This window comes from Sphingomonas jatrophae (assembly GCF_900113315.1).
Lineage (GTDB): Bacteria > Pseudomonadota > Alphaproteobacteria > Sphingomonadales > Sphingomonadaceae > Sphingomonas_P > Sphingomonas_P jatrophae.
Genome location: NZ_FOZG01000001.1, coordinates 1,411,444 through 1,523,244 on the forward strand (window position 1 = coordinate 1,411,444; position 111,801 = coordinate 1,523,244).

Here is a 111,801-nt window from a genome sequence, read left to right on the forward strand (position 1 = left end):
TGCGGGCAGGCGGGGCAGATCGAGCCTGCTGATCGCCTTCGGCAGATAACCCGGCGTGAGCACCACCTGATCGAAATAGACGGGGTTCGCCGAAGGCGTACCCGAGTCCTGATAGATGACGACACGCAGGCTGCTGGCGTTGGCCGGCACCATCAACCCGCTGATCACCCAAGGCTGCCAGCCGTTGAGGTTGGCCGAGATCGGCGCATTGGCCCGGGTGGTGATCGTCACGGTCCCGCCGGACGGCGCAGGAGCTGTGACCGCCACGCGCGCGGCGCCAGCAGTTGAACCGGTTGGCCGGTAAAGCCAGACGGTCAACGTCACCGGCTTGCCGCGTAAGGAGGCGAAGGCCGGGATATCCTGGTAGATGTAGGCGCCTGCGGTCGAAGCCGTCAGCTTCAAGGAATAGCCAAGCCGCTGATTGCGGTAGATCGACGTGTCCTTCTCAGCCGTGATGGTGCCGCTGCTGAGCCAGTTAGTCGGCAGACCGGGCGAAGTCGGCCACAGCTCAAACCCGCCGTTCAGCAACAGGTTCTGCGATGCCGCCGACGGTTCGAACAGCGAGACCGCGCCGCGGGCAGGCCGCGCCGGCGCTACCGCCAGCTCGCCCCGCACGGCCGGCACCATCGCCCCAACAAAACCCGGATCAGCCGGGTGGATGCCGTCGCCGACTGCATCGAGATACCAGCTGGCAGGCTTCCCCGCAGCGATCCAAAGCGCATAGCTGTCGATCACCTCGACATCTGGCCGTAGCCGCGCGACGTCGCGCCACGCGGCATACGCCGTCGCCATGAAGTCATCCCCGTAGCGCGGGTTCTGCGTCACGATGGCGATCGGCACGCCCGGATGGAACAGCCGCCACATCTCAACGCCGGCCAGCAGCTCGCCCCGCACCATTTCGATCGTCGTGCCGACGACATGATTGTGCCCGTGGTTGAAGATCACAGCATCCGGCGTGACCCACGCCAGTTGTGAGGCACCCGTCCAGAACGATCCCATCGCGTAGAACAGCGCCGCACCGGGCACCGCGAAGTTCTGGATCGTCAGCGTAGGTCCGCTCCCGCTCTGCACGATCGTCTGATCCGTATAGGTGGAGGTCGTCGTGTTCCAGGTGTTGACGATGATCGTCGCGGCCGGGAACAGCCGGGCATATTCATCCGCCAGCCGGAACGGCATTTCCCGCGGCGCACTGGCAGAATTGCCCGTGCTGTCGCTGTCAACGAGGATGCTCGCGTCTCGCCCCTGAAGGAGCTGCCACTTGATATGGCCGAGAGCGGTCGTGCCGGTGAGCGCATAATCACGCGCCTTTGCCGCCAGTCCGCGTGCAGGGATGTCCTGCGCCGCCGCAGGCGTGACCGCCAGCACGGCAAGCAGCAACGCGGCAATCAGTCGTGCCAGAGCGTGCATCAGTTGCTCCCCCGGATGACCACGGCCGGGGTGCTGGCTGCGCCCGTCTTGCTCCATGTCATGAAACCGGAGCCCGTGAAGCTGTAGGTGCCGTCTGAGCCGATCGCCGTGCCCGTCTGCAGCGTTCCGTCCACCCACGCTTGCGCCTTGGGCGTGCCGCCGGCCGTCAGCGTGCGGAACACCGTGATCGTGTCTCCGCCACTGAGCCCCGAAACCTCCAGCTCGACGGTGGCGAATGCCCGCATGTCCTGCGCTACCGCGCCGTTCGACCACGTCGTTGCGGCCTGCATCGGCGCGGCGGCAGTGAGCGGGTTACTCTGCCCGGCCGGCGCGCAGTTCTTGCCCGCCGCGTCGCACACCAGCATCACCGTCCCGCCTGCCCGCACGCCGGCGGCTGCTGTCGGGAAGCTCGCCTGCGCCCACGCGACGCCACTTGCCAGCAACGCCACGGCCACCATCGCCAACTGCTTCATTCCGCCGCCCCTCAATTCGGCACGCGCGACAAGGTCGCCGCGCAGCCAATCGTCCCGCTCAGCTGCACCCGCACCGATGCCGACGCGCCGAGGCGCACCTGCGTGCCGCCCGCCGTATCGCTCGCCGCCTTGCTGCTGATCGTCTGGAAGCCGCCGTCCGGCCCTTGCACCTGCAGGGCGACTGTCCCGTAGGCGGTGCAGACCTGCGCGAAGATGTAGTCGCCCCCGAACGCCGTCTGCGCCGCCGTCGCGGCGTTCGCGCTCACCAGCACCAGCACCTCCTGCGCTGCGATCGGCTGGCAGTCGCGCCCGTCGCGGCACGTCAGCGGCACGACGCCGGGCGCGCGCACACGCGTCGCGACCGTTGGGAAGGTCGACTGACCGTGGGCCGCATGGCCGAGAAGCACGCCCGAGAGCAGTAGCAGCCCCGCAGCGACGGAGAGGCCCGTCCGCATCCTCATTCCGCCGCTCCCGCCTTGCGTCCCTGGGCGAGTGCCGCCCCCAGTGCGATGTGCAGCCGCGCCGCCTCGGTCAGCGTCAGCCGGTTTTCCGCCGTGTCGATCGCCAGCGCGATCGTGCCCGGCACCTCGAAATGCGCCCGCACCTTGCGGTCGGGCCGATCGGTGTTGGATGCGGAGCCCGGGGAAGTCTCCGCACCCGCCGCCGCGGGGACGGGGGTGTCCTGCGGCGGTGTCTCGTCCGCGCTGATGCCGCCGGGGTAGAAGCCGGTGCGGCGATGCAGCTCGATCGTCAGGCTCGGCGTCAGCGCCCGCGGATCCAGTGCCCGCCCTTCCGCCTTCGCCAGCCAGTCCGTTCCGACGAGCAGCCGGTGCGCCGCCTCCGCCAGCTCCAGATCCTGCTCCCGCCGCCAGTCGCGCAGCCCCTCGGCGAACCGCCCCGCGCGCACGCGCGCCTCGGGCGAAAGCTGGCCGCGCAACCGCGCGATCGCCGCCTGATCGATCATCGCGCCGCCACCCGCGCCTGCACGCGCGCAAGGATCTCGGCGATGCTGGTCGGCCCTTCGACCGGCGCGCTGCCGCGCATCGAGCCGTTCGGACCCCACAGCTGCTCCGTCCGCTCCTGCTCGCGCAGGCGGTTCGCCTTCACCTGCAGCGCCGCCTTGCGCCCGCCCACCTGACGGTTGCGCCGCGTCTGTTCGGACACGGCACCAGCCCGCGGAGAACGCTCCGTTTTGCGCGTTTTACGCACATTGTCCGCTTGACTTGTCGGGAACGGAACGGGAACAGATGAACCCGCTGTTAGGGATGAGGTCTCGCATGAAGCAAGAGGACACGCCTTCGTCATGCGGCTTCCCGCTGGTCGCCAGCTGCAGGAAAGAACACGTCAGCCGTGATCGCATGGCCCGTGAACTCTCGCAGCTTCGGCATCAGCTTGGGGCCCGGCCGGCGACGGCCCCGCTCCCAATCAGACCAAACCTGCCGCGAAGTTCCTACCCCAGCGGCAGCCGCCTCAAGGGTCAGGTTATTCGCCTGCCGCCACCGACGGAGCGGATGCGCTATGCTCGCCTGCCTCATAGTCGCACAGGTAAGCCATACGCTTACTGTTTGACAAGGGCGTGTAAGCAACTTAGCGGCTCGACCGTGTCAGCGGAAATCTTACAGTTTCAGTCGATGGCTGAAGCGCCCAACCGCATTCGTGAGCTGCGCATGGCAGCAGGCCTCTCCCAGCAGAAGTTGGGGGACGCGATCGGCACGTCCAAGATGACCGTGAGCGATCTCGAGCGCGGCAAGATGGAGCTGACCCTAGATTACATGCGTAGGCTCAGTCGTGCACTTAGCTGCGCACCAGCCGATCTCCTGCCAGAAGAGGACAATCCCTGGTCTCTCACAGCGGAGGAGCAGACGCTGATCACGCGGCTGCGTGAGGCGAGCGAGGAGCAGCGCGAAACACTTCACCGCGTCACCGACGCCATGCTACCCTTCAGGGGCAAGAAGGTCGCTTAGCGGAGGAGGTGGCTATGCCGCGGGTTTTCGCCTGGATTTACCAGGCCGTCGCGCTTGCCACGTTCGTATTTCTGACCTTCTTCGACGGTTACACCTACACCGCTTGGAATTGGCTGATCGCGATCCCAGCGAACGCGTTTATGTCAGCGATTTGGCCGCTCTACTGGACGCTTTTGCGTTGGGTCGAGGTGTTCATGATCCGCAGCTAAGCGGGCTTGTCAGCGTATCGCTTACATTTCCGCTTGACGCTGTAAGCTACATGCTTACGTTGGCCGCCGTTCACACGAACGGAGGCGCATCGTGTCCCCTTCTCTTTCTCCCGCTACGGCCCGTGCCGAGGCGCGCTGGGGATCCGCTCCCCTCCCGCCGCGGCCTGCACTCACCTACGGCATGGGCACCATCGCCCGCCGTCTCGGCTGCGATCAGCGCAGCCACAACTGGCAGGTCAATTACCTCCGCCAGCTGATCAAGCTTGAGGGCTTTCCCGCGCCGCTGCCGCATCCCCGCGGCACCAAGCTGCTCGTCGGCGCCGAGGCAGTCGGCACGCACGCCCGCTGGCAGCGCATCGCCGTCGACGCCTGGTTCGACGGCCAGCTCCCGCCCGGCGCGCTCGAAGCGCTCACCCCCGGCGCCGCCGCCGAAGCCGACGCGCTCGACGCCAACGCCGGCAACCTTGACGCGCTGCTCGCCCAGCGGAGGCGCGGATGACCCGGCCGCTTCGCGTCAGCGTCACGAACGCGCCCGATTATCTGTCGGCCGTCGGCGATCCGCAGAAGCAGATCCCGACGCACATCGCCGATCTCGGCGAGGGACCGGTCCAACTGGTCCACGGCGACGCGAGCTCGATCGGCCACATCGTGATCGAAGGCGCCAGCCGCATCGCCCTCTACGTCTATCGCGAGCCGTGCAAATGCGGCTGCGGATCGGTCGGCCGGGGCATCATCTACACGCCCAACCCCGAGCAGGCGCGCGCAATCGGCACCACGCTGCTCAAGATCGCCGACGAGGTCGAGCAGGCCGCCGGCGAAGCTGCGGCGGCCGTCATCGCAAGGTTGCTCGGCAAGTGACCGCCCCGCTCCACCCCGACGATCGCACCCGCCCGCACCGGCGCGCCCCCATCCACCCGCTGGGTGAGCCCGCCTCGCAATTCGGCCGCGTCGAGATCGCCATGTCGATCTTCGCGCTCTCCACCTTCGCCTGGATGTTCGCGCGCGTCCTGCTCCACTGGTGGCGCGGCTGATGTCCGCCCCGTGGAGCGGGCGGGAGCTCGCCGTCCTCCGCCGCCACTATCCCGCCGGCGCCAGCGGCGCCTGCCTCCGCTTCCTGCCTCGCCGCAGCAAGCGCGCGATCATCGTGCAGGCCACCCGCCTGCAGATCCGCACCACCCGAAAGGAGCGTCCATGACCGCCTCGTTCGAAACCGATCTCGTGCCCGACACGCTGCAGCCGCGCGTGCGGATCAACTATGCGAACGGCTGGTCCGCCAGCGTCGTCATCCGCACGCCCGACGCCTCCTGCGAGGCGCAGCTGGCCGCCTTGTCCGCCTGCCCGACCGGGCGCTGGAGCGACGGCATGGCCGAGCTCGGCGAACAGGAGGCGACCGCGGAACAGGTGGTCGATTTCCTCAACCGCATCCGCAACCGCCCCTCGCTGATCGATCGCGGCCCGCTCCTTCCCCGCCTCGACATCGTGCCGATCGAGCCGCACACCGCCTGCCGCGCCTGCGGCTGCACCCCCGGCGACGCCTGCCTCCACGATCGCCAGCCCTGCAGCTGGGTCGAAGACGATCTCTGCAGCCGGTGCGAAGCGCTCGGCCGCGGGAGGGCGGCGGCATGAACAAGCCCACCGCGATCGAGCGGCTGCGCGCCGCTGTCGAGTTCGTCCAGTCCGAGCGGCAGGCGAAGCGATCCGCCGACACGATCATCGCCGGCCTCGTCGAGCGCTACGGCGCCCGCCACCGCTCGACCGGGCAGGAGCATCAGCTGCGCGCCGCCGGCGTAGCGTCCAGCTGCACGTGGAGCCGCGACGAAGGGCTGCTCACGAATTGGGAGCGCACCGCCGGCCTTCGCCTGATCGGTCACGCGCAGGGAGGGTTCGGCCGTGAGTGATTCGCTTCTCACCGGCACGCTTGCCGAAGCTGCCAGCGCGTCCGGTATCGCATTCCCCGTTCGCGTCGACGGACCGGACGAGGCCGGCACAATCGTAGATGCCAACGGCATGCAGGTCTGCATCGTCGACGTCGAGCGAGACCTGGAGGACGAACAGGTGGCACGCATCGTCGGGTTCCTCGTTCGCCTGTTGAACGCTGCGGGGCAGTGAGGTGGAAGCCCCTTCCCTCAACCGCAACCAGCGCAAGCTGCTGGAGTGGCTGACCGAGATCGCCGCGATCGGGGAGCCTTGCCCCTACAACGCCGCGATCCGCACCCGCCTCGGCCTGGCGCACGACAATGCCGGCAGTCGCCTGCTCGCCCAGCTCGAGGAAATGGGGCTGGTGAAGGTCGAGAGCGGCAACAAGTGGCGCGTCGTCACGATCGTCGCGACCGGCAAGTCCACCAAGCGCCCGCCCGCCGCGCCGGAGCCGGTCCACGCGGATCCGCTCCGCGCGGCCCGCACGCGATCGGCAGAGCCATCGCCCATGGCGCGCCTGCTCGCCGTCGCACGCGACGTTCGTGCCACGGCCCCGCCGCCGGCCGCCGCGCCCGCGGCCGAACCGCAGCCACCCGCCCCGGCCATGTCGGAGCTCACGCCCGAGCCGGCGTTGCCGGTCGAACCTTCACCTGCCCCCGCCATCGAGGAGCCCTTGCTTATGGCTGTCGAGCCAACCGCACCCACGCCGCCCGCCCCCGCGACCGCAGCCCCGAAGGCACCGGCACCCACCGGAGAGATCGGCATCTGGCCCGAGCTGAGCCGACTGGACGCCGCCGGCGAATGCTCGCTGGAGATCATGATGCGGACCGCCCCGGGCGCGGACGCCCGTGTCTTCCTCAGCGTGCCGGTCGACCGCCTCGCGCTGACGATCCTCGCGGCCGCCGCGGCGGCCCGGGTGCGCGACGCCCTTCTCGCCCAGTCCAACTAGCATCCGCCGCAACAGGCGTCGGATCGGGGGCGGCATTCAGGCTGTTTCGCCGCCCCCGTCTCGGAGACCGTCCATGACCCTCCGCCCCCTTGGCTTCGACTTCCCGGCCACCGCGCCCGAGCAGGACGGCATCCGCCTGTCCGGCCGCAGGCCCGAGACGATCGACCGCGACGAGCAGCTGGCCGAGCTCGGCGACGAGCTCAGCCACCGCCGCGCCGCCTACCCTGAAATGATCCGAAAGGGATTGATCCAGCGCGCCGACGCCGATCTCCACGTCACCATCCTCGCGGCAATCCGCGACGAGGTCGCCGTCCGCGCCGCCGCGGCCGAGACGCCCGGCGCGCCGATCGGCCCCACGCTGGCCGAGATCGAGGCGCGCGTCGCGGCCTGCACCGTCAGCTGGGACGAGAAGATCCGCGAGCTCCGCCGCGAACTCGCCCTCCGCCGCAACATGTGGGGCAAGCGTGTCGCCAAGGGCCTGATGTCCGCGGCCGAGGCGCGCCGCCGCATGGAACGGCTGGAGGCGGTCCACTGGAGCTACTGGATGCGCCTCGACGGCTATGAGCGCGAGCTGCAGGGCCTCCCCGCCGACGTTGCCCGCGATCACCTGCGCGAGCTGCAGGCGCGGCGCGACGCTTGGGCCCGCGCCGGCACCGCCTGCCCGCCCGACGAGATCGAGGCGACCGTCCCCGTCGACGGCGCGGCCGAGCCGATCACGCTCCGCCACCGCCTGCCCGGCCCCTTCCACGTCCGCACCGACGCCGCCGGCAGCATGGTGCTCAACGCCGAAGGCCAGCGCGGCCTCTACGCCATGCACGCGGATCTCGCCCGCCGCCGCACCGACCAGGACGCCGCCACCATCGCCGCCGACGCCCAAGCGATCGCGCAGATCCTCTCCATTGTCGCGCGGTCTGCCACCCGAGCAGCCGCCGCCCAGCTTAGGGAAGCCGCATGAGCCTCGACCTGAACACGCGTTGCGCGGAGATCGCCGACAAGGTCGTGCCCGAGTATCGCAGCGGCCAGCGCACCTATCCTTGTCACGGTCACACGGCCAAGCGCTGGGACGCGGCATACGAAGGAGCGCGATCGGCCCTCCCGCCCGCGGGTGGCGCGCAGTTGCGGGAGGCGGCAAAGCTGGCCGTGGCGGACGCCGCCTATCATCTCCGCAAATATCGGCCGCATGTGCTGGAAGCCCTTGAAGCCGCCCTCTCCGTTCCCGAGCCGGGCGGGGTGGAGGCTGACGGGCAAGATCGCAAGTTCGCCTTCCGGAACGGGCAATTCGTCAACCGGATCAGCGGCGAACCGATCCCGCCCGACGAGCCAATCATCATCTTTCGCGCTCGCGATCATCACGCGCTGCCTGTGCTGCTCGCCTACCTGTCCATGGTCCGCGACCCGCATCACCAGCAAGCCGTGCATGATCGCATCGCTGAGTTCGAGGCGTTTGCGCGCGAGCACCCGGAGCGGATGAAGGAGCCGGGCATCACGCACCACATCGCGCTGAACCAGCCCCCCGCCACGCCAGCGGATCAAACGGAAATCAGCATCGCTACACGGCTGTTCGTCGAGGCCATGGAGCCCAGCCGAGATTTCAAGCGCAATCCGCACTATCAGGACGAGCTTGACCGCTACCGGCCTGCAATCGCCAAAGTGCTCGCTCTCCGCCCCAGCAGCGGGGTTGCGGTGCACGACGCTGCCCGCGCAAGGGCGCGCCGGGCGATTACGGATCGGTTTTATCGCGGCGGCAACGTCGTACAGATTGCGTCCGTGAAGCCGTCCGAGCTTGTCGACCTCGTTGTTGATGCGCTCGCCGCCGCACCGACGCCCACCAGCGCGGGGGAAGGGTGATGGCGTACACTATGGACACGTTCCTCGCCGCGATGACGAGTGCGGTGCGTGCCGAAATGCAGGCGATCGTCGAGCAGGAGGCCCAAGCCGCATCCGAGCGCGTCCGCGAACGGCTTAAGCAGATCGGGCCTGAACTCGCGATGCGACTGCTCAGCCAATTCGACGTGTCCCGGCAGGAGCAGCACGTCGTCATCAAGTTCAGGATGGATAGCTGATGCTCGCCACCCTCACCTGCCTCGCGATCGCCCTGCACGATGTCGACACGCTCCGCTGCGCATCGGGCGAGCGCATCCGTCTCGCCGGCATCGGCGCGACCGAGATGGACGGCCGCCCGCGATCGGACCAGCCGGGCGTCGCCGGCGATCCCTACCGTCAGCGCCGGCAGATGGCCGAGACGGCGATCGGCGCCGGCATCGGTGCCGACGGTCGCGGCACGACCCTTTGGTTCGTCGCTCCGGTCCGCCTCAGCTGCCGCCCCGTCAGCATCAGCTACGGCCGTGTCGTTGCGTGGTGCGCTCGGCCGGATGGCCGCGACCTGTCCTGTGCCGCGATCGCCGCCGACGTCGCCCGTCGCTGGCCGCGCTACGATCCCGCCGGCCGCCTGCGCGCCTGCTTGCCACGCCGCCGCTCCTGAGCGCACCTTCCCCGTCTCTCAACAAAGGCCAAGCCCCTCATGGCCCGCTTCACCATCCCCTACCTCGTCGTCAAACCGCTCGCTGCCGGCGGCTTCGGCTACTACTGGCAGCCCTCCCCGGCGCTGACGAAGAAGGGCTGGAAGGCCGTCAATCTCGGCATCGCCGCGAGCGATCAGGATCCTGAGCGTCAGGCCGCCGCCCGCCGTCGCAACGACGAGGTCGCGGCATGGCGCGCCGGCGGCGCCCAGCCGAAGGCGGTGAAGAAGTTCACCCGGCGCCACACCGTCGCCGACCTGATCGCCGCCTTCCGTGAGCACATCGACACGCGCGTCGAGCAGGGCGAGGTGCCGGTCCGCCAACGCAACCCGACGCTCGGCAAGCCCATGTCGGCGAACACGCGCAAGACCTACTTCTCCGCGCTCAACATCGTCGAGATTTGGGCGACGGACCGCAGCAAGCCCGGTGGTGACGGCAACCTGCCGATCGCCTCGATCGACGACAAGCGCGTCGCCGCCTTCCGCGATGGCCTGATGAAACCCGCCAAGAAGGGCGAGGCACCCCGCCATCACCGTGCCCACAACACGCTGCGCGTGCTCCGTACCCTGTTCGAATATGGCGAGCGGAACGGCATGGTTCAGCGCGGCGCCAACCCGGCCGCCAAGTTCGATCTGGAGACGCCCGCTCCGCGCGATCAGGTGTGGGACGAGGCAGGAGGCACCGCCGATATCGACGCATTCCGCCACGCGGCCGCGGCGATCGGCTATCCCTCGCTCGGCCTCGCAGTCGCGATCGCCGAGTTCACCGCGCAGCGCGAAGCCGACGTGCTCGGCCTCACCCCCAATAACTGGCAGGATGTGTCGCTCCTGATCGAGCCCGCGGTCCGCTCCGCACTCGCCGACGAGGCTGGCGTGGTGATGGGCTTCGTGCTCCGCCAGAACAAGACCAAGCGGCCCGTCGGCATCCCGATCGTCGGCCCGCTGCGTCGTGACATCGAGGCGGCGATCGCCGCCAACCGCGCCCGCGCCGTCCCTGCTACCACGATCATCGTCGACGACGTCACGGAGCGGAGCTGGAAGACCCGCCAGTTCATCCGCAAGTTCAACGAGGCGCGCGCCCTGGCGATCGCGCCGACGCCCGAGGCGCGCGCCGCCGGCGTCGATCCGCGGCCGAGCCTGGAAGGCCTGCAATTCCGCGATCTCCGCCGCACCTGCGTCGTTCGCCTGGGCGAGCTCGGCATCGCCGACGAGGGCATCGCCTCGATCACCGGGCATAGCCCGCGCACGATCAAGAAGATGCTGGAGATCTACATGCCGCGGACGACGAACCGCGCCGCGATCACCATCCTCGCCCGCCACGGCGACCAGCGCAGCGCTCGGCCCGCAGCGAAGGACGGCACCGCCGCCTGATCGAAGCACCTAGCCCGCGTTCCTGATCCGTTCTAATCCGCGGCCATGTCCGCGCACGTCCCGAAATCCCTGTTCGACTACGGCCGCCACCGCTTCGACGTGGCGGTCGAGTGCCGCAGCTGCGGCCGTGTCAGCGTGTTCGAGACGCGCGACGTCATCCTCCATTATCAGGCGCACGGCTGGAGCGTCGCCCTGCCCCTCGACGCCTCGCACTTCGTCTGTCGCTGCCGCTCGCGAGACGTGCTGGCGCGCGCCACCCCGATCGAAGCGCGTCCCCGCGATCTGCCGCCGCCACGCCCCGTCCTGCGCCCGCTCTACAGCAAGCCGGGCCGACATTCCGGATAGCCGTTGGAATTCCAACGGAACGCCCGTTGGAATGGGCCTGTCCGGCAGCATCAAACGGCTTGCAACGCCCGCAGATTTCCGCCATTCGACCAGCCGCACGCGGGTGTAGCTCAATGGTAGAGCAGAAGCTTCCCAAGCTTACGACGAGGGTTCGATTCCCTTCACCCGCTCCATACTCCCATTGAGCGGCGATCAGCCCTCACCCCACAAGATCCATCACCAGCGCGGCGATCTGCGTCTCGGGGGTCGGATGCATGCGGCGGCGGAAGTCTGGCGCGGTGGCAGCGAGGCGGGTGTGAAGGTCTTCGTCCCCGGCCACGTCGCGGATCAGTGCGGCGAGCGGCTCGGCCGCCTCGATCACGGGTGAGATCCACGCGCCCAGCCGGTGGTTGGTCACGGCTTGGCCGACGCCCAGCTTTTCCAGATCAAAAGGTGCGACGATCTGGGCCAGCCCTGCGGCGAGCGCCGAGGTGGCAAAGCCGAGGCCGCCGTGGGTGAGCGCTAGACGGGACCGCTGGACGATGCGGTGGAACGGCACAGGCTGCGTCTCCACCGTCATGCCTGCGCCCTCAAGCTGCGCCGCATCGCTGCGGGTCAGCCGGGGATCCCAGATGCGCACGGGCAGGCCGCAGCTCAGCAGCGCCTGCCAGAAGGCGGCAGGACGTGCCTGTGGTCCGTTCATGTAGACGAACAGCTCATCCCGCGGTCCATCCGCATCGTCGATCAGCATACCCGACGGCGCTCCATGGCCACCCCGCCGGACGAGCGCATAGGGATCGAGCTCGGCGAAGGACGAGGTGAGCATCCGGTCCGCCAGGTTGAGCGCGGGCAATGAGGGCCGCTGCGGCCGGCCGAGTGACGCGAGCGCACGGTTGACCTCGTGCAGGATTGGCGCTTCGTCGGCGACAGGCGGGCTGCCGGTGAGGCTCGGGAAGCTGGGCAGGTCGACTGGCGGCAGGCTGAAGCCGGAGCCGAGCGCCAAGGAGGGCACGCGCCCAAAAGCGGCGAGCAGCAGGCCGGGGGCGAATTCGGCCACCACCGCGTCGGGCCGGATAGCTGCGAGCAGCCGGTCCCACGCCGCGATGACACGCATCGGCGCGCCCGCTTCCCCGACTCCAAGCGCGGCGAAGATGTCGCCCATCGTCGCAGGCGGTGCCGCAACGGGGCGCGCATAGGCAGACAGCTGTACCGGCCATAGAGGCGCCTGCCACAGCTCCACGCCCGCCGGCCAGCCTTCCAGCTGCTGCACGACATAGATGGGCTCGTGACCCAGTGCTTGGAGCCGCTGCCCCGCGGCGATCAGCTTGACGTGATGCCCGCGGCCGCCGCCCAGCTCCCAACCGAGCAGGACGCGCGCCACCGCGGCGCGCTCAGATGCCGTCGGCGGTGATGGAGAAGCCCTGCCCTGCGAGCCGATCGGTGAGGTCGGCGGCGCAGGCGTCGAGCCGGGCGAGATCGGTCGAGCGGATCACGAAATTGGCCCCGACCCTTCCTTCGCGGAAGAAGGGATAGCTGCCGATCTGGCAGCCATCATGCGCGCGCTCCGTCTCGCGGAGCGTGTCGGCCACTTCGCTCTCCGCCACCCAGCAGCCGAGCGTGCGGCTGACCAGCGGTGCGCCGCCCTCCAGCCTGCCTGACAAGGCTTCCAGCATCAGCCCGGCAATGTGCGGCACGCCCGCCAGGATGAAGATGTTGGCGATGTGGATGCCCGGCGCACCCGACATCTTGTTCTCGATCAGCTGCGCGCCCGCGGGCACCCGCGCCATCCGCAAGCGCGCGTCGTTCAACCCGCCGCGTGTCTCATAATAGTCGGCCAGCACCGCCCGCGCCTTGGGATGCACCTCGACGCCGACGCCCAGCGCCACGGCGATCGCGTCCACCGTGATGTCGTCATGCGTCGGGCCGATGCCGCCCGTGGTGAACAGATAATCGTGCTGAGCGCGAAGCGCGTTGACCGCCTCGACGATCCGCGCCTCCACGTCAGGGACGACGCGCACCTCGCTCAGCCTGATCCCCTGCAGGTTCAGCCACGTCGCGACCTGCGCGATATTCTTGTCCTGCGTGCGGCCGGACAGGATTTCATCGCCGATGATGAGGAGAGCGGCGGTCCAGGTGCGAGGCTCGGCCATCGCCTGCGCATAGCGAAACGCGAGGGCACACGCTATATGGTCGCCATGGCTGAATATCAGACGATCACCCGCGACGATCCCGTAACCCGTACGGGCGCCATCAAGCTGTACGATGCGGACGGTTTCGCCGGCATGCGTGCGGCCGGGCGCCTCGCGGCCGAAATCCTCGACGCGCTGGTGCCGCACGTGGTGCCGGGCGTATCGACGCAGGCGCTGGACGACATCGTTCGGCGCATGACGCTGGACGCGGGCGGCGTGCCGGCGACGCTGAACTATCGCGGCTACACCCATAGCTGCTGCATCTCGGTCAACCATGTCGTGTGCCACGGCATTCCGGGCGCACGCACGCTGAAGGACGGCGACATCGTCAATATCGACGTGACGCCGATGCTAGATGGCTGGCACGGCGATACCAGCCGGATGTACCTGGTGGGCGATGTCGGCGTGAAGGCGCGGCGGCTGGTCGAGGTGACGTATCAGGCGTTGATGCTCGGGATCGAGCAGGCGCGGCCCGGCAATCGCATGGGCGATGTGGCCCACGCTATCCAGAGCTTCGCCGAGCGGCATCGCTACGGCGTGGTGCGCGATTTCTGCGGCCACGGTCTCGGCCGCGTGTTCCACGATGCGCCGGAGGTGGTCCATGTCGGTCGGCCGGGCACCGGGCCGGAGCTGAAGCCCGGCATGTTCTTCACCATCGAGCCGATGATCAACATCGGTCGCCCGGACGTGAAGGTGCTGGATGACGGCTGGACGGCGGTCACGCGCGATCGCTCGCTCTCCGCGCAGTTCGAGCACAGCATCGGCATCACCGAAACGGGTTGCGAGATCTTCACCGTCAGCCCGAAAGGGTTGCACTGCCCGCCTTACGCGGCGAGCTGACCGAGCCGGCGGCGCACGGGGTTGAGGGGCGGCACTGCCGCCATTAGCATCTGCAACAATGTCTTGGCTGATGTGTTCGCGACTCCCGGTGCCGCTGGTTCCATCTGACGAACTGGCTGGATGGGAGGCGTGATGCTGAGTCGCGAGTTTCTGGACGCCGGAATCGCTTATGCCGCGTGGCTGGCGCTGATCGCCGCCATCCTGACGGCCGGCACCGTCCGACGCGCCTTTTCCGTGGAGCAGCTGCCATGGCCGGAGGCCGCGCAGCTGGCCGGATCCGCGGTGCTTGCTGGCCTGCTTGCCTATCTCTCCACCGCGCAGGGCGATGGGGCAGTGCTGGCGACTGCGGCTGGACTGTTCGCCATCCTCAGCATCCGCGTCGCCTTCGCCTGCCTGACCGTTGCCGGCGTGCTGCGGCTGGCAGTGCTGCCACTCGCGGCGGTGATGGGTTGGGCATGGAGCTATGCTTTGCTCGTCGAGCATGGTGCGCCGGGTTGGATGCTTACGCTGTCGATCGTGCTCGGCGTCGGCGTCCTGCCGCTTCTGGTCGCCAAGTTCGCCGAGACACTGGCGCGGGAAGCCATGACGCTGACAACGCGGTGGCGCCGGCCGACCATGCCCCTGCCTCGCCATGTCGGCCGCCAGCCCAAGGTCTCGATCCACCTGTGCGCCTATGCCGAGCCGCCCGAGATCGTCATCGCGGTGCTCGATCGTCTGAACCGCCTCGATTACGCGAACTTCGAGGTGTTGGTCTGCGACAACAACACGCCGGACGAAGCGTTGTGGCGGCCGGTGGAGCAGCACTGCGCCATGCTCAACCGCGCGCTGGGCAGTCAGCGGTTCCGTTTCTTCCACGTCTCGCCGCTTGCGGGGGCAAAGGCGGGCGCGCTCAACTGGCTGTTGGACCGCACCGCGCCCGACGCCGAGCTGATCGGCGTGATCGATGCGGATTACCTGTCGGAACCGGACTTCCTCGCCCGGCTCGCCGGCTTCTTCGACGATCCGAAGCTTGCCTACATCCAGACGCCCCACGATTATCGCAACTGGCAGGGCAGCAGCTTCCTGACCGCCTGCTACTGGGAGTATATGCCCAGCAACAAGGTGGAGCTGCCGGGGGTCGCCGATGTCGGCGCGGGCTACACGATCGGGACGATGTGCCTGATTCGCCGCTCCATGCTGGAGAAGGCCGGGCGCTGGGCGGAATGGTGCCTGACGGAGGATAGCGAGGTCTCCGTCCGCCTGCGTGCGGTCGGCGGCACCGGGCTTTATCTGCGTGAGACATTCGGCCGCGGGCTGATTCCGGAGACGTTCGACGATTACAAGAAGCAGCGTTTCCGCTGGACCGCGGGCCCGGTACAGCAGTTGCGGCGTCATTGGCGGCTCTACACACCGCGCATGCTCGGCGGCAGCACCGCGATGGATGGCTGGTCGAAGCTGCTCGAAGTGATGCGTGGCATCGCGCCGCTGTCGCAGGTTGTCGGCATGGCGCTCGGCATTGTCGGCCTGATTGCTGCGCTTGCCCTGATCCGCAGCGGCGTGGTTCAGCCGATGCAGCTGCCGACGATCGCCTGGATCGCGGCTGCGATCGGCACCTGTGCGGCGCTCGTCGCCACGTGGACGCGCTATCGCCTCGCCGGCTGCGCGACCCTGCGCGAGATGGCCTATGGCGAGCTTGCGCGGCTGTCCCTCTCCTACGTCCAGATGGTCGGCGGCATTGCGGGCGTGTCGCGCAAGCCGCTCGCATGGCGTCGCACGCCGAAGTTCAAGGCGGAGGGCAGCGGTCTGCGTGCGCTCGGCTCGACCATCCCGGAAACGGCTTTGGGCTTCGGCCATCTGCTTGTCGCAGGCGCCTTGGCCGGCATGGACGGCGGCGACCTCGCCACGGTCGGGGTGATCGCATCGGTGGCATCGTCCGCGCGCTTCTTCGCGGCACCCGCCATGGCGCTGATCAGCGAACGCCATCTCGCCGCCACGGCGCCCTCTGACACGATGGTGTCCGTCACGGCCTGAGAGAGGCGCTGGCAGGATTATGCGTCGGCTGTCATCGGCTGGCCGACCGCGTTCAAGCCATGCTCTTCAAGCTTAACGAAAACGCCCGTGCCTCCTGATGGGAGACGCGGGCGCAATTCGTCGTGAAAGGCAGCGGGCGGGGTCAACCGCCCGCCAACCAATTACATGCCGTTCAGCATCTGGATATGGTGCTGGACGACGGGCACGATCTTGGCGGACGCCGCCTTGAGCGAGGGTGCGGGGCTGGACGAGGCATTTGCCTGGTGCAGCGCGAGTGCCTCCTGGTGCGAGACCTTCTGCTGCTGGACATAGAGCCGGTCGCGCGCCGCACCGCTTGCGGCCTTCAATGCGGCGACGTTGGTCTGCCCCTTTGCATCGAGCATCGGCGGCGGTGCCACCATCTTGGCCTTTGCCGCCGCCGCCTTCACGTCGGCGGTGCTCTTGGTGTGATCGCGGATCATGCCCTGCGCGAAGGATTTGATCTTCGGATCCTTGCTGCTCATCACCAGCTTGCTGGATTCGATCTCATACTTGTCGCTGGCACCCGCCTTCATCAGAAAGGCCTTGGGTTCGACCGGCTGCGCGATGGCGATCGCCGGCAGGGCAGCCATTGCGGCGGCAGTCAGAAGCATCTTCATCTGCTTGTTTCCTCTTTGCTGGTCGATCGATCAGGATTTGGCCGTGCCGGGTTCCGCCATGTTGCGGTGCTGCTCGGCGAGCACGCTGACGGGCGTGACGTGCGCTGCCGCGGCCTGTAGCTTGTTCTTCAGGCCGGATACGATGCTCGCCTTGCCGGACATGAGCGCGTCCCAGCCGTCCTTCGCGACCTTGGCCGCGTCGGCCTTTTCGGAGGTGCCGACCGACGTATCGAGCATGTCGGCACGGTCGAAGAACTCGGTCTCGGTCGGCCCGGGCATCAGGTTGGTCAGCGTGATACCGTCCGACTCCTTCAATTCGTTCTGAAGTGCGGCGACGAAGCTGTCGATGAACGCCTTGCTGCCGTTGTAGACCGCCTGAAAGCTGCCGGGGATGAAGCCCGCGATCGAGCCGGTGACGAGCACCTTGCCGTCGTTTCGCGCCACCATCGGCTTCAGCACCTGCTGCAGCAGATAGGCGGTGCCGACGATGTTGGTATCGACCACGCGCCGCCAGTCGGCGACCGGCTGATCGAGGAAGGCTCGGCCGAGACCACGACCGGCATTGGCGCAAAGCAGATCGATCTGGCGACCGCCAGCCTCTCCCAGCACCTTGTCCACGCCCTCGATGGTCGAGAGATCCGCCTCGACGGAGCGGATCTCCGTGCCGAATTGCTGGAAATCGCGCGCGGCGGCATCGATCAGCGCCTCGTCGGCGACAACGATCAGGTCGTAGCCGTCCTGCGCGGCGAGCGTGGCGAGTTCGAAGCCGATACCGGTCGACGCGCCGGTGACGATGGCGAGCTTGTTGGCCATGATATGTCTCTCCTCAGGCGTCCGCCGCCATGCCGGGCTTCAGCACGATCTTGGTCGTCTCGTTCTGGTGGTCGTGGAACAGCTTGTAGCCTTCCGGCGCCTTCTCCAGCGGCATGCGGTGCGAGATCAGGAAGGTTGTATCGATCTTGTCTTCCATGATCGCGTTGAGCAGGCCGGGGAGATAGTGCTGGACGTGCGTCTGGCCGGTCTTGAGCGTCAGGCCTTTTTCCATGAAGGCGCCGAGCGGGAACTTGTCGACGAAGCCGCCATAGACGGCCGGCATCGACACGCGGCCGCCCTTGCGGCAGGCGATGATCGCCTGGCGGATCGAATGCGGCCGATCGGTGCCGAGGAAGGTCGATGCCTTGATCTGGTCGATCACGTTGTCGAGGTAGAGGCCGTGCGCCTCCAGCCCGACGGCATCGATCACCGCGTCAGGGCCGATACCGCCCGTCATCAGCATCAGCGCGTCATAGACGTCGCTCTGCTCGAAATTGATCGTCTCCGCGCCGAACTTGGCGGCGAGCGCCAGCCGGTTGGGGAAGTGATCGATCGCAATCACCCGCTCCGCACCCATCAGGAAGGCGGACTGAACCGCAAACAGGCCGACCGGGCCGCAGCCCCAGACCGCCACCGTGTCGCCCGGTTCGATCTCGGCATATTCCGCCGCCTGCCAGCCGGTCGGCAGAATATCCGACAGGAACAGGACCTTGTCGTCGTCCACGCCCTCGGGGATGACGATCGGGCCCACGTCGGAAAAGGGCACGCGGACATATTCCGCCTGTCCGCCGGCATAACCGCCGGTCATGTGGCTGTAGCCGAACAGGCCAGACATTTCGTGGCCGTACAGTTCGCGCGCGATATCCTGATTGTCCGCGGGCAGGCCGTTCGGACAGGCGGAATATTGGTGCTTGCCGCAATGATAGCAGCTGCCGCACGCGATGGTGAACGGCACGACGACGCGCTGCCCCTTCTTCAGCGTGGACTTGGGGCCGACCTCGACGACCTCGCCCATGAACTCGTGGCCGAGCACGTCGCCCTTCTGGAGCGTCGGGATATAGGCGTCGTAGAGGTGGAGATCCGAGCCGCAGATCGCGGTCGACGTGACCTTGATGATCGCGTCGCGCGGATTGATGATTTCAGGGTCGGGCACCGTGTCCATGCGGACATCGTGCTTCCCGTGCCAAGCGAGCGCGCGCATCAGCGTCCTTCCTCTTCAAGCTGTTCACGGGTGATGACGTTCGTGGCGATCTCGCCGGTTTCCAGCAGCTGCTTGAAGCGCTTCAGATCGCGCCGCGCCTGGATGGCGGGCTCACGCTGGAACAGCTTGGCCACGATCTTGCCGAGCGTGCCGCCCGGCGGATCGTAGAGCAGGGTGGCGGTGACCACCGTGCCGCGGTCGCCCACGTCGCGGAAGGTGACGCGGCCCGAATTGGGCACTTCGGCGCCTTCTTCGCTCGTCCAGGCGATCAGCCGCTCGGGTTCTTCTTCGGTGATGCGTGCGTCCCACTCGACCGTGCGGCCGGCGGGCGCCTTGACCACCCAATGCGAGCGCTGCTGATCAAGCACATCGATGCGTTCGACATTCTCCATGAAGTCGCCGAGGCGGGCGAAGTCGCGGAAGCGGGCATAGACCTCGGCGACCGGGCGGTTGATCGTCACCGTCTGGGCGGTTGCCTGGCTGCCCTGCGCCTCAGGCACGTTTTCGCCGGCGACATCGACGCGGTGATGTTTGGCGGTGGTTGGCGGCGCGTCGTCAGTTCGCGCGGAGACCTCGTTCGACATTGTTCACTCCCGAGATGCTGGCCCCGGAGCGAACCATCAGAGTTAATGTTCCGGACGTTCCGCTGCCGTTTCAGCAACTTGATCCATGTAAGCGCGCCGCCTGGCGTTCGCGGCATCGTGCGCCAAGCGAATGGGCCATGGCAGGCGACGGCCATCGCACAGGCGCAGCACCCAGTCCGCCGCACTTTCCAGCGAGACGCGGTGACCGCCACTGACGTAGATCGGTGCTGCCCTCGCGCGCGTCCGCAGGGCGAGCGCGACAGTCTCGCCCCGATCGACGACCGGCGCCCGGTCTCCGGCGGTCGGCCCCGGCTCATCCTCGACCGTGCCGCACAGCAGCGACTTGGCGACCCCGATCGTCGGCACGTCGAGTAACAGCCCGAGCTGGACCGCAATCCCGCAACGCCGTGGGTGCGCCCGCCCCTGCCCGTCTACCAGCAGCAGATCCGGCGGTTGCGGCAGCAGCGACCATGCGGCGACGATGGCCGGCGCCTCGCGAAACCCGAGATAGCCGGGCACGTAAGGGAAAGGCGGCGTCTGCGTCACCGCAGCGGCGGGCAAGGCCGTGGCATCGGGCCAAGTCGCAGGTGCCACCGCCGCATGGACCGGCCCGCGCGTATCCCGCCACTTCGATGAGGTGTCGCAGGCAGCGACCAGCCGCACCGTTCCGATACGATCGAGCTGCTCGGCCGAAGCCGCCATGTCTCGCTGCACCGCAGTGGCGTCGCGCAGCGTGGCGGGGTTCAGCCAATCCTGCCGCATCAGGCTGCCCAAGATTCAGGCACGCGTTCATCGCTTGCCCTGTTTTGTGGCAGCGCAGCAGCGCATAAGCAGGTGCAAAGCCGTTCCTCCCGCGATTCGGCGGTTGGCACGATGCTTGATAGGTGCGCGCCAGTTGGCGCGCCGACGTTCGGCTGCGCCCCCCCGGCGCGGGGCCGGGGAAGGATACGGGGCATGAAGAAGGTCGAAGCGATCATCAAACCCTTCAAGCTGGACGAGGTGAAGGAAGCGCTGCACGATATCGGCGTAAGCGGAATCACCGTCACCGAGGCGCGTGGCTTCGGCCGGCAGAAGGGACATACCGAGCTGTATCGCGGTGCGGAATATGTCGTCGATTTCCTGCCCAAGGTGAAGCTGGAGGTGGTGGTGGACGATACGCTGGCATCCCGCGTGGTCGAGGCGATCGCGGGTGCTGCGCAGACCGGTCGGATCGGCGACGGCAAGATCTTCGTGACCGCGATCGAGGAAGTTGTCCGCATCCGCACCGGCGAACGCGGCGCGGACGCGATCTGATCCCGCCGCCCTGGTTTGGGGGGCGGCACTTGTGCAATCGGGAAGCTCCGGCTCGCCGCCGGGGTGAGAGAGTGGGGAACCTTTAGATGGCCAATAAGGCAGCCGACGTTCTGAAGCTGGTGAGCGAGAAGGAGATCGAGTGGATCGACCTTCGCTTCACCGATCCCAAGGGCAAGTGGCAGCACCTCACCATGGTCGCGTCGGTGATCGGCGAGGACGAGCTGACCGACGGCCTGATGTTCGACGGCTCCTCAATCGAAGGCTGGAAGGCCATCAACGAGAGCGACATGATCCTGAAGCCGGATCTGGACGCGGTATGGGTCGATCCCTTCTCGGCCACCCCGATGCTGATCCTGGTGTGCGACATCGTCGAGCCGTCGACGGGTGAACTCTACAGCCGCGACCCGCGCTCCACCGCGAAGCGGGCCGAGAGCTACGTCAAGACGCTGGGTATCGGCGACACCGTCTATGTCGGCCCCGAGGCCGAGTTCTTCATGTTCGACGACGTGCAGTTCGAGAACAGCTACGCCGCCAGCTATTACAAGATCGATGACATCGAGCTGCCGACCAACAGCGGCAAGGCGCTCGAGGGCGGCAACCTCGCCCACCGGCCGCGTGCCAAAGGCGGCTATTTCCCGGTCGCTCCGGTCGACAGCGCGGTCGACATTCGTGGCGAGATGGTCTCCACCATGCTGGAAATGGGGCTGCCGTGCGACAAGCACCACCACGAGGTGGCCGCCGCGCAGCATGAGCTGGGCCTCACCTTCGGCACGCTGGTGACGACCGCCGACCGCATGCAGATCTACAAGTATGTCGTCCACCAGGTCGCGCATGCCTATGGCAAGACCGCGACCTTCATGCCCAAGCCGATCAAGGAAGATAACGGCTCGGGCATGCACACGCACATTTCGATCTGGAACGGCAAGGAGCCGCTGTTCGCCGGCAACGGCTATGCCGGCCTGTCCGACATGTGCCTGTATTTCATCGGCGGCGTGATCAAGCACGCCAAGGCGCTGAACGCCTTCACCAACCCGACGACCAACAGCTACAAGCGGCTGGTGCCGGGCTATGAGGCGCCGGTGCTGCTCGCTTATTCCGCGCGCAACCGCTCCGCTTCTTGCCGCATCCCCTATGGCGCGGGCGCCAAGGCGAAGCGGGTCGAGTTCCGCTTCCCGGACGCGCTGGCCAATCCGTATCTCTGCTATGCGGCGCTGCTGATGGCCGGTCTCGACGGGATCGAGAACAAGATCCATCCCGGCGAGGCGATGGACAAGAATCTCTACGACCTGCCGCCGGAAGAGCTGAAGCAGGTGCCGACGGTGTGCGGTTCGCTGCGGGAGGCGCTGGAGTCGCTCGCCGCGGATCACGCCTTCCTGACCAAGGGCGGTGTCTTCACCGAGGACCAGATCGAGGCCTATGCCGAGATCAAGTGGGCCGAGGTGGCGCGTTGGGAGATGACGCCGTCGCCGGTCGAATTCGACATGTACTATAGCGGCTGAGGCTGCTCTGACCGCCGGGGCAAAGGCCGCGGCTCTGAAGGAACTAAGTGCCCGGGGAGCGATCCCAGGGCACTTTTCCGTTACCGATCAGATGCGCGGCGGCGTGCCGGGCGTCGTCGTCGTCGGGCCAGTGCCGACGCCAGTGCTGGTGCCGACACCCGTGCTCGTGCCGACCCCGGTGCTGGTACCGGCCCCCATGCTGCCCATGGTTCCGGCGGAGCCTGGTGTCCGCATCGTTCCCGTCGTCGTGCCGGCCCGCGTGCCCGTGCTGCCCTGGGTCATCGTGCCAGTCGTCGCCCCGGTGCCGGACTGCGAAGTGCCTGCACGGGCCGAACCGCCAAGCGTGCTGCTGCCCGACGCGCCTGCGCCCGTGCCCATGGTGCCGGTGCCAGTGCCAGTGCCGGCGCCCATCGTGCCGGTGCCGACCTGCCCGCTTGCCGAGCCGGTCGCGCTTGAGCCTGCCGCACCGCCGCCTGCCGACCCGGTCTGTGCCTGAACTGCGGGGGCGAGCAATGTTGCCGCCGCAAATGCGGGAAGAATGAACTTACGCATGTGACTCTCCTGGGGTTCGGTCCGCGTCACCAAAACAGCGCGGCCGTCGTCTGGCGGGGATAACGAGCCGTCGGAAGGGCATGTTCCGCTCAGTGACGGAACGCACGGCGAGGTTGCGGATTGAACGACAGACCCGATCAGGAGCCCGCTGATGCACCGCCTTGCCACTCTCCCCTTGCTGATCATGAGCGCTGCCGCTGGCGCACAGTCGCTTGGCACCACGGGCGGCACGTCGATGGGTGCGGCCGCATCGCTGCCGGGCACGGCCGGTGGCGCGGGCGGCAGCCTGTCGGGCGGGACGATGCTCGGCCGGCCGCCGTCGCCGCTCGGCACCACGAGCACGCTCGGGCAGCGGATCGATCGGGCCGCCGGGCTCGGCACCAGCCGGGCGAGCGGCGGTGTCAGCTTGCCGTCCACGCTGCGGCCGGAGACACGCGTTTCCGGCGGTGCGGGCGGTGTGCTGGCGAGTGATAGCGCGCTCAACGATGCCGGCCGCCCTGCCGGTGCGCCGCTCGGCACCACGCCGACCGGACCTGCGAGCGCGACGACGCCTCGGCCGAACTGATCTTCCTCGGCGCTTGCACCCTCTGCTGCACTGCGCCATCGCCGCCGGATGCACGAAACGAGCAGCAGCGACCGGACGCCCGAGCGGCCCGGTTTCAAGGAGTTCGTCGGCCTCGTCGCCGGGCTGATGGCGATCAACGCGCTCGGCATCGACATCATGCTGCCCGCGCTGCCGTCGATGGCCCAAGCGCTGGGGATCACGGTCGAGAACCAGCGTCAGTTCATCATTTCCGCCTACGTGATCGGCTTCGGCTCGATGCAGATCGTCTACGGGCCGCTCGCCGACCGGTTTGGCCGGCGTCCCGTCCTGTTCCTGTCGCTGAGCCTGTTCGTGGCGACCAGCCTCCTCGCCACCTTCGCAAGCAGCTTTCCCCAGATCATCGCCGCCCGGCTGGTGCAGGGCATGGGCGCGGCGGCAACGCGGGTCTTGGCCGTGTCGATCGTGCGGGATCGTTATGCCGGGCGGCAGATGGCGCGGGTGATGAGCCTGGCGTTCATCGTCTTCCTCGCGGTGCCGATCCTCGCGCCCTCGATCGGCCAGTTCATCCTGCTGGCCGGGCCGTGGCGGTGGATCTTCTATTTCCTGGCCGCCTTCGGCGCCACGCTGGTCCTGTGGGCGGCGCTCCGCCTGCCGGAGACGCTTAGCCCTGAACTGCGCCGGCCGCTCGATCCCGGCACCATCGTCCGCGGCTTCGGGCAAGTGCTCCGGGACCGGACCTCGCGCGGCTACATGCTGGCGATGGCGCTCAGCTTCGCCTGCCTGATGGGGTTCATCAACTCGGTGCAGCAGATCTTCGAGCACGTGCTGCACCGGCCGGAGATCTTCGCCTACGTCTTCGCCGGCTGCGCGGGTGCGATGGGCGTAGGTTCGCTGCTCAATGCGCGGCTGGTCGGGCGGTGGGGCACGCGGCGCGTCTCGCAATCGGCGCTGATCGGCATGATCACGCTGTCCTGCCTCCATTATATTTATGCCGTGACGATGGGCGAAAGCCTTTCCAGCTTCGTCGTCTTCCAGGCCTCGACCATGTTCTTCTTCTCCATGACGGGATCGAACTTCGGCGCCATGGCGATGGAATCGATGGGCGCGATCGCAGGCACCGCCGCGTCGGTGCAGGGCGCCGTTTCGACCGTGCTGGCCGCACTGATCGGCGCGGCGATCGGCCAGTCGTTCGACGGATCGACGAAGCCGATGATCCTCGGCTTCGTGCTCTGCTCGACCGCCTCGTTCCTCTGCGTGCTGTGGACCGAGCGGGGACGCCTCTTCCGCCCGCATCACCCCGACCCTGCCGCCGCTCAATAATCCTTGGAGACGCGCACGTTGGCGCTTTGCCGGCCGATGGTGGAGATGGTCGACAGGAGCGACAGCCAGCGCGTTACCTGGAACTCCAGCCGCGTCGCCGAATAACCCTGCCCGTCCGAAATCACCTCCACGAAGGTGCGCCGCCCGAGATATTTGCCGGCGGCAATTGCGGTTCCGGCACCGGTCGTCGGATCGGCGGGCAGGATCCGCAGCCGGTCCAGCCCGGCCGCCCGGCGCAGCGTGTTGATCGGGTTCAGCCCGATGCCGCCGCCGCCCTGGCGCAACGAGGCGACGGCAGCGGCCAGCTGAAGGGCTTCCGGAGCGGACAGGCTGGTGATGGAGGAGCCGAACAGCAGGCGGGACAGTAGCTCGTCCTCGGGCAGCGCCGGCACGCTCTGGAAATCGATCTGCGGCTTCTGCCCCGTGCCGGAGACCCGGATGGTCGCGGAGAGGCCCTGGATGTTCGCATTGGCGACGATATCCAGCAGCGGATCGGGTGGCGCCTCGCCCTGGAACCGGATCATGCCGCGATCGAGATCGAAGCGACGGCCGGCAAATTCGTAATTGCCGCGGACAAGGTCGGCACGGCCGGTGATCGCCGGATTGTCGACATTGCCCTTGATCGTCAGATCGGCACGCCATTCACTGTCGAGGCCGAGACCGTTCACCGTCAGCCGATTGTCCGCACGGGCGCGCAGGTCGAGCCGCCAAGGTGCCGCAGCCGCAACGGGCTCCGGATCGTCGGCAGCGCGGTTCACCTCCTGCACGGGCAGGCGCGGCACCGTGGCGGCAGCGGCCTGGCCGAGGCGGAAGCGCCCGGCATCAAGTTCCAGATCGCCCGAGATCACGCCGCCACGCCCATCCGAGCGGATGGCGAGCGGGCCCGTCACCTGCGCACGGATGTCGTCGCGGTTGAGCAGCAGCGCCTTGTTCGCGTTGGCCGCGATGTCGATGCCCAGCCCGCCCGCCAGATCGAAGGCAGCGCGGCCGGCGATCGTGCCGCCCCGCGGCGTGCCACCGGTGAACCGATCGATCACCAGGCGCGATCCGCCGAAGCGACCGTCGGCGACAAGCTGTTCGATCACCGTGCCCGAAACCGCACTTTCCAGGCGCGCCCCTTGCGCCTTCAGGGAACCGCGGATCAACGGATCGGCCAGCGTGCCGCCGATGTCCGCACCGATGGCGACCGGTCCTGACAGGTCGATCGTCTCGATGCCGGTCAGCCGCCACAAAGTATCAGCCGGCCCGGTATAGCGGAGCTGTGCGAAGAGCGGTGCTCGCCGCAAGCGCTCAACCAGATCCTGCCCGGGCGCGAGCGGCGCGACACGCGCCTGGGCCCGGCCGATGGTCCGCCCGCCACTCGCCATGGTCGCGCGGCCGACCGCGCCGTCAGCGCGCAGCACGGCAGCCACGCCGACATCGATCGCCTGTGACGACAGGACGAGGCCCGAACGGGTGAGCCCGCGCACGGTCAGGTTGGCTCGACCGGTCGGCGCAGCGCCCGCCGCGGTGCGATAGATGAGGCTGCCCGTCGCTTTGCCACCGAGCCCGAGACCGGGATAGAAGATGTCGAGCGCGACGAGCGGCAGCGCGGTGAGATCCGCCTCCAGCTCCGTCGCGCCGGGGCCGAAGCGGCCGGCCACCGCCGCCGATCCGCCAGCATAATCCACCTGCGTCCGCGCCAAGCGCCAGCCGTCGCCTTCACGGGACAGCACGGCAGGTGCGGCGAGGCGCAGCGGCTTGCGATCCACCTCCCCCTGCCCGATCAGCGTGATCCGCCCCGGCTCAAGCCCGAGCACGGTCGAGAGCGCAAAGGCCCGCCCGCGCGACCCCGCGACGGACGCCTTCACCGTGCCGCGACCGCCCTTGAGCGATGCATTGCCGGCAAGCCGAGCGAGCGAGATCGATCCGCGGCGCAAGCCGTAAGCCGTCGTGGTCGCCTCGATCGCCGTCCCGGCGGGATCGAGCAGCAGCACCGCATCCAGCCGTCCGCGGCGAACGCGCATATCGGCAACCCCGCCGAGCATGGCACCAGCCGCCAGCAGATGCGCCTCGATCCGCTGGATCTCGCCCTGCGGCGCGAACAGCAGCGGGCCGCTCAGGCCACCGCCCGCCAGATCGAGCCGGCCGGTGAAGCCGCCGGGATCGGAGCGGAGCGCACCGGACGCCGTCGTGCCGCTGACATCGAGACGGGCGACCCGCACCGTGGCGGGCTGCCCTGCCGGGAGTGCGATCTGCCCCGCGCCGGTGAACGGGCCCAGCGTGGATCCGCCGCGCGCCTGCCACGCAAAACCCTCTGCATTCGGATCGAGCGCGAGGACGACGTCGCTCAGGCCCAGCGCATCGGCCGGCCGCGCCAGCACGATGTCCAGCTTGGGCTTGTCGATGCGCCCGTCGAGCCGCAGGCGGAGCGGGCCGTAGGTTGCCTGGTTGCCGCCGCCCTCGAAGAAGAAGGTGCCGTCCCGCCGGCGGAAGCCGTTGCCGGTGATGCGCAGCGCCGGCGCGGTGAGCCGGAGCCCCGTAAAGCGGATCGTGCCGTCGGCCTGGCGTTCCAGCGCGGTGTCGATCTGCGGCAGGCCACCGGCCAGCCCACGCAGGAAGGCATTGTCGAACCGGCGCACCGCCGCCCGCCCGCGCCCGATCACGCGCGTGCCGCGGCCGCCAGGCCCGGGGACGACGCGGAGCTCGCTCGACACATCGACGATGCCGAGGCCGGGGATCAGATAACGGCGAAGGCCGCCCGACAGGGTGACCGCGTAATTGCCGGTGACCAGATCGACGAGCAGCGCGAGTCGGCCGTTCAGCTTGTCGGATCGGAGCGTCAGGCCGTCACCGGTGAGCAGTTTCGGTGTCACCTTGAGCGTGCCGGCAAGATCCAGATTGCCGAGGATGCCGCCTGCCACGTCGCCGACACCCGTCACCCGGCGGGCATGGAAGCGGATCGGCACCGCGATCGGTGCGCGCGAGAAGCGGCCTGCGCCGAACGCGCTGGCGCCCTCGAACCCGGTCTGGTCGAAGGCGAAGCGCGGGGATGTCAGGCGGTAGCGGAACGACGCCGTCGAGAAAGCGCCCGTCAGCTCCGCCTGCAGGCGAATGTTGCGGCCACTCATGTTCGGGAACAGGGCCGCTGGACGCAACAGGTTGGCATCGATCTTCAGCGGATCGAAGCGGCTTTCCGCCAGATCCACTACGCCCTTGGCGTTGATGGCGAGCGCGGCGGAGCGCAACTCCACCTGCCCGTCCAGCCTCCGGTCGGCAAACCGCGCCTCCCCGGTGACGCCGATCCGCGGTGCGGTGAGACGCTGCGCCTTGCCGTTGAGGAAGGGTGACGGGGTGAGACCACCGGTCAGCGTGTAGCGGCCGTCGCGCGCTCCAAGCGTCAGATCGACGACGCGGCGACCGCCGAACTCGGCCTGCGCGGTCCCGTCCCACCGCTGGTAGGTGCCACGTCCGCCGATCCGCGCCTGGATCGACCCGCGCGTGCCGAGCATTACGCCAGCGACCGAATCGGCGGGTGCGTCCAGCTCACCGGCAAGGTCGAAACGATTCGCGCGGGGTTCCGCATCGAGGCGGACGAGCAGCCGATCCCCGCCGCCCGCCACGCGTGCACGCAGATCGAGCAGAGCCCGGCCCGAGCGGATATCCGCCTGCGCATCGAGGCCCGCGACGCGGCGGCGGCCGGCCAGTTGCGGCCCGAGCACGAGGCGGGTCACCTTGAGGCGGCCGAGCGCAATGTCGAAATCAGGCAGGATCGGCTGGTCGCGACCTGTCGGCCGCAGCCGGGGTATGCGATGTAGTGTCGCGAAGTCGGAGGTGAGATCACGCACGTCGAGCCGGTTGGCCAGCCAGCGCGTCGGGCGCCAGTCGAGCCGCACCTCGGGTGCCTCAAAGAACAGGCCGTCGAGATCGTAGAGCCGCAGGTCGACCAGCCGCGCACGGCGCCAGATGGATCCGTCGATTCGGCCGATGCGGATGCGCAGGCCCGACCGGATCGGCAGGGCGCCGATACGATCCGCGATGAAGCGGTGGCCGGGCCCGGTGTCGATCGCCCACAAGGCGATGCCGACCGCCAGCACCAGCGTGACGACGATGCCGAGCGGCCAGCGGATCCACCATGGCCAGCGCGCGGCACGCGGCACAGGCGGGGCTGCCTCGCTCAAAACGCCTGACCCAACGAGACGTAGACGGCAATGCGTGCGTCTCCGCGACGTCGGTTCAGCGGGGTGCCGACATCGACACGGATCGGGCCGAAGCTGGTATAATAACGCGCGCCGAGCCCGGCACCGTAGCGCAGACCGGTGAACCGCGGCAGCGCGCTGGTGTAGAGATTGCCGGCATCGAGGAACGGCACCACGCCGAAATCGCCGAAGCGGACGCGCCCCTCCACGGCGAACTCCGCGAGGCTGCGCCCGCCGACCGGATCGCCATCGATGTCGACGGGTCCGACATCCTGATAGCCATAGCCGCGCACCGATCCGCCGCCGCCTGCATAAAAACGGCGGGACGGCGCGATGCGATCGCGTGCGGCGCCGGCAATGCTGCCGATGCGGGTGCGCGCAGCGATCACGACGCCCGGCGACACGGGGACGTAGGCCGACGCATCCACCTGCATCCGCGCATAGCCGAAGCTGCCCGACTGGAGCGACAATTCGGGCGAGAGGCGACCGGCCAGGCGATAGCCGCGCGTGGGATCGAGCAGATCGTCGGTGCCGTCATAGGCCAGGCTGCCGGGTGCCGCGGCGATGAAGTAGGTGCGGCGGCGGGCGACGCCGGTGGTGCGGATCACGTCCCGCTCGTCCGAGGCGACCAGTTCGCCGCCGACGCTCCACGTCCACTTTTTCTGCCAGATGATGTTGGACTGGCGCTCGAGCGAGCCCGACAGCGTGAAGGTGCGCGCATCATAGGCGTTGCGATTGGTGTGCGAAGCCAGGATTTGCGCGCTCAGCACACGATCGCGCGCCTTGTAATTGGATCGCCGCAGCGCCACGCCGGCAAGCTGTTCCTGCGTGCCAAGCACACCGCGCACCGTCACTGCGCCTTCGGGGCGGATGAGATTGCGGTGCGTCCAGCTGAGCGCGGCGCGCGCGCCCTCGCCCGTGCCGTAGCCGAGCTCGCCCGCGACGGTCCGCGGTGGCGCGGGCTCCAGCCGGGTGAAGAGGTCGACAGTGCCGTCGGGGCCCGGCGTCGAGGTGATGCGCACGGTCGAGACCAGCCCGGTCTGGATCAGCGCGCGGCGATAATCCTCCACCAGCGCCGCATCGTAAGGATCGCCGGGCCGGAAGCGGGCGATCCGGGCGAGATGGCGCGGACCGAACAGCCGGTCCCCCTCGACCCGCACCGTGCCGAAGCGCTGCGCGGCGCCGGTCGTCACCGGCAAAGCGAGCGTGGCGGTGCGCGTTTCGTGGTCGACGATCACCTGCGGCTCGCCCACCGTGCCGAAGGCGAACCCTTCGCGTCCGAGCGCGGTCTGGAGCGCGGTGCGGGCGGCGAGCACGCGTTCCGCATCCACCGGATCACCGGCTTTCACCGGGAAGGCGGCCTCCAGCGTCGGCGCCTTGCCGGCTGCCGCGGCGAGGCCCGGTGTGGTGACCTCGCGGAAGCTGTAGCGTGGCCCCGGCTCGGCAGCGAGCGTCACGACGATGCGGCGCGTGCCCGCCTCCGCCTCGACCCGCGCCTCGACCCCGGCATCGTAATAGCCCTCAGCGCGCAGCAGATCGCGCAGCAGCCCCTCATCCTCGCGCGCGCGCCGGTCGATCTGCGCGACGTTGGCGGGCTCCCCCTCCCCGCCATGCAGCACGGAGAGCGAATCGAAGCGCTGGAGGAAGGCAGGGGTGCCGACAACGCCAAGCCCCTGAAGCGCGACGCGATAGCGTTGTTCGCCTGCGGTATCGATCGCGGCGGCGATGGGCGCATCGGCGGCGCTGGTGGCCAGATCGGGCCACTCGACTCCGAGATCGGGCAAGGGGGCAAGGGGTGAATCAGGGTCCAGCGTCGGCTCAGGCACAGGCGATGCAGGCGTGAGGATCTGCGCCCGGAGCGGGCCCGTTGCGGCGAGCAGGAACGCGCAGCCGGCGATACGGACCCGCCGCCGCCACGGAGAAACGGGCTGCATCGCGCAACCTTAGCGCGGCGGCGATGGCTCCGCCACTTCCCGCATTCGCTCCCGTCCGGGAAGGTGCTCAGCGTGGCGCGGCTGCCACCGCGATCAGTGAACGGTGCCCACCGGCTGATCGGCCGCCAGCACCTCGATCAGGCGCTCCACCTGACGCCAGCGGCAGAAGTGGACCACATTGCCCTTGTCCCGGCTCGCTCCCGCCCGCAGCGCCGCCTCGATCGCGGCGTGATCGCCGAAGCGGGCGAGCAGCTCGGCCGCGCTGTCGAGCGTGGCGCGATCCGCGATGAAGAGCGTCGTGTCGGTCAAGCCGTCCCCCGGGCAAGTGCGTCGGATGCGCCCTTGCGCCAGCGGACCTGCCAGCCGCGTCAACGTGCAAGGTGAAGGCGAGCTTCACCATGCCGGGTGGTGCGCGGCGCAGGCGCGTGGCAAGGCGGCGCCATGTCGTCCAGGGAACCCCGCGCAGCCGGCGCGATCATCGCTTTGCTGACCATAGCCGGCGCGCTCGTCGGTACGATTGCGGGCCAGCCGTCGCTCGGCGTGCTCGGCGGGCTGGGCGCCGGCGGGCTGCTGGCGCTCGGATTGTGGCTGCGCGATCGGCGCCGCTAGGAAGTTTCCTAGCGAACTCGGCCACCGGACCAGATCACGCGGCCGATCAGGCGCAGTGCGGCGGGCGGATGCGGGCCTGACGGCGGATAGGCGCGATTGTCGCTGATGATGACGATGCCACCGGCCGCAGCGCGGGCCAGCCGCTTGACCAGCAGCGCATCGTCGTGCCGCAGCACCCAGATGCCATCGGCGAGCGGACGGCGCGTCGCCGCGGCATCGACGATGATCTCGTCGCCGTCATGCAGTGTCGGCTCCATCGAATCGCCCTCGACACTGAGCAAGGCGAGATCGGCGGTGCCGTGCGGGGCAAGTTGCCGCAGCCACGCGGCGTCGAGCGCGATGCGGCCGATCGCATGCTCCTCACCCAGCGCGCCGGGGCCCGCCGAGGCCGCGACCGACAAGCGCGGGAGCGTGACGAGATCGGGCGCGGGCGCCGGCTCCGGCCCACCGAGCGCAGCATCGGGCACGCCGAGAAATGCTGCCAGCAGGCGGCGATCCCGCTCCGCCAAGCGCCGGGGCGAGCCGCGCTTGATATATTGCTGGATGTAGGCGGCGTTGCGCCCGACCACGCGCGACAGAGCCGCATAATCGTGCCCGCGCGCGATCCGGTGCGCGTCCAGCGCGGCGCGGGCGGCGTCATCTTCCACCACACCGTCCTAGGTCTAGGAAATTTCCTAGACAAGTAGGAAATCAGAGAACAGATCATGAACATGTGAGTCGAAGGAGGGCGTGGCCATGACCTTGTTGCAGGAGATCGAACGGCATCTGAAGCGCAGCGGCACCGCGCCGTCGGTGTTCGGTCGCCACGCCATGAACGATCCGAGTTTCGTGCGCGATCTGCGGAACGGGCGCGAACCGGGCGAGCTGACCATCGCGCGCGTGCGCGAGCATATTCGCGCCGCAACCCCGCGCGCGACGGATGCGCGATGAGTGGTCTCGCCCATCGGAGAGCAGCCCGCTCGCCGGACGCGCACCGGCTGCTGATCCGCGCGATCGGCGAGTATCTGCCCGACGCCACCTTCGCCGCAACGCAGAGCATCCCCTGGGCGAGCGCGACCTTCACCGGCGCGCGTCACCGGCTGGACCTGGTGCTGCCGAGTATCGAGGCGGCAACGGCGTTTGCGGCGAAGGCGGCGGAGCTGGACCTGCCACTGCGCGGCCACATCGTCGCCGATCTTGTCGCAACGGCAGGCGCGGACGGGTGCCTGACCGTGGAGGCGCTGACGATCGAGGATGCATGAGCCCGCTTGATCGGGCCGGATCGCGCCCCATCTGGCTTGCCATGCGAGGTGCAGGCCAGAGCGGCGCGTGGAGGCGCAATGCGCTGTTCGCGGTCGGTTGTGCGCTCATCCTTGCAGCGCCGCTGGTCGGCGTCCTGCCGGGGCCGGGCGGCACGTTGGTGGCAGCGGCGGGGCTGTCGCTGGTGCTGCGGACCTCGGCCTGGGCCAAGCGGCTGTACGTGCGGTTCAAGTCGCGATTTCCCAAAACGGGGCGGATGTGCGACTGGGGGATGCGACGGCCCAGCCACCGCCGCCGCACCGCGCTGGCAAGGGCGCGGGAGGCGCCCGGCGGTTGACTCGATCCGCCCCCTCCCCTATGCGCGCGGCCGAACTGCGGCCGCCCCACCAGGCGGCCCTTTCCGTTTTTCGGCCACTGCCCTTGTCTGAGGACCAATACGATGAAGCGCACCTTCCAGCCGAGCCGGCTCGTCCGCAAGCGGCGTCACGGCTTCCGCTCGCGCTCGGCGACGCCGGGCGGCCGCAAGGTGCTGGCGGCGCGCCGCGCACGCGGCCGCAACAAGCTGTCCGCCTGAGCGGTGACGTGCCGGTCCGCACGCTTGCGCGGCGGGCCGAGTTTCTGAAAGCCAATGCCGGGCGTCGCCAGCCGATGCCCGGCTTCGTGCTTTTGGTGCACCCCCGCGGCGATGGCGATCCCGCCCGCGGCCTGGGCATCACCGTGACGAAGAAGATCGGCAACGCCGTCGTGCGCAACCGCATGAAGCGGCGCTTTCGCGCGCTCGGGCGCGAGCTTCTGCCTCTCCATGGCATCGCCGGGGCCGATCACGTCCTGATCGGCCGTGCCGGCGGCGTCGAACGGCCGTTTGAGCAGCTGCGCGCCGAGCTGGCCAAGGCGCTTGCCAAGGCAAGCCGCAGCGGGCCGGCGGCGTGACGACATCGGGCCAGCCGGCCGGGCGCAGCCTGCTGGCGATGCCGCTCATCTGGGTGGCGCGCCTGTGGCAGATCGGCCCCAGCCGGGTGCTGCCGCCCTCCTGCCGGTTCCAGCCGACGTGTTCGGCCTATGCGATCGAGGCGCTGACCCGCTATGGAGCGGCGAAAGGCGGCTGGCTGGCGGCGCGGCGCATCCTGCGCTGTCACCCGTGGGGCGGCTGCGGCCATGACCCCGTTCCCTGAAAAGGCGTTTTCGTGAACAGCGACAATAATCGCAACCTGCTGCTGGCGATCCTCCTCTCGGTGATCGTGATCCTGGGCTGGAGCTTCGTCAGCCGCCACTTCTTCCCGGCGGCCAACCCGCCGACGACGAAGGTGGTGGACGGCAAGACGGTGCCGGTGGCCAATCCCGGCGCTGATCCGGCGGCGGACTCCCCCGCGGCGCTGCGCAACCGCGCGGTGGTGCTGCGCGAATCGCCGCGTGTGGCGATCCGCAACAGCCGGGTGGCGGGCACGATCAGCCTGAAGGGCGCGCGGATCGACGATCTGGTGCTGTCGACCTACAAGGAAACGCTGGCGAAGGACTCGCCGCCCATCCGCCTCCTGTCGCCCGCGGGCGCGGCGGACGCCTATTATGCGGCGTTCGGCTGGTCGGGGGAGGGCGTGACCCTGCCCGGTCCGGACACGGTGTGGGCCGCGGATGCGACCGAACTGACGCCCGCGCGGCCGGTGACGCTCAGCTGGACCAACCCGCAGGGCATCCGCTTCGCCATCCGTATCGCGCTCGACGACGTCTACCTCTTCACCGTCACGCAGACGGTGGCGAACGGCAGCGGTGGTGCAGCGGGCGTGCGCCCCTATGCGCTGCTCAGCCGCGTCGGCCACAGCAAGGATCCGGATAGCTGGACGGCGCATGCCGGGCCGATGGGCGTGTTCAACGGCGCGGCAAATTACGGGCCGGACTACAAGGATCTCGACAAGGGCGAGACCGAGGGCACGCACTTCGCCTCGACCGGCGGCTGGCTGGGCTTCAGCGACAAATATTGGCTGACGGCGCTGTCCCCCCTGCCGAACGCGCGGGTGGAGGCGAACTTCCGTGGCGCCAACAGCCGCTACCAGGCGGATCTGGCCGGGCAGACGCGCATCGTGCCGCCGGGCCGCAGCTATTCGCAGGACGTGCGCTTCTTCGCGGGCGCCAAGGAAGTGGCGCTGCTGGATCAGTATGAGAAGGCGTCGGCCATCCCGATGTTCGATCGCGCGATCGACTGGGGCTGGTTCTACTGGTTCGAGCGGCCGATCTTCTGGCTGCTGGATGCGCTGTTCAAGGCGGTCGGCAACTTCGGCGTCGCGATCCTGCTGCTCACCTGCATCATCCGCCTGCTGATGTTCCCGGTCGCGAACAAGCAGTTCGCCTCCATGGCGGGGATGCGCGTGGTGCAGCCGAAGATGAAGGAGCTGCAGGAGCGATACAAGGACGACAAGGCGCGCCTGCAGCAGGAGATGCTGGAGCTGTACAAGCGCGAGAAGGTCAATCCGCTGGCGGGCTGCCTGCCGATCGTGTTGCAGATCCCGATCTTCTACGCGCTCTACAAGGTGCTGCTGCTGACGATCGAGATGCGCCACCAGCCCTTCGCCTTGTGGCTGAAGGACCTGTCGGCGCCCGATCCGATGACGCCGGTCAACCTGTTCGGCCTGCTCGCCTTCACGCCGCCGCCGATGATCGGCATCGGCGTGCTGCCGATCCTGCTCGGCATCACCATGTATCTGCAATTCAAGCTGAACCCAGCTTCGCCCGATCCGGTGCAGCAGCAGGTCTTCTCGATCATGCCGTGGGTGATGATGTTCTTCTTCGCGCCGCTCGCGGCGGGCCTGCAGCTCTATTATGTGATGAACAACCTGCTCTCGATCGCGCAGCAGCGCTTCCTCTACAGCCGCCATCCGGCGCTGAAGACGGCGCCGACCAAGTGACCGAGGCTGATGACGCGCCGGACGGCGACGATGCGATCGAGGCCGCGCGCAAGCTGTTCGCCGGGCCTGTGGGCTTCATGCTCTCCGCGCCCGGGCTGCAGCACCTTCCCGCGCCGGAGCTGCCGGAGGTGGCGTTTGCCGGGCGATCCAACGTCGGCAAATCATCGCTGCTCAACGCGCTGACCGGGCGGAACGGGCTGGCGCGCACCTCCAACACGCCCGGCCGCACGCAGGAGCTCAACTTCTTCGCGGTGGGCGAGCCGGCGGTGTTCCGGCTGGTCGACATGCCGGGCTACGGCTTCGCCAAGGCGCCGAAGGACATGGTGCGGCGCTGGAAGCATCTGGTGAACGACTATCTGCGCGGCCGGGTGGTGCTGAAGCGCTGCCTCGTGCTGGTGGATGCCCGCCACGGCCTCAAGGATGTCGATCGCGAGCTGATGACCATGCTCGACAAGGCGGCCGTCTCCTACCGGCTGGTCATGACCAAGGCCGACAAGGTGAAGCCGACCGAGCTGGCCAGGGTGCAGGAAGCGACCGCCGCCGAGGCGCGCAAGCACGTCGCCGCGCACCCCGAGGTGTTGGCGACGTCGAGCGAGACGGGCGAGGGCATCGCCGAGCTGCGTGCGGCGGTGCTGGAGGCGGCGCGCGGTTGAAGGCGGACTGCCGATACGCTATGTATCAGGCGTCAGTGAGGACATGATCCTTTGATGCGAGCCTCCGCTGTTGCAGCAGCGGGGGCTCAATTCGTTTGGGGCAGGTTGCAGCCTGCCCCCACCCGTGTGCTCTACTTGGAGCGAGACACCTCGACCACCTTGAGGATCAGGGTGGCAAAGGCGATCAGCACGCCAAGCAGGAGACACATGTCAGTGAGGGACATGATGACTCCTTTGATGTGACGGCAACAGCGCCGCCACCTACAGCTCTGCCTAGCTTCGACGGCGGTTAATAGTAGGCGTCACATGCTTTCGGCGAAGATGCGACCGTCCGCGCGGGCCAGTGTCGCGATGCTGGCCATGTCGTCACTGTCGAGTGCGAAATCGTGCAGCGCGAAGTTCTCGGCCAGACGTTCCGGACTGCGGGTCTTGGGGATGATGCAGAGACCCCGCTCGAGGTGCCAGCGCAGGATGATCTGCGCGGGGCTGCGGCCATGCCGCGCCGCCACCTGGGCGATCACCGGATCGTCAAGGATCGCCCCGCGCCCGAGCGGCGACCAGCTGATGGTGGCGATGTCGTGCTCGCGGTGGAAGTCGACCAGCTCGTCCTGCGGGAAGGCGGGATGGAGCTCGATCTGGTTGACGGCGGGCACCACGCCCGTCTCGTCGATCAGTCGGCGAAGCTGTGCGACGGTGAAGTTGGACACGCCGATCGAGCGCACCCGGCCCTCCTCGCGCAGCTCGATCAGCGCGCGCCACGTCTCGACATAAAGGTCGTGCTGCGGCTGGGGCCAGTGGATCAGGTAGAGATCGAGCCAGTCGAGCCCGAGACGGGCGAAGCTGTCCTCGAACGCCTGCCGGGCGGCGCCGCGGCCATGCGCGTCGTTCCACAGCTTGGTGGTGACGAAGATCGTCTCGTCGCGCGCGCGGACGCCCTCCCCCACCTCCCGCTCATTGCCGTAGATCGTGGCAGTGTCGACCGCGCGGTAGCCGAGATCGATGGCGCGGGTCACCATCTCCGCCGTCTCGTTCTCGGGGATCTGATACACGCCGAGGCCGATCTGCGGCATGCTGTAGCCGTCGTTGAGCTGGACGGTTGGGCTGTAGGTCATGCGGGCTCCTTCGCGATCCGAAGCGGGGCAACGCACCGCCGCGCGTGCGGATGCCGATGCTTGGCCGCGCTGATCCGGATTGCTAAGGCGCCGAAATGAACACGACCGATGCCCGGCCGCTGCGCGCGCTGCCTATGCTCATCTTCAGCTCGCGCTGGTTGCAGCTGCCGCTCTACCTCGGGCTGATCGTCGCGCAGTGCGTCTATGTTTATCTGTTCCTGCACGATCTTTGGCACCTGGTGACGCATGCCGGCGGGTTCGGCGAGCAGCAGATCATGCTCGTCGTGCTCGGCCTGATCGACGTGGTGATGATCTCCAACCTGCTCGTGATGGTCATCGTCGGCGGTTATGAGACGTTCGTCTCGCGGCTGGGGCTGGAGAAGCACCCGGATCAGCCCGAGTGGCTGAGCCACGTCAATGCCGGCGTGCTGAAGGTGAAGCTGGCGATGGCGATCATCGGCATCTCCTCCATCCACCTGCTGCGCACCTTCATCGAGGCCGCTTCGCTCGGCACGCCCGAGGCGCGGGTGACCATGCAGGGCGTGATCCTGCAGACGGTGATCCACGGCGTCTTCATCCTGTCGGCGATCGGCATCGCCTTCGTCGACAAATTGTCGTCGACCACGCCGGTGCGCGAGCGCCACTGACCGCGCGAGTTGCCGCGGATCGACCGGGCGGCTATCCCGCGCCGATGCTCAAGCTGTTCATCGGCAACAAGGCCTATTCCAGCTGGTCGATGCGCGGCTGGCTGGCCGTCCGCCGCTCCGGCCTCGCCTTCGAGGAAATCGTCGTCCCCCTCTATGACGAGGAGTGGGACAAAAGGCGCGAGGGGGGCGAGTTCGCGCCGTCTTCGGGCAAGGTGCCGATCCTGTGGGATGGCGACATGGTGGTGTGGGACAGCCTCGCCATCATCGAGTGCCTGGCCGACCGTGTCGGCCGCGCTCCCTTCTGGCCGGAGGATGAGGCAGCACGCGCCACCGCCCGGTCGATGGCGGCGGAGATGCACTCCAGCTTCCAGGCGTTGCGGCGCGAGCACAGCATGAACGTGCGCCGCACCTTTCCGGCAAAAACTCTCTCCCCCGCCGTGGTGGCGGACGTGACCCGCATCGTGACGCTCTGGGCCGAGGCGCGCTCCCGCTGGGGATCGGAGGGCGATTTCCTGTTCGGCGAATGGGGCGCGGCGGACATCATGTTCGCCCCCGTCGTCACCCGCTTCCTCACCTATTCGATCCCGGTGCCCCGCTTCGCCGCGCAGTATATGGGCGCGGTGCTGCGCCACCCGGACGTGACCGCGTGGATCGACGCCGCGCAGGACGAGCCCTGGGTAATCGAGAAGTTCGAGGTGCCGAGCGAAGCGTGACGCTTCCATGCCGGCGCCCCAGCCTCTAGGCGCAGCGCCATGGATGTCGTCGACCTTGCCAGCCGCCTGATCGCCTGCCCCTCCGTCACGCCTGAAGACGGCGGTGCACTCGGCGTGCTTGCGTCGGCGCTCGAGAGCATCGGCTTCTCGGTCGAGCGCTTCACCAGCGGCGGGCCGCCGGACGGGCCGATCGAGAACCTGCTGGCGGTGCGCGGGTCGGGCGCACCGCACTTCGCCTTTGCCGGGCACAGCGATGTGGTGCCGCCGGGTGACGGCTGGGCGAGCGATCCGTTCGCGCCGACGATCCATGGCGAGCTGCTGCACGGGCGCGGGGCGGTCGACATGAAGGGTGCGCTCGCCGCCTTCGTCGCCGCCGCAGCGCGAGTGCCCGAGCATCAGGGGATGCTCAGCCTTGTCATAACGGGCGACGAGGAAGGGCCGGCAACGCACGGCACGGTCGCGCTGATCGAGCGCATGCGCGCGCGCGGGCTGGTGCCCGATCTATGCCTGGTCGGTGAGCCGACCTCGGAGGCGCGGCTGGGCGATACGATCAAGATCGGGCGGCGCGGATCGGTCAATCTGTGGATCGAGGTGCCGGGCACGCAGGGCCATGTGGCCTATCCTCACCTCGCCGATAATCCGGCGACGCGGCTGGTGGCGGCGCTGGCGGAGCTTTCGGCGTGGGAGATCGACCGCGGCACGGACTGGTTCCAGCCGTCCAACCTCGAGATCACCGACATTGCGATCGGCAATCCGGCGACGAACATCATCCCCGGCGCGGCGCGGGCGCGGCTGAACATCCGCTTCAACGATCTTCAGCGCGGCGCCGATCTGGCGGCGCATGTCGAGGCGGTGGTCCGGCACCACGCACCGCGCGCCAGCGTGCGTGCCCAGGTTTCGGGCGAGGCGTTCCTGACGCCGCCGGGCGCGCTGTCGCAGATGGTGAGCGATGCTGTCGAGGCGGCGACGGGCAGTGCGCCGAAACTCTCCACCTCGGGCGGCACGTCCGATGCACGCTTTCTGGTCGCCTTGTGCCCGGTGGTGGAGCTCGGCCTGGTCAACGCGACGATGCACAAGCTGGATGAGGCGGTGGCGCTGCCCGACCTGCATGCGCTGGTCGATATCTACGAAGGCGTGATCCGCCGCGCGCTGGGGTGAACGCGGCCTAGCTGCGCCTCAGCACGACATAGAAGGCACCCGCCCCGCCGTGACGCGGGTGGGCAGCGCGGATCGCGGCAATGCGCGAGGCGAAGCGCGAGGCGGCGAGCCAGTGGCCGACTTCGCGACGGATCGCGCCCCGCCCCGGCCCCGGCCGATCCTTGCCCGCGACGATCACCACCAGCCGATCCCCTGCCGCCACCGCGCGGCCGAGTGCCTCTTCCAGCAGCAGATGCGCGGACGCGAGCGTGTGGCCGTGCAGGTCGATGATCCGGTCGGGCGCTGCCATGCCGCGCGCAAGGCGCCGATCCCAGGACGCATCGAGCGTATTTGCAGTGCGCGCTGCCGGGCGGGCGGGAAGCGCCGGCGCAGGCTGCCGCACGGGCAGACGTGGCGGCACAGGAGTTTGAGATGGCGGCGGGACCGGCTCGGGCGCGGCTGGCATCTCGCTTGGGCGAAGCGGCAGCACGTCGGCAACGACACGGCGCCACAGCGCCGTTTCGTCAGCGCTGAGGCGGCGTGCCGGCATCGAGATCGGCGGGCAGCGTGAACGGCAGGCTGGGTGCGGCCGCGGGCTGGACGGGCCCGAGCCGCGCGATGGTGCCGATCGGCAGCAACAGCCAGGCCGCGCCCCTGCCCGACATGCCGCCGGCCACGCGCCGCGCCTCTGCGCCCGAACCCCAATAGGTATCGAAGCGATTGGCGCCCTTGATCGCGCCGCCGGTATCCTGCGCCACCCACAGGCCCGACGCCTCGAACCGGTCCATGGCGAGGAAGACGGGCGCGCCGAGCGGCACGAAGGACGGATCGGCCGCAACGCTGGTCCGGCCGGTCACCGGTAGCCCGAGCGCGCCGAGCGGCCCTTCCCCGCCCAGTTCGCGGAAGAAGACGAACGACTTGTTCTCGTTCATGATCGAGGCGCCGCCGTCGGGCATGGATTTCAGCTTGGCGACGATTCCCTGCATCGAGGTGGAGTCGCCGGGCTGGAAGATGCCACGATCCTTCATCAGCTTGCCGATGCCGGTATAATCGCGGCCATTCTGCGTATCGTAGCCGACGCGCATGATGCCGCCGTCCGGCAGACGCAGCAGGCCGGATCCCTGCACCTGGAGGAAGAAAACCTCGATCGGATCGGCGCCCCACGCGATCACCGGCGCATGGCTGTTGATGGCGCCCGCCACGATCTGCGCGCGCTCGGGATAGCGGACGAGCTTGCCGCCCGTCACCTGTCCGCGGATCCGGCGCCCCTTCAGGTCGTCGGCGAAGAGGCCGAGATCGACCTCGACCAGATCGTCCGGGCGGCCATAGATCGGCACCTCGTAACCGGCACGCCGCTCACGGGCGCCGGCGATCTCGGGCTCGTAATAGCCGGTCGCGAAGGCGCGGCCGTCTCCGATCACCGCCGCCTCGAAATAGCGGGCGAAGAAGCCCGCGGAGGGGCCGGTCCACCCCGTCGCGGCGGTGCAGGCAGGCTGCCAGTCCGCCCCGCGGGTGAGCCCCGAGCGATCGCTGCGGCGGATGAGCGAGGGACAGGTCAGGCGAAATGCCGCCAGAGCCGAGCGGGCCTCCGCCTCCTCGATGCCGAGCGAAGTGACCGGCGGCCCGGGACGTATGCCCTGCTGGGCCGCTGTGGTGCCGCTCGCGGCGGGAGCAAGCGGTGCAGGCGCGGGAGGCAGCACGCGATTGGGCGAACGGGCCGGCCCGGGCGTGCGGCTGGTCACGGCAAGCGGGCGGGTGGCTGGCTTGTGCTCCGCCGTCGGCGCGCGGCTGTCCGGCACGGCCGTGCAGGCAGCAAGCGCGAGCGCGGAGCAGAGGCCAGCGAGTAGGCCCGGACTTGCCATGCCTCGCGACACCGGTTGTCTTAGATCCATCGTCATCCCGCTCGTTCCGCGGGATCCACCCGTCTGCGCCTTCATCCGCGGGCGATTATGGCAGCGCCGACGACGGAACAAGCCCGTCGCGACGACGTGCCGCCTAGGCCCGACCACCCCGCCGGGCGACGCGTCACGCCGCCTCGTCGGTCTCGATCAGCAGCCAGTTGGGATCGTCGCTGCGCACATTGCGGCTGAACGTCCACACGTCGTGCGTCGAGACGGCATCCGACAGCGAACCGGCGACGACATGCCCGTCGGCATCGCGCGTCACTGCAGCGATATCGGCATCGAAGCGCACCGTCACCAGCGCGACCGGACCTTGCAGCTGCGCCTGATCGATCACGGCGCGCTCGATCGCGACGAGGCGATTGTCGAGGACATGGCCCGCCGCCTTGCGCTCGGCGATCGCGCCCGCGAAGGCGCCGCGCACCTCGTCATCCACCAAAGGCGCCAGCTCATCCTCGTCGCCGCGCCAAAAGGCCTCGAGGATCATGCGGTAGGCCGCCTCGGCACCCGACAGGAAGCGAGCGACATCGAAGCTCGGATCGGCCGCCACGATCGCGCGCACACCATCGCGCGCACGCGGATCGACCGCGGCATCGGCCGTCGTGCCAGCAGCAGGCGCCGCTTCGGCCACGGGGCGCGACGGCTGGACGGCAACGGGCGCCTCAACCGGTTTGGCGATCGGCTGCTCATGACCCGTACGCCGGCCTAGTACGCTGTAGAGGCGCAAACCGACGAAGAAGAACACAAGCGCCAGGATAATGATCGTTTCCACCGGACCTCCGGGACTCCGCGCACGAGGCGCCAAATGGCTACATAGGCGCGTGCGGCGCGGGTTTCAAATGGGCGGCGGGCCAAGATGGTTCCTCAGCGGGCGTGGCCGCACGGCAGGCGGATCTGCCGCCGTTCGCTGCTTCTGGGTTACCGTGGCGGAAACAATTGAAACGCGGCGGTTTCAAGCTTCGCCGGGCCGCCGCCCTTAACGGCTCCTTAGGCGCGCAGGCGCTAGGCCGCCGGAGACATGGTCGCTGAATTTGCCCTGGCTCTGGTGCTGCTCATCGGCGCGACCGCGTTTCTCGTGCGGCGTGGCTCGCCGCGCTATCCGGTGGTTGGAGCGCCGCACGCAGCGGGACATGCGGCGGGCTCGCCGTTCCTGCCGGGAGACGATGGCGACACCGCCTGCACCGTCTTCGCAGTGTGCGAGATTGACGGGTTCGAGAAGATGCGCCGGCACCTTGGCCCGGCCGCGTCCAATGCGCTCATCCGCTCGATCGCCGAGTCGATCGGGCTCATCCTGCCCGAGGCGTCGCTTGGCCGGCAGAACCGCTCCGCGATCGAGTTCGCCTGGACACCGGAGGAAAGCCAGAACGTGCAGGCCCGCCTCGCCGACCTGCTGGAGCGTTTGCCCCGCACCTACCCGCTTGAGGGATGCGCGCTCGACGTCCGGCCGCGGCTCTGTTTCCTGACCGCCGGCCCAGGCACCGCCAGCGACGAAGCGTTCGACCGGATCGAGGCGGCGCTGGCGCATCCGGCGGCGCGGCACAGCGACCTGATCGAACTGGAGACGACGCCGAATGCAGGTGCACGCAGCGACGTCGCGCTGCTGCGCGATCTGAGCATCGCGATCGCCGAGGACGCGCTCGAACTTCACTATCAGCCCAAGCTCGATTGCCGCGCGGAGACGATCGCATCGGTCGAGGCGCTGCTGCGCTGGACGCACCCGACGTTCGGCGCGATCGCTGCGGACCGGATGATCGCGATGGCGGAGGAATCGGGACTGATCCGGCAGCTGACCCGCTGGGTCATGACGCGGGCGCTGCGCGACGTGGCGGCGCTGGATGCGGCCGGCGTGCCGCTGCCCATCTACGTCAACATTTCGGGCGCGCTGCTGCCCGACGAGCGATTCGCCGCCGACGTGCTGGAGATCACGCGCGGCGCCGAACAGTGGATCGGGCTGGAGATCACCGAGACGGCGGTGATCCACGATCCGGAGCGCGCCCTAGCCAATCTGAACGCCTTCCGCGCCGCCGGGCTGAACATCGCCATCGACGATTATGGCTCCGGCCTGTCATCGCTCGCCTATCTGAAGCAGCTGCCCGCGCAGGAGCTGAAGATCGACCGGCTGTTCATCTCGGGCCTGACGACGACGCATCGCGATCCGCTGCTGGTGCGCTCGTCCATTGACCTTGCGCATGCGCTGGAGATGCAGGTGACGGCGGAGGGGGTCGACAGCCCGATGGCCCTGTCGCTGCTGACGGTCATGGGCTGCGACATGGTGCAGGGCTATCTCGTGTCGCCGCCGCTGCCGCTGGCCGAACTCATCGAGTTTCTGCGGCGCGACAGCCATGTCGCGCATATCGAGAGCGCGGCTCCTGCAATTCTTTTCGCGCGGCGATAGGCACTTGCATCCCTAACGGGAAATTATCTGCACATATCATCAGACTCGTCAGAGTTGTCCGCCTACCCCGATTCCAAGATCAGAATAGGGGCAACAGGGTGGAATCGGGACGGAAGACCGGGGCGCGCATGGCAGCGGCCCTTCTCATCGGCACGTGCCTCGGCGCGCCGGCATTTGCGGGCAAGGTGAAGTCGACGACGGCGGGCACCGTTGCGGGCGGGACGGAGATCAGCCCGCTCTATCGCAACATCAACCCGTTCTACCGGAACATCGGCGCCTTCTGGGGCGACGTGAACCCGTTCTATCGGAACATTGGCGCCTTCTGGGGCGACGTCGATCCCTTCTACCGCAACATCCAGGCATTCTGGGGCGACATCAATCCGCTCTACCGGAACATCGGCGCCTTCGGTCAGATCGTCCCCGAATATCGCAATATCGGCGCCTTCTGGGAACAGACGGGCACACTCTGGACCGGCATAGACAGCAGCTGGTCGGCGCTCGGCGCCTATCAGACCGACAAGTCCGGCTATGTCGCGCTGGCCACACAGCTGACGACGCTGCGCACGCAATCGGAGGCGTTCTTCGGCGCCGCCGTGCTGTCGCAGACGGGCAAGACGTTCGGCGCCGGCTTTGCCGATCCGATGTTCGCGAAATATGGCATCAGCCTGTCCGATCCGGCCTCGCTCGAGACGCTTAGCCCGGAGCGGCGCTCGCAATTCTTCATGGACTGGTATGACGGGCTGATGAACTTCAGCGGCACCGATCATGTCGACCACTGGATGAAGACGGCCAACTGGAAGCCGATCATCACGCAGCAACAGGGATCGGGTGCCGACACCACCATCGGCCTGATCGATTTCCACGTCGCCGGCGACAAGGATCTCCAGTCCAAGACGATCTACAATGGCGGCGTGTCCACCTTCTCGAACGGGCACGGCGCCGCGGTCGGCAGCCTGATCGCGTCCGCGCATGACGGCAAGGGCGTGATGGGCATCGCGCCCAATGTGAAGATCGCTGCCTTCAATCCGTTCGATGCCAGCGGCACGGCGGATTGGCCGGACATCAAGCGCGGCATCGCCGCTGTCGCCGGCAAGGGCGCGTCGGTGATCAACCTGTCGCTCGGCGTTCCCGGCTACACGCTGGAGGCGGACTGGCGCGGCGTTTTCATGGATCCGGCGGTCAAGTCCTTCAAGGACAAGGCGATCTACGTCATCGCCGCGGGCAATGACGGCGTGACGCAGACGCAGAACGTGAACATGAAGGACACGTTCGACAACACGTTCATCATCGTCGGCTCGGTCGATCCGACGGGCAAGATCTCCGAATTCTCGAACCGGCCCGGCAGCGTCTGCCTGCTCGACGACACCGTCTGCAAGGACGATCCGAATAAGAAGATCCAGGATCAGCTGAAGGAAAGCGGCCTGCTGATGCGTCGCTTCATCGTCGCACCTGGCGAGTTGATCCTCGTGTCGGACGACAAGGGCGGCGTCACCCGCATGTCGGGCACCTCCTTCGCCGCGCCGCTCGTCTCGGGTGCGATCGCGCTGATCCACGATCGCTGGCCGTGGCTGAAGCAGCAGCCGCGCGCGGTCGCCGCCGCCATCCTCGGCTCGGCCAAGGATCTGGGCGCACCGGGTATCGATCCGGTCTATGGCGTCGGCATGCTCGACGTGGAGGCGAGCCAATCGCCGCTCAACTTCGAAACGCTGAAATATTACGTCGTCGACGGCACCAAGCAGACCGAGGTCAAGGTCGGCACGCTGGAGACGACCGGCATCCAGTCCACCTGGGAAACCAAGAACCTCTATTTTTCCGCGTTCGAGGAATTGCCCGGCGCCAAGCGCGACTTCCTCATCCCGCTGTCCAGCCGTCTGGTCGGCACGATGCAGGGCGGGCAATATTTCCAGAGCTATGTCTATGATCGCATGGTCAGCTGGCTTGGCGGCGGCACCAGCGGCTATCGCGGCTTCAGCGATGTCGGTGGCACCGGCGTGAACGTCACCGGGAGCGGATTGCGCATGGGCATGACGATGCGCGTCGCCCATCCCTTCGCCAACCGCTTCGGCGCGGGCCGGGCCAAGCTCTATTCGTCCATGACGGTGGAGGCGCCGGAGGGCGGCGCCAGCTTCACCTTCGGCCGCGGTGACGGTGCCGCGTTCGTCGGCGGGCAATCCGGCTTCGGCATGCGCGCCGATTACGACGCGCAGGTCGGCGGCGTGAACCCGGTGCTCGGCTTCGCGAGCGGCGGCGCGCATGCCAGCGCCAAGGTGCGCGCAGCCGAAGGGCTCGACATCGCGGTCGGCATGACCCGGAGCGACGCGCCGTCCACGATCGACCAGGAGATGATGGTGACCGGGCGCAACCGCGCGCAGCTCGCCCGCCTTGGCAACTACCGGGCGAACGCGGCCAACGTGCGGCTCGATTACAAGATCGACGATGCGATCCTGCTCACGGCGTCGCTGACCCGGCTGAACGAGGCGCGCAGCCTGCTCGGCGTCCGCTCGCTGGAGCCGAGCGACATCGCTGGCGGCACGATCACCGAATCGGCGACGGTCGGCGCCGACGCGCGGCTGACCGATACGCTGTCGCTCACCGCCTCCTTCACCGCCGCGCGCAGCCGCACGTCGGGGGATGCGGCGCTGCGCATCGGATCGGGCGGGCTGCTCGGCACCGCCTATCAGGTGGGGCTGACCAAGCACCGGCTGTTCGGCAAGACGGATCGCCTGCGCCTGTCGGTCGCCCAGCCGCTCCGCGTCGAGCGAGGCACGATCGACTTCAAGACGGTGGCCGTGACCGACCGCCAGACGGGCGAGATCGGCATCGTCACGCAGAGCCTGGGCGTCGCCGGCACGCCGCGCCGCTTCGTCGGCGAGATGCTCTACGGCGCGACCATGTTCGACGGCGCGGTGGACCTGTCGGCCTTCGGCCGGGGTGAGCTGACGGGCTATGAGAGCGGCATCGAGGGGCTGCCGAAATATATCGTCGGCGGCCGCTTCTCGCTCGGTCTGTAAGGTCCGTTTACCAGAGCACAACGCTTCATCCCTAGGCTCCAAGGCTACCTCGCCGCGGAGTTTGGGGATGAAGTCTGTTGCTCGCCTGATCGGGCCCGTGCTGCTGGTCGCGGCCGCCCGGGGCATCGCCGCGGAGGCACCCCGCCCGCCCGCTTTCGAGGCGGGGATCGCCGACGCGAAAGCCGCGATGATCGGCGAACCGGAAAAGGCGCTCCGCTTCGCCCGCGGCGCCGCCCGCGCCGCCGATGCGATCCAGACCCCGGACGCGCGCGCGCTGGCGCTGGCCGAGGCGCAATGGCTGGAGGGTGAGGCGCTGACGCGCGCCAACCAGCCCGACAAAGCCGATCCCGTCATCAACAAGGCGCTTGCCGAGGCCGGCCGCCTGGCGCCCGGCAGCAAGCTGGTCGGCGACCTGATGATGTCCGCCGCGACGATCGACTGGACCACCGGCCGCGTCGGTCAGGCGCTTGCCGGTTTCCAGGAGGCACACCGGCTCTACGGTCAGCTCGGCGAGAAGCGCGGCCAGGCCAAGGCGCTGCAATATATCGGAACCATCTATTTCGACGCACGCGATTACCCGCGCATGCTGCGTTACTACCGGCAGGCGGAGGAGACCTATTCGGGCGATCCCTCGCTCACCGTCTCAGCGCTCAACAATCAGGGCGACGCGCTGAAGGAGATGCGCCGCTTCCCCGAGGCTATCGCGCTGTATCGCCGCGCGCTGAAGGTGGCGCACGAGCTTGGGCCGACGCTGGAAGTGCGCATCCTCACCAACATGGCTTCGGCCGAATATCTGGCGGGGCGCCTGAGGGCGGCGGACGCCACCGCGGATCGCGGGCTCGCCATGGCTTCGCGCGAGGAGACCGGCTGGGAGCCGTTCCTGTGGGGCGTGAAGGCGCAGGCGGCCTGGGGGCGCGGCGATCTCGCCTCTGCTCAGCGCTTCATCGAGCGGGCGTTCGCCGGTCAGCCGCTCGAGCGCACCACCGTCCAGTATCGCGACTTCCACGATCTCGCCTGGCAGCTTTATCGCCGTCTCGGCGACAAGGATCGCGCGCTCGATCATCTCGCCGCGTTCAAGCGCCTCGACGACGAGATGCGCGAGGCGACCGCGTCCGCCAATTCGGCGCTGAACGCCGCCAAGTTCGACTTCGCCAATCAGGAACTGAGCATCGCCAACCTGAAGGCGGGGCAGCTGCAGCGCGACGTGGCGCTGGAACGCTCCCGCGCACGGCTGCAGAAGATCACCCTGTGGGGCCTTGTCGCCGCATTGGTCGTCGCTCTGGGCGTCGTCGCCGGCAGCCTGTTCTCGCTCTTCTCGATCCGCCGCAGCCGCAACGAGGTGCGCGCCGCCAACGATACGCTGAGCGTGACCAACGTGGCGCTCGAAAAGGCACTGAAGGCCCGCACCGAATTCCTCGCCACCACCAGCCATGAGATCCGCACGCCGCTGAACGGCATCCTCGGCATGACGCAGGTGCTGCTGGCTGATCGCGCGATGGATGCGCAGGTCCGCTCGCGCGTCGAGGTCGTCCATGGCGCGGGCGAGGCGATGCGCGCGCTGGTCGACGATCTGCTCGACGTCGCCAAGATGGAAGCGGGCGAGGCGAGCGCGGTGGAGGAGGATGTCCGCCCCGCCGCCGTACTGCGGGATGCCGTGCGCTTCTGGGGCGGACAGGCTGAGGCGAAGGGCCTCGCGCTGACGCTGGAGATCGCGCCCGACATGCCGCGCGTCATCCGCTCGGACACGGTGCGGCTGCGCCAGATCCTGTTCAATTTGCTGTCCAACGCGGTGAAGTTCACCCCGGCCGGCCACGTCACGGTCGATGCGAAGGTTGAGCCGGACAAGGACGGCGAAGCGCTGGTGCTCCGCGTGATCGATACCGGCATCGGCATCCCCGAGGATCGGTACGATGACATTTTCGAGCCGTTCCGCCAGGTCGATGGCGGCACCAGCCGGCAATATGGCGGCACCGGCCTTGGCCTCGCCATCTGCCGGAACCTCGCTGCTCTGCTGGGTGGATCGGTGACGGTGGACAGCATTGTCGGCGAAGGCTCTACCTTTACGCTGCGCATGCCGCTGCACCGTGTCGCTGCGACAGGCGCGGGCGCCGGGCGGACGATCACCTCGCTGGCCGAGGCCGACCTGCTGATCGTCGATCCCAATCCGTTGACGCAGGGCATGCTCAAGGCGGTGCTCACGCCCGCGCTGGCGCTGGTCGATACAAGCGCCGATGTGGCGGCGGTGGGCGAGCGGCTTGCCGATGCCTGCCCCGACATCGTCCTGATCGAGGCGAGCACGCTCGACATGGCGGCGCTCGCGCCCGGGATCGCAGCCGCGGTCGATGCAGGCGCGAAGGTGGCGGTCATGTTCAAGCCCGACAGCGCGCTGACCGCGGAGGCGATCGCTTCTCAGGGCGCCCTGCCCGTCGCCAAGCCGCTTGCCGCGCCGGCGCTGATCAAGCGCCTGGCTGACCAAGTTGCTGCACCCGCTCAGGAATCGCGGGAAGCGGCATGAACGCCAACTTTTCCTTAATCACGACCTGCAACATCGGTGCGGACAGGCAAGGCGGTCGATAATGCAAGTGCTCTTCGTCGAAGACGATCCGATGAACCGCCGCGTCGTGCGCGACATGCTGAGTGTCGCGGGTGCGGCGATGGAGGAAGCGGAAGATGCCGAAATTGGCCTTCGCATGATCGAACAAGGCGCGTTCAACATCATCCTGATGGACCTGCGTATGCCCGGCATGGACGGGCTGACCGCGATCCGCCACCTCCGCCAGCGCACGGACGACAAGGCGAACCTGCCCGTCATCGTCGTCACCGCCGACACCGCCGCGGACCTGCGCTCGCAATGCCTGGCGAGCGGGGCGGACGACGTGCTGCAGAAGCCGGTGGCGATGAACTCGCTGTTCGATTCGATCGGCCGCATGCTGGCCAAGGCCAGCGAAGAAGGCGCGATGCTGCTCTGAACGGCAGGCTCGCTGCCGATCATTCCGCTCGCAGTGTGACGAAGCGATCGTTGCGTTTGGGCGTCGCGGCGATCAGCCGTTCAGGCACCCGCCCCTGCTCGACCCACGTCTCCAGCGCGCGGCGTATGTCATGCACGGCATCGTCGCGGAAGCTCGGCGCTGCAAGCGACTGGCCGAAGGCGTGCGGCGCCGAGCCACCCTGGCAATGCGCCATTCCCGGCACGACGAACAGCCTCAGCGCGCCGCCAAGCGCGGCCGAACGGGCGCGTAGCTCCGTGAGCCCGACCTCCGGCGGCGTCACCGCATCCGCGTCGCCCACATAGGCGATCACCCGCCCGCCACGACGCGCAAACGGCGCGAGCGATCCGATGGCAAAGGTCTGTCGCAATCGATCTTGGCGCATGGTCGGGAACAGATTGCGCCGCGCCTGAACGGCAAAGGCGCGCTGCGACGGCGGTGATGCGTTGCGCGAGAGGATCCAGCGTGCCCACTCCCCTGCATCGGCCGTGACCAGCGGATAGCCGCTCTGCACGATAGTCATGAGAGCGTGCCGTTGCGGCTTGCTGAGGCAGAGCGGCCCGGCACGGCAGCGGGCGAGCCAGCGCGGATCGGCACGCGCGGCGATGCTCCAGCGGGCGACATCGGCTGCGGTGAAGCGGGCGCCCGGCCGATCGAGGCTGGCGGCGATGGTGGCGAACGCTGCCAGTGTCGCAGGCCAGCGCACGGCCGGTGCGCCGACGATCAGCCCGTCCCACTCCGCCGGCCAGCGCGCGCCCGCGACCAGCGCTTGCCGCCCACCGAAGGAACAGCCCATGAAGTAGCGGCGGCGTGCGGGACGGCCGTAATAAGCGGCGATGATGCGGCGGGCGACCGCGGGTGTGTCACCGATCGAGCGCCAGGCATAATCGAGGATGAGATCGGGGCGCTCCTTCGCCCAGCGCGCATCGAAGCCGCTGCCGGCGTGGCCCGTATCCGTCGCCGCTGCCACGTCGCCGCGCCGCGCCGCCTCGGCCAGAACCGCGCTCGGGATGGTGCCGGCGAACCCGCCATTGCCCATCTGGTAATAACGGCCGCTCCACCGCGCGGCTTCGGGCAGGCGCAGCTCGATCCGGATCGCCGACCGCGGGCGAGGCCGGGCCATCGCACGCACGACGCAGGCGCCATCCTCGATTGCCGCGCTCAGGATCTGCAGCGTCGGCGTGCCCTGCCGCGCCAGCGCCGCACAGGGTGGCGCAGCACCGGCCAAGAGTAGCGCCAGCGCCGCCATCCCCATGTCAGGCGGCCGCGTCCCACGCGAAGCGGAAGGGCGTGGCGGTGGGGTCGACACCGGCCAGCATCATGCCCTGCCCGCGGGAGGCATGGCGATCGTTCAGCTGCACGTCCGCGGGATCACGCAGTTGCACCAGCAAGGTGGTGCGCGCCTCGTCCGAGCGATTGAGCCCCGATCCGTGCGCCAGCAGGTAGGAGAAGACGATCATGTCGCCCGCCTTCGCCGGCAGCGGGGTCGCGCCGGCGAGCGGAAAGCGATCCTTGGCCAGGTGATGGTCGGCGCCGACGGCGGGGAGCGGGCCCAGCGCGTGGCTGCCGGGGTAGACGCGCAGGCAGCCACGCTCCTCCGGCGCATCGTCGAAATGGAAGATCATCGCGATCAGCGAGTGGTCGCGGTGCGGGAAATAAGGATGATCCTGATGCATCGGGAAAGGCGAGCCCTGCTCGGGCGGTTTCACGAACATCTTGGTGTGGTGAAGCTGGACGTTGGGCCCGATGATCGACTGCGCCGTGCCGGTCACGCGCGGATCGAGCAGAAGGCGGGTGAAGGCAGCGGAGCGGAACTGCACGTCGTGGCAGTGGATGAGGCGGGTGGCACCATCCTTCACGCTCTCCCACGTCGCGTCGGTCGGCCCCTGCCCCTCGGCAATGGCGTGAACCTCGGCACGGTAGGCGGCCGCCTCCTCTGGCGAGAACAGGCCGCGCAGGTGGAGGTAACCATCGCGTCGATAAGCATGGATCTGGTCCGGGGTGAGCATCGTCATCGGCAAGGCTCCTTCGGTGCAACAGTCGCGCAGCGGGCGCGCCGCCGCCATTGGCAAAAGCGAACCTTGTGGTAGAAAATCATGCATGACACCGCTCGATTGGCCGCTGGCGACGGTGCCGCGCATTCATGTCGCCGGGCGGTTTCCGCTGGCTGACCGCGCGTTCGGCACCAGCTACCGCAGTGTCACGCACGCGCTCCATCTGCACCATTATGCCGGCCGCATGCGGCTGGCCGGCGGAGAGATCGAGCTGGCGGACGGAGACGTGACGCTGAGCCCGGCGGGGCTCGTCTCGGCCTATGACCTGACGGCCGGCGGGCATCACTGGTGCGTCCACTTCACCGTGGCGGACGCTGCGGCGGACAGCTGCGCCCTGCTGCTGCACCGTGCGCTCGGGGCTGCGGCGCTGGCGTTTCGCGAGCGACTGGCGCATGTCGCCGCGCTGCATGCGCGGGGCGATCCGCTGGCCGCCGCGCAGGCCGGACTGGCGCTGCAACAGGCTCTGCTGTGGCTGGCGGACAGCGCGGGACAGGCCAGCCCGAGCGCCGCGGAGCAGGCCGCCGCGATCATCGACGCGCGTTTCGACGAACCGCTCACCCCCGCGGCGATCGCCCGGGCGGTCGATCGCTCGCCCGCACATCTCGCCCGCGCGTTCCGCGCACGGTTCGGCACGACGATGCCGCACCGGCTGCTGCTGCGGCGCGCCGAACATGCGCGCTACCTGCTGGAATCGACCGATCTGCCGGTGTGGCGCGTCGCCGAGCGCGTCGGCATCCCCGACGCGCAGCACTTCAACAAGACGCTCCGCCGCCTGCTCGGCGCCAGTCCCAGGGCGATCCGGGCGGGTGGTATGGGTGCGAAGGTCGATCCCGACCGCTGACGCGATCAGCGGCGCCTTACCGCGCGTTCCACGCCAGCCAGATCGCCGCGGTCCACGAGAAATCGTCGCCGCCGCTGCCGGTGCCGTCGATCGGGCTGAACGCCTCGTAGAAGCCGTTGCGCGCGATCAGGTCCAGCGTGTCCTGCCGCACCTTGGCGGCCGAGCCGGCGTGACCTGCCTCGGCCAGGCCGGTGCCGATCATCCAGTTGACCACCGCCCACACCGGCCCGCGCCAATAGCGGATCATCTGGAAGCCGGGATCGTCCGGATCGAGGCTGGGCATCAGATGCGCCACGCGCCCGGCGATCCGCTCGAGATGGGCGAGCATCGCCGCATCCTTTGCCGGATCACTGACACCCGCATAGAAGCTGAGGAACGACGCGCTGGTGACGAAGCCCGAGTGACGGCCGGTGAGCAGATCGCGCGAGCACCACGTGCCCTTCGCCTCATCCCACAACCAGCCGATGCCGGCCTCCGCCCGCGCGATCAGGCCGCGCAGTTCCTCGGCGTCGGCGCCCCGGCCGAGCGCCTCGGCGAGCGCCAGCAGATCGCGATTGGCGCGCAGCAGCATCATCGACATGCCGACATCGGCGACGCGGAACGGGTTGGTCGCCGCGATCCTGGCATGATCCCAGCCCTGCGCACGGCCATATTGGACGAGCGCCAGATAGCGATCATATTCCAGCTTGGTCGGCCGCATCTTGGCATCGAGATGGCCGGTGTCGCGGCGGACATAGTCACCGACATTGGTGATATCGATCGGCTCGCCCGGCGCATCCCACTCCGGCGAGTTGTCGCGCCCCGTCTCCCACGGATGCAGCGCCACGACGATGCCGCGCCCTTCCGGATCGCGATTGCGCGCGAACCAGCGATGCCACTCCAGCAGCTTCGGGAACAAGGCGGCGGCGCGCGAACGATAGGTGTCCGCCTCACCCGCGGCCACGGCGCTATCCCACAGTTGCCGCAGCATCGTTGCCGCGACCGGTGGCTGCGTGATGCCCGACGTCATCGGCGTGCGATCAGTGCCCCAGACGGCAGGCCCGGGAAAATAACCGGGATCGTCCTTCCAGAAGACGATGTGCGGCACGAAACCGTCCTCCCACTGTGCGCTGAACAGCGATTCGATCTCCGCCCACGCGCGATCCCGGTCGAACGTGTCGAAGCCCATCGCGACGAACGCCGAATCCCAGTTCCACTGGAACGGATAGACCCGGCCGTTCGGCACGGTGTAGCCGCCGCGATCATTGGCGCGCAGGATCGCGCGGGCGGCTTCGTTCAGATCGTCCGTCATGCCGGTGTCGAGGCCTCTCAGAAACTGAACGTCGCGCGGGCGAGGATGCGGCGCGGCAGCACCGGGCGGCCGACGAAGTAGGCGCCGCCCGTTGTCTGCGAGGCATCCTGGCGGGGTGAGCCCTCGGTGGTGGCGTCGGTGTTGAACAGGTTGAACACATTGACGCCGACGCGCACCGAATTGGCCCCGATCGGCACCTTGTAGCCAGCATCGAGGTTGAACACGTTGAAGCTCTCGAGCTTGATCGCGTTGTTGGCGGCCGTGTAATTGTTGCCGGTATAGTTGGTGAAGAACGACGCATCGAGCGCGCCGTCGTCATAATAGAGGCCGGCATTGTACAGGATGTTCGGCTGCCGCTCCAGCTCGTTGCCGATGTTCGCCGGAGTCGTGTCGAACTCGGTATATTTGTGATCCTGCAGCGTCACATTGCCCTCGAAGCGCAGGGCACGGGTGATGCGGGCGCTGAGCGTCGCCTCAAGGCCGTAGGACCGCGTGGCGACGATGTTGACGACTTCCTGCAGCCCGCCTCCCGGCGCGTTGATGAACAGCACCTGCCGGCGATTGGACAATTCGGTGTAGAGGCCGGCCAGCGTCGCGGTGATCGGACCGCTGCCATATTTCACGCCGACCTCGGCCTGCTTGATCACCTCCTCCTTGTAGGAGGCGGGCTGGCCCAGCGCATTGAACGTGACCGAGCGGATTTCCGGGAAGAAAAAGCCGCGCGAAGCATTGGCGTAGATGTTGAACGTGTCGGAGACCTTGTAGAGCGCGCCCGCGGCGATCGCCCAGGCGGTGGCATCCACGTTGGCGGTCAGGAACGTGTCATTGCCCCATTGCACGTCGCGGATCGGCGTCGCGAGGTTGGGCGTGGTCGTATCCGTCACGAAGGTGGCGGTACGCTCACGGCGAATTTCGCCCTTGAAGCGCTCGATACGGCCACCGAGGTCGAAGTTGAAGCGCCCCGCTTCCATCTGGTCGGCGAAGTAAGCGGCATAGCGTTCCGCCGAGTGGCGGTTGTTGACGTAGGTATTGCCCGCATTGCTGAGGCCGCCCGCCGAGACGACGGTGACGGCGCCCGTGGTCGGGTTGCGCACGCTGAGGTTCACCAGCCGCGGCTGGTTGTTGAACTCGGCGAGGATCGTCGTCGTGACATTCTCGTCGCGTGCCCAGGCGTCGGCATAGAAGCCACCCAGCGTGAAGGTATGCTCGACCGCGCCGGTGGTCAGATCCTTGGTGACGTTCAGCTCGGCGGTGAAATCATGCGCCGGGCGGTTGCGATCGGTGAAGCGGTTGGCGAACAGCAGATAGTTGCCCGGCACCGCGGATCCGTCGTCGGCATAGGTGAAGGTGGCGTTGGCCAGCGTGCCCAGATTGCGATTGGTGAGGAAACCCTGCAGCGTCTCCGGCACGTTGACGATGCCGTCCCCGTCCGACCACAGGCCGAACTTGTGCTTGTATTCCGAGTATTTGGCGCGGCCGTTGATGCCCCAGTCGCCTCCGAGATCCTTGTCGAACGCCAGCGCCACCTGGCCGCCGCGCGTGCGGACGCCATCGGTGATGTCGGTCTGGAAGCGGCCGTCCGGCGTATTGTAGCCGATGCCCGCGACATCCGGCGTCATCACCTGCTTGACCTTGTTGCCGTCATTGCCGGCGATCCGGCTGCGGCTCCGGCCATCGAGCGGCACGGGCAGGTAGAATTGCACCTGATCGTCGATCCACTGGCCGTAGAGCGTGACCGAGCCGCTATTGTCCGGGAACTTGTACTTCAGGTTGCCGCGGATCTGATAGCCCTTGGTGTCCAGCCCGGTGCGGATCGGACCCTCGTCGTAGCGATAGTAGCCGGACAGCGCGTAATAGAGGTTGCCGCCGAGCGGACCGCTGATCGCCGCATCGCCGCGGTAGCGATCGCGCTGGCCGGCTTCGAGCTGGACGGTGCCGTGCGTTTCCTCGCCGCCTGTCTTGGTCATGTAGTTGATCAGGCCCGCGACGGAGCCGGGACCGAACAGGTTGGACACGCCGCCGCGCACGAACTCCAGCCGCTCCAGCCCGAGATCGTTGCGGAAATAGACGTCGAAGGCGGACGAGTTGAGGCCGAAGGTGGAGAAGACCGGGATGCCGTCATACATGAGCGGCGTGAACTGATACTGCCCGCCCGACGGCAGGCCGCGAATGAACACGTTGGTGGCAACTTCGCCGCCGCCCGCATCCGCCTTGATCGTCGGGATGGTGTTGAGAATGTCGGCCTGGCTGCTGACGCCGGTCTTGGCCAGACGCCCCTCGTCCACCGAGGTGACTGCCAGCGGCGTGTCCAGCGCGATACGGGCGCGGCTGGTGCCGGTGACGATGATGTCCGCTTCGCTCGGCTGCTCGACGGCGGGCGCGGCGGCACCGCCCGGCGGCGTCGGCTCGGGCGGGGCGACGCCGGCCTGCTGTGCAGCGGCGGGTGCAGCAATCGCGGTCAGCGCAGCGGCGGCGAGCAGCGTGGCACGGCGGCTGCGGAACAACACGAAACGGTTCATCTATCCCCTCCCATCGTTGGGCGGGTTTGAGCCACCGCCCCTGTCGTGGTGACCCACGCATCTGCCTTAAGCGTGAGCGGGGGGCCGCATGGGCGGTAGAGGGTTTTGGCGCAACGATCTGTTGCTCGTTTCGCAACAGCGGCCTAGCGCTGCCTTGTACGGCAAAGGTGGGACATGCTCGATCTCGGTGACCTGATGGTCTTCTCCAAGGTGGTCGAGACGGAGAGCCTGACCAAGGCAGGCCAGATCCTCGGCCTGCCCAAATCCACCGTCAGCCGCCGCGTCTCACGCCTGGAGGAGCATCTCGGCGTGCAGCTGCTGCACCGCTCCACCCGCGCGGTCACGGTGACGCAGGATGGCGCGCTGTTCTTCGAATATTGCCTGCGTTCGATCGGCGTGCTGCGCGACGGCGAGCGCGCATTGCAGAACCAGAGCCGTACGCCGCAGGGCGTGGTGAAGATCGCCATCCCCTATGTTTTGGGACAAAGCCTGATCGCGCCGCTGCTGGCGGACTACCTGCAAAACTATCCCGATGTCCGGCTCGTCTCCGTCCTGTCCGACGATGCGGTGGGGCTGCTGCGATCCGGCTTCGATGTGGCATTGGCCGTGGGGCCGTTCGCCGATTCCGGGCTGATCGCGGTCAAGCTGGGGACGACCGAGTGCGGTGCTTTCGCCTCGCCCGGCTATCTCGAACGCAAAGGCGCGCCGCAGAGCCATGTCGAACTGCCGCGGTTCGACCTCCTCGCCACGGGCACCGTCGACCGGCGCCAGCGCTGGAGCCTCCACAAGGGCGATGCGCAGGTGACGGTGGAATTCCTGCCGCGGCTGGTGTGCAACGATCTGCTGCTGCTGCGCCAGGCAGTGATGGCGGAACTCGGCATCGCCAGCCTGCCCGCCTTTCTGTGCAAGCACGATCTGGCTGAGGGCCGCCTGATCGAAGTGCTGCCGGGCTGGCAGGCGGCTGACATGAGCTTCTTCGCCTTGTTCGCCGATCCAAAGGGAGTGCCGGTCCGCGTGCGCTCACTGATCGACCATCTGGTCGAGCATCTGCGCCCGACCCTTTCTTGGGACATCGGCTGACCTGTTGCGCTGAGCGGAACAGTCTGTTCCGTCGAATGGCCCTTGGCGGCCGCACGCCCGCGCTTCAGCTTCAAAGCGAAACAGCCGGCAACAAGCCCGGCCAGGGAGGATCGCATCGAACAGTCCGCTTCAGACGAAGCCGCATCGGATCTGCGCGCGCTGTTCGACGAAGCGGTGCGCGCCGTCTCGGCCGAGGCGGCGATGCCGCGGACGATGCCGGTGCCGTCACATGGCCGCTCGGTGGTGATCGCGGTCGGCAAGGCGGCGGCGGCGATGATGCAGGTGGCGCAGGCGCGCACGCCCAAGGGCCACGCCATCGAGGGTCTCGTCGTCACGCGGCACGGCCACTTGCCGGAAACGCCCCCCGAGAATGTCGAGCTGATCGAGGCAGGACACCCCTACCCCGACGACAACAGCATCCGAGCCGCGCACCGCGCGCTCGAGATCGCGCACGGCCTGTCCGCGGGGGACCGGTTGCTGGTGCTGCTGTCAGGCGGCGGCTCCGCGCTGCTCGCCGCGCCTGCGCCGGGGCTGGACCTTGCCGACAAGCAGGCGATCACGCGGGCGCTGCTGCAATCGGGCGCGACGATCGAGGAGATCAACTGCGTCCGCAAGCACCTGTCCGCGATCAAGGGCGGGCGGCTGGCGGTGGCGGCCGGTGCCGCAGCGGTGACGACGTGGATCATCTCGGACATTCCCGGCGACGATCCGTCCTTCGTCTCCTCCGGGCCGACCGTGGCGGATCATACTGACCTTGCCTCCGCACGCGAGATCCTGGCGAAATACCGCATCGATCCGCCCGCCTCGGTCGCGCGCGCTCTGGCGGATCCGGCGAACGAGACGCCGCCCGCCGACAGCCTCGGCCTTGCCGGCGGGGAGACGGTGGTGATCGCCCGCGCCCGCGATGCGCTGGCAGCGGCGGGGCAGCATGCCGCCTCCCTCGGCTATCATGTCACAAATCTGGGCGACAACATCCAGGCGGAGGCGCGCCATCTCGGTGCCGGCCACGCAGCGCTCGCCCGCCGGCTGGCCAAGGACGGCAAGCCGCGCGCGATCATCTCGGGCGGCGAGGCGACGGTGACCGTCGTCAACAAGGCCGGGCGCGGCGGGCGCAATCTCGAATATCTGCTCAGCCTCGCCATTGCGCTGGACGGTGCGCCGGGGATTTCCGCACTCGCCTGCGATACGGACGGGATCGACGGCACCGAGGATGCGGCCGGCGCCATCGTCACGCCCTCCACCCTCGCCCGCGCCGCGGCGGCGGGGCTCGATCCGGCGGCCCATCTAGCCCGCAACGACGCCTATCTGTTCTTCCAGGCGCTGGGCGATCTGGTGATCACCGGGCCGACGCTGACCAACGTGAATGATTTCCGCGCGATCCTGATCCGCGCCGAGCCGGGAGAGCGATGATGGACGGACGGACCGCGCCACGGGATCGCTACCCCTGGCTGCTGATCGGGCTGCTGTGGATCGTGTCCTTCCTCAACGCGGCGGACAGGTCCGTCATCGTGGCGGTGATGCCGTCCATCCGCGATGAATTCGGCCTCTCCCCGACGCAGCTCGCGCTGGTGCCGGCGGTCTTCTTCTGGGTCTATGCCGTCGCCGCCCTGTTCACCGGCCGGCTGGGGGACAGCGCGCGGCGGACGCGCGTGGTGATCTACGGCCTCGTCTTCTGGAGCCTGGCCACGGGCCTCGTGCCGCTGTCGACCGGCTTCGTCATGCTGCTCGCCACGCGCGCGATCGTCGCCGCAGGTGAGTCGACCTATTATCCCACGGCCACCGCGCTGATCGGTGACTGGCATCGCACCGCCACGCGCAGCCGTGCGCTCTCCATCCACCAGACCGCAGTGTTTGCCGGATCGGGCCTGGGCGCACTGATGGCCGGCGCCATCGCCGATCACCTCGGCTGGCGCGCCCCCTTCCTGATCTTCGCAGCACTTGGCGTCATATGGGCGGTGGCGCTGATCAGGCTGCTGCGGGACGCGCCGATCCGCCATACCGCGGCAGAGGCAGGCCGGACGCAGGAGCCCTACGGCATCGTTCTCGGCATCAAGCCCGCCATCATGCTGTTCGCCGTGTTCTTCCTGGCCAACGGCGTTGCCAATGGCGTGACGGTGTGGGCGCCGACCTTCGTTCACGACATGCTGGGCGAAAGCCTTGCCGGCTCCGCTTTGTACGGCTCGGCCAGCATCAACATCGCCGGCTTCTTTGCCGTGCCCTTGGGCGGGCTGCTGGCGGACTGGCTGGCCAAGCAGACGCCGATCGGCCGCTTCTACACGCTCGCCATCGGCCTTGCCGTCGCCGCCTTGCTGCTGCTGCCGATGGCGTGGGCGACATCCGGCGCGCAGGTCGGGCTGGTGCTGATCGGAACCACGCTCGGCAAGGGCCTGTTCGACGGCTGCATCTATGCCGCGATGCAGGACGTGGTGCCGCCGCATGCCCGCTCCACCGCGGTCGGCATGATGACGACGTGCGGCTTTCTCGGCGCGGGCCTCGCCCCCCTCTTCATCGCGCAAGCGGCGGGCGCGCTGGGCATGGCGGGGGCGCTGGCGTCGCTCGCCGCGCTCTATGCGCTCGCGGTGCTGCTGCTCTTGGCGACGCGGGGGATGACGGCACGGGCGGTCGCTGCCAATGCGGAGGTGACGGCGTGACCGGATCGGCTCTCATCCTGACCGCGCCGCGGACGCTGGCGTTCGACCCAATCCCCGATGCGCCGCTCGCTGCCGGGGAGGTGCGCATCCGCACGCTCTTCTCAGGGATCAGCGCGGGCACCGAGCTGACCCAATATCGTGCCACCAGCCCGTTCATGTCACGCCGCTGGGACGAGACGCGCCGCCTGTTCGCGCCCGCCGATGCGCCGAGCTGGGACTGGCCGGTGCGCAACCTCGGCTATGAGGAAGTCGGCGAGATCGTCGAGCTTGGCGGCGCGATCGACGGGCTGAGCGTCGGCCAGCATGTCTACGGCACGTGGAACCACCGCACGCACCATGTCGCCACCGCCGATTATGCGCGCGAGCGGCTGATGCCCGCAGGCGCCGATCCGCGGACCGGCATCTTCAGCCATATCGGCGCAGTGGCGCTGAACGGGGTGCATGACGCGCAGATCCGCATCGGCGATATCGTGGCGGTGTTTGGGCTCGGCGTGCCAGGCCAGATCGTCGCGCAGGCGGCACGCGCTTCCGGCGCGCGGGTGATCGCGGTCGATCCCGATGCGGGTCGGCGCGCGGTGGCGCAGCAGTTGGGCGCGCACGAGGCGATCCCGGCGGAAGGTGCCGCCGAGGCGATCAAGACGCTGACGGGCGGGCGCGGCGCGGATGTCTGCATCGAGGTGTCGGGCGCGGCGCCGGCTCTGTCCGAGGCGATCCGGGCGGTGGCCTATTCGGCGCGCGTGGTCGCGATGGGTTTCTTCCAGGGCGAGATTGCGGGTCTGCGGCTGGGAGAGGAATTCCATCACAATCGCGTGCAGCTGATCTGCTCGCAGATTTCGGGCGTCGCGCCGGAGGCGAGCTATCGCTGGACCAAGCCGCGGCTGTGGCGCGCCGCCATCGAGCTGCAACAGGCGGGCACGCTGAACCTCCTGCCGCTTATCAGTCACCGCGCGCCTTTCGCCGAAGCGCCAGCCCTGTTCGCCCGGCTCGATGCCGGCGAGCCGGGCCTGTTGCAGGCGATGCTGGAGTTCGACGCATGAGCCTGCGCGTGGCCCTGCTCGGCTGCGGCGGCATCGCCGCGCGGCACGCCGCCGCCGCGAAGGCGGTCGGTCTCGATCTGGTCGCCGGCTGCGGGCGCGACATGGGCCGAACGGAGGCTTTCACCGCCGAGCATGGCGGCGAGCCGTTCATCGATCTCGATCGCATGATCGACGCCACGGCCCCCGACCTGATCATTGCCACCCTGCCCCCGTTCAACCGCCACGGCGAGATCGAGCATGTCGCGTCACGCGGCATCCACCTGCTCGTCGAAAAGCCGATCGCGCTCGACATGGCGGCGGGCGAGCGGATGGTGGCAGCGGCCGAGGCGGCAGGCGTCGTCGCCGCGGTCGGCTTCATGTACCGGTTCGGCGATGCGATCCGCGCGTGGCGAGCCGCCGACACCGGCCCCGCCGGGCTCTATGCCGGCGCCTACCACTGCAATGCGCTGCACGCATCGTGGTGGCGCGAGGAGGCGAAATCCGGCGGGCAGATGCTGGAGCAGGTGATCCACCAGATTGACCTGATCCGGCACCTGATGGGCGAGCCGGACAGCGTTTATGCGCGCCGTGCCAACCTCTTCCACGGCAGCACGCCCGGCTATGACGTGGAGGATGTCTCCGCCATCCTGTTCGGCTGGGATGACGGCCGTCTCGCCACGCTGAACGCCTCCAACATCGCGACGCCCGGCGTGTGGCACAAGGAATGGCAAGTCTATGCCGAACGCATGACCGGGCGCTTCGCCAGCTGGAACGAGGCGGTGATCACGCCGGTCAGCGATCCCGCCGCAGCGATCACGATCGCCGGCGACACCAACCCGTTCGAGGCGCAACTCGCCGACATCGCCGCGGCGATCCGCGACAGGCGCCAGCCACATGTGCCGCTGCGTGAAGGCGCGGCGAGCCTGAAGCTGGCGCTGGCCGCCCGCACTTCGGCGGATGCGCGACAGGAGGTCCGGCTTGCACGCTGACTTCGCACGCCGCGGCATCAAACTGGGCGTCCCCGAGCCGCTGATCGACGGAGCGGTGCCGCCACATGGCCCGCTCGAGATCGGCCCGGCCGCGATGGTCTGGCCGCTCGACTCCGGTGGCACCGTGCGGATGACGGTTGCCGAGGATGGCGACATGCTGCGCATCGACGTGACGCTGATGGGCAACGCGCCGCCGCCCTTGTCGCTCGGCCTCCGCTTTGCAGAAGTTCGCGGTGCCGAGCGCTATCTGCGCAACGGCTATCAAAGCTGGGACGGCAGCTATTTCGTCGCACCCGGCACGCCCGCGGGCGACGGGCCGCCCGCCAAGGCCCCGACGCTCGGCTTCGCCGCGACCGCGCTGCTGCCAGCAGGGCGCGAAGCCGCGCTGGTGCTCGGCTTCGAGCGGCACGACCGGTTCCAGACGCGGTTCGGTTTCGGCGGCGATGCGGCCGCGATGCAGCTGGACGTCGAGACCCTGCTCGACCGTACGGGCGCGATGCAGGCTGAAACGCTGTTGCTGTTCGACGGCGAGGGCGTGGAGGCGCAGCTGCGCCGCTGGTCCGCGCTGGTCGCCGCCGCATCGCCGCTGCCGCCGCGCTTGCCCGAGCGGCGGCTGACGGGCTGGTGTTCCTGGTACAATCTCTACGCCGCGATCGACGAAGGCTCGATCCGCGAGCATCTCGCCGCGGCACGCGACTTCCGCGATCGGCACGCCGTCCCGCTCGACATCTTCCAGATTGATGACGGCTTCACCCCTGAAATGGGCGACTGGCTGGACGTGAAGCCGCAATTCGCCGGCGGCATGGCGCCGCTGCTGGCGGAGGTGGCGGCGGCCGGCTTCGTGCCGGGGCTGTGGTTCGCGCCGTTCCTCGTCGGCAATCGCAGTCGCCTGTTCACCGACCATACCGACTGGCTGGTGCAGGACATCGCAACCGGCGGCCCGCTGGTCGCCATGCGGTTCTACGGCGAGTTTCGCTGGCACAAGCGATCCGAGGAATATCACGTTCTCGACGTCACCCACCCGGAGGCCGCCGCCTATATTTCAGGCGTCGTGCGCACCTGGGTGCACGAATGGGGTGCGCGCTACCTGAAGGCAGACTTTCTGCTCCACGGCGCCGAATATGGGCCCGAGCGCGCGCGCTGGCACCAGCCCGGCCTGTCGCGGATCGCCATCTGGCGCCGGATGATGACGCTGATCCGCGAGGCGGCGGGCGAGGACGTGCTCATCTCCGGCTGCGGCAGCCCGCTCTGGGCGTCTGTCGGCCTGGTCGATGCGGTGCGCATCGGGCGCGATATCGGCGTCAGCTGGCATGGTGAATATTCGGCCGAGAGCCTGCTGCGCGACCTTCAGAGCCGCAACCATGCGAACGGGACGTTGTGGCAGGCGGATCCCGACTGCGTGCTGCTGCGCGATCGCTTCCACGAGCTGACCGACGCCGAGGTGGACGCACTCGCCCACTTCGCGGCGGGCGCGGGCGGCGTGCTGATGACCAGCGACCGGCTGGACGAGCTGCCACCCACCCGCGCGCAGCTCTTCGCGGACCTGCTGCGTCAGCAAACACCGGGGTGGAGCTTCCCGCGTCTCGGTCACGACGACACGGTGATCGAGCAGGTTTCGCGCGAGTCCGCACCGCGGCGGTGGTTGTTCAACCTTGGCGACAAGCCGGTTGCGGTGGACGGCGTGGCACTCGCTCCGCACGCCATGGCAGCCACGCCGCGCTAGCGACAGGTCGAGGCGCGGGAGGGGGCCGCGCCTCGCTCCTTTCAGTCCGGCAGGCTCAGATCTGCGCCAGCCCGCCGTCGACGAACAGCTCGCTGCCCGTCATGTAGCTGCTGTCGTCCGAGGCAAGGAACGCCGCCGCGCCCGCCGTCTCGCTGGGATTGCCGAGCCGCCCGAGCGGCGTGCTGGCACCCAGTTCCTCGAACGCCTCTGCGCCGACGACATCCAGCGCAAGGTCAGTCCGCGTCGGCCCGGGTGACAGCACGTTCACGCGGATCCCTGTGCCGCGCAGATCCTGCGCCCAGCTGCGCGCGAGGTTCCGCACCGCCGCCTTGGTCGCGCTGTAGACGCTAAATTGCGGCGTTCCCATCTCGCCCGTGGTCGAGCCGGTCAGGATGATCGATCCGCCTGCCTTCATCAGCGGCAGCGCCTTCTGCACGGTGAAGATCACGCCCTTCACGTTGATGTCGAACGTCTGCTCGTACTGCTCCGGCGTGATCGCGCCGAGCGGCGCGAACGAGCCGGTGCCCGCATTGGCCAGCACGATGTCCACGCCGCCGCGCTCCGCCCTCACCGTCTCGTACAGCCGATCGAGATCGGCGAGATCGCTGACCGAGCCGCGGACCGCGCGGGCATTGTCGCCGAGCGTCTGCAGCGCCGTGTCCAAGAGCTCCTGCCGCCGGCCGAAGATGTAGACGAACGCGCCTTCATCGATGAAGCGCTTCGCCGAGGCGAGCCCGATGCCGCTGCCGCCGCCTGTCACCACCGCCGTCTTGCCTGCCAGTCTGTCCATGTCGCGTCTCCGTGGTCCTGAGGAGCCGCGTAGCTGGCGCGCCACTCACCTATGGACAAGTATGCACCTTTTGGTAAGTACCCCCATGGCTGACATTTCCCCCGCCCCCGCCTTCACCTGCGGTCTTGATGCGACGCTGCGTGTCATCGCCGGCAAGTGGAAGCCGCTGATCGTCTATTTCCTGGCGCAGTCCCCGAACCGTTATGGCGAGCTGAAGCGCGCCGTCCGCGGTGTCAGCGACAAGATGCTGATCCAGCAGCTGAAGGAGCTGGAGGCGGATGGCCTCGTCAGCCGCACCGATTACCGGGAGGTGCCGCCCAGGGTCGATTATGCGCTCACCCCGCTCGGTCGCAGCCTGTCTGAGGCCCTGGCGCCGCTCTGCGCCTGGGGATCCGACAATATGGAGGAGGTCAGCCGCGTCTTTGCCGAACGCGAGACGTGGACGCGCAAGTCCGCCTCAAGCTAAACCGATTGTTTCGAAAGGTTGCCAGCGCGGACGCGGCCTCTATCATCCAGAGCCGTCGGTTGTTCGAGATCTGGAAGCGAGAAACGATGACCCTTTGCCGCCGCGATGTGGGACTCCTGCTGCTCGGTGCCGGCGCGGCGGGGCTGCTGCCGGGTGGCGCGCGCGCCGCCGCGGGCAACCGGGTGGTCTGCGTCTCCAAGCAGATCAACGAATTCATCTTCGATATCGGCGCGCAATCGCATCTTGTCGCGCGTGATCTGACCTCGATCCAGCCGCCGCAGATCCGGCGGCTGCCCTCCGTCGGCTATCATCGCGCGCTGAGCGCGGAAGGCATCATCTCGATGCGGCCAAGCGTGCTGCTGACCGACGGCAATGTCGGGCCGGAGCCGGTGCTGGCGCAGGTGCGCTCGGTCGGCGTTCCGATCGAAACGATGGAGCCGGGCACTACGCCCGAAAGCGCGCAGGCGCTGATGCTGCGCCTCGGCCGCTATTTCGGACGGGACGCCGCGGCGCGCACGGTCGTCACCCGGTGGCGCGGCGAGATGGCGCGTGCCCTGGCCGACATGCGCCGCTTTGCCGGCAAGCCCCGCCCACGCGTGCTGGTGATCCACTTCGGCCAGCTCAACAACAGCTATCTCGGCCTGTCGCGCGGCGGCCCGGCGGATGCGATCGTTGCCTGGGCGGGCGGCGTCAACGCGGTCGGACAGGTCGGCGGCATGGCGCGGCTCACGCCCGAGATCATCGCCGCCGCCGCCCCGGACATCATCATCGCGACCGATGTCGGCTATGACCGCTATGGCAGTGCGGAGCGGTTCCGCAGCCTGCCGGGCATCGCGCTGACCCCCGCGGGCAAGTCGCTCGCCATCCATCGCATCTTCGAGAGCGAGATCATGTATTTCACGCCCCGCACGCCTGCGGCGCTCCGCAAGGTGGCGGGCTGGCTGCACCCGGCGCGCTGAGCGCCGTGCGCGGCTTGGCCTGGAGTCGGGTCCAGCTGCTGCTGGCGGCGGCGCTGCTGCTGGCGGTGCTGGCGGCGCTCTGCACCGGTGCCTTCTTCTTCCCGCCGGCGCAGGTGCTGCGTTTTGCCGGACAGTCGCTGGGCCTTGTCGCCGAAGGGGAGGACACGTTCGAGCGCAACGTGTTCCTAATGCTGCGCCTGCCCCGTGTGCTGCTGTGCGGGCTGACCGGCGCGACGCTCGGCCTGTCGGGCGCCCTGATGCAGGGCCTGTTCCGCAATCCCATCGTCGAGCCGGGCCTGGCCGGCACGTCGAGCGGTGCGGCGCTGGGCGCGTCGATCGTGCTGGTCTTCGGGGGCGAGGCGACCGCGATCACCGCTCCGCTCGGCGCCGCAGCGGTGCCGGCAATGGCGTTCGCCGGCGGGCTGGCCGCAACCATGCTGGTCTATCGGATCGCTTCGGTGTTCGGCAAAACGGACGTGCTGGCGCTGCTGCTGGCGGGCATTGCGGTCAACGCCGCGTGCAATGCCGGCACGGGCTTCCTCTCCTACATCGCGCGCGATCCGCAGGCGCGCAGCATCACCTTCTGGAATCTCGGCACCTTCACCACCGCCAACTGGCCCGGGACAGCCCTGGTTGCCGCGATCTTCCTGCCCTGCCTCCTGATCGTGCTGCGACAGGGCAAGGCGCTCAACGCGCTGATGCTGGGAGAAGATGACGCGGCGTATCTCGGGCTCGATCCCGATCGGCTGGTGTTCCGGCTGCTGGTGCTGAACACGCTGATCGTGTCGGTGGCGACGGCGATGGTCGGCGTGATCGCCTTCGTCGGGCTGATCGTGCCGCACATGGTGCGGCTGCTGCGATCGTCCGATCATCGTTTCCTGCTGCCGGCTTCCGCCCTCATCGGCGCGACGCTGATGGAGCTGGTCGATGTGCTCGCGCGGCTGGTCATCCGGCCGGCCGAACTGCCCGTCGGCATCATCACCGCGCTGATCGGTGCGCCCTTGTTCCTCTACATCCTGCTGCTTCACCGCCGGCGGCTCGCGGGCTGAGCGGATGGCGGGCGCAGCTCTCACCGTCGAACAGATCGACTATGCCGTCCGCGGCAAGGCGTTGCTGCGCGGCGTGTCGCTCGACCTGCTGGCCGGCAAGGTCAACGTCATCCTCGGGCCGAACGGTGCCGGCAAGTCGACGCTGCTGAAGATCGTCAGCGGGCGGCTCAAGCCGACAGGGGGACGCGTCCTCTATGATGGGGAGGATGTCGGGCAGATCGATGCCGCCACGCTCGCCCGCCGTCGTGCATTCCTGTCGCAGCATGTCGAGATCGATGCCGCGGTGAGTGTCGGGACGGTCGCCATGATGGGCCGCTATCCCCATTTCGCACGCACGCCCGGACATCGCGATCGCGACATCGTGGAGGGTGCGCTGGCGCTGGTCGGGATCGCGCACCTGCGGGATCGCCTCTACCCGACGCTCTCCGGGGGCGAGCAGCAGCGGGTGCAGCTCGCCCGCGTGCTGGCGCAGATCTGGGCCGATGAGAGTGCGCCGGTCCGGCGGACGCTGCTCCTCGACGAGCCGCTGGCGGGGCTCGACATCCAGCACCAGCTGCAACTGCTCGACGTGCTGGCCAGCCTGACGGCGGAAGGCTGCACCATCCTGATGACGGTGCACGATCTCAATCTGGCGATCGAGCGAGGCGATCGCCTCGTCTTCCTGCGCGACGGCATGGTGGCCGACACGCTCGATCGCCCGGCGACGCCGGACGATGCGCTGATCCGCCGCGTCTTCGATGTCGGTGCGACGATGCTGACCGGAGCGGATGGGCAAGCCGCGCTTCGTTTCCACAGATGAAGCAGGATGGCGTTTTTGCACCATCACACCCGATGATCGTGGTCCGGACCGCCTAAACCAAGCTCAACGGCTTGTGGAAGATTGGTAACAAAGCATTGCTGGTTTCCGCTAGCTTGCCTCGTGAATGGAGGGCCGCGCCGGTCAGCGCTCTCCGACGAACAAGCTACTTGGGGGCTGATATGAAGAGGTTGAGCAAGCTGGCGTGCGCCGCCATGCCGTTCGTGGTGGCCGCGGCACCGGCCGCCGCGCAGGAGACGGGTGGCAGCACCGTCGTCATCACCGGCATCACCACGGCGCCTGCCACACTCGCGCCGCTGGTCGGCAAGACGGGCACGCCGCTTGCCGACCTGCCGCGCAGCGTCCAGCTCGTCCCGCGCGAGCTGATCGACCAGCAGGGCGGCGTGCTGCTGCGCGATGCGCTGCGCAACGTCAGCGGCCTGGCGGAGGGCGGCAACTACGCCTTCGGCTTCTACGATCGCTTCACCGCGCGCGGGCTGAACCTGTCCTTCCTGACCGATGGCCTGCCCGACACGACGTCGGATCTCGGCGGCTACATCCATTCGCTGAATGGGGTGGAGCGGGTGGAGGTGCTGAAGGGCCCCGGCTCCGCCTTGTTCGGTGCGGCGCAGCCCGGCGGCTCAATCAACCTCGTCCGCTATCGTCCGGGCGACACGCTGTCGGGCGCGATCAGCACGCAATATGGCTCGTTCGACACGACCACCACCAATGCGTCGATCAATGTGCCGCTCTCCTCGACGGTGTCGGCCAGGGTCGATGGCGAGTTCCTCGACAGTGATGGCTATCGCGGCCTGCACAACCAGACGGCCGAGGTCTACGGCAGCCTCGGCTTCCGGCCGGCCGGGCACGACATCCTGCTGCGGCTAGAATATCACGATCTTGAGGCGACGCCCGACGCGATCGGCCTGCCCTTCTCACCCCCGGCCGGCAGCGGCCTGCCTGCGGCCGTGGACAAGGAGAACCGCTATTACACGCCGTTCGCCTTCGCCGACCAGCGGATCAAGCGCGCCTTCCTGAGCGACGCGTGGGCCGTGAACGACAGCCTCGTCGTCAACCTGCGCACCGCTTACACCGACCGGGATGTCGATCTCGCGCGCAACGCCGGCGGCCGCCTGACGGCGATCGGCACCAGCTTCGGACTGACCGGCCGGCAGCTGCGTGCGCAGACCGACGAGATCCACGATTTCGTCGTGCAGGCGGAGCCGACATGGCAGTTCGACGCGGGCTCGATGCCGGTCAGGCTGCTGGTCGGCGGCGAGCTGCGCCGCATCGACGCGACGACGCGCCGCGCCACGGCCGACCTGCCGAACATCACCAACATCTTCGCGCCGGTGACGCCCGAGACCACGCTCGGCTCGCTCACCTTCCTGTGCAATGCGACGCACAGCTGCAACGACGCCAAGCTGGAAGCACGCTTCTACGGTGTTTACGGCATCGGCCAGATCGGCCTGACCGACCGGCTGAAGCTGCGCCTCTCGGCCCGGCAGGACTGGTTCAAGACGTCGGCCGAGGGCCGCTCCGCCATTCCGCGCAATCCCGGCTCCGAGCATGTCTGCTCGCCCCCGCAGGCGACGACCTGCGCGTTCGTCCCCGGCGATCCGGTGGTGCGCAAGGACGATCGCTTCTCATGGGACGTCGGCGTGGTCTACCAGCTGGCCGACGCTTTCTCGCTGTTCGGCGGCTATTCCAGTTCCAACTACCCGATCTTTAACACCGAGGAGCCGCAGAGCGTCGGCCAGGTGCCGGAGAAGGGCACGCAAGTGGAAGCCGGCGTGCGCGTGACACCGGGCGACTGGCTGGCCTTCTCGTCCGCCGTCTATCGCACGACGCGCAAGAACGTCTTCACCATCCTCGCCGTGCCGGACCCTGCCGGCACCGGCAATCTCAGCACCGCGCAGGTCTATTCCTATCGCACCAAGGGCTGGGAGAACGACCTGACGCTGCGGCCCCTGCCCGCCTGGACGCTGACCGGCAATTTCACGCTGCAGGATCCCGAGTTGACCGATTACCCGCAGACCCCAGCGCTCGTCGGCAATCGCGTGCCAAGCGTGCCGAAGCGCATCGCGAATGTCTGGACGACCTATGCCATCGCGCTGCCGGGGGATGGCGACCGTATCGAGCTTTCCGGTGGCGCGCGCTATCGCAGCGCCTACTGGGGTGACGCCGCGCAGACGCGCAAACTGCCGGGTGCGACGCAGGTGGATGCCGCCGCGGCGCTGATCGTCGATCGCTTCACCGTGCGCGCGGGCGTGCAGAACATCTTCGACAAGACCAACTACCGCTACGCCGCGGGTGTCGGCAGCGGCGCGGTGCCAGGCCCGGGACGCACCTTCTTCGTCAGCGCGGCAGTCCGGGCTTTCTGATCGGCAGGCGCCTGGCTAGCAGGTCAGGCGCCGCTGACGACGAGGTGGCGGGGCAGCGCGAGAATTGCGGTGGTGCCGTGATCCGCCGCCAGCCGGAACGAGCCTCCCTGCCCCCGCGCCAGCATCGTCGCGATCCGCAGCCCGAGGCTCTCGCTGTCCTCCAGGCGAAACCCGCTGCTCAGACCGTGGCCGTCATCCTGCACCCTGACCTCGAGGTCACCGCCGGCGACGAGCCCGAAGGTGACGGCGATCCGGCCTGCCCGCCCATGCGCCAGCCCGTGTTCGAGCGCGTTGGCCATTGCCTCGGCAACGATGAGCGCAGTCGGCACGGCGGCATCAGGCTGGAGGCGGAGCTGCTCGTCCCCGGCCACGTCCAGCACGACATCGCTGCGGCCGCTCGCCTGCAGCACATCGCGGCAGAGTTGCTCGAGAAAGGTCAGCAGCGGCTGTGCCGCGCCGGACGGGTCGTAGAGTTGCCGGCTGATGCTGCCGATCAGGGCCAGCCGGCCGCCGGCTTCGTCCAGCGCGGCCCTGGCGTCCTTGTCGCTGCTCAGCTGCCGCTTCTGCATGGTCAGCAGGCTGGCAGCCACCTGAAGGTTGTTCGACACGCGGTGCTGCAGCTCGCGGAAGAGAAGCTCGCGCGTGTCGGCCAGCGAGCGATTGACCTCCCGCTCGCGCGCCAGCTGGCGGTTGGCGCTCTGCATCCAGTGCACCAGCGCCAGATCCGTCACCACGACGAAGACATAGAAGGCGAGCGCGAACCCCGCGCCGCGCGTCAGGCTGAACCCTCGCGCGGGTGGGATGAAGTAATACCAGGCGAGCATGCCGCAGATCACCGCCGCCGCGCTGCCCAGGCGCACGCCGAACAGGAAGGAGGTGATGATCACCGCAGGGAAGAAGGTGACGTAGGGAAAGCCCGGCGGCAGCAGCGGATCGGCCAGCGCGCGGAGCATCCAGGCGATGGTGACGATCGCCAGCATCACCACGACGCCGAAGACGGGGCGATCGCGGGCGAGCGGCAGTTGCTCGATCCAGCGCGACGACCTTGCAGGTCCTGAAGGGTCCGTCGCGGCCTTGATCATGTCCGCCGCATTATGGGCTTGCAGCGCTGCCGTCACGCACGATCCGCGGGGGCAGCTTGCGCCCGCCTCTGGAGCTTCGTACCGCATCGGCATGATTGCGCAGATCGAGCCGTTCCACGCCATCGCGATCAGCCGTATCGCCCACCGCCTCGCCGTCGAGGGCAGGTCGATCATCCACATGGAATTCGGCCAGCCGTCGACCGGGGCGCCCCAATCCGCCATCGCCGCCGCGCACCGCGTACTGGATGCGGACGGCATGGGCTACTGGGAAAGCCCCAAGCTGAAGGAGCGCATCGCCCGGCTCTATGACGAGCGCTACGGCGTGGCGATCGATCCCGAGCAGATCATCCTGACCTGCGGTGCCTCACCCGCCTTCGTGCTGGCCCTATCCTGCCTGTTCGAGCCTGGCGCGCGGGTGGCGTTCGCGCGGCCCGGTTACGTTTCCTACCGCAACACGCTCAAGGCGCTCTACCTCGAACCCGTGGAGATTGGCTGCGGCGCGGCCGAGCGCTACCAGATCACCGCCGCTGCCATAGCAGCGCTCGATCCGGCACCGGAGGGCCTGATCCTGGCGAGCCCGGCCAACCCGACGGGCACGATCATCGCGGCGGACGAACTCACCGCCATTGCCGACGTCTGCCGGGCGCGCGGCATCCGCATCATCTCGGACGAGATCTATCACGGCCTCAGCTATGTCGATCCGGCACGGTGCGTGCTGCAGGACATGGATGACGCGCTGATCGTCAACAGCTTCTCGAAATATTTCAGTATGGCCGGCTGGCGCCTTGGCTGGCTGGTCGTGCCGCCCGACCTGATCGACGTCGCACGCGCCCGCATGGGGAACCTGTTCCTGACGCCCCCGTCGCTGGCGCAACATGCCGGCCTGATCGCGATGGATTGCGGCGACGAGCTGGAAGGCCATGTCGCGACCTATGCGCGCAATCGCGACGCGCTGCTGCGTGCGCTCCCCACTCTGGGCTTGAGCGAGATCGCGCCGCCGGATGGGGCCTTCTACGTCTATGCCGATATCGGCCACCTGACCGACGACAGCCTCGCCTTTTGCGAGCGACTGCTGCGCGACACGGGTGTCGCGACCGCGCCCGGGATCGATTTCGATCCGGTCGACGGGCATCGCTTCATCCGCTTCTCCTTCGCCGTCTCGACGGCGCTGGTCACCGAGGCGATTGCGCGCATGACGCCGTGGTTCGAGGCGCAGGGCCGAGCGTCCAAACGAGCTGAGAGCGTTGCTTGAGAGTGGATCAGCCGGCGAAGCGAGGCTCCGGCAGCCCGGTGATGCCGAGGCCGCGCACCGCGAAGAGGTGACCGTCCAGCGGCGTATCCGGCACCGGCGTGGCGAGCTTCATGGTCGTGACGAACAGGATGTCGAGATCCGGCCCGCCGAACATCAGGCTGGTCGGTTTGGGCACGGGTAGCGCAACGACGCGGTCCAGGCTGCCGTCCGGCGCGAACCGGCGCAGCTCGCCGCGGCCCGTATAAGCGCCGTTGAAGGCGGTCCAGAGATAGCCCTCGCTGTCGACCGTGCTGCCGTCCGGCGTTTCGCCCGGTGCCGCCTGCACGAACAGGCGCCGCCCGCCGGGCGTGCCCGTCGCCTCGTCCCACGCATAAGCGAAGATCGTGCCGGTGCCGCTATCGACGAAGTGGAAAGTGCTGCGGTCAAGGCTCCAGCACGGCCCGTTCGACACGCAGAAACCTGCATCCAGCTCTTGGACGGTCAGATCCGGATCAAGCCGGTAGAGCGTGCCGCGGGGCTGCCGCCGCTCGGGCACCTCGTGCACAGCGACCATGTCGAGGCTGCCAACGATGAACCGGCCTTGCGCATCGACCTTGCCGTCGTTCAGCCGCACGCCGTCCGCGCCGCCGCTCGGATCGGCGATCGGCTCCAGCGCGCCGGTTGCGAAATCGAACAGGTGCAGGCCGCTGGCGAGGGCAAGAACGGCGCCGCCGCCGACCCGGAGCGCGAGCGATCCGATCTCGGACGGCAGGTGCCACGTCCGCACATCCGATCCATCCGCCGCACAGCGCCAGATCTCGCCCCTCAGGCTGTCGACCCAGTAGAGCCGCTGCTCGGCAACATCCCACAACGGTCCTTCGCCGAGCCTGTTTTCACATGCGACGCAGACGCTGATGTCGGTCATCCACCGCTCCCGTCGTTCAGCGCGCTTGCTCAGGCTCCGCGATCAGCATGTCGGGCGCCACCGCGCGCACCATCCGTGCCATGCCGTCGCGCCAGTCGACCTTGGTCTCGCCGATCAGCTCATGCATGCGCGTCGTATCGATGGGCAGACCGCCGAAGGCGCTCGTATCCTCGCGGAAGGTGGGCGTGAGGCCGGTCAGTTCGCCCAGATAGGCGGACCATTCCTCGATGCTCACCGCCTGCGATCCGCCGAAATTGACCGTCACCGGCGCGCCGCCCGCGGCTCCCAGCAGCCAGGGGATCTTGTCGACATAATCGTCGACATGGAGCGGATTATAGGCGTTCGGCGCCTGCGGATGGACCGAGATCGCCTGACCATGCTTCATCTGCATCAGGTGCATCACCGGCCAGCCGCCCATGTCGCCGTAAGGCACGCTCAGCCGCGCGATCACCAGCGGCACGCCGAAGCTGGTCGCGGCGAAGCGCGCCACGCTCTCCGTCGCGATCTTGGCGATCGAATAGGTCGGCATCATCGATCGGTGATTGTCGCCAAGCGGGTCCGTTTCGGCGCGCGCCTTGCCGCCCTCGAAGGCGTAGACGCCCGTCGTCGAGATGTGGAGGAACGCCTTGGCCGAGCGGCAATGTGCGATGAGGTGGCCGACGCCCTCGGCATTCTCCCGCAGGTCGCTCGTCCAGTCTCCGCTCTTCGCGACGGCCGCGTTGACGACATAGTCCACCGCGGGGATCGCGAACAGCGATGCCGGGTCGGACAGGTCAATGCGGACCGGATGAGCGCCCAAGCCGGCTATATCGTCATGATCCGCCTGCTTGCGGTAACGCGCCGCGGCGAACACCTCGGCGTGCTTCGCCAATGCCTGGACAAGGGGGCGCGCGAACATGCCGGTGGCGCCCGTGATCAGGATCCGGCTGCCTTCAACCTCTGCCCGCTTCATGTCTCTCTCCTTGTCCGCTCTTGTTTCCGGCGGCGGACGCTGAGCACCTTGTGTGCAATCGGCCGCCACGGCGCAAGCACCGGCTCATGCCGCTCCGTTGCGATTGTCGCACGTCTGTGCTGCGCTGCCCCGGACAAGGCCGCACAGCATCGATCGGCGGCCGGTGAACGGGAGAGAGAGCATGCCGAAGCTTCTGGTCGCGGGTGCGACCGGCGTCACCGGAACCGTGCTGGTGCAGCATTTCGCGGCGCTGCCCGACTGGCAGGTCGTGGCCACATCGCGGCGCCCGCCATGGCTTAATGTGCCGGGCGTCGAGCATGTCCGTGCCGACCTGACTTACGCAGCGGGCTGCGCCGCGATCTTCGGCAGCCGCAGCGACATCACGCACATCATCTACGCCGCGGTGAACGAGGACGAGGCGGACATCGTCCGCGGCTGGGACGATCCCGCGCAGGCCGAGAAGAACGTGCGGATGCTGCGCAACCTGCTGGAGCCCTTCCTTGCGCAGGCGGCAGGATCGTTCCGCCACATCACGCTGATCCACGGCATGAAAGCCTATGGCTCACACCTGCCGGAGATCCGCACGCATCTGCCCTTCAAGGAAAACGACACCACCTACGAGCAGCTCAACTTCTACCACCATCAGCAGGCCTATGTGACGGAGCGGGCCGCAGGCGGCTCCGGCTGGGACTGGACGGTGCTCCGGCCGAACGGGACGATCGGCACCGCAATCGGCGGCAACATGAACTGGTCGCTGGCGCTCGGCGTATTTGCCGCCCTCTGCGCGGAGGCGGGCGAGGCACTGCCGATGCCGCCGGGTGAGAGCGCGCTGACCGAGATCACCGATGCGGACATCGTCGCCAAGGCATGCGCCTGGGCCGCCACGACGCCGCAGGCACGCCGGCAGGTCTACAACCTGACCAACGGCGACATCCTGACGATGCACGACGTCTTCCCGATCCTGGCGGATGCCTTCGGCCTGACGCTGGGGAGCCCGCGCGCCTATCGCATCTCGGAGGAGCTGACCCGGCTCTCTCCCCTGTGGCCGGGTATGGTGCGCCGGCACGGCTTGCGCTCGCCGGAGGAGCTGGGCGCCCTGCTCGGCGCGACGCCGCAGATCGTCGACATCTGGAGCGCGGAGCTGCCGGTCGAGCGCAAGCTGCTGTCGGGCCTGTCGAGCACGATCAAGATCCGCCACGCCGGCTTTGCGGACTGCGCCGATTCGGCTGCGACGGTGGCGAAATATATCGAGCGCTATCGACAACTGCGCATCCTGCCGCCCGCCCGGTAGCTCACCCGCCGAGCAGACGTCCGATTACGGCGCGTCCTCCCCGGGACCGATCGCCGCCGCCGCCAGCCCGCGCACGTCGACCCGCGCCTTGAGCCGGGCGGCGAGCAGCGCGGTGCCGCTCACCTTGCGCTGCACGAACAGCGTTTCGACGTGCGGCACATGCCACGTTGCGCGATCGGCGATCATGGCGCGCGCCTCGTCCCGGATCACGGGCACGAAGGCGCGGTCGCCGAAGTCGAACGGACCGGGCCGGTTCATCGCCTGATCGATGGCACCGATCATGCGGTTGACCGCCGGGCGATGCGCGTCGGCCGCCGCCGCACCGAGGAAGCCGGTCTCCACCGCCACGTCGCGCACACGATCGAGATCGCGCGCCAGCCCGGCCTCGATCAGCCGGCGATAGGCGTCGCGCGTCTCCGGCGGCACGGCGCGTGTGGCCCCAAAATCGAGCAGGACGAGCGCGTTGCTATCCGGCTGCCAGCGATAATTGGCGAAGTTCGGGTCCGTCTGCATCACGCCGAACGCGAACAGCTCCCGCAGCACGAGCGTGACGAGCGCCGTCATCGCCGTGTCTCGCGCCGCCTGGGGCGCCTCCATCAGCGCCTCTATCGGCCGCCCCTCGACATAGGTCATCGCCAGCACGCGCCGCGTCGTCAGCGCGTCCACCAGCTCCGGCACCACGTAGCGCGAGTCTCCGGCCAGCCGCGCGGCATAGGCGCGCAGCTGCTCGCCCTCCCGGACATAATCCGCCTCCTCGGACAGCTGGCGCTTGGCCTCGGCGAGCAGCGGCTTGAGATCTACACTCGGCGGCAGCACGCCCGACACCCGCAGCAGCGTCGCGACATTGTCCACATCCGCATCGATGCTCTCGGCGACGCCCGGATACTGGACCTTCACCGCCAGCACGCGCCCATCCGGCAAAGTGGCGCGGTGCACCTGGCCGATCGAGGCGGCCGCCATGGGCGACGCCTCGAAGTGGCGGAAACGGCGGCGCCAGTCCGCGCCCCATTCCTGCCGCAGCACACGGTCGAGCTGGGCAGGCGGCATGCGATAGGCCTGGTCGCGCAGGCGGGCGAGGATGGCCGACAGTTCCGGCGGCAGCAGGTCGCCCGCGTCCATCGAGATCATCTGGCCCAGCTTCATCGCCGCGCCGCGCAGATGCGCGAGACGATCCGCCACCCGCGCGGCATTCGCCGGCGTCAGCACCAGATCGCCGACGCGCGGCCGCTCGCCAGCCGCCAGGCGCCGGGCGCCCTCCGCGATCATGCCGCCGGCGACACCACCCGCCAGCCGCCCGAAGCCGCCCAGCCGCGCCAGCCGCCCGCTCGGCACCGCGCGGTGCCGCGCATCCTTTCCATCATCATCGCGCATGGCAGCAGAACGTCGCGAGGCGGCGCCAGGGTCCGGCCCGCCATGGATGCGGCAAGCATTGCATCCGCGATGTCGGCTGTACCTATGAACGTCATACATTCGACCCCATATGGCGCCCATGAGCATATCCGAGACATACCGCGCGAACGCGGCCGAGCAGCGGGCACTCGCCGCGGGGACCAGCCTGGCGAACCGCAAGGCGATGCATGAACGCAGCGCCGAGACATGGGACGCGATGGCGCTTTCGGCGGAACAGAATGCCGCACTGACTGCCGCGAATGCCGCGGCGAAGGTCGGGGTCTAGCCGACGCCTGCCGCGTCGCCACCGACGTCTTAGAGACGTCCTAGTTCCTGAACAGCACGCGGAACTCATCCTGATCGCTCGGGACGGGGCTGTCAGCCATGCACCGTCTTCCCTTGTTTCAGCATGGCGACGATGTTGGCGATCCGCTTCGCGCGGGTCTCCGCCCGCCGTGCGGTGTTGACGCGGTAGAGGATGGCGTAGCGGTTCGCCCCGCTCAGCCCGGCGAAGAAAGCCGCCGCCGCTGGCGTCATGTCGAGCGCTGATTGCAGGTCGGGCGGCACGACGGCGGTGCTCGCCGGCGGATAGGCGGCTTCCCAGCGCCCATCGGCGCGGGCCGCCTCCACCTCGGCCAGCCCGTCCGGCGTCATCAGCCCCGCCGCGATCAGCTCCAGCGCGCGCGTGCGGTTCACCTCCGACCAGTTGCTGGCCCGCTTGCGCGGGGTGAAGCGGGCGAGCCAGCTTCCCTCATCATATTTGTTGAGCTGCCCGTCGATCCAGCCGTGGCAGAGCGCGGCATCGATCGCCTCCGGCTTGGACAGCGTGACGAGGGCAGCGCCCTTCTTGGCGAAGCGCAGCCATGCGCCCTTGCTGTCGCGCGGCTGGGCGGCCAGCCAGCCGACGAAGCCCGCCTGATCGGCGAAGGTCAGGATCGGCAAGCCGGCGCGGGTCTCGGGATCGCTTTCGGGCATGAGGACAACGTGGCGGGCGGAAGGCAGGCTGTCCATGGTGCCCTTGCCGGGTCGATCAGCCGTCAGCGGCGGGTCAACGCTCGAACACACAGACACCGTCGATCCAGGTCGCACGGACGCCCGCTTCGTCGAGGATGACGAAGGATGCGGCCCCCCCCGGCGCGATGCGGCCAAGTCCGGGCAGGCGCAGGAAGGCAGCGGGAGTCGCGCTCGCCATCTGCAATGCCGTTTCGATCGGCACGCCGAGCATCGCCACCGCGTTCCGCACCGCCCGCGCCATGTCGAGGTCGGAGCCCGCCAGCGTGCCGTTGCTGTCCACCAGTCGCCCGTCCAGCGTCTCGATGCGGCGACCCTGCAGCTCGAAGTCCGATCGGTCACCGCCCGTCGTCGGCATCGCATCGGTCACCAGCATGAAGCGGTCGTGCGGCTTGCAGCGCATCGCCAGCCGCATCGTCGCCGGGTGGACGTGAAAGCCGTCGACGATCATCGCGCACCAGCTGTCCGCCCGTCCGAGCGCCGCGCCGACAGTGCCCGGCTCCCGGCTGCCGAGCGGGGACATGGCGTTGAACAGATGCGTGAAGCCGCTCAGCCCCGCATCCATCGCCGCGCAGATCTCGTCATAGCGGCCGTCCGTATGCCCCGCCGCCACCACCACACCCGCCGCGACGAGGCGGCGGATCGTCTCGGGCGTCGTCCGCTCGGGCGCGAGCGTCACCAGCGTGCGGCCATGGCGCAGGCCGGTCAGGGCGGCATATCCGTCCTCGTCCAGTTCGCGGATATGCGCGGCGGCGTGGATGCCCTTGCGCGCCACGTTGATGAACGGACCTTCGATATGGATGCCAAGCACCCCCGGCACGCCCGCCTCGATCGCCGCATCGACGGCAGCGATCCCTCTGCGAATGACGTCCAGATCATCGCTGATGAGCGTCGGCAGAAAGCCGGTGGTGCCGTAGCGGGCATGCGCGCGGCCGATGGCGGCGATGGCTTCGACGCTCGGATCGGCGTTGAACAGCACGTCACCGCCGCCATTCACCTGGCTGTCGATGAAGCCGGGAGCGAGGATGGCACCGCCGAGATCGACGATCTTGCCGACCTGCGCACCCGTACCGACCGCGGCGATGCGGCCGCCGTCGATGCCCACGTCGACGCCCTCGTGCAGCGCGCCGTCGATCAGGATGCGCCCATTGGTGAAGGTGACGGCCATCAGACGGTCTCGGTCACCTTGGCGAGATGCGGCGGGCGGTCCGGATCGAAGCCGCGACACACCGCTAGTGCGTTCGCCGCGCGGTAGAAGGATTGAATGGCGAGGATCGGCTGGACCGCGGGATGCGCCGCCGCAACCGGCAGGTGGATGGCACCGTCGATCGGATCACCCGCGAGGAGGACGGTGCCGCCGCGCGCGACCACTTCGCGCACCAGCGCATCGACGCCTTCGGCCGTTTCATCCGCCTGACGGAGAACAAGCAGCGGGAACCCCTTGCCGACCAGCGCCATCGGCCCATGCTTCACCTCGGCCGCGCTGAACGCCTCGGCATGCAGGCCGCACGTTTCCTTGAACTTCAGGGCCGCTTCCTGCGCGATGCCGAACCCGACGCCGCGGCCGATGACATACATGCCCTGCGCCCCCGCCAGCGTATCCACCAGCGGCGTCCAATCCGCCGTCCAGGCCGCACGCAGAGCATCCGGCAGCGCGGCCAGCGCACGGGCAAGCGCCTCATCCCCGGTCCACGCGGCCGTCAGCTGCGCAATGGCGGCGAGCGCGGCAATATAGGATTTGGTCGCGGCGACGCTCGTCTCCGCGCCGGCATGGAGCGGCAGCACCGTGTCCGCCAGAGCCGCCAACGGCGAGCCGGCGACGTTGACCAGCGCCAGCGTGCGTGCGCCCGCGTCGCGCGCCGCCTGGAGCGTCGCCACAATGTCTGGGCTCTTGCCCGATTGCGAGATGCCGAGCGCCAGCATCCCTTCCCCCACCGGCGCTGCGCCGTAGACGGAGGCGATGGACGGGGCGATCGAGGTGGTCAGCACCTGCGCGCGCGTCTCGAACAGATATTTGGCGTAGGTGGCGGCGTGGTCGGAGCTGCCGCGCGCGCAGGTGGCTATGCCGCGTGGGGGCGAGCGGCGCAGCGATGCGGCGAGTTCCGCCACCGTGACGGCATTGGCCGCCGCCTGCCGCTCCACCACGTCCGCTGCTTCGGCGGCCTCGGCGAACATCCGCGTCGCTTGCGCATCGATCATGGTTCAGCCCCTGATGTTCAGTTCGGCAACGAAGTCATAGGCGTCGCCGCGATACCAGCTGCGCGTCGCCTCCACCGCCCGACCATCGTCGAGGAAGCCGCGCCGCTCGATGAACAGGCCCGGTGCGCCCGCCTCCACCTTCAGCAGCTTCGCCTGCTCCGGCGTGAAGGAGACTGCGCGAAGCCGCTGGAGCGCGCGCACCGGCCGCATGCCCGATGCCTCCAGCGCAGCGTAGAGCGACGTGTCGACCACGTCCGTCCCGTCGAGCGCGAAGCCGGGGATGGTCGCATATTCCAACGCCATCGGCAGATCGTCGGCGTAACGGATGCGGTTGAACCGGTAGACCGCACTACCCGGGCTGAGGCCGAGCGTCAGCGCCTCGTCGGGCGTCACCGCGCCTTCCGCGCGCGACAGCCATTCGCTGCGCACGCCGCGGCCGCGCGCGGCCATGTCCTCGGAAAAGGAAGACAGCTTGGAGAATTGCTTCTCCACCCGTCCGGCGACGAACGTGCCGGCGCCCTGCCGCCGCGTCAGCCGCCCTTCGCCAACCAGCGCGTCGAGCGCCTTGCGCACGGTGATGCGCGAGATCGCGAAGTCGGTCGCCAGGTCGCGTTCGGGCGGCAGCGCCTCCTGCGGCTTCAGCACGCCACGATCGATCGCGTCGCGCAGCGCATCGCGCAGCTTGGCGTAAAGCGACCCGCGTCCTGCCTCGTCCAACGGCCCGATCAGTTCGGCCAGATTCGCCATCAATGCTCCCCGCCTGTGGCCGCCATATAAGACCAATAGCAGACCACTTGCCAAGCCACTTTCTTGATTGTGACCGGATTGTTGCGAAACCGGCTTGACGAGTTCCAATTCGCAGCGGATGGTTCGCGTATTGGTCTGGCAATGGTATTAGTCAGGCAAGACCACACAGGCTTGATCTCGAACAGGGGAATCGGAAATGGCCATCAGGGGAGTGTTCACCGCCACAGCCAGCCTGCTTGCGCTGATGGCCACCGCCGCCGCCGCGCAGGATAGCGCGCCGAGCGACACGCCGTCCTCGGGCGCGGTCCGGCCGGGTCCGAGCGATACGGGTTCGGGCGATGCGGACGAGATCGTCGTCACCGGCATCCGCCAATCGCTGCGCGCCTCGATCGACGCCAAGCGCAACTCCGATGTCGTCGCCGACATCATCTCCGCCGAGGATATCGGCAAGTTTCCCGACAAGAACGTCGCCGAAGCGCTGCAACGCATTCCGGGCGTCGTCATTAACCGCACCTTCGGCGAAGGGGAGCGCGTATCGCTGCGCGGCACCGCGCCGAACCTGACCAAGACGCTCGTCAACGGCCACTCAATCGCAACCGCCGACTGGTTCATCGAGGATCAGCTCGCCGCCACCCGCTCGTTCAACTATCTGACGCTGCCGGCCGAGATCGTCGGCCAGCTCGACGTCTACAAGAGCCCGCAGGCGGATGTGGAGGAAGGCGGCATCGGCGGCACGATCAACGTCCACACGCGCCATCCGCTCGATCTGGCCGCCTTCTCAGTCTCCGCGTCCGCACAGGCGGTCTATTCGGAGCGGTCTGACAAGTTCGATCCGCAGGCATCGGGGCTGGTCAGCTGGAAGAATGCGGACGAGACGTTCGGCGTGCTGGTCGGCGGCGTCTACCAGAAGCGCCGGACGCGGCGCGACGGCGTGGAGATCCTCGGCTATACCGCGACCACGGTCGGCGGGCAGACGGTGCAGGTGCCGTCGCTGATCGGCTCCGCCTTGTTCGAGCAGAAGCGCGAGCGCATCGGCGGCAATGTCGAGCTGCAATTCCGCCCGACCGAAACGCTCGAGGTGATTGCGACCGGCCTCTACTCGCGCTTCAACGCCGACAACTTCAACCGCAACTTCATGGCCTGGGGCTCCAACGCACTGGGCGGCGGCGGCACGCTGACGGGCGCGCAGGTGCAGGACGGCTACGTCACCGCAGGCACGATCACCTCGACGCCGACCGGCCGCGCAGTCGTCTACGACGCCATCTACCGCGAAGCGCTGGCGCAGACCTGGTCGGCCGATCTGGACACAACCTGGAAGCCGACCGATGCGGACACGGTCCACATCAAGATCGGCTACACCAAGGCGAAGGGCGATACGGCGAACCAGCCCTTCTACGAAGGCGGTGCACCCGGCAGCTTCACGTTCGACTATACGGACGGCCGGGTGCCGGAAGTCAGCTTTCGGGGGATCGATCCGGACAATCCCAGCAGCCTGATCTTCGACTTCGCCTCGTTCCACAACATCGGCAATCGGGACAAGGAGAAGTATGCCTATGCCGATTGGCAGCATGATCTGGATCTGGGCCTTCTCTCCTCGATCAAGGTCGGTGCCAAATATACCGACCATGATCGCAACACCTTCTTCCTTGCGACCACCTATGGCGGCTTCTTCGTCCCGCTCTCGACCACTGGCTGCGGTGGCCGCGGCTGCACCTCCGCCGATTTCGACGGCGGCTCGACACCCGGCGACTTCCTCGAAAATATCGCGCGTCCGGGTACGCTGACGAGTTACTGGAACGTCGATGCCTCCGCGCTCGCCAGCGCCATTGCCGCCCTTCCCGCCAGTGCCAGGGCGCGCATCCCCAACCCGCCCGAAAATTTCGCGATCAACGAGAAGACCTATGGCGGCTATGCCATGGCGAAGCTTGGCCGCGCGGGTGACGACTTCCACGGCAATTTCGGCGTGCGCGTGATCCGTACCGAGCAGCGCTCGGCAGGCAATCTGCTCGGCGTCGCACCGACCACGCCGGGCGCCGTCACCGACAATGCGTTCGGCGTCTACCTGCCGATCGAGGTGAAGCGCGCCTATACGGATATCCTGCCCAGCGTGAACCTCGCGCTCAATCTCACGCCGGATCTGGTCGTCCGCTTCGGCGCTGGCCGCACCGTGGCACGGCCGGACTATACCGACATCGTACCGCGCGTGAGCCTCAACCCCGGCGCACTGGCCGGCGACGGCGGCGACCCCAGCGTGCAGCCGTACCGCGCCAACGGTGCCGATCTCAGCATCGAGTGGTATCCGGATCGCGAGACGATCTTTGCCGCCGCGCTCTATTACAAGGACATCAAGTCCTACATCGTCAACCGCACGGTGCAGGAACGCTTCCCGGTCGAAACCTCGACGCCCAACCTGTCGCGCTGCACGCCCGCAGGCACGGCCAACCCGAACCTCTACAACTGCCTGTTCGACATCAACCGCCGGTCGAACGGATCGGGCGGCACCAACAAGGGCATCGAGCTGCAGGCGTCGCGGCGGATCTGGGGCCCGATCGGTGCCATCGTCAACTACACCTATTCGGACGCGAGCTCGGACAGCGGCGATCCGATTCCGGGCAACTCCAAGCATGCGCTGAACGTCACCGGCTATTTCGAGAATGACTGGTTGTCGGCGCGGCTCTCGTACAATTACCGCTCCAAGTTCTTCATCAACATCGACCGGGCGGCGCAGCTGAACCAGGCCGCAACGGAATCGCTCGACGGATCGATCAATCTCCGGCTCACCGACAACATCGCGCTGACCGCCGATGCGGTGAACCTGACGAACGAGAAGATCCGCCAATATGCCGGCATCAGCACCGCGTTCCGCGCGCGCTATGACAATGGCCGCATCTTCTATGCGGGCGTGCGCGTGAAATACTGATCGGCCGACCGCCGGGGCGGCGCGCTTGCCGTGCCGCCCTTGCCCCTGCACACCCCGATGATGGACCGGGGCCAAGCGGATAGACGCAGATGTTGAGCCTTTTCGTCGCCGCCGCGCTGGCGGGGATGCCGCCGAAACTGCTTCCCCGTCCCTCGGCGATGACTGTGCAGGCGGGCGGCGTGCCGATCACGACGGTGCGGATAGACGGAGGCGGCGATGCGGCGGAGCGCCTGACGCAGCTGCTTGCGACGCAGCGCATCGGCTCCGCGCCGACGGGCTATGCCGTGCGCTTCCGCCGCGTGGCTGGACTGCCCGGCGAAGGCTATCGCCTGACGACTGACGAGGACGGCGCGACGATCAGCGCGTCGGATGATGCCGGTGCCCTCTATGGTGCCGTCACCTTCTGGCAGCTGGTGACGCAGGACGCCGCGCACCATCTGCCCTTCGTCGCGATCGAGGATGCGCCGCGCTTCGCCTGGCGCGGCGTGATGCTGGATAGCGCCCGTCACTTTCAGTCGCCCGCCTTCGTCCGCTCGCTGATCGACTGGATGGCGGCCAACAAGCTCAATCGGCTGCACTGGCACCTGGTCGACGATCAGGGCTGGCGCATCCAGATCAGGAAATATCCCCGCCTGACCGACGTCTCCGCCTGGCGTCGGCCCGCCACCGCACCCGGCGCTCCGCCCCTGCCCGCTACCGGCGGCTTCTACACGCAGGACGAGATCCGCGGCATCGTCGCTTATGCCGCGGCCCGTAACGTCACGATCGTGCCCGAGATCGAAATGCCCGGTCACGCCGTCTCGGCGATCCGCGCTTATCCGAAGCTCGGCATGGGCGTGCCCTTGCCCGACAATGTCTGGTCCGATTGGGGCGTCTATCCGTGGCTCTACAATACGGATGAAGCGACGTTCGGCTTCCTTGAGGACGTGCTCGACGAGGTGATGACCCTGTTCCCGTCGCCGTGGATCCATCTCGGCGGCGACGAGGCGGTGAAGGACCAGTGGAAGGCCGATCCCGCCACGCAGGCGCGGATCAAGGCGCTCGGCCTGAAGGACGAGAATGCGCTGCAAGGCTGGTTCATGGCGCGGCTCGGTGCCTATCTCGAGCGTCACGGCCGCCGCATGATCGGGTGGGACGAGATCCTTGAGGGCGGGGTGCCGCGCGATGCGACGATCATGTCGTGGCGCGGCGTCGATGGCGCGCTTGCCGCCGCCAAGGCCGGGCACGATGCGATCCTCAGCCCCGCCCCCACGCTCTACCTCGATCATCGCCAGGGCAGTGGGGCGGACGAACCGCCGGGGCGGGGCAAGGTGATCAGCCTGGCGGATGTCTACGCCTTCGATCCGGCACCGCCATCGCTCGACGCGGCCACCCGGCGCCACCTGCTCGGCCTGCAGGGCAATCTCTGGACGGAGCATGTCCGCACCGAGGCGCGCGCGGCATGGCAACTCTTCCCCCGGGCCAGTGCGATCGCCGAGATCGGCTGGTCGACCACGCAGGACAGCTATGCCGGCTTCGTCGATCGGCTGTCTCCGCACCTCGCCCGGCTCACGCCGCTCGGTCTCGCCGCCGCCGACAGCGCCTTCCGCGTGCCGCCGCCGGCAGATTTCGCGCCCTGCACCGACAAGCTCGTCCTGAACCTTGAGGATGATTATCCCGCGGCCGGTCCCCGCGCTCGCTTCGTCGTCGACATCCTCAATCCCTGCTGGCTGCGGAAAGGTGCCGGCGGCGCCCGCCGGATCGCGCTCACCGTTGGGCAGTTGCCGTTCAACTTCCAGCTGGGTGCGGACCGCGCCAAGATCACCTTCCGTCCGCCCGCGACGCCCGCAGGCGAGTTCGAGGTGCGCGCGGGCTGCGACGGAGAGCGACTGGCGGTGCTGCCGCTGGCCGAGGCCGCGCGGCACCCCGGCATCACCCGAATCGAGGCGCCGCTGGCGCGCTCGGCGGACACGCTCTGCATCACCTATACGGCGAGGGGCCCTGATCCGCTGTGGGGGCTGGCCGGGGTCGAGCTGCTGCCATGAGCGAGGTGACGCTGCACGCGCCGCTGGCCGGCCTGCTGGTGCCGCTCGGCGCCGTGCCCGATCCGGTGTTCGGCGAGGGCATGATGGGCGACGGCTTCGCCATCGACCCGATCGAAGGCGTGCTGCGCGCCCCTGCCCCTGGCCGCATCCTCTCCATTCCCGCGAGCGGCCATGCGGTGACGATGAAGCTGGAGAACGGTGTCGACCTGCTGATCCACATCGGGCTGGAGACGGTGGCGCTGAACGGCGTGGGGTTCGAGGCGGTCGCGCGTGCCGGGGATACCGTCCGCACGGGCGATCCGCTGATCCGGTTCGATCTCGACGCGGTCGGTCTCGCCGCACGAGACCTGATCACGCCGCTCGTTGCGACGAGTGACGGAGCGCGCGTGACGCTCGCGGCCCAGACTGGCCTCGTTGCCGCGGGTACGCCGATCGGCCGCGTGACCGGCACCGTCGCCGCGGCAACGGTGCGCGAAGCCGAGAGCCGGCGCGAGACGCGCGTCATCGACGTCACAGCACCGAACGGCATCCATGCCCGCCCCGCCGCACGCATCGTCGCGCTGTTGAAGCCCTACGCCGCGGAGGTCACGCTTTACCTGGGTGAGCGCAGCGCGTCCGCACGCAGCACGGTGGCGCTGCTGGCGCTTGCCGCCAAGCGCGGCGACAGGATCGATGCGGAGGCGGTCGGCGCAGACGCAGACGCAGCCTTGGCCGCACTCGCCGCTTTCGCCACCGAACGCTTCGGCGACGAAGCCTCCCCGGCCCCGACACCAGCCGCCCCGCCGCGCCAGCGCGAAGGCGGCATCTGCGCGGTGCCGGGGCTGGCGATCGGCCACGCGCTGACCTTCCGTGCGCCGGAGATCGCGGTCGAGCATGACGGCGGCGGCGTCGAGCATGAGCGCGCCGCCCTCACCGAGGCCCGCCACGCCGTCGCCGCCGGGCTGCGGGGTGAGATCGGGGAGGCGCATCGCGCCCTGCTCGAGGATCCGGCCCTGATCGCTGCAGCCGACACCCAGATCGCCGCCGGCCGCAGCGCCGGCTTCGCCTGGCGGCAGGCCATCGCGGAAGCTGCGGGCGTGCTGCGCGCCACCGGCGATGCGCTGCTGATCGAGCGGGTGGCGGATCTGGAGGATGTCGCGCGGCAGGTGATCGCTCGCCTGAGCGGTGCCGAGCCACGGGCGATGTCGCTGCCGAACGACACGATCCTGATCGCCGAGGATCTGCTGCCCTCGCAATTTCTCGCGCTGGATCGGGCGCGGCTCGCCGGCATCTGCACCGCGTCCGGTGGGCCGACCGCACATGTCGCAATCCTCGCCGCGGCGGCCGGCGTGCCGATGGTCGTCGCTGCCGGCCCGGACGTGCTCGCGATTGCGGACGGCGAGACGGTGATCCTCGACGCCGATCACGGAAGCATCGAGCGCGCGCCCGACATCGACCGGCTCGCCGCCGCCGCCGCGGCCATCGCTGCGGCGCGCGAGCGGCGGGCCGCGCAGGCGAAAGCGGCGCAGGCCCCCTGCGTCATGGCGGATGGCACACGCATTGAGATCTTCGCCAATCTCGGCTCGGTCGAGGATGCCGCCATGGCAGTGTCGGCCGGCGCCGAAGGGTGCGGGCTGCTGCGCACCGAATTTTTGTTCCTCGACCGCGCCGCCCCACCCGATGAGGCCGAGCAGCGCACGCTCTATGCCCGGATCGCCGCGGCGCTGGGCGAGCGGCCGCTGATCCTGCGCACGCTCGACATCGGCGGCGACAAGCCCGTGCCGTACCTGCCCCGCATCGCCGAGGAGAATCCGGCGCTCGGCCTGCGCGGCATCCGGCTCGGTCTCGCCCGGCCCGACCTGCTCGACACGCAGCTTCGCGCGGCCGTGTCGGCAATCCCCGGCGAACAATGCCGCATCATGCTGCCGATGATCGTCGATGTGGCCGAACTGGCCGCCATCCGCGCGCGCCTGGCCCAGGCGCTTGCCGACACCGGTCGTACCGCGCCCGTCCAGCTGGGTGTGATGATCGAGACGCCCGCCGCCGCGCTGCTGGCCGACCAGCTCGCCGCGGAAGCGGACTTCTTCTCGATCGGCACCAACGATCTGACGCAGTACGTTCTCGCCTGCGATCGCGGCAACGCCGCGGTGTCGGACAAGGTGGATGCGCTGCACCCGGCCGTGCTGCGCCTGATCGGCCATGCCGCCCGTGCGGCGGCGGCGCGCGGCCGGTGGACGGGCGTGTGCGGCGGGCTGGCGGCCGATCCTGCCGCCGCCGCGCTGCTGATCGGCCTCGGCATCACCAAGCTGTCCGCCCCGCCCGGCATGATCCCCGCGCTGAAGGCGGCCGTTCGGGAGCTATCGATGCCGGAGTGCGTCACGCTGGCGGAGCGCGCCTGCGCTGCGGCATCGCCCCACGCCGTCCGCGCATTGCTGGCGGGAGCCGCGGCATGAGGCGGATGGGCGCCCTCTTGCTGGAGCGGTGCCAGCCGCTCGGCCGCGCGCTGATGCTGCCCATCGCGGTGCTGCCGATCGCGGCCTTGCTGCTGCGGCTCGGCCAGCCGGACATGCTGGACATCGGCTTCGTCGCGGCCGCAGGCGACGCGATCTTCGCCAATCTCGGCCTGCTGTTCGCGATCGGCGTCGCGGTGGGGCTGGCGCGGGAGAATCACGGTGCCGCGGGCCTTGCCGGCGTCGTCTGCTTCCTCGTCGCGACGAAGGGAGCGGAAGCGCTGCTCGACGCGCCGGCGGGACTGGCAGACGTGGCCGCCTGGAAAGCGAAGGAGATCGCCAAGCTGAGCGTGCCCGCCGGCATCGTCTCGGGCGTGACGGCGGGCACGCTCTACAATCGCTTCGCTGCGATCCAGCTGCCGGCCTATCTCGGCTTCTTCGCCGGCCGCCGCTTCGTGCCGATCGTCAGCGGATGCGCGGGCATTCTGCTCGCCGCAGTGTTCGGCACCGCCTTTCCGTGGTTCGAGGCCGGGGTCGATACGCTCAGCCGCTGGGTGGTGACGGCAGGGCCGCTCGGCCTGTTCGTCTACGGCCTGCTCAACCGGCTGCTACTGGTGACGGGCCTGCACCACATCCTCAACAACATCGCCTGGTTCCTGATCGGCGACTTCCACGGCGCGACCGGCGATCTCAAGCGCTTCTTCGCCGGCGATCCGAGCGCCGGCGGGTTCATGGCGGGCTTCTTCCCGGTAATGATGTTCGGCCTGCCCGCCGCCTGCCTCGCCATGTACCGCGCCGCGGCGCCCGGCCGCCGCAAGAGCGTGGCGGGCCTGTATCTCAGCCTGGCGCTGACTGCCTTTCTGACGGGCGTGACCGAACCGATCGAGTTCAGCTTCCTGTTTCTCGCCCCGGCCCTGTTCCTCGTCCACGCGGTGCTGACGGGCGTTGCGATGGTGGTGATGGCGCTGCTGGGGGTGAAGCTCGGCTTCGGCTTTTCGGCGGGCCTGCTCGATTACGTGCTGAACTTCGGGCTCGCCACCCGGCCGCTGCTGCTGCTTCCGATCGGCCTGGCCTATGCAGCGCTCTACTACGTCGTGTTCGGATGGTGCATCCGCCGCTTCGACCTGAAGACACCCGGCCGCGACGCTGAGGCGGCTGCACTCTCCACTGTGAGCGGAGATCGAGCGGCCGCAATGATCGCCGCCTTGGGCGGGCGCGACAATCTGCTGGAGATCGCTGCCTGCACCACCAGATTACGCCTCGTCGTGCAGGATCAGGCGCGCGTCGCCGACGACACGCTCCGCAGCCTGGGTGCCCGGGGCGTCGTGCGCCTCGCGCGCGGCGCGGTGCAGGTCGTGATCGGCACGGAAGCGGACCAGCTTGCCACGGAGATGCGCTCCCATCGCGGACAGACGACAGCGCGGACCGCCATCGACCTGCCCCGGATGCGCCTCGCGCTCGAACCTGCGGGCGTCACGCGGATCGAGCGCCGTGGCCAGCGCGTGATCGCCCTGTGCACGCGGCCCGAAGCGGCGGACCTGGACGCGCTCCGATCCGCAGGCGCACTGGGCGTGACGCGCACGCCGTCTGCGGTCCACCTTCTCGCGGAGTGGAGTGACGCGGATACGCCGGCGCTGCTGCCGGCGAACCGCGGCGGGCAAGCAGGAGATCAGCGGATCTCCGCTGCTTGAGCCCTACCGCAGGTTTACTTCATAAGCGGCGCTGGTCTTTGCCTGCACCTCTTCGGCGGTCACGCCCGGCGCCAGTTCGATCAGCTTGAACGGGCTCTGATGGTCTGCGCGCTGGAAGACGGCGAGGTCGGTGACGATCATGTCGACCACGTTCTTGCCCGTCAGCGGCAGCGTGCAGGCGGGGATGAACTTGGGGCTGCCGTCCTTGGCGGTGTGCTCCATGACGACGATGATCTTCTTCACGCCGGCGACGAGGTCCATCGCGCCGCCCATGCCCTTCACCATCTTGCCCGGGATCATCCAGTTGGCAATGTCGCCGTCCTGGCTTACCTCCATCGCGCCGAGCACCGTCAGGTCGATATGCCCGCCGCGGATCATGGCAAAGCTGTCGGCGGACGAGAAATAGCTGGACGAGGGGAGCTGGCTGATCGTCTGCTTGCCCGCATTGATCAGGTCGGGATCGACCTCGTCATCATAGGGGAAGGGCCCGATGCCGAGCATGCCGTTCTCGCTCTGGAGCGTCACCTCCATGCCCGAAGGGATGTTGTTGGCGACCAGCGTCGGGATACCGATGCCGAGATTGACGTAGAAGCCGTCCTGCAGCTCCATGGCAGCGCGCGCCGCCATCTGGTTGCGATCCCACGGCATCAGACTTCGCTCCCCGCAGCCGCCGGCGTCGCCTCGCGCGCCCGCGTCGTCCTGAACTCGATATGCTTGTCATATGGCGCGCCGAGCACGATGCGCTTGATGTAGATGCCGGGCACATGGATGGCGTCGGGGTCGAGCGACCCCACCGGCACGATCTCCTCGACCTCGGCCACGGTGTTGTAGCTGGCGGTGGCGGCCGGCTGGTTGAAGTTCCGCGCGGTCTTGCGGAAGATCAGGTTGCCCGCTTCATCCGCCTTCCAGCCCTTCACGATCGACAGGTCGGCGCGGATGCCGCGCTCGAGGACGTAGGTCTCCCCGTCAAACTCCTTCAGCTCCTTACCTTCGGCGACAAGCGTGCCGACGCCCGTCTTGGTGTAGAAGCCGGGGATCCCCGCCCCGCCCGCGCGCAACCGCTCGGCCAGCGTCCCTTGCGGGCAGAATTCAACCTCCAGCTCACCCGAGAGATATTGCCGCTCGAACTCCTTATTCTCGCCGACATAGGAGGAGATCATCTTGGCCACCTGACGCGTGCGCAGCAGCTTGCCCAGCCCCACGCCGTCGATGCCCGCATTGTTCGACACGCAGACGAGCCCCTTCGTGCCCGCCGCCTGGATCGCATCGATCAGCCGCTCGGGGATGCCGCACAGGCCGAAGCCGCCACTGGCGATCGTCATGCCGTCATGCAGCAGCCCTTCGAGCGCGGCCTCGGCACTGGGATAGACCTTCTGCATGCGCACTCCCATTCTGGTCAGGGCGGCGTAACGGGCCGGACGGCGCCGCGTCAACGCTTCCGCGTCACGGCGGTGGCGGCTAAGCTACCGCGATGACAGATCTGCGCACCGGCGGCCGCATCCTCGTCGATCAACTCGTGGCGCAAGGGTGCGATCGCATCTTCTGCGTGCCCGGCGAAAGCTACCTTCCGGTGCTGGATGCGCTGGTCGACACGCCCGAAATCGCGCTGGTCGTAGCCCGGCAGGAGGGTGGCGCCGCCTTCATGGCATGTGCCGACGGCAGCATGACCGGCCGGCCCGGCATCTGCTTCGTCACGCGTGGGCCGGGGGCCACCAACGCCTCGATCGGCGTGCACGTGGCGATGCAGGACTCGGTGCCGATGATCCTGTTCGTCGGCGATGTGGCGCGCGGCGACCGCGACCGTGAGGCGTTCCAGGAAGTCGATTTCGCGGCGATGTTCGGCCCGCTGGCGAAGTGGGCGGCGCGGATCGACGATGCCGCGCGCATCCCCGAATATGTCGCGCGGGCCTATGCGACGGCGATGAGCGGGCGGCCCGGCCCCGTCGTGCTGGCATTGCCCGAGGACATGTTGGGCGATGCCGTGGATGCGGTTGACCGGCCGCTCGTGCTGAAGGCCGCGCAAGGCGCCGGTGCGCCGATGCTTAACACGCTGGACGAGCTGATCGAGGCAGCCCGCGCGCCACTGGCGATCGTCGGCGGCGCAGGCTGGACGCGTGAGGCGGGTGCGGCGGTGGCCCGCTGGGCTGAGGGGATCGGCTTGCCGGTCGCCTGTGCCTTCCGTCGGCAGGACGCGATCCCGAACGACAGCCCCATCTATGCAGGCAATCTCGGCTACGGACCGAATCCAAAGCTCGTCGAGCGGGTGCGCGATGCCGACCTGCTGATCGTGATCGGCGCGCGGCTGGGTGAGGCGACGACGGACGGCTATGCGCTGATCACGCCCGACCATCCCGGCCAGACGTTGGTGCATGTCCACCCCGACCCGGCAGAGCTCAATCGGGTTCATCAGGCAGGTTACGCGATCTGCGCCGACGTGACCGCGTTCGCCCGCGCCTTGGACGAGGCAGGCTGGATCTGCTGGAAGGAAGGACTGCACGAGCAGGCCCATGCCGATTGGCTCGCCTGGTCGACGCCTACGCCGAATGGCCGGGCGCTCGATCTCGGCCTGTGCGTCGCGCACATGCGCGAGGTGCTGCCGGCGGACAGCATCGTCTGCAACGGCGCGGGCAATTTCTCGGGCTGGTTCCACCGCTTCTGGCATTATGCTGCTATGCCGTCGCAGCTGGCGCCGACCGCGGGGGCGATGGGCTACGGCCTGCCCGCGGGGGTTGCTGCGGCTCTACGCGATCCCGATCGGCAGGTCATCGTCGCGGCGGGCGACGGCGACTTCCTGATGAACGGGCAGGAACTGGCGACCGCGGTGGCGCAGGGGGCGCGCATGCTGGTGCTGGTGATCGACAATGGCAGCTACGGCACCATCCGCATGCATCAGGAGCGCCGCTATCCCGAGCGTGTGTCGGGCACCGAACTCGTCAATCCGGACTTTGCCGCGCTCGCACGGGCTTATGGCTGCTGGGCGGAGACGGTGGAGCGAACGGAAGCGTTCGCGTCGGCGCTGAAACGGGCGATGGCCGAGCCTGGTGTTGCGCTGCTGCACCTGAAGACAGAGGTGGAGCAACTCGCGCCTGCCGTCACGATCAGCGGGCTGCGGGGAACGTCCGGCTGAGGCTCCGGCGGCGTGACCGAACCCATGGCCATGCTGCCGTAACGAAGAAGGGGAGGCCTAAGCCTCCCCCTCGCGATCTCAGATCTTGTCGCCGAGCGCGCCCTTGACGCTGCCCTTGAGGTGCTGCGCCTGACCCTCGGTCTTCTGCGCCTCACCCTCGGCCACGACGTCCGGCCGGTCCTGCGCATCGCCGACGGCCTTCTTCACTTCGCCGGCGACCTGGTTGGCCACGCCTTTGATCTTGTCGGTCATCTCACCCATGACATGCTCCTCGCGTTGCGGTTGCGAAGAGAACGAAAGCGGCCTGCCCCCGTTCCGGTGACAAATGATTTAGATCAAGCCGGCAAGCGGGCTGGACGGATCGGCATAACGGCGCTTGGCCATGCGGCCGGCACGGTAGGCCATGCGTCCGGCCTCGACCGCCGCCTTCATCGCATGCGCCATCAGGATCGGATCCTTGGCCTCGGCAATGGCGGTGTTCATCAGCACGCCGTCGCAGCCCAACTCCATCGCGGCCGCCGCGTCGGAGGCTGTGCCGACGCCGGCATCGACCAGCACGGGCACCTTCGCCCCCTCCACGATCAGGCGGATCGTCACCGGATTCTGGATGCCGAGGCCCGATCCGATCGGCGCGCCCAAAGGCATGATCGCCACCGCGCCGGCATCTTCCAGCCGCTTCGCGCCAATCGGATCGTCGACGCAATAGACCATCGGCTTGAAGCCTTCCTTGGCCAGCACCTCGGTCGCGCGCAGCGTCTCCAGCATGTCGGGATAGAGCGTGCGCGCCTCGCCCAGCACCTCGAGCTTGACGATGTCCCACCCGCCCGCTTCGCGCGCGAGGCGGAGCGTGCGGATTGCGTCCTCCGCGGTGTAACAGCCGGCCGTGTTGGGCAGGTACATGATCTGCTTGGGGTCGATATAATCCGTCAGCATCGGCGCGTTGCGATCTGCGACGTTGACCCGCCGCACCGCGACGGTCACGATCTCCGCACCCGATGCGGCCACCGCGGCGGCGTTCTGTGCGAAGTCCTTATACTTGCCGGTGCCGACGATCAGCCGCGAGCGGAAGGTGCGCCCCGCCACCGTCCAGCTATCGTCCGCCAGCGGCGCGACATGATCGCCGCCGCCGACGAAGTGGACGATCTCCAGCTCGTCGCCATCCTCCACCCGGACGTTGGCGAGGGTCGAGCGCGGCACCACCTCGAGGTTCCGCTCCACTGCCACCTTCTCGGGCACGAGGCCCAGCTCACCCGCCAGCTCCGCGATGGTGATCCCGTCACGCACCCGGCGATGCTCACCGTTCAAGCGGATCGACAGGGTACGGTCTTCGGTCATTGCGTGCCTTTCCTGAAGGATGGCTGCTCTATATGGGGGGCGGTCCTTCACGTCCAACCGCGGAGCGCCCTTGATGGCCGATACGGTGTTCATCCTGAACGGGCCGAACCTCAACCTGCTCGGCCTGCGCGAGCCGGAAATCTATGGCTCCGACACGCTCGACGACATCGCCAACGCCTGCGACGATCATGCCCAGGGTCTCGGCCTGACGGTCGACCTGCGGCAATCCAACCATGAAGGGCATCTGGTCGACTGGCTGCACGAGGCGAATGCGCTGCCCGCGCGCGCCGTGGTGCTGAATGCGGGCGCCTACACCCACACCTCCATCGCGCTGCACGATGCGATCAAGGCGATCGGCGTGCCGGTGATCGAGGTGCATCTGTCGAACCCGCACCGGCGGGAGGATTTCCGACATAAAAGCTATGTCGGCATGGCAGCCAAGGGCACGATCGCGGGTTTCGGGCTGACCGGCTATCTGCTCGCGCTGGACGCGGCGGCGAAGCTCTGACAGACGCAAGCGCAACAAACGAACATAAAGGGTCACATCATGACCGAGCCTTCCGGGATGCAGATCGATCCCGCGCTCGTCCGCCAACTGGCCGAGCTGCTCGATACCACTCACCTGACCGAGATCGAGGTGCAGGATGGGGAACGCCGCATCCGCGTGGCGCGCAAAGCCGCGCAGGTGGCGGCAGCAGCGCCCGTCTACGCGCCCCCGCCCCCGCCGCTCACCGGCACGCCCGCCCCGTCCACCGCGGCGGCCGCTCCCGATGCGCCCGAGCCTGCGGCGGCGGACCATCCCGGTGCGGTCAAGTCGCCGATGGTCGGCACCGCCTATCTGGCGCCCGAGCCTGATGCCAAGCCGTTCGCGGCGCCCGGCCAGCGCGTCGAGGCGGGTGCGACCCTGCTGATCGTCGAGGCGATGAAGGTGATGAACCCGATCGCATCGCCGCGCGCGGGCACAGTCAAGGCGGTGCTCGTCGGCAACGGCCAGCCGGTGGAATTCGACCAGCCGCTCGTCATCGTCGAGTGACGCCGGTGGCGATCAAACGAGTCCTCATCGCCAATCGCGGCGAGATCGCGCTCCGCATCCACCGCGCCTGCCACGAAATGGGTATCGAGACGGTGGCGGTCCATTCGACCGCGGACACCGATGCGATGCACGTGCGGCTGGCGGATCACGCCATCTGCATCGGCCCGCCGCCTGCAGCCGAGAGCTATCTCAACATCCCCAACATCATCGCCGCCGCCGAGATCAGCGGCGCCGATGCCATCCATCCCGGCTACGGCTTCCTCAGCGAGAATGCGCGTTTCGCCGAGATCGTCGAGTCGCACCAGATCATCTGGATCGGGCCCAAGCCCGAACATATCCGGACGATGGGCGACAAGGTTGAGGCCAAGCGCACCGCCGCCCGCCTCGGCCTGCCGCTGGTGCCCGGATCGGACGGGCCGATCAGCGATGCCGCGGAGGCCAAGCGGATCGCGCGCGATATCGGCTACCCGGTGCTGATCAAGGCGGCGTCCGGCGGCGGCGGGCGCGGCATGAAGGTGGTGCCCAGCGAAGACCAGCTGGAAAGCCTGATGCAGCAGGCGGGCTCCGAGGCGAAGGCGGCGTTCGGCGACGCCACCGTCTACATGGAAAAGTATCTCGGCGATCCACGCCATATCGAGTTCCAGATCTTCGGCGACGGCGAGGGCAATGCCATCCACCTCGGCGAGCGGGACTGTTCGCTTCAGCGCCGCCACCAGAAGGTGCTGGAGGAAGCCCCCTCCCCTATCATCTCCGCCGAAGAGCGGACGCGCATGGGCGGCATCGTCGCGCAGGCGATGGCGGACATGGGCTATCGCGGCGCGGGGACGATCGAGTTCCTGTGGGAAGACGGCCAGTTCTACTTCATCGAAATGAACACCCGCCTGCAGGTGGAGCATCCGGTGACGGAGGCGATCACCGGGCTCGATCTCGTGCGCGAGCAGATCCGCGTGGCCGAGGGCAAGGGCCTGTCGCTGCGGCAGGAGGATGTGGAGTTCCGCGGCCACGCCATCGAATGCCGCATCAACGCCGAGGATCCGCGCACCTTCGCGCCCTCCCCCGGCCTCATCAAGGGCTATCACGCGCCCGGCGGCCTCGCGGTTCGCGTCGATAGCGGCCTCTATGCCGGCTACCGCGTGCCGCCTTATTACGACTCGATGATCGCCAAGCTGATCGTCTGGGGCCACAGCCGCGAAGGGGCGATCCGCCGCCTGCGCCGGGCGCTGGAGGAATTCGTCATCGAGGGCGGCAAGACGACCATCCCGCTTCATCAGCAGCTGATCGAGAACCCTGATTTCCAGTCGGGCGATTATACGATCAAGTGGCTGGAGAGTTGGCTGGAGGATGGCGGCATGGACGCGCCGAAATGAAGGCGACCATCTGGCACAATCCGCGCTGCTCCAAGTCGCGCGAGACGCTGGCCCTGCTCGAGGCGGCGGGCGCGGAGATCGCCACGGTCGAGTATCTCAAGGCTCCGCCCGAGCGGGCCGAATTGGAACGCCTGCTGGCAAAGGGCGGTCTCGCACCGCGCGATGTGCTGCGTGCAGGCGAACCGCTGGCCAAGGAACTCGCGCTGGCGGATGCCGATGATGATCGGCTGCTGTCGCTGATGCTGCTCCATCCCGTGTTGATCGAGCGGCCGTTGGTGGAGACGGACAAGGGCGTGCGCCTCGGCCGGCCGCCCGAACGGGTGCGCGAGATCCTCTAATGCCTGCTCTCGGTGGCGTGCTCAGCGCGCCACCGACCAGCGGTTCTTGATCAGCGCGCCTTCGGACGAACCGATGCGCCGCGCCGGATTGCCTGCGACCGTATCGCCCGCATCCACGTCCTTCACGACGACCGACCCCGCACCGATCGTCGCGCCGCTGCCAATCGTCACCTCCTCCACCAGGACGGCGTGGGGGCCGATGAACACGCCGTCTCCTACCCTCGCCGCAGCCTTGCTGGCCGAGCCGAAGGTGACGCAGTGGCCAAGCGTGCAATTGTCGCCGATCCGCGCACTGGAATTGACGACGATGCACATCGGATGGGGGATGAGCAGCCCGTATCCGATCGGGAGGGCGCTGGGGATCTGAATGCCCAGCTTGTGCGACAGCGCGCGGTGCCGCGCCTTCGCCAGCACAGCGACCAGCGGGTTCGACGCATGCGTCAGACGGAGCCAGACGCTGTACCGGAACCCAAGGTGGCGCAGGTAATAATGCAGGAAGGCACCCGCGGAGACGCGGCCGGCATAGCGGAACAGATCGCTCTTCACATAGCTGACGCACGACCCCATACCGCCCTCGCCATCGCTGAACCGCGGTGCGGGCGTGCGCCTGATCCGCCGAATGGGCGACTGCAAGCTCCTCCGGAACGGAGCCATAGCGTGCACCACGGACGGACTCGGTGACTTCGACAGGCCCAGGCGTGCGGCGTAGCCTCCGATCTGGAGCCGCCCGGTGGCGTAGCGGCGCTCATGTCCTCCGTCCGGAGATCAGCGCATGATTCGCATCGCCCCTCTCGCCACGCTCCTGCCCGCGATCCTGCTCGCCGCCGCGCCCGCCAAAGCGGACCCGATCGACGGCACGTGGACGTCCGATCTCGCCACCGCGCAGCTGTCCGACAAGCCGGTCGTGCAGTCGCTGGCTGGCGGCGTCTTCCGCTGCGCCAGCTGCACGCCTGCTTATTCGGTCCCGGCCGACGGCAAGTGGCACAAGGTGAGCGGCCCCGAATATTGGGACGAGGGGATGGTCGAGGTGGTCGATGCCAACACGGTCAACTTCGCCATCCGGCGCAAGGGCCGGATCGTCGGCACATCGACCGACACCGTGTCGTCAGACGGCAACACCACGCGCACGACCTACAAGGACAGCGGCTCCGCCAATGGCGTGCCGGTGGAGGGCAGCAGCACGCTGACTCGGCTGGCGGCGGCCCCGGCGGGTGCCCATGCCATCTCCGGCTCGTGGAAGCGTACAGCCGCACAGAGCAGCGAGGCCGGGCTGAACCAGACCTTCCGGCTGGACGGCAAGGTGCTGAAACTCTCGACACCGACGGGGGAGAGCTATGCCGCGACGCTGGGCGGGCCGGCCGCGCCGATCGTCGGTGATCCCGCGGGCACGATGGTGCAGGTTCGCAAGGTGGGCGCGGCCTATGAGGAAACCGGAATTCGCAAGGGCAAGCCCGTCTACCGCATGACGTTCGAGCCCTCGGCCGATGGACGCACGCTGGCGGTCAGCTCCACCAACCTGCGCAACAATTCGACGACGCGCTTCACCGCGACGAAGCAGTAAGAGGAAAGCGCAGCCGGCAGCTTGCGTCCGCCCCCCCGCCACGCCACCTTGGCGGCCGTGACGATGCTCGATCCCGATCTGCTGCTGCGGGCATATTCGGTCGGCGTGTTCCCGATGGCGGACAGCCGGGCCGCGCGCGACGTCTATTGGGTCGAGCCGAAGGCGCGGGGCATCCTGCCGCTCGACGGCTTTCGCCTGTCCCGCTCGCTGGCCAAGACGCTGCGTTCCGGGCGCTTCCAGACTACGGTGGATCGCGCCTTTCCGGGCGTGGTCGCGGCCTGCGCGGCGGCGACGGCGGATCGGCCGGATACGTGGATCAACCCGGCGATCGAGCGCGCTTATGGCGAGCTGCACCGCCGCGGCCACGCCCACTCGGTCGAAACCTGGGCCGATGGCGAGCTGGTCGGCGGGCTTTACGGCGTGTCGCTCGGCCGCGCCTTCTTTGGTGAGAGCATGTTCAGCCGGGCGACGGACGCGTCCAAGGTGGCGCTGGCCCACCTGGTCGCGCGGCTCCGCGTGGGCGGCTTTCGGCTGCTCGATTGCCAGTTCATCACCAGTCACCTCGCCTCGCTCGGCGCGGTGGAGGTGAGCCGCGACGTCTATGTCGGGTTGCTCGATTCGGCGCTGGGGTTCGCCGCGGCGGCCGGTGCGGGCGATGCTGCGGCCGGCGCTGCCGACTTCTTCGCGCTGGACCGGCTGGACCCGCCGGAGGGCGCGACCAGCGTGTCGGCACCGATATCGGGGCTGCGCATCACGCAGCTCTTGGGCCAGACATCGTAGACCGGATGCTCGACGACGTTGAGCGACGGCGTTTCCTTGTAGAGCCAGCCCGAAAAGGGGCGCCGCCAGCGCCCGTCGCGGCCGCGCACGTCGAGCTGGACGAAGGCGCCCGTCAGCTGCTCCGGCTCCCATGAGGCGGTGCGCTCGCAGGCGCGCAGCCGCACGATCACGTCACCGACGCGCACTGCCTGGCCCGGCTTGAGCGTCAGATCGCGGGCTAGGCCGTTGCGCTTGTTGAGCAGGCCGATGACGGCGACCCGCTCCGCCATCGGTGTCGCTTCGCGGGTGCGCGCGGGAGCCGCAGACCGGGTTCGCGCGCGCTTTTCCGGCACGTCGGCCTGCGCCGATGCATCGATCGGCGCGCTGGTCTCCGTCTGCGCACTGTCATTCTGATACGCGGCCGCCGTGCCGAGCGCGACGAGCATCCCCAGCGGCAGCGCCGCTGCCCACCACCTCATGGCGCGGGCGCGGATGCGCTCCCGGCGTCGGCGCCCTCGCTCGAGGGTGGGGAGGAGGACGGCGTCTTGTTGATGAAGCCGCCGATCAGACCCATCAGGTCCATCGCGCCCTGCGTGTCGACGATGGTGTCGCCGCTCTTCAACGCGGTTTCCGAGCCACCGGGCGTGATGCCGACGAAGGTGGAGCCGAGCAGCCCTTCGGAGGTGATCGCCGCGCTGGAGTCGGACGGCAGCTTGATCGAGGGATCAAGCGCGAAGACGAGCTTGACCTGCCACGTGGCGGGATCGAGCGACTGACCGATCACGCTGCCGACCTTCAGCCCGGCGACGCGCACGTCCGTGCCGATGTTGACGCCCGACGCGTTCGGGAACAGTGCATTGACCTCGACCGCATTGGCCGCGCGGCCGCCGCCGGTGCGCGTCCACGCCATCGAGACGAACCACACCGCGAGCAGCACGACGGCGAGGCCGATCAGCGCCTCGGCGACGTTTTCCTTGATCGCAGCCTTCATGCGTCGGGGGTCCACGCCTCATAGTCGCCGGTCGCGGCGGCACGGCGGCCGCCTGCCTCCAGCGCGCCGGCCGGGCGATAGGCGTCGCGCGTGCCCGTCGTATTGCCGAGCGGCGGCTTCTGCCATGCCTTCGCCGGCCCCTCGGGCACCGTATCGATATTGCCGTGCAGCCAGCCATGCCATTCGGGGGCGACCCGGCTGGCGTCGTTCGAGCCCGAATACATCACCCAGCGCCGCCGGACGCCGAACGAATCCGGCTTCTTCGACTCGAAATAGACGTTCCCGAACGCATCGCGCCCCACCTCCGCGCCCTTGCGGCGCGTGTAGAGCGCGGTTCCCCAGGTGGCGCCTTCCCACCAAGTAAAGGCATTCTTCAGCAGGCCCATGCAACCGCCCTAGCCGCTGGCGTCGCGCCGGGGAAGCCCCGCCGCGGCGCCTTCGCATGGCTCAGTCGCAATAACGCACGCGCACCCTGCGCCCGATGTAGGGATCCCACACGCGCCGCGTGTAGCAGCCACCGCCCCAGGCATAGCCGCCGCCATAATAAGCCGGCCCGCCATAATAGCCGTCATAATAGGGCCGGTTGGCCGAGGCGATCGCCGCACCCACGCCGAGGCCGAGCAGCCCTGCGCCGATCGCAACGCCGGTTCGATCATAGCCGCGATAATAAGGCCGGTAGTAACCGCGGTAGCCGCCGCGATAACCGCCACGCCAGCCACCGCCGCGGAAGACAGGTCCGCCGCCATAATAGCCGCGCCCCCAGCCCGGGCCGCCGCCACCACGCCAGCGCTGCGCATCCGCCGGCGCCGTCGCCACCACCATTGCGGAACTGAGCGCCAGCCCCGCCACAAACGTCTTCATCGATGTACGCATCGCCACTCCTCCAGCGCCCCCAGAGGCGCCGTCCAAGGCCGAAGCCCCGGCCGGCGTTGGCGATTCTACGAAGGCTGTGGCGACCCGTTCCAAAATGGGGCGGAGGATTTCCGCCCCACTTGGCAATCCGTCAGGCGGCCGCCTTGGCGCGCGAGGCGCGCTTGCGCTCGTGCGGATCGAGGTGGCGCTTGCGCAGGCGGATCGACTTGGGCGTCACCTCCACGAGCTCGTCATCGTCGATATAGGCGATGGCCTGTTCCAGCGTCATCCGCTTCGGCGGCGTCAGGCGGACGGCATCGTCCTTGCCGCCCGATGCGCGGAAGTTGGTCAGCTGCTTGGCCTTCATCGGATTGACCTCGAGGTCATCATCCTTGGCGTTCTGACCGATGATCATGCCTTCATACAGCGCCTCGCCGTGGCCGACGAAGAGGACGCCGCGCTCCTCGAGCGGGCCGAGCGCATAGGCCTGCGCCTCGCCGACGCCGTTGGAGATCAGCACGCCGTTCTTGCGGCCTTCGATCGCGCCCTTGTGCGGCCCGTACTTCTCGAACAGCCGGTTCATGATCCCCGTGCCGCGCGTGTCGGACAGGAACTCGCCATGATAGCCGATCAGCCCGCGCGACGGCGCGGAGAAGGTGATGCGCGTCTTGCCGCCGCCCGACGGGCGCATGTCCGTCATCTCGGCCTTGCGCAGGTTCATCTTCTCGACGACCGTGCCCGAATATTCCTCGTCCACGTCGATCACGACCGTCTCATACGGCTCCGTCCGCTTGCCGTCCTCGTCGGTGCGAAACAGCACGCGCGGGCGGCTGATGCCGAGCTCGAACCCTTCGCGGCGCATCGTCTCGATCAGCACGCCGAGCTGGAGCTCGCCGCGGCCAGCCACCTCGAACGAATCCTTGTCGTCGGCTTCCGTCACCTTGATCGCGACGTTCGATTCCGCCTCGCGGAACAGGCGGTCACGAATCATGCGGCTGGTCACCTTGGTGCCCTCGCGGCCTGCCATCGGCGAGTCGTTGACGGCGAAGCGCATCGACAGCGTCGGCGGATCGATCGCCTGCGCGTGCAGCGGCTCGGTGACGGACGGGTCACAGATGGTGTTGGCGACGGTCGCGACCGTCAGGCCCGCGAGGCTGATGATGTCGCCGGCATTCGCCTCCTCGGTAGGCACGCGCTCCAGCCCGCGGAACGTCATGATCTTGGAGGCGCGGCCCGTCTCGATGACGTTGCCGTTATTGTCGAGCGCGTGGATCGCCTGGTTGGTCTTGACCGAACCCGAGAAGACCAGGCCCGTGAGGATGCGGCCGAGGAAGTTGTCGCGGTCCAGCAGCGTCACGAGGAACTTGAACGGACCGTCCGGATCGGCCTTGGGCGCGGGCACATGCTCGACGATCTTGTTGAACAGCGGCGCCAGCGTGCCCTCGCGCAGCGTCGGGTCCTCATTGGCATAACCGTTACGGCCTGACGCGTAGAGGACGGGGAAATCGAGCTGCTCGTCCGTCGCATCGAGGCTGACGAACAGGTCGAACACCTCGTCCAGCACTTCCTGGATGCGCTCGTCCGGGCGATCGACCTTGTTGACGACGACGATCGGGCGCAGGCCCAGCGCCAGCGCCTTGCCGGTGACGAACTTCGTCTGCGGCATCGCGCCTTCCGACGAGTCGACCAGCAGGATCACGCCGTCGACCATCGACAGGATGCGCTCCACCTCGCCGCCGAAGTCGGCGTGGCCGGGCGTGTCGACGATGTTGATGCGCGTCGGTTCCTGCCCCTCGGGCGCCCACTCCACGCTCGTGCACTTGGCGAGAATGGTAATTCCGCGCTCTTTCTCAAGGTCGTTCGAGTCCATCGCACGCTCTTCCACGCGCTGATTGTCGCGGAAGGTGCCGGATTGGCGGAACAGCTGGTCGACCAGCGTCGTCTTGCCGTGGTCGACGTGCGCGATGATCGCCACGTTGCGGAGGCTCATGGGAAATCCTGATTGTCGGAGCTGAAGTCGGGCGGGCGCTTAGCCGAAAAGGGCCGCGGCAACAAGGCGAGTGCTGCGGCGCGCCATGAGCGCTGAGCCGGGCGTTCCCGCGGGGCGCTTCACCCGCTTCATGGGGATCGACTGGTCGGGCGCGGCGGTGGAGCGGCCGCCGGGTCTCGCCGTGGCGGAGGCCGAGGCGGGCCGCGGGCCGCCGCACCTGATCCGCCAGGATCGGGGCTGGTCCCGCGAGGACGTGCTCGCGCGCTTGCGAATGGCGGCGGAGACAGGCGAGGCGCTGCTGATCGGCATCGACTTCTCTCCCGCCTTGCCCTTCGCCGATCGCGGCGCCTACTTCCCCGGCGAGGCGTGGAGCCCGCCGGATGCGCGGAGCCTCTGGGCGCTGGTCGACGCGATCTGCCGCGGCGACGCGCATCTCGCCGCCACCGCCTTGCCGCGCCACGCCGCCGCGCACTTCCGCCGGCAAGAGGGCCGCACCGTGCTGACGGGCGACGCGTTCGAGCAACCTTCCGGCAGGCTGCGCGTGGTGGAGGCGGAAACGCGGCGTCGGCGGCTGGGCAATGCCACCTCCGGCTTCAACCTGATCGGGGCGGCGCAGGTCGGCCGCGCCAGCCTGACCGGCATGCGGCTGCTGCACCGGCTGGCCGGTCGCGTGCCGATCTGGCCGTTCGATCCGGTGCCGCCGCAAGGCCCGCTGATCGTGGAGGTCTATAGCGCCATCGCGGCGGTGGCGGCGGGCATGGTGCCCGGCCGCACCAAGCTGCGCGACGCGACGGCGCTGGATGGCGCGCTGGCGGCACTCGGCAGCGCCCCGGCCGCCCCCCTGCCCCGCTATGACGACCATTCGACCGACGCCATGCTGATCGCCGCATGGCTGCGCCGCGTCCACACAAGCGCCGCTTTATGGCGGCCTGCCCTCCTCGACGACACGCTCGCACGCACCGAAGGCTGGACCTTCGGGCTGGACTGACGCAAGGCTGGCAGCGGGCCGGCCTAGCTCAGCTGGTAGAGCATCCGCCTTGTAAGCGGGAGGTCGTCGGTTCGAGTCCGACGGCCGGCACCACGCAGTCGCCCGTCTCCTGCCTAACCGGCTGGCTGACGGCACTCGCCAGAGAAGCGCCTGGTTTCCGTAGCTTTGCGGCAGCGCATCACGGGCAAGCGAGGACAGGAGCCGCTTTCTCCGCCGAGATGACGCGCAAAGTGGCCGCGCATCTCTGCTGGCTTGAAAAATGCCCTAGATTCTTTCGCGAGGGCCTAAGGGCGGTTCCTCTGCAGCAATTGGAACGAGAACGCGCGCCATCTCGGGCGCGCGCAGGTTCGATCGGTTGAAGCGACAGGCAAAGCCGAGCACACGGCGTTGCTCCCGTAAGTCAAGCGCGATGGCCTCAGCGCGCAGCAGCTTGCGGGCGGTCAGCGGAGGCGCACGCGTCAGTGATGGCCAAGGTAAAGATCGCAAGCCGAGCGCTCGCCACGTTTGCAAACGCAGCCTTGAACGAGCGGTGATGGCGTCCGCTTAGAGCCTTGGATCTCCTCTCTGAGCCTAGGCCAGCCGAATCACCGATGTATGCCTGGGCGATTTCGTGCCCGCCTACTCCATGTGCTGCGGCCTGCAAGAGACACCGCAAACGGCCTTAGGGCAGCGCCGCCGCCACATCCGCGGTGAAGCGGGCGATATCGAACCGAGCCGCACCTGAATCCTCGCCGCGGCGGACGATGACGAGACGCCGCGACGGGATAACCATGATAAATTGACCGCGATTGCCCTGCGCTGCGAAGCTGCCTGGGGGCAGGCCCTGCTCAGGCCCGAACAGCCACATGGTTGCGCCGTACCCCGGACCGCTCGCCGGTTGAGGGCCGCTCGGCGTCGTCATGGCACGTACCCAGCCCTTGGGCAGCAGGCGCTTGCCCGCCCAGACGCCATCCTGCAGCCAGAACAGACCCAGCCTGGCGAGATCGCGTGCAGTCGACCAGACCTGGCTCGAGAGGATGTAGTTGCCGTGCCAGTCCGTCTCGGCGACGGTATGCGCCATGCCGAGTGGACCAAACAGGCTGCCGGGCAGCGCGCGATAACGCTCCTCGCCGATCGCCTGCCGCGTTGCGTACATGGCGAGCAGGATATCGTTGTTGGCATAGCGGAAGCGCGTGCCCGGCGAGACCTCCAGCGGCCAGGCCACCGCCTGCTCGTCCACGGTCGTGCCGCCGAAGTAGATCGCGTCCGTTCGATTGCCAGCCGTATCGCTGTGCAGTCCCGACGCCATGCGCAGGAGGTGGTCGATCGTGATGCGGCGCCGCGGATCACCAACTCGCCATTCCGCGATCGTGGCGGGAGCACCCACTGCCCCCGCATCGGCCAGTCCCACGAGCGTTCCCGCAATCGACTTGCCGACAGACCATGTACGGTTGGAGACGAACGGGCCGAAGCCGGCGCCATATTGCTCCGCCAGCACACGCCCATCCTTCACCACCAGCAAGCCAACGGTCTTGGTGCCGGCGCCATAGGTGTTGCCGAAGGCGCCGCCGACGGTACCCGCCAGCCGTGCCGAGGGCCGCGGTGCAATGCCCGCGTCGCCCTGCGGCCATGGGCGGGCATCCGCATCAGGGATGCCAGCTGCGGGCGCAGGCAAGCGCGCAGGCGCGGCCTCGCTACCGATTGGCTGGGTGACGCACCCTTGCCCACGGGTCCATGCTGCGCGCCGCGGCGGCATGCGTGAGTCGAACGCCACTGAGACGCTGTGCTGCTCGCGGTCGATCTGCGCAGACAATGTGGGCACGATCCCGGCATATTCGGGATAGATACCGGCGAGCTCGTCCGCGTCGATCTGCGCAGGGGTGCGCCCCCCGTTGAAGATGCCGGAGCAGTAAAGGGCCGCCTTATACCCCGCGGCGACTGCGCGCTGATAGGCGCCCGGTGAGGGCTGCGGAACGACTTGGGCCTGTGCGGCGGCGGGGAGGAGCAGGATGAGGCAGGCAGCTAGCAGGGTGCGCATGCCCGCCTCTTCTCATTTGGCCGGGACATCAGCAACCCGCCCGTGAAACAATTGGTCGAACACGAATTTCAGCCAGCTGAGCTCTTGAACGCGGATATGCCCGGCGCCCTGCCATTGTATCGATCCACTCGGAAACGACAGGCGACCAGCTTTCGCTATGCGCTCAACGACGAACAAATCGAGACCTGATATCCTTCCACATCTGATCGTACTCCTTGCGGGCGGCGCTTCGAAGGGTCGGACCGCCGGCCGGTCCGCGAGACGATCGGCCGCAAGCGCGCGCATGCCGAGGCGAAGCTCGGCCCCGCTTTCGACCAGGGCAATTCGATGTCGTGTTGGGGCTTGGCTCCGTGCCGCTGCCCGTGCTTGAGGCGGAGTTCGATCGCTGGATCGCCGAGGGCAGCAGGAATGCGGGTAAGGATGCCGCCGGCTGAACGGTCCAGGGATATCGAGAAGAGGGGAATGATCGTGCTCAAGCAAGTCTCCGCCATCGCGCTGGCTTTCGCAGCGTCCGGCGCCATTGCCGCGCCCGCGCAGCCCGCCGCACCTGCCGCCGCCCCCGGCAGCGCCGACGCGCAGCTGCGCCAGCTCTACGAGACGGAGTGGGCATGGCGGCAGAAGGAGCTTGCGCGCCTGCCCGATGACGAGCCGTGGATGGCGGGGGACGATCACTTCCCCAAGGTCGATCCCGCCAGCCAGCAGGCGCGCATCGCTTACTGGCAGAAGACGCTCGCCGCGCTGGACCGCATCCCGGTCGATCGCCTCTCGCCCGAGGAGCGGATCAACGCCGCCGTTTTCCGCACTAGCCTGGAAGCGTTCGTGGCGGATGGGCCGTTCCGAGTGTGGGAGATGCCGTTCAACGCGGACAGCAATTTCTGGTCGGGCATTGCGCCGCGCGCCGCCTATGCCAAGCCGGAGCAGTATCGCCGCTATCTCGGCCGGTTGCGCGATCTACCGCGCTATTTCGACGAGCAGATCGCCAACATGCGCGCCGGCCTCGCGCGCGGCTTCAGCGTGCCCAAGGCGACGCTCGGCGGGCGTGACGCGTCCATCGCCGCCTACACCGTCGCCGATCCCGCAACGAACCCCTTCTACGCGCCGTTCGAGAAGATGCCCGCCACCATCCCCGCGGCCGAGCAGGCGGCGATGCAGGCCGAGGCGCGCCAGCTGATCACCGGCACGGTGGTGCCCGCATACGCCAAGCTGCTCGATTTCTACCGCAACGAGTATCTGGCGAAGACGCGCACCACGCTGGCGGCCGAGAAGATGCCGGGCGGCGCGGCCTTCTACCAGGCCCAGATCCACCAGTTCACCACTCTGGATCTCACCGCCGAGCAGATCCATGCCATCGGCCTCAAGGAAGTCGCGCGCATCACCGCGGAGATGGAGGCGGCGAAGGCGAAGGCGGGCTTCACCGGCACGCTGGATGCGTTCAAGCAGTTCCTGCGCACCGATCCGCAATTCTACGCCAAGACGCCGGACGAGCTGATGGGCGTCTCCGCCTATATCGCCAAGCGGATGGACGGGGAGCTGAAGAACACCATCGGCTTCCTGCCGCGCTACCGCTTCACCATCCGGCCGGTGCCCGATGCGATCGCGCCCTTCTACACGGCGGGCCGTGGCGGTCTGGAAAGCTGCCTGATGAACACGCACAATTTGTCGGTGCGCCCGCTTTACCAGATCCCGGCGCTAACGCTGCATGAATGCGTGCCCGGCCACAGCTTCCAGGCCGCGGTCGCGCGGGAGGGGCCGAACCGCCCCGAATTCCGCAAGCAGACCTATTTCTCCGGCTATGGCGAAGGCTGGGGCCTCTACACCGAATGGCTGGGCACGGTGGCTGGCATCTACCGCACGCCCTATGAGGATTTCGGCCGCCTTTCCTATGAGATGTGGCGCGCCTGCCGGCTGGTGATCGACACCGGCATCCACCATTATGGCTGGAGCCGCGACAAGGCGATCGACTATCTCCTCGCCAACACCGCACTATCCCGCCACGAGGTTGAAACGGAGGTGGATCGCTACATCAGCTGGCCGGGCCAGGCGCTGGCCTACAAGCTCGGCGAGATGACGATCCGTCGCAAGCGCGCCGATGCCGAGGCGAAGCTGGGCGCAAAGTTCGACCAGCGCTGGTTCCACGATTTGATCCTGAACCTGGGCTCGGTGCCGCTCCCGGTGCTGGAACAGCAGATCGACGGCTGGATCGCCGCCGGCGGCCCAGACACGCTCGCCGACCGCAAATAGGCCTACCCTCGTGATCGCGAGGAGCGAAGCGACGAAGCGACGAAGCGACGAAGCGACGAAGCGATCCAGCACCCTGGAGTGCGATACGGCGCCAGTAATAGACGGCGCCTCGGCACTCGACGTTCTGGATTGCAGGCACGGCATCTCCGCATGGAGCCGTCACACCCACCGACGCGCTCCAGTGGCTCCAACCAATTTGTTGCGCGCTAAAGAGTGTCTTAAATAGCGATTTGGCTGTGCACCGCGTCAAGCTCGAACACGTCTACCTGCCCCAGCGCATCAGCGAGAGTAGGACCGCAACCTCTGCTTGAGGCAAGCTCCCTGCTCCTCGACATAACGCGGCATGAGTCCGTCAATGCCGCATTGTGCTCATCAATGTATGACTGACGGCAGGGGCGCACCGCTCGCGCTTGTTCGAAAAGCGGATCCAGAGACTTGGGCGATTCCTGCCAGTCATCAGCGCGGAGATCATTTGTAGGAAGATCTTGTACCGCAGGACTCGTCCACGAAGGACCAGGGTGACGTCGCACGTCGGCCGCTGGAGCCATAGCACCGGTACCGCTGAACGGCACGTTGATCTGCAGCCAGCGCCCATCTCGCATTCGCGTCCGCTTGCCATACAGATTGGCTTGCAACGCCGTTGACCGGACGAGGCCCTGATCGAGCGGATCAACATGCAGCCGCTTGAGCTTCACCGCATCGAACAGCGAATCTTCTACGCTTTTACAAACAAATGCCAATCGATTGTCAGGCAGATTTGAAACCGTCCTGCCCAAATCGCCGTCCCACTTGGCCCTGTAGAGCTTGAACGCCCAGGGATATCTCAGAAGTCATTTGCTTATAAGATATACGTCTTGTACGGCAACCTCCACAATACGGAAGCACATCACAGATGTCGATGTTACCAGCTTGGACATACGCCTCAGCGACAGGTTCAATCGCCTTGGCGATCATGGAGCTTTTTCTGCGTTGATAGGTACGGTGAGTTGCTTGGTGCCTTCATGTTATGGCGAATTGCGGCCGGCAAGAACAATTACCATGAAAGCGTCGAATGCCCAAAGGCCAGCTAAGCGCCAGGCGAGTTGTCCTCGTCGCGTCCCATCCAGACCATGGCTAACGCCTACCCTGCCCTCAACGGCGCAACTGGCGCAGGCTTCTCGCATGAGGGCACGATAATAGACATCTCCGCGCCGCCTTGATGGGGTTCTCGCGACTCAGCTCCCGCACCATCGGCGTAGTGAGCGCCTTGGCGTGCGCCATCAATCGGGCGTCGGCCAACCTCCAATATCAGACATCCTGCGGCCGATCTCCCGAACGTCCGCTCACGCCCGGAAGGCAACGTTCACGGTGGCTTGAGCTACCCGCAATTGGGTGTTGGTCAAGGTGCAGCCACAGGCCAGGCCTGAACTGGAGATCGAATGTCAGCTTGCGGAAGTGGGGACGGGGACTCCCGCAATTGCTTCGCTCCGTCGGAGGGCTCGCCGAAGCCTCTTCCGCACGGCCGATTTCCACGAGTCATCGCATCTAGTAAGCGCAGGTCAAATCATTGAACTTAAAACACTTACGTGATCATCTGGCGACTTGATACTCGTGGCAGCCTAGCTTGAGGGAGATCCAGAATATCACCGAAGCTAATCGGATGAGCGGTCAAAGTGGGGTGTGGCGAATAGCCGGCTTGCCAGAACTTGTATTCGGCGCTGTTTCGCGCGATGCTCATGCTGAAGAGTCGCCGAGGATGAGGCGATCGGTTGTCGGGCCCGGCATGGAGCAGGTCACTTTGGTACAGGATGACCGTACCCTTGCGCGGCGCCGTCTGCACCAAGTGGAACAGGTTTCTGATGACCTTACGGTGGCGATAAAGCTTCCACAACGTTCTTGGCCCCAGATTACGTCGACTGAATTGTGAGTTCTTTCCTAAGATAAAGCGCATCAGGTTCGGTTGGTGCTCATCCCACTTTCTGGAGAGCACTCGGTCACGGAATTCACCCGGCGCCAAAAGCGCTTTTCTTTGACTAAGTAGGCGCCACAGCTTCGCCAAGTTGTAGCAAAATATGTGAAAGTTTGTTTTTACTCGGAACAGCTCCATCAACTCACGGGACTTGTCGCCACGCTCCCGGTCGGCGGTGCCGTCGAAGTGCGTACCTGGAATAAACACCGTCCCGCCCTGTCGCTCTGACACATCTGTGACGGCGGCGAAAAGGCTGATCACGCCGGCTGGATCGCGATGAATATATTGATGCGATGAGCCGAGATAGCTGGTCAATGTGGTGATCTCGAGAAGCGGGTGTGACCGCTCACAGTACGCGGAAATGATGCCCTCGAGACGCTGGCACAACATAGCCGCAAAGCTGACTACAACCCGGGTCGACGGGAGAGAGCAGAAGTCGCGACGCACATAGCGATTGTCGGTCTCGCTTGCGAATGAGCACCGGGCCCGATCGGGGTCTTCGATGGTTCGGCGTATCAGTTCCAGGCCAACATCCGCCTCTTCGTTGGACAAGAGGTTCGTGAGGATAACGAAGCCGTTGCTTTTCATCACCGCCAAGGCTTGTCGTGCGCAGACCCCCGTAAGCTTGCCGCCGGCATCCAAGACAGCAGGCACTTCGAACAGAGATGTATCGGTCGAGACCTTAAGCTCTTTCATGCCCTCTGCCTCGTAATGATCCGACGCCCTT

113 protein-coding genes, 2 tRNA genes and 1 pseudogene (1 of these 116 only partly in view) are annotated in these 111,801 nt (G+C 68.1%); 68 read left to right on the forward strand and 48 right to left on the reverse strand.

The genetic code is table 11. The annotated features are described in order from the left end of the window. The 6 genes from BM360_RS06665 to BM360_RS20105 form a co-directional block, all read right to left on the reverse strand. Window positions 1–1,407 carry the 5' portion of an SGNH/GDSL hydrolase family protein gene (locus tag BM360_RS06665; RefSeq protein WP_093312651.1) on the reverse strand. 33 nt of this gene lie to the left of the window's left edge, so only the first 1,407 of its 1,440 coding nucleotides appear in the window; it begins with the start codon at window positions 1,405–1,407; the stop codon falls past the left edge of the window. After that, window positions 1,407–1,880 carry a hypothetical protein gene (locus tag BM360_RS06670; RefSeq protein WP_093312653.1) on the reverse strand — a complete coding sequence of 158 codons (474 nt, stop codon included), beginning with the start codon at window positions 1,878–1,880 and terminating at the stop codon, window positions 1,407–1,409. Before BM360_RS06670 ends, BM360_RS06665 begins: the two co-directional genes overlap by 1 nt. 11 nt (window positions 1,881–1,891) lie before the next feature. Next, complete coding sequence (locus BM360_RS06675) at window positions 1,892–2,341, reverse strand: hypothetical protein (protein WP_131819202.1); 450 nt, start codon at window positions 2,339–2,341, stop codon at window positions 1,892–1,894. Further along, window positions 2,338–2,844, reverse strand: coding sequence for a hypothetical protein (locus tag BM360_RS06680; RefSeq protein WP_093312658.1), 507 nt, complete (start codon window positions 2,842–2,844; stop codon window positions 2,338–2,340). Before BM360_RS06680 ends, BM360_RS06675 begins: the two co-directional genes overlap by 4 nt. Beyond that, a complete protein-coding gene (locus BM360_RS06685) occupies window positions 2,841–3,044 on the reverse strand; it encodes a hypothetical protein (RefSeq protein ID WP_093312660.1) in 204 nt (67 codons plus the stop codon). The genes BM360_RS06680 and BM360_RS06685 overlap by 4 nt, the downstream gene beginning before the upstream one ends. 137 nt (window positions 3,045–3,181) lie before the next feature. Next, window positions 3,182–3,415, reverse strand: coding sequence for a helix-turn-helix domain-containing protein (locus BM360_RS20105; protein ID WP_093313834.1), 234 nt, complete (start codon window positions 3,413–3,415; stop codon window positions 3,182–3,184). Between the two features lie 66 nt (window positions 3,416–3,481). On the opposite strand from BM360_RS20105, the gene BM360_RS06695 reads away from it, so the two are divergent. From BM360_RS06695 to BM360_RS06765, 17 genes are all read left to right on the forward strand, one after another. After that, complete coding sequence (locus BM360_RS06695) at window positions 3,482–3,844, forward strand: helix-turn-helix transcriptional regulator (RefSeq protein ID WP_165611215.1); 363 nt, start codon at window positions 3,482–3,484, stop codon at window positions 3,842–3,844. Between the two features lie 14 nt (window positions 3,845–3,858). Then, on the forward strand, window positions 3,859–4,053 hold the full coding sequence (locus BM360_RS06700) for a hypothetical protein (protein ID WP_093312664.1): 195 nt from the start codon (window positions 3,859–3,861) through the stop codon (window positions 4,051–4,053). 91 nt (window positions 4,054–4,144) lie between these two features. Beyond that, a complete protein-coding gene (locus tag BM360_RS06705; protein WP_131819203.1) occupies window positions 4,145–4,552 on the forward strand; it encodes a hypothetical protein in 408 nt (135 codons plus the stop codon). After that, a complete protein-coding gene (locus BM360_RS06710) occupies window positions 4,549–4,911 on the forward strand; it encodes a hypothetical protein (protein ID WP_093312669.1) in 363 nt (120 codons plus the stop codon). Before BM360_RS06705 ends, BM360_RS06710 begins: the two co-directional genes overlap by 4 nt. After that, window positions 4,908–5,084, forward strand: coding sequence for a hypothetical protein (locus BM360_RS19520; RefSeq protein ID WP_165611216.1), 177 nt, complete (start codon window positions 4,908–4,910; stop codon window positions 5,082–5,084). Before BM360_RS06710 ends, BM360_RS19520 begins: the two co-directional genes overlap by 4 nt. After that, entirely contained in the window at window positions 5,084–5,248 is a 165-nt protein-coding gene (locus BM360_RS19525; RefSeq protein ID WP_165611217.1) for a hypothetical protein, read from the forward strand. The genes BM360_RS19520 and BM360_RS19525 overlap by 1 nt, the downstream gene beginning before the upstream one ends. Then, window positions 5,245–5,679 carry a hypothetical protein gene (locus BM360_RS06715; RefSeq protein ID WP_093312671.1) on the forward strand — a complete coding sequence of 145 codons (435 nt, stop codon included), beginning with the start codon at window positions 5,245–5,247 and terminating at the stop codon, window positions 5,677–5,679. Before BM360_RS19525 ends, BM360_RS06715 begins: the two co-directional genes overlap by 4 nt. Then, a complete protein-coding gene (locus tag BM360_RS06720) occupies window positions 5,676–5,951 on the forward strand; it encodes a hypothetical protein (RefSeq protein WP_093312673.1) in 276 nt (91 codons plus the stop codon). Before BM360_RS06715 ends, BM360_RS06720 begins: the two co-directional genes overlap by 4 nt. Beyond that, entirely contained in the window at window positions 5,944–6,162 is a 219-nt protein-coding gene (locus tag BM360_RS06725; RefSeq protein ID WP_093312675.1) for a hypothetical protein, read from the forward strand. The genes BM360_RS06720 and BM360_RS06725 overlap by 8 nt, the downstream gene beginning before the upstream one ends. A 1-nt stretch (window position 6,163) precedes the next feature. After that, window positions 6,164–6,919, forward strand: coding sequence for a hypothetical protein (locus BM360_RS06730; protein ID WP_093312677.1), 756 nt, complete (start codon window positions 6,164–6,166; stop codon window positions 6,917–6,919). A gap of 73 nt (window positions 6,920–6,992) precedes the next feature. Continuing rightward, window positions 6,993–7,874 carry a hypothetical protein gene (locus tag BM360_RS06735; RefSeq protein WP_093312679.1) on the forward strand — a complete coding sequence of 294 codons (882 nt, stop codon included), beginning with the start codon at window positions 6,993–6,995 and terminating at the stop codon, window positions 7,872–7,874. Further along, window positions 7,871–8,767, forward strand: coding sequence for a hypothetical protein (locus tag BM360_RS19745; protein WP_207544535.1), 897 nt, complete (start codon window positions 7,871–7,873; stop codon window positions 8,765–8,767). Before BM360_RS06735 ends, BM360_RS19745 begins: the two co-directional genes overlap by 4 nt. A gap of 11 nt (window positions 8,768–8,778) precedes the next feature. Beyond that, window positions 8,779–8,982: a hypothetical protein gene (locus tag BM360_RS06745; RefSeq protein WP_131819204.1), complete on the forward strand. Its 204-nt coding sequence runs from the start codon at window positions 8,779–8,781 to the stop codon at window positions 8,980–8,982. Then, window positions 8,982–9,401 (forward strand): hypothetical protein, encoded by a 420-nt coding sequence (locus BM360_RS06750; protein ID WP_093312684.1) that lies wholly within the window; start codon window positions 8,982–8,984, stop codon window positions 9,399–9,401. The genes BM360_RS06745 and BM360_RS06750 overlap by 1 nt, the downstream gene beginning before the upstream one ends. Before the next feature lie 39 nt (window positions 9,402–9,440). Beyond that, a complete protein-coding gene (locus BM360_RS06755; RefSeq protein WP_093312686.1) occupies window positions 9,441–10,808 on the forward strand; it encodes a site-specific integrase in 1,368 nt (455 codons plus the stop codon). Between the two features lie 45 nt (window positions 10,809–10,853). Beyond that, window positions 10,854–11,153, forward strand: coding sequence for a hypothetical protein (locus BM360_RS06760; protein ID WP_093312688.1), 300 nt, complete (start codon window positions 10,854–10,856; stop codon window positions 11,151–11,153). A 99-nt stretch (window positions 11,154–11,252) separates the two neighbouring features. Next, window positions 11,253–11,326 (forward strand) — tRNA-Gly (locus BM360_RS06765). 26 nt (window positions 11,327–11,352) lie between these two features. Here BM360_RS06765 and BM360_RS06770 read toward each other — a convergent pair. Then, window positions 11,353–12,513, reverse strand: coding sequence for a glycosyltransferase family protein (locus BM360_RS06770; protein ID WP_093312690.1), 1,161 nt, complete (start codon window positions 12,511–12,513; stop codon window positions 11,353–11,355). A 10-nt stretch (window positions 12,514–12,523) separates the two neighbouring features. Further along, window positions 12,524–13,282, reverse strand: coding sequence for a competence/damage-inducible protein A (locus BM360_RS06775; protein ID WP_093312692.1), 759 nt, complete (start codon window positions 13,280–13,282; stop codon window positions 12,524–12,526). Window positions 13,283–13,327: 45 nt separating this feature from the next. Here BM360_RS06775 and map point away from each other — a divergent pair, with 45 nt between their 5' ends. Both map and BM360_RS06785 read left to right on the forward strand, forming a co-directional pair. After that, window positions 13,328–14,161, forward strand: a complete 834-nt coding sequence (gene map, locus BM360_RS06780) for a type I methionyl aminopeptidase (protein ID WP_093313836.1) — start codon at window positions 13,328–13,330, stop codon at window positions 14,159–14,161. A 132-nt stretch (window positions 14,162–14,293) separates the two neighbouring features. Next, complete coding sequence (locus BM360_RS06785) at window positions 14,294–16,171, forward strand: glycosyltransferase (RefSeq protein ID WP_165611218.1); 1,878 nt, start codon at window positions 14,294–14,296, stop codon at window positions 16,169–16,171. Window positions 16,172–16,332: 161 nt separating this feature from the next. Here the strand turns inward: BM360_RS06785 and BM360_RS06790 are convergent, their stop codons facing one another. From BM360_RS06790 to BM360_RS06810, 5 genes are read right to left on the reverse strand one after another with little or no spacing between them, the layout of a single operon-like run. Next, window positions 16,333–16,809, reverse strand: a complete 477-nt coding sequence (locus BM360_RS06790) for a DUF4142 domain-containing protein (RefSeq protein ID WP_242653343.1) — start codon at window positions 16,807–16,809, stop codon at window positions 16,333–16,335. A 30-nt stretch (window positions 16,810–16,839) separates the two neighbouring features. Beyond that, complete coding sequence (locus tag BM360_RS06795; RefSeq protein WP_093312696.1) at window positions 16,840–17,622, reverse strand: SDR family NAD(P)-dependent oxidoreductase; 783 nt, start codon at window positions 17,620–17,622, stop codon at window positions 16,840–16,842. 13 nt (window positions 17,623–17,635) lie between these two features. Continuing rightward, a complete protein-coding gene (locus BM360_RS06800; protein ID WP_093312698.1) occupies window positions 17,636–18,823 on the reverse strand; it encodes a zinc-dependent alcohol dehydrogenase in 1,188 nt (395 codons plus the stop codon). Then, window positions 18,823–19,407 carry an SRPBCC family protein gene (locus BM360_RS06805; RefSeq protein ID WP_093312700.1) on the reverse strand — a complete coding sequence of 195 codons (585 nt, stop codon included), beginning with the start codon at window positions 19,405–19,407 and terminating at the stop codon, window positions 18,823–18,825. Before BM360_RS06805 ends, BM360_RS06800 begins: the two co-directional genes overlap by 1 nt. A 42-nt stretch (window positions 19,408–19,449) precedes the next feature. Beyond that, window positions 19,450–20,181 carry an endonuclease V gene (locus BM360_RS06810; protein WP_242653344.1) on the reverse strand — a complete coding sequence of 244 codons (732 nt, stop codon included), beginning with the start codon at window positions 20,179–20,181 and terminating at the stop codon, window positions 19,450–19,452. A gap of 180 nt (window positions 20,182–20,361) precedes the next feature. Between BM360_RS06810 and BM360_RS06815 the strand changes: the two genes are divergently transcribed. Together BM360_RS06815 and glnA are read left to right on the forward strand one after the other, a co-directional pair. Next, entirely contained in the window at window positions 20,362–20,700 is a 339-nt protein-coding gene (locus tag BM360_RS06815) for a P-II family nitrogen regulator (protein WP_093312702.1), read from the forward strand. Window positions 20,701–20,786: 86 nt separating this feature from the next. After that, the gene (glnA, locus tag BM360_RS06820; protein WP_093312704.1) at window positions 20,787–22,199 is read left to right on the forward strand and encodes a type I glutamate--ammonia ligase; all 1,413 of its coding nucleotides are present in this window, start codon (window positions 20,787–20,789) and stop codon (window positions 22,197–22,199) included. Between the two features lie 87 nt (window positions 22,200–22,286). Here glnA and BM360_RS19290 read toward each other — a convergent pair whose 3' ends face one another. Beyond that, a complete protein-coding gene (locus tag BM360_RS19290) occupies window positions 22,287–22,751 on the reverse strand; it encodes a hypothetical protein (RefSeq protein WP_131819205.1) in 465 nt (154 codons plus the stop codon). Window positions 22,752–22,902: 151 nt separating this feature from the next. On the opposite strand from BM360_RS19290, the gene BM360_RS06830 reads away from it, so the two are divergent. Further along, window positions 22,903–23,316 carry a hypothetical protein gene (locus BM360_RS06830; RefSeq protein WP_131819206.1) on the forward strand — a complete coding sequence of 138 codons (414 nt, stop codon included), beginning with the start codon at window positions 22,903–22,905 and terminating at the stop codon, window positions 23,314–23,316. A 48-nt stretch (window positions 23,317–23,364) separates the two neighbouring features. After that, complete coding sequence (locus BM360_RS06835) at window positions 23,365–24,615, forward strand: multidrug effflux MFS transporter (RefSeq protein WP_093312710.1); 1,251 nt, start codon at window positions 23,365–23,367, stop codon at window positions 24,613–24,615. Here BM360_RS06835 and BM360_RS06840 read toward each other — a convergent pair. From BM360_RS06840 to BM360_RS06850, 3 genes are all read right to left on the reverse strand, one after another. Further along, window positions 24,609–28,775 carry a translocation/assembly module TamB domain-containing protein gene (locus BM360_RS06840; protein WP_093312712.1) on the reverse strand — a complete coding sequence of 1,389 codons (4,167 nt, stop codon included), beginning with the start codon at window positions 28,773–28,775 and terminating at the stop codon, window positions 24,609–24,611. The genes BM360_RS06835 and BM360_RS06840 overlap by 7 nt on opposite strands. Continuing rightward, a complete protein-coding gene (locus tag BM360_RS06845; RefSeq protein WP_093312717.1) occupies window positions 28,772–30,727 on the reverse strand; it encodes an autotransporter assembly complex protein TamA in 1,956 nt (651 codons plus the stop codon). Before BM360_RS06845 ends, BM360_RS06840 begins: the two co-directional genes overlap by 4 nt. Window positions 30,728–30,820: 93 nt before the next feature. Then, window positions 30,821–31,036 (reverse strand): hypothetical protein, encoded by a 216-nt coding sequence (locus tag BM360_RS06850; protein WP_093312721.1) that lies wholly within the window; start codon window positions 31,034–31,036, stop codon window positions 30,821–30,823. Between the two features lie 132 nt (window positions 31,037–31,168). On the opposite strand from BM360_RS06850, the gene BM360_RS19530 reads away from it, so the two are divergent. After that, the gene (locus tag BM360_RS19530) at window positions 31,169–31,336 is read left to right on the forward strand and encodes a hypothetical protein (RefSeq protein ID WP_165611219.1); all 168 of its coding nucleotides are present in this window, start codon (window positions 31,169–31,171) and stop codon (window positions 31,334–31,336) included. Between the two features lie 8 nt (window positions 31,337–31,344). On the opposite strand, the gene BM360_RS06860 is transcribed toward BM360_RS19530, so the two are convergent. After that, window positions 31,345–31,983, reverse strand: a complete 639-nt coding sequence (locus BM360_RS06860) for a S24 family peptidase (RefSeq protein WP_093312728.1) — start codon at window positions 31,981–31,983, stop codon at window positions 31,345–31,347. Between the two features lie 88 nt (window positions 31,984–32,071). Here BM360_RS06860 and BM360_RS06865 point away from each other — a divergent pair, with 88 nt between their 5' ends. From BM360_RS06865 to yihA, 8 genes are all read left to right on the forward strand, one after another. After that, a complete protein-coding gene (locus BM360_RS06865) occupies window positions 32,072–32,266 on the forward strand; it encodes a hypothetical protein (protein WP_093312729.1) in 195 nt (64 codons plus the stop codon). Then, complete coding sequence (locus BM360_RS06870; protein WP_242653345.1) at window positions 32,263–32,577, forward strand: hypothetical protein; 315 nt, start codon at window positions 32,263–32,265, stop codon at window positions 32,575–32,577. Before BM360_RS06865 ends, BM360_RS06870 begins: the two co-directional genes overlap by 4 nt. After that, window positions 32,574–32,912 (forward strand): hypothetical protein, encoded by a 339-nt coding sequence (locus BM360_RS06875; protein WP_242653346.1) that lies wholly within the window; start codon window positions 32,574–32,576, stop codon window positions 32,910–32,912. The genes BM360_RS06870 and BM360_RS06875 overlap by 4 nt, the downstream gene beginning before the upstream one ends. A 102-nt stretch (window positions 32,913–33,014) precedes the next feature. Next, window positions 33,015–33,149: a 50S ribosomal protein L34 gene (rpmH, locus tag BM360_RS06880; protein ID WP_093312731.1), complete on the forward strand. Its 135-nt coding sequence runs from the start codon at window positions 33,015–33,017 to the stop codon at window positions 33,147–33,149. 8 nt (window positions 33,150–33,157) lie between these two features. Further along, window positions 33,158–33,505 (forward strand): ribonuclease P protein component, encoded by a 348-nt coding sequence (rnpA, locus tag BM360_RS06885; protein WP_093312732.1) that lies wholly within the window; start codon window positions 33,158–33,160, stop codon window positions 33,503–33,505. A 38-nt stretch (window positions 33,506–33,543) separates the two neighbouring features. Further along, window positions 33,544–33,747: a membrane protein insertion efficiency factor YidD gene (gene yidD / locus BM360_RS06890; RefSeq protein WP_423228897.1), complete on the forward strand. Its 204-nt coding sequence runs from the start codon at window positions 33,544–33,546 to the stop codon at window positions 33,745–33,747. 12 nt (window positions 33,748–33,759) lie between these two features. Further along, window positions 33,760–35,472 (forward strand): membrane protein insertase YidC, encoded by a 1,713-nt coding sequence (gene yidC, locus BM360_RS06895; protein ID WP_093312734.1) that lies wholly within the window; start codon window positions 33,760–33,762, stop codon window positions 35,470–35,472. Further along, window positions 35,469–36,125, forward strand: a complete 657-nt coding sequence (gene yihA / locus BM360_RS06900; protein WP_093312735.1) for a ribosome biogenesis GTP-binding protein YihA/YsxC — start codon at window positions 35,469–35,471, stop codon at window positions 36,123–36,125. Before yidC ends, yihA begins: the two co-directional genes overlap by 4 nt. 302 nt (window positions 36,126–36,427) lie before the next feature. Here yihA and BM360_RS06905 read toward each other — a convergent pair whose 3' ends face one another. Then, complete coding sequence (locus BM360_RS06905; RefSeq protein WP_093312737.1) at window positions 36,428–37,237, reverse strand: aldo/keto reductase; 810 nt, start codon at window positions 37,235–37,237, stop codon at window positions 36,428–36,430. A 95-nt stretch (window positions 37,238–37,332) separates the two neighbouring features. Here BM360_RS06905 and BM360_RS06910 point away from each other — a divergent pair, with 95 nt between their 5' ends. The 3 genes from BM360_RS06910 to dapE are packed head-to-tail and all read left to right on the forward strand — an operon-like array spanning window position 37,333 to window position 39,755. Further along, complete coding sequence (locus BM360_RS06910) at window positions 37,333–37,884, forward strand: TIGR00645 family protein (protein WP_093312739.1); 552 nt, start codon at window positions 37,333–37,335, stop codon at window positions 37,882–37,884. Between the two features lie 44 nt (window positions 37,885–37,928). Beyond that, a complete protein-coding gene (locus tag BM360_RS06915; RefSeq protein ID WP_093312744.1) occupies window positions 37,929–38,597 on the forward strand; it encodes a glutathione S-transferase family protein in 669 nt (222 codons plus the stop codon). Window positions 38,598–38,636: 39 nt separating this feature from the next. Continuing rightward, the gene (dapE, locus tag BM360_RS06920; protein ID WP_093312749.1) at window positions 38,637–39,755 is read left to right on the forward strand and encodes a succinyl-diaminopimelate desuccinylase; all 1,119 of its coding nucleotides are present in this window, start codon (window positions 38,637–38,639) and stop codon (window positions 39,753–39,755) included. A 7-nt stretch (window positions 39,756–39,762) separates the two neighbouring features. On the opposite strand, the gene BM360_RS20065 is transcribed toward dapE, so the two are convergent. The 3 genes from BM360_RS20065 to BM360_RS06935 all read right to left on the reverse strand — a co-directional run bounded on the left by BM360_RS20065 (window position 39,763) and on the right by BM360_RS06935 (window position 42,407). Then, window positions 39,763–40,044 carry a Smr/MutS family protein gene (locus BM360_RS20065; protein ID WP_341350582.1) on the reverse strand — a complete coding sequence of 94 codons (282 nt, stop codon included), beginning with the start codon at window positions 40,042–40,044 and terminating at the stop codon, window positions 39,763–39,765. Between the two features lie 214 nt (window positions 40,045–40,258). Then, window positions 40,259–41,596, reverse strand: a complete 1,338-nt coding sequence (gene mltA, locus BM360_RS06930; RefSeq protein ID WP_093312754.1) for a murein transglycosylase A — start codon at window positions 41,594–41,596, stop codon at window positions 40,259–40,261. Window positions 41,597–41,759: 163 nt separating this feature from the next. Further along, a complete protein-coding gene (locus BM360_RS06935; RefSeq protein WP_093312757.1) occupies window positions 41,760–42,407 on the reverse strand; it encodes a Tim44/TimA family putative adaptor protein in 648 nt (215 codons plus the stop codon). A gap of 246 nt (window positions 42,408–42,653) precedes the next feature. On the opposite strand from BM360_RS06935, the gene BM360_RS06940 reads away from it, so the two are divergent. From BM360_RS06940 to BM360_RS06955, 4 genes are all read left to right on the forward strand, one after another. Further along, window positions 42,654–44,030 carry an EAL domain-containing protein gene (locus tag BM360_RS06940; protein ID WP_093312759.1) on the forward strand — a complete coding sequence of 459 codons (1,377 nt, stop codon included), beginning with the start codon at window positions 42,654–42,656 and terminating at the stop codon, window positions 44,028–44,030. Between the two features lie 128 nt (window positions 44,031–44,158). Then, window positions 44,159–47,041 carry a S8 family serine peptidase gene (locus BM360_RS06945; RefSeq protein WP_131819207.1) on the forward strand — a complete coding sequence of 961 codons (2,883 nt, stop codon included), beginning with the start codon at window positions 44,159–44,161 and terminating at the stop codon, window positions 47,039–47,041. A gap of 67 nt (window positions 47,042–47,108) precedes the next feature. Then, complete coding sequence (locus BM360_RS06950; protein ID WP_106407384.1) at window positions 47,109–49,556, forward strand: tetratricopeptide repeat-containing sensor histidine kinase; 2,448 nt, start codon at window positions 47,109–47,111, stop codon at window positions 49,554–49,556. A gap of 61 nt (window positions 49,557–49,617) precedes the next feature. Next, a complete protein-coding gene (locus tag BM360_RS06955; protein WP_093312765.1) occupies window positions 49,618–50,010 on the forward strand; it encodes a response regulator in 393 nt (130 codons plus the stop codon). Between the two features lie 19 nt (window positions 50,011–50,029). On the opposite strand, the gene BM360_RS06960 is transcribed toward BM360_RS06955, so the two are convergent. Together BM360_RS06960 and BM360_RS06965 are read right to left on the reverse strand one after the other, a co-directional pair. Next, window positions 50,030–51,256: a tannase/feruloyl esterase family alpha/beta hydrolase gene (locus tag BM360_RS06960; RefSeq protein WP_165611220.1), complete on the reverse strand. Its 1,227-nt coding sequence runs from the start codon at window positions 51,254–51,256 to the stop codon at window positions 50,030–50,032. Window positions 51,257–51,284: 28 nt separating this feature from the next. Continuing rightward, window positions 51,285–52,043 carry a phytanoyl-CoA dioxygenase family protein gene (locus BM360_RS06965; RefSeq protein WP_207544536.1) on the reverse strand — a complete coding sequence of 253 codons (759 nt, stop codon included), beginning with the start codon at window positions 52,041–52,043 and terminating at the stop codon, window positions 51,285–51,287. 85 nt (window positions 52,044–52,128) lie between these two features. On the opposite strand from BM360_RS06965, the gene BM360_RS19750 reads away from it, so the two are divergent. Further along, on the forward strand, window positions 52,129–52,923 hold the full coding sequence (locus BM360_RS19750; protein ID WP_093312769.1) for a helix-turn-helix transcriptional regulator: 795 nt from the start codon (window positions 52,129–52,131) through the stop codon (window positions 52,921–52,923). A 16-nt stretch (window positions 52,924–52,939) separates the two neighbouring features. Here BM360_RS19750 and BM360_RS06975 read toward each other — a convergent pair whose 3' ends face one another. Further along, window positions 52,940–54,214: an MGH1-like glycoside hydrolase domain-containing protein gene (locus tag BM360_RS06975; protein WP_093312771.1), complete on the reverse strand. Its 1,275-nt coding sequence runs from the start codon at window positions 54,212–54,214 to the stop codon at window positions 52,940–52,942. Window positions 54,215–54,231: 17 nt separating this feature from the next. Then, window positions 54,232–56,733 carry a TonB-dependent receptor gene (locus BM360_RS06980; RefSeq protein WP_093312773.1) on the reverse strand — a complete coding sequence of 834 codons (2,502 nt, stop codon included), beginning with the start codon at window positions 56,731–56,733 and terminating at the stop codon, window positions 54,232–54,234. A 174-nt stretch (window positions 56,734–56,907) separates the two neighbouring features. Between BM360_RS06980 and BM360_RS06985 the strand changes: the two genes are divergently transcribed. Genes BM360_RS06985 through BM360_RS07010 form a run of 6 tightly spaced genes read left to right on the forward strand, consistent with a single transcriptional unit; the run spans window position 56,908 to window position 64,192 of the window. Then, window positions 56,908–57,813, forward strand: coding sequence for a LysR family transcriptional regulator (locus tag BM360_RS06985; protein ID WP_093312776.1), 906 nt, complete (start codon window positions 56,908–56,910; stop codon window positions 57,811–57,813). Window positions 57,814–57,855: 42 nt separating this feature from the next. After that, a complete protein-coding gene (locus tag BM360_RS06990) occupies window positions 57,856–59,223 on the forward strand; it encodes a glycerate kinase type-2 family protein (RefSeq protein WP_242653347.1) in 1,368 nt (455 codons plus the stop codon). Then, window positions 59,223–60,464, forward strand: a complete 1,242-nt coding sequence (locus BM360_RS06995) for an MFS transporter (protein WP_165611221.1) — start codon at window positions 59,223–59,225, stop codon at window positions 60,462–60,464. Before BM360_RS06990 ends, BM360_RS06995 begins: the two co-directional genes overlap by 1 nt. Continuing rightward, complete coding sequence (locus tag BM360_RS07000) at window positions 60,461–61,501, forward strand: zinc-binding dehydrogenase (protein ID WP_093312780.1); 1,041 nt, start codon at window positions 60,461–60,463, stop codon at window positions 61,499–61,501. Before BM360_RS06995 ends, BM360_RS07000 begins: the two co-directional genes overlap by 4 nt. Further along, on the forward strand, window positions 61,498–62,469 hold the full coding sequence (locus BM360_RS07005) for a Gfo/Idh/MocA family protein (RefSeq protein WP_093312782.1): 972 nt from the start codon (window positions 61,498–61,500) through the stop codon (window positions 62,467–62,469). Before BM360_RS07000 ends, BM360_RS07005 begins: the two co-directional genes overlap by 4 nt. Continuing rightward, a complete protein-coding gene (locus BM360_RS07010; RefSeq protein ID WP_165611222.1) occupies window positions 62,459–64,192 on the forward strand; it encodes a glycoside hydrolase family 36 protein in 1,734 nt (577 codons plus the stop codon). Before BM360_RS07005 ends, BM360_RS07010 begins: the two co-directional genes overlap by 11 nt. A gap of 55 nt (window positions 64,193–64,247) precedes the next feature. Here the strand turns inward: BM360_RS07010 and BM360_RS07015 are convergent, their stop codons facing one another. Next, window positions 64,248–64,982 carry an SDR family NAD(P)-dependent oxidoreductase gene (locus tag BM360_RS07015; RefSeq protein ID WP_093312787.1) on the reverse strand — a complete coding sequence of 245 codons (735 nt, stop codon included), beginning with the start codon at window positions 64,980–64,982 and terminating at the stop codon, window positions 64,248–64,250. Window positions 64,983–65,067: 85 nt separating this feature from the next. Between BM360_RS07015 and BM360_RS07020 the strand changes: the two genes are divergently transcribed. From BM360_RS07020 to BM360_RS07040, 5 genes are all read left to right on the forward strand, one after another. Then, complete coding sequence (locus tag BM360_RS07020; RefSeq protein ID WP_093312789.1) at window positions 65,068–65,448, forward strand: winged helix-turn-helix transcriptional regulator; 381 nt, start codon at window positions 65,068–65,070, stop codon at window positions 65,446–65,448. 86 nt (window positions 65,449–65,534) lie between these two features. After that, window positions 65,535–66,407, forward strand: coding sequence for a heme/hemin ABC transporter substrate-binding protein (locus BM360_RS07025; protein WP_131819208.1), 873 nt, complete (start codon window positions 65,535–65,537; stop codon window positions 66,405–66,407). Between the two features lie 14 nt (window positions 66,408–66,421). After that, window positions 66,422–67,456 (forward strand): FecCD family ABC transporter permease, encoded by a 1,035-nt coding sequence (locus BM360_RS07030; protein WP_207544537.1) that lies wholly within the window; start codon window positions 66,422–66,424, stop codon window positions 67,454–67,456. Between the two features lie 4 nt (window positions 67,457–67,460). Continuing rightward, window positions 67,461–68,255, forward strand: a complete 795-nt coding sequence (locus tag BM360_RS07035; protein WP_093312795.1) for an ATP-binding cassette domain-containing protein — start codon at window positions 67,461–67,463, stop codon at window positions 68,253–68,255. Window positions 68,256–68,434: 179 nt separating this feature from the next. Beyond that, a complete protein-coding gene (locus BM360_RS07040; RefSeq protein ID WP_093312797.1) occupies window positions 68,435–70,636 on the forward strand; it encodes a TonB-dependent receptor in 2,202 nt (733 codons plus the stop codon). 23 nt (window positions 70,637–70,659) lie between these two features. Here the strand turns inward: BM360_RS07040 and BM360_RS07045 are convergent, their stop codons facing one another. Beyond that, on the reverse strand, window positions 70,660–71,718 hold the full coding sequence (locus BM360_RS07045; protein WP_093313850.1) for a sensor histidine kinase: 1,059 nt from the start codon (window positions 71,716–71,718) through the stop codon (window positions 70,660–70,662). A 91-nt stretch (window positions 71,719–71,809) separates the two neighbouring features. On the opposite strand from BM360_RS07045, the gene BM360_RS07050 reads away from it, so the two are divergent. Next, window positions 71,810–72,970 carry an aminotransferase class I/II-fold pyridoxal phosphate-dependent enzyme gene (locus tag BM360_RS07050; RefSeq protein WP_093312799.1) on the forward strand — a complete coding sequence of 387 codons (1,161 nt, stop codon included), beginning with the start codon at window positions 71,810–71,812 and terminating at the stop codon, window positions 72,968–72,970. Between the two features lie 7 nt (window positions 72,971–72,977). Here BM360_RS07050 and BM360_RS07055 read toward each other — a convergent pair whose 3' ends face one another. After that, on the reverse strand, window positions 72,978–73,874 hold the full coding sequence (locus BM360_RS07055; protein WP_093312801.1) for an SMP-30/gluconolactonase/LRE family protein: 897 nt from the start codon (window positions 73,872–73,874) through the stop codon (window positions 72,978–72,980). Window positions 73,875–73,890: 16 nt separating this feature from the next. Beyond that, a complete protein-coding gene (locus BM360_RS07060) occupies window positions 73,891–74,826 on the reverse strand; it encodes an NAD-dependent epimerase/dehydratase family protein (RefSeq protein WP_093312803.1) in 936 nt (311 codons plus the stop codon). Between the two features lie 181 nt (window positions 74,827–75,007). Here BM360_RS07060 and BM360_RS07065 point away from each other — a divergent pair, with 181 nt between their 5' ends. Further along, window positions 75,008–76,117, forward strand: coding sequence for an NAD-dependent epimerase/dehydratase family protein (locus tag BM360_RS07065; protein ID WP_093312804.1), 1,110 nt, complete (start codon window positions 75,008–75,010; stop codon window positions 76,115–76,117). A 24-nt stretch (window positions 76,118–76,141) separates the two neighbouring features. Here the strand turns inward: BM360_RS07065 and BM360_RS07070 are convergent, their stop codons facing one another. Further along, window positions 76,142–77,488, reverse strand: a complete 1,347-nt coding sequence (locus BM360_RS07070; protein WP_093312806.1) for an ABC1 kinase family protein — start codon at window positions 77,486–77,488, stop codon at window positions 76,142–76,144. Window positions 77,489–77,606: 118 nt separating this feature from the next. On the opposite strand from BM360_RS07070, the gene BM360_RS07075 reads away from it, so the two are divergent. Then, window positions 77,607–77,792, forward strand: a complete 186-nt coding sequence (locus tag BM360_RS07075) for a hypothetical protein (protein WP_093313852.1) — start codon at window positions 77,607–77,609, stop codon at window positions 77,790–77,792. 92 nt (window positions 77,793–77,884) lie between these two features. Here BM360_RS07075 and BM360_RS19855 read toward each other — a convergent pair whose 3' ends face one another. The 4 genes from BM360_RS19855 to BM360_RS07095 are packed head-to-tail and all read right to left on the reverse strand — an operon-like array spanning window position 77,885 to window position 81,463. Continuing rightward, window positions 77,885–78,517: a YdeI/OmpD-associated family protein gene (locus BM360_RS19855; protein WP_242653348.1), complete on the reverse strand. Its 633-nt coding sequence runs from the start codon at window positions 78,515–78,517 to the stop codon at window positions 77,885–77,887. A 37-nt stretch (window positions 78,518–78,554) separates the two neighbouring features. Continuing rightward, the gene (gene nagA / locus BM360_RS07085; RefSeq protein WP_093312810.1) at window positions 78,555–79,685 is read right to left on the reverse strand and encodes an N-acetylglucosamine-6-phosphate deacetylase; all 1,131 of its coding nucleotides are present in this window, start codon (window positions 79,683–79,685) and stop codon (window positions 78,555–78,557) included. Further along, on the reverse strand, window positions 79,685–80,716 hold the full coding sequence (locus tag BM360_RS07090; RefSeq protein ID WP_093312814.1) for an SIS domain-containing protein: 1,032 nt from the start codon (window positions 80,714–80,716) through the stop codon (window positions 79,685–79,687). Before BM360_RS07090 ends, nagA begins: the two co-directional genes overlap by 1 nt. A 3-nt stretch (window positions 80,717–80,719) precedes the next feature. Continuing rightward, on the reverse strand, window positions 80,720–81,463 hold the full coding sequence (locus BM360_RS07095; RefSeq protein ID WP_093312816.1) for a GntR family transcriptional regulator: 744 nt from the start codon (window positions 81,461–81,463) through the stop codon (window positions 80,720–80,722). A 196-nt stretch (window positions 81,464–81,659) separates the two neighbouring features. Between BM360_RS07095 and BM360_RS07100 the strand changes: the two genes are divergently transcribed. The 4 genes from BM360_RS07100 (at window position 81,660) to nagE (ending at window position 90,527) form a co-directional block, all read left to right on the forward strand. Next, window positions 81,660–84,383 (forward strand): TonB-dependent receptor, encoded by a 2,724-nt coding sequence (locus tag BM360_RS07100; RefSeq protein ID WP_093312819.1) that lies wholly within the window; start codon window positions 81,660–81,662, stop codon window positions 84,381–84,383. Between the two features lie 89 nt (window positions 84,384–84,472). Then, window positions 84,473–86,407, forward strand: coding sequence for a beta-N-acetylhexosaminidase (locus tag BM360_RS07105; RefSeq protein WP_093312823.1), 1,935 nt, complete (start codon window positions 84,473–84,475; stop codon window positions 86,405–86,407). Then, the gene (gene ptsP / locus BM360_RS07110; protein ID WP_093312827.1) at window positions 86,404–88,839 is read left to right on the forward strand and encodes a phosphoenolpyruvate--protein phosphotransferase; all 2,436 of its coding nucleotides are present in this window, start codon (window positions 86,404–86,406) and stop codon (window positions 88,837–88,839) included. The genes BM360_RS07105 and ptsP overlap by 4 nt, the downstream gene beginning before the upstream one ends. Beyond that, window positions 88,836–90,527: an N-acetylglucosamine-specific PTS transporter subunit IIBC gene (gene nagE / locus BM360_RS07115; RefSeq protein WP_093312829.1), complete on the forward strand. Its 1,692-nt coding sequence runs from the start codon at window positions 88,836–88,838 to the stop codon at window positions 90,525–90,527. Before ptsP ends, nagE begins: the two co-directional genes overlap by 4 nt. Window positions 90,528–90,530: 3 nt before the next feature. On the opposite strand, the gene BM360_RS07120 is transcribed toward nagE, so the two are convergent. Beyond that, window positions 90,531–91,175 (reverse strand): 3-oxoacid CoA-transferase subunit B, encoded by a 645-nt coding sequence (locus BM360_RS07120; protein ID WP_093312831.1) that lies wholly within the window; start codon window positions 91,173–91,175, stop codon window positions 90,531–90,533. Beyond that, window positions 91,175–91,906 (reverse strand): CoA transferase subunit A, encoded by a 732-nt coding sequence (locus BM360_RS07125; protein ID WP_093312832.1) that lies wholly within the window; start codon window positions 91,904–91,906, stop codon window positions 91,175–91,177. The genes BM360_RS07120 and BM360_RS07125 overlap by 1 nt, the downstream gene beginning before the upstream one ends. Window positions 91,907–91,998: 92 nt before the next feature. Here BM360_RS07125 and BM360_RS07130 point away from each other — a divergent pair, with 92 nt between their 5' ends. Then, window positions 91,999–93,654, forward strand: coding sequence for a thiamine pyrophosphate-binding protein (locus tag BM360_RS07130; RefSeq protein ID WP_093312834.1), 1,656 nt, complete (start codon window positions 91,999–92,001; stop codon window positions 93,652–93,654). A gap of 78 nt (window positions 93,655–93,732) precedes the next feature. On the opposite strand, the gene BM360_RS07135 is transcribed toward BM360_RS07130, so the two are convergent. Both BM360_RS07135 and thiS read right to left on the reverse strand, forming a co-directional pair. Next, entirely contained in the window at window positions 93,733–93,915 is a 183-nt protein-coding gene (locus tag BM360_RS07135) for a CsbD family protein (RefSeq protein WP_093312836.1), read from the reverse strand. 69 nt (window positions 93,916–93,984) lie between these two features. Then, a complete protein-coding gene (gene thiS / locus BM360_RS07140) occupies window positions 93,985–94,989 on the reverse strand; it encodes a sulfur carrier protein ThiS (RefSeq protein WP_093312838.1) in 1,005 nt (334 codons plus the stop codon). Between the two features lie 73 nt (window positions 94,990–95,062). On the opposite strand from thiS, the gene aroQ reads away from it, so the two are divergent. The 4 genes from aroQ to arsC are packed head-to-tail and all read left to right on the forward strand — an operon-like array spanning window position 95,063 to window position 97,727. Continuing rightward, on the forward strand, window positions 95,063–95,497 hold the full coding sequence (gene aroQ / locus BM360_RS07145) for a type II 3-dehydroquinate dehydratase (protein WP_093312840.1): 435 nt from the start codon (window positions 95,063–95,065) through the stop codon (window positions 95,495–95,497). Window positions 95,498–95,536: 39 nt separating this feature from the next. Further along, a complete protein-coding gene (gene accB / locus BM360_RS07150; RefSeq protein WP_207544538.1) occupies window positions 95,537–96,022 on the forward strand; it encodes an acetyl-CoA carboxylase biotin carboxyl carrier protein in 486 nt (161 codons plus the stop codon). 5 nt (window positions 96,023–96,027) lie between these two features. Next, window positions 96,028–97,389, forward strand: a complete 1,362-nt coding sequence (gene accC, locus BM360_RS07155) for an acetyl-CoA carboxylase biotin carboxylase subunit (RefSeq protein ID WP_093313854.1) — start codon at window positions 96,028–96,030, stop codon at window positions 97,387–97,389. Next, a complete protein-coding gene (gene arsC, locus BM360_RS07160; RefSeq protein WP_093312844.1) occupies window positions 97,386–97,727 on the forward strand; it encodes an arsenate reductase (glutaredoxin) in 342 nt (113 codons plus the stop codon). The genes accC and arsC overlap by 4 nt, the downstream gene beginning before the upstream one ends. Window positions 97,728–97,748: 21 nt before the next feature. On the opposite strand, the gene BM360_RS07165 is transcribed toward arsC, so the two are convergent. Beyond that, entirely contained in the window at window positions 97,749–98,360 is a 612-nt protein-coding gene (locus BM360_RS07165; RefSeq protein WP_165611223.1) for a serine O-acetyltransferase, read from the reverse strand. 139 nt (window positions 98,361–98,499) lie between these two features. Between BM360_RS07165 and BM360_RS07170 the strand changes: the two genes are divergently transcribed. Continuing rightward, the gene (locus tag BM360_RS07170) at window positions 98,500–99,288 is read left to right on the forward strand and encodes a hypothetical protein (RefSeq protein ID WP_093312848.1); all 789 of its coding nucleotides are present in this window, start codon (window positions 98,500–98,502) and stop codon (window positions 99,286–99,288) included. Window positions 99,289–99,345: 57 nt separating this feature from the next. Then, window positions 99,346–100,068, forward strand: a complete 723-nt coding sequence (gene aat / locus BM360_RS07175; RefSeq protein WP_093313856.1) for a leucyl/phenylalanyl-tRNA--protein transferase — start codon at window positions 99,346–99,348, stop codon at window positions 100,066–100,068. 35 nt (window positions 100,069–100,103) lie between these two features. Here the strand turns inward: aat and BM360_RS20070 are convergent. The 5 genes and pseudogenes from BM360_RS20070 to typA form a co-directional block, all read right to left on the reverse strand. Continuing rightward, a pseudogene (locus tag BM360_RS20070) lies at window positions 100,104–100,526 on the reverse strand (DUF2155 domain-containing protein); the annotation flags it as partial. Continuing rightward, window positions 100,523–101,038, reverse strand: coding sequence for an outer membrane lipid asymmetry maintenance protein MlaD (gene mlaD / locus BM360_RS07185; protein WP_093312850.1), 516 nt, complete (start codon window positions 101,036–101,038; stop codon window positions 100,523–100,525). The gene mlaD and the pseudogene BM360_RS20070, both read right to left, overlap by 4 nt. Beyond that, entirely contained in the window at window positions 101,035–101,424 is a 390-nt protein-coding gene (locus BM360_RS07190) for an NADH:ubiquinone oxidoreductase subunit NDUFA12 (protein WP_093312852.1), read from the reverse strand. The genes mlaD and BM360_RS07190 overlap by 4 nt, the downstream gene beginning before the upstream one ends. Window positions 101,425–101,485: 61 nt before the next feature. Continuing rightward, entirely contained in the window at window positions 101,486–101,911 is a 426-nt protein-coding gene (locus BM360_RS07195) for a hypothetical protein (protein ID WP_207544539.1), read from the reverse strand. Window positions 101,912–102,041: 130 nt separating this feature from the next. Continuing rightward, window positions 102,042–103,880, reverse strand: a complete 1,839-nt coding sequence (gene typA, locus BM360_RS07200; RefSeq protein WP_093312856.1) for a translational GTPase TypA — start codon at window positions 103,878–103,880, stop codon at window positions 102,042–102,044. An 85-nt stretch (window positions 103,881–103,965) separates the two neighbouring features. On the opposite strand from typA, the gene BM360_RS07205 reads away from it, so the two are divergent. Both BM360_RS07205 and BM360_RS07210 read left to right on the forward strand, forming a co-directional pair. Further along, complete coding sequence (locus tag BM360_RS07205) at window positions 103,966–104,868, forward strand: hypothetical protein (protein ID WP_093313858.1); 903 nt, start codon at window positions 103,966–103,968, stop codon at window positions 104,866–104,868. Window positions 104,869–104,885: 17 nt separating this feature from the next. Further along, a tRNA-Thr gene (locus BM360_RS07210) sits at window positions 104,886–104,961 on the forward strand. A gap of 568 nt (window positions 104,962–105,529) precedes the next feature. On the opposite strand, the gene BM360_RS07215 is transcribed toward BM360_RS07210, so the two are convergent. Further along, window positions 105,530–106,885 carry a serine hydrolase domain-containing protein gene (locus BM360_RS07215; RefSeq protein ID WP_093312858.1) on the reverse strand — a complete coding sequence of 452 codons (1,356 nt, stop codon included), beginning with the start codon at window positions 106,883–106,885 and terminating at the stop codon, window positions 105,530–105,532. Between the two features lie 462 nt (window positions 106,886–107,347). On the opposite strand from BM360_RS07215, the gene BM360_RS07220 reads away from it, so the two are divergent. After that, window positions 107,348–109,126, forward strand: a complete 1,779-nt coding sequence (locus BM360_RS07220; RefSeq protein ID WP_093312860.1) for a DUF885 domain-containing protein — start codon at window positions 107,348–107,350, stop codon at window positions 109,124–109,126. A gap of 218 nt (window positions 109,127–109,344) precedes the next feature. Here BM360_RS07220 and BM360_RS19295 read toward each other — a convergent pair whose 3' ends face one another. Beyond that, window positions 109,345–109,902 carry a hypothetical protein gene (locus BM360_RS19295; RefSeq protein WP_131819209.1) on the reverse strand — a complete coding sequence of 186 codons (558 nt, stop codon included), beginning with the start codon at window positions 109,900–109,902 and terminating at the stop codon, window positions 109,345–109,347. 785 nt (window positions 109,903–110,687) lie between these two features. Then, complete coding sequence (locus tag BM360_RS07225; RefSeq protein WP_093312862.1) at window positions 110,688–111,770, reverse strand: phytanoyl-CoA dioxygenase family protein; 1,083 nt, start codon at window positions 111,768–111,770, stop codon at window positions 110,688–110,690. Between the last annotated feature and the right edge of the window lie 31 nt (window positions 111,771–111,801).

Excerpts from the sequence above, each read along its gene's own strand:
- mlaD (WP_093312850.1), bottom strand. The coding sequence starts at position 101,038 with ATGAAGGCTGCGATCAAGGAAAACGTCGCCGAGGCGCTGATCGGCCTC.
- BM360_RS06720 (WP_093312673.1), top strand. The coding sequence starts at position 5,676 with ATGAACAAGCCCACCGCGATCGAGCGGCTGCGCGCCGCTGTCGAGTTC.
- BM360_RS07215 (WP_093312858.1), bottom strand. The coding sequence starts at position 106,885 with ATGCGCACCCTGCTAGCTGCCTGCCTCATCCTGCTCCTCCCCGCCGCC.
- BM360_RS06870 (WP_242653345.1), top strand. The coding sequence starts at position 32,263 with ATGAGTGGTCTCGCCCATCGGAGAGCAGCCCGCTCGCCGGACGCGCAC.
- BM360_RS19855 (WP_242653348.1), bottom strand. The coding sequence starts at position 78,517 with ATGGACAGCCTGCCTTCCGCCCGCCACGTTGTCCTCATGCCCGAAAGC.
- BM360_RS06980 (WP_093312773.1), bottom strand. The coding sequence starts at position 56,733 with ATGAACCGTTTCGTGTTGTTCCGCAGCCGCCGTGCCACGCTGCTCGCC.
- BM360_RS06700 (WP_093312664.1), top strand. The coding sequence starts at position 3,859 with ATGCCGCGGGTTTTCGCCTGGATTTACCAGGCCGTCGCGCTTGCCACG.
- BM360_RS07050 (WP_093312799.1), top strand. The coding sequence starts at position 71,810 with ATGATTGCGCAGATCGAGCCGTTCCACGCCATCGCGATCAGCCGTATC.
- BM360_RS07195 (WP_207544539.1), bottom strand. The coding sequence starts at position 101,911 with ATGCGTACATCGATGAAGACGTTTGTGGCGGGGCTGGCGCTCAGTTCC.
- ptsP (WP_093312827.1), top strand. The coding sequence starts at position 86,404 with ATGAGCGAGGTGACGCTGCACGCGCCGCTGGCCGGCCTGCTGGTGCCG.
- BM360_RS19525 (WP_165611217.1), top strand. The coding sequence starts at position 5,084 with ATGTCCGCCCCGTGGAGCGGGCGGGAGCTCGCCGTCCTCCGCCGCCAC.
- BM360_RS07035 (WP_093312795.1), top strand. The coding sequence starts at position 67,461 with ATGGCGGGCGCAGCTCTCACCGTCGAACAGATCGACTATGCCGTCCGC.
- aroQ (WP_093312840.1), top strand. The coding sequence starts at position 95,063 with ATGGCCGATACGGTGTTCATCCTGAACGGGCCGAACCTCAACCTGCTC.
- BM360_RS07190 (WP_093312852.1), bottom strand. The coding sequence starts at position 101,424 with ATGGGCCTGCTGAAGAATGCCTTTACTTGGTGGGAAGGCGCCACCTGG.
- BM360_RS20105 (WP_093313834.1), bottom strand. The coding sequence starts at position 3,415 with ATGAGGCAGGCGAGCATAGCGCATCCGCTCCGTCGGTGGCGGCAGGCG.
- BM360_RS06835 (WP_093312710.1), top strand. The coding sequence starts at position 23,365 with ATGCACGAAACGAGCAGCAGCGACCGGACGCCCGAGCGGCCCGGTTTC.
- arsC (WP_093312844.1), top strand. The coding sequence starts at position 97,386 with ATGAAGGCGACCATCTGGCACAATCCGCGCTGCTCCAAGTCGCGCGAG.
- BM360_RS06940 (WP_093312759.1), top strand. The coding sequence starts at position 42,654 with ATGGTCGCTGAATTTGCCCTGGCTCTGGTGCTGCTCATCGGCGCGACC.
- BM360_RS07135 (WP_093312836.1), bottom strand. The coding sequence starts at position 93,915 with ATGGGTGAGATGACCGACAAGATCAAAGGCGTGGCCAACCAGGTCGCC.
- BM360_RS19290 (WP_131819205.1), bottom strand. The coding sequence starts at position 22,751 with ATGCGTAAGTTCATTCTTCCCGCATTTGCGGCGGCAACATTGCTCGCC.
- thiS (WP_093312838.1), bottom strand. The coding sequence starts at position 94,989 with ATGACCGAAGACCGTACCCTGTCGATCCGCTTGAACGGTGAGCATCGC.
- BM360_RS19745 (WP_207544535.1), top strand. The coding sequence starts at position 7,871 with ATGAGCCTCGACCTGAACACGCGTTGCGCGGAGATCGCCGACAAGGTC.
- BM360_RS06795 (WP_093312696.1), bottom strand. The coding sequence starts at position 17,622 with ATGGCCAACAAGCTCGCCATCGTCACCGGCGCGTCGACCGGTATCGGC.
- BM360_RS06975 (WP_093312771.1), bottom strand. The coding sequence starts at position 54,214 with ATGACGGACGATCTGAACGAAGCCGCCCGCGCGATCCTGCGCGCCAAT.
- BM360_RS06735 (WP_093312679.1), top strand. The coding sequence starts at position 6,993 with ATGACCCTCCGCCCCCTTGGCTTCGACTTCCCGGCCACCGCGCCCGAG.
- BM360_RS06950 (WP_106407384.1), top strand. The coding sequence starts at position 47,109 with ATGAAGTCTGTTGCTCGCCTGATCGGGCCCGTGCTGCTGGTCGCGGCC.
- BM360_RS06815 (WP_093312702.1), top strand. The coding sequence starts at position 20,362 with ATGAAGAAGGTCGAAGCGATCATCAAACCCTTCAAGCTGGACGAGGTG.
- BM360_RS06745 (WP_131819204.1), top strand. The coding sequence starts at position 8,779 with ATGGACACGTTCCTCGCCGCGATGACGAGTGCGGTGCGTGCCGAAATG.
- nagE (WP_093312829.1), top strand. The coding sequence starts at position 88,836 with ATGAGGCGGATGGGCGCCCTCTTGCTGGAGCGGTGCCAGCCGCTCGGC.
- BM360_RS19750 (WP_093312769.1), top strand. The coding sequence starts at position 52,129 with ATGACACCGCTCGATTGGCCGCTGGCGACGGTGCCGCGCATTCATGTC.
- BM360_RS07125 (WP_093312832.1), bottom strand. The coding sequence starts at position 91,906 with ATGCAGAAGGTCTATCCCAGTGCCGAGGCCGCGCTCGAAGGGCTGCTG.
- yidD (WP_423228897.1), top strand. The coding sequence starts at position 33,544 with ATGCCGCTCATCTGGGTGGCGCGCCTGTGGCAGATCGGCCCCAGCCGG.
- dapE (WP_093312749.1), top strand. The coding sequence starts at position 38,637 with ATGGATGTCGTCGACCTTGCCAGCCGCCTGATCGCCTGCCCCTCCGTC.
- BM360_RS06790 (WP_242653343.1), bottom strand. The coding sequence starts at position 16,809 with ATGAAGATGCTTCTGACTGCCGCCGCAATGGCTGCCCTGCCGGCGATC.
- typA (WP_093312856.1), bottom strand. The coding sequence starts at position 103,880 with ATGAGCCTCCGCAACGTGGCGATCATCGCGCACGTCGACCACGGCAAG.
- BM360_RS07225 (WP_093312862.1), bottom strand. The coding sequence starts at position 111,770 with ATGAAAGAGCTTAAGGTCTCGACCGATACATCTCTGTTCGAAGTGCCT.
- BM360_RS07060 (WP_093312803.1), bottom strand. The coding sequence starts at position 74,826 with ATGAAGCGGGCAGAGGTTGAAGGCAGCCGGATCCTGATCACGGGCGCC.
- BM360_RS06985 (WP_093312776.1), top strand. The coding sequence starts at position 56,908 with ATGCTCGATCTCGGTGACCTGATGGTCTTCTCCAAGGTGGTCGAGACG.
- BM360_RS07025 (WP_131819208.1), top strand. The coding sequence starts at position 65,535 with ATGACCCTTTGCCGCCGCGATGTGGGACTCCTGCTGCTCGGTGCCGGC.
- BM360_RS06715 (WP_093312671.1), top strand. The coding sequence starts at position 5,245 with ATGACCGCCTCGTTCGAAACCGATCTCGTGCCCGACACGCTGCAGCCG.
- BM360_RS06945 (WP_131819207.1), top strand. The coding sequence starts at position 44,159 with ATGGCAGCGGCCCTTCTCATCGGCACGTGCCTCGGCGCGCCGGCATTT.
- BM360_RS06760 (WP_093312688.1), top strand. The coding sequence starts at position 10,854 with ATGTCCGCGCACGTCCCGAAATCCCTGTTCGACTACGGCCGCCACCGC.
- BM360_RS07090 (WP_093312814.1), bottom strand. The coding sequence starts at position 80,716 with ATGATCGATGCGCAAGCGACGCGGATGTTCGCCGAGGCCGCCGAAGCA.
- BM360_RS06680 (WP_093312658.1), bottom strand. The coding sequence starts at position 2,844 with ATGATCGATCAGGCGGCGATCGCGCGGTTGCGCGGCCAGCTTTCGCCC.
- BM360_RS07100 (WP_093312819.1), top strand. The coding sequence starts at position 81,660 with ATGGCCATCAGGGGAGTGTTCACCGCCACAGCCAGCCTGCTTGCGCTG.
- BM360_RS06755 (WP_093312686.1), top strand. The coding sequence starts at position 9,441 with ATGGCCCGCTTCACCATCCCCTACCTCGTCGTCAAACCGCTCGCTGCC.
- BM360_RS06965 (WP_207544536.1), bottom strand. The coding sequence starts at position 52,043 with ATGACGATGCTCACCCCGGACCAGATCCATGCTTATCGACGCGATGGT.
- rpmH (WP_093312731.1), top strand. The coding sequence starts at position 33,015 with ATGAAGCGCACCTTCCAGCCGAGCCGGCTCGTCCGCAAGCGGCGTCAC.
- nagA (WP_093312810.1), bottom strand. The coding sequence starts at position 79,685 with ATGGCCGTCACCTTCACCAATGGGCGCATCCTGATCGACGGCGCGCTG.
- glnA (WP_093312704.1), top strand. The coding sequence starts at position 20,787 with ATGGCCAATAAGGCAGCCGACGTTCTGAAGCTGGTGAGCGAGAAGGAG.
- BM360_RS06875 (WP_242653346.1), top strand. The coding sequence starts at position 32,574 with ATGAGCCCGCTTGATCGGGCCGGATCGCGCCCCATCTGGCTTGCCATG.
- BM360_RS07045 (WP_093313850.1), bottom strand. The coding sequence starts at position 71,718 with ATGATCAAGGCCGCGACGGACCCTTCAGGACCTGCAAGGTCGTCGCGC.
- BM360_RS07120 (WP_093312831.1), bottom strand. The coding sequence starts at position 91,175 with ATGCCGTGGGATCGCAACCAGATGGCGGCGCGCGCTGCCATGGAGCTG.
- BM360_RS06805 (WP_093312700.1), bottom strand. The coding sequence starts at position 19,407 with ATGTCGAACGAGGTCTCCGCGCGAACTGACGACGCGCCGCCAACCACC.
- BM360_RS07130 (WP_093312834.1), top strand. The coding sequence starts at position 91,999 with ATGACAGATCTGCGCACCGGCGGCCGCATCCTCGTCGATCAACTCGTG.
- BM360_RS07020 (WP_093312789.1), top strand. The coding sequence starts at position 65,068 with ATGGCTGACATTTCCCCCGCCCCCGCCTTCACCTGCGGTCTTGATGCG.
- BM360_RS07065 (WP_093312804.1), top strand. The coding sequence starts at position 75,008 with ATGCCGAAGCTTCTGGTCGCGGGTGCGACCGGCGTCACCGGAACCGTG.
- BM360_RS07005 (WP_093312782.1), top strand. The coding sequence starts at position 61,498 with ATGAGCCTGCGCGTGGCCCTGCTCGGCTGCGGCGGCATCGCCGCGCGG.
- BM360_RS07015 (WP_093312787.1), bottom strand. The coding sequence starts at position 64,982 with ATGGACAGACTGGCAGGCAAGACGGCGGTGGTGACAGGCGGCGGCAGC.
- BM360_RS06785 (WP_165611218.1), top strand. The coding sequence starts at position 14,294 with ATGCTGAGTCGCGAGTTTCTGGACGCCGGAATCGCTTATGCCGCGTGG.
- BM360_RS06915 (WP_093312744.1), top strand. The coding sequence starts at position 37,929 with ATGCTCAAGCTGTTCATCGGCAACAAGGCCTATTCCAGCTGGTCGATG.
- BM360_RS19530 (WP_165611219.1), top strand. The coding sequence starts at position 31,169 with ATGTCGTCCAGGGAACCCCGCGCAGCCGGCGCGATCATCGCTTTGCTG.
- mltA (WP_093312754.1), bottom strand. The coding sequence starts at position 41,596 with ATGGCAAGTCCGGGCCTACTCGCTGGCCTCTGCTCCGCGCTCGCGCTT.
- BM360_RS06905 (WP_093312737.1), bottom strand. The coding sequence starts at position 37,237 with ATGACCTACAGCCCAACCGTCCAGCTCAACGACGGCTACAGCATGCCG.
- BM360_RS06955 (WP_093312765.1), top strand. The coding sequence starts at position 49,618 with ATGCAAGTGCTCTTCGTCGAAGACGATCCGATGAACCGCCGCGTCGTG.
- BM360_RS06670 (WP_093312653.1), bottom strand. The coding sequence starts at position 1,880 with ATGAAGCAGTTGGCGATGGTGGCCGTGGCGTTGCTGGCAAGTGGCGTC.
- BM360_RS07170 (WP_093312848.1), top strand. The coding sequence starts at position 98,500 with ATGATTCGCATCGCCCCTCTCGCCACGCTCCTGCCCGCGATCCTGCTC.
- BM360_RS06995 (WP_165611221.1), top strand. The coding sequence starts at position 59,223 with ATGGACGGACGGACCGCGCCACGGGATCGCTACCCCTGGCTGCTGATC.
- BM360_RS07070 (WP_093312806.1), bottom strand. The coding sequence starts at position 77,488 with ATGCGCGATGATGATGGAAAGGATGCGCGGCACCGCGCGGTGCCGAGC.
- BM360_RS07055 (WP_093312801.1), bottom strand. The coding sequence starts at position 73,874 with ATGACCGACATCAGCGTCTGCGTCGCATGTGAAAACAGGCTCGGCGAA.
- BM360_RS06845 (WP_093312717.1), bottom strand. The coding sequence starts at position 30,727 with ATGCAGCCCGTTTCTCCGTGGCGGCGGCGGGTCCGTATCGCCGGCTGC.
- BM360_RS07040 (WP_093312797.1), top strand. The coding sequence starts at position 68,435 with ATGAAGAGGTTGAGCAAGCTGGCGTGCGCCGCCATGCCGTTCGTGGTG.
- BM360_RS06800 (WP_093312698.1), bottom strand. The coding sequence starts at position 18,823 with ATGCGCGCGCTCGCTTGGCACGGGAAGCACGATGTCCGCATGGACACG.
- BM360_RS06865 (WP_093312729.1), top strand. The coding sequence starts at position 32,072 with ATGACCTTGTTGCAGGAGATCGAACGGCATCTGAAGCGCAGCGGCACC.
- accB (WP_207544538.1), top strand. The coding sequence starts at position 95,537 with ATGACCGAGCCTTCCGGGATGCAGATCGATCCCGCGCTCGTCCGCCAA.
- BM360_RS07095 (WP_093312816.1), bottom strand. The coding sequence starts at position 81,463 with ATGGCGAATCTGGCCGAACTGATCGGGCCGTTGGACGAGGCAGGACGC.
- BM360_RS07205 (WP_093313858.1), top strand. The coding sequence starts at position 103,966 with ATGAGCGCTGAGCCGGGCGTTCCCGCGGGGCGCTTCACCCGCTTCATG.
- BM360_RS07075 (WP_093313852.1), top strand. The coding sequence starts at position 77,607 with ATGAGCATATCCGAGACATACCGCGCGAACGCGGCCGAGCAGCGGGCA.
- BM360_RS07220 (WP_093312860.1), top strand. The coding sequence starts at position 107,348 with ATGATCGTGCTCAAGCAAGTCTCCGCCATCGCGCTGGCTTTCGCAGCG.
- BM360_RS06750 (WP_093312684.1), top strand. The coding sequence starts at position 8,982 with ATGCTCGCCACCCTCACCTGCCTCGCGATCGCCCTGCACGATGTCGAC.
- BM360_RS06675 (WP_131819202.1), bottom strand. The coding sequence starts at position 2,341 with ATGAGGATGCGGACGGGCCTCTCCGTCGCTGCGGGGCTGCTACTGCTC.
- BM360_RS06910 (WP_093312739.1), top strand. The coding sequence starts at position 37,333 with ATGAACACGACCGATGCCCGGCCGCTGCGCGCGCTGCCTATGCTCATC.
- BM360_RS06775 (WP_093312692.1), bottom strand. The coding sequence starts at position 13,282 with ATGGCCGAGCCTCGCACCTGGACCGCCGCTCTCCTCATCATCGGCGAT.
- BM360_RS07105 (WP_093312823.1), top strand. The coding sequence starts at position 84,473 with ATGTTGAGCCTTTTCGTCGCCGCCGCGCTGGCGGGGATGCCGCCGAAA.
- map (WP_093313836.1), top strand. The coding sequence starts at position 13,328 with ATGGCTGAATATCAGACGATCACCCGCGACGATCCCGTAACCCGTACG.
- BM360_RS06710 (WP_093312669.1), top strand. The coding sequence starts at position 4,549 with ATGACCCGGCCGCTTCGCGTCAGCGTCACGAACGCGCCCGATTATCTG.
- BM360_RS20065 (WP_341350582.1), bottom strand. The coding sequence starts at position 40,044 with ATGGCAGCGCCCGACCGGATCATCGACCTGCACGGCCACACGCTCGCG.
- BM360_RS06830 (WP_131819206.1), top strand. The coding sequence starts at position 22,903 with ATGCACCGCCTTGCCACTCTCCCCTTGCTGATCATGAGCGCTGCCGCT.